This is a genomic window from Mesorhizobium sp. M1329 (genome assembly GCF_040318035.1).
In the GTDB taxonomy this organism is placed as follows: Bacteria; Pseudomonadota; Alphaproteobacteria; order Rhizobiales; family Rhizobiaceae; genus Mesorhizobium.
On the sequence record NZ_JAMYLN010000014.1, the window covers coordinates 56,835 to 170,523 of the forward strand.

Sequence of the window (113,689 nt, forward strand, 5' to 3'; positions counted from 1 at the left end):
TATTTCCCAATGGCCCGATGGCGTGTCCTTGCCGCTCGAAACCTCTTGGGCTGCGCCATGAAAGGCGGCGGCAAGCGGGGCACTGCCGGCATTCTCGAACCTGAAACCCGTCGCCGTTGCCGCGGCCTGGCCGAGGCCGAGCGCGAGCATATTTGGTACGAGAAGGGGTCCGTCACGCAGGCCTTCGCGATCGGCGCGGCCTTCTGCGCAGGCCCGCGCGATGTGTGCGAACGTGTTGGAGCCGGTGTCGCCATAGCGTTCGGCATCGGCCGCGCCGCCGATGCCGAAAGAGTCGAGGACAAAAAGGAAGGCGCGTGCCATCTAATGGTTCATCATTGCCTGTGTGTTGGCTCAGACATAGGGTTCCGCGCCGCCATTGGCAATTCGGAAACCCGAACGGCACGGCTTGGCGTGCTGGCCCGGGAGAGACGAATCGCGGCATGGTCGATCTGCCGATCGAAATGCGCGGCGTGGAACTCGCATGAGGCCTGCCCTGAACGCATTCGCCGCCGTACTGGCTTTGCTGCTGGATGCGTCTTGCGCAAACCTGGCGCGAGCCGATTGGCGCGATGTTATCGGAACGTTCCGTATCGGTATCGTCGCCGAACCGTTGCCGGTCCGAGGGACTATGTGCTGGCTGCAGCCATCGTGCGTCTAGTCTCGGCCCGCGGTCGCAAGCAATAGCAACAGCCCGTTAGCGGGCTTCAGGCGTCAGCAATCGCTGCACGGAATGGTCGGGCTCCTGCGCGGCCGCAGATAATAAGTTTCCGCCATCGATATCGAATTGAAGACCGAGCTCAACCCGAACCGGCTTTGGCCGTCCGCCGACCAGGTGATGATTGGCTTGTAGGCGAGATCGCTTTCGACCCGAATGAGGAAAGTGCCTTTGATCTTGAGCGCGCTCGGGACCGTTGTGGTGGAATCCTTGACCGCGTCGACACTAGACACGCCATCGACCAGCTTGCGCGACCACACGACCAGGACTTTCGGCGTCGTCTCGTTCGTCACCTGTATCGCCGTGATAATGATCTTCGGTTTCGAGCGGTTGTAGGGCTGCAGCGTGGAACTGCCGATCGCCATGATGGCATCGACATCGGCCGCCTTGATGGTCTGCTGCTGCGTGACGAGATCCGCTACCATGCTGCCGATGCGGCTGACCTTCTTGCTGGTCTCGATGGCTTGCGAGGCCTCCATTGTCATAAAGTACATGATCAACAGGACAGGCACGATGAGGGCAAACTCGACAGCCGCAATACCGCGGCGGTCCGAGCAAAGCCGGACTGCTCTTGTACAAATCCCTGCGATGCCCAGCTGTGCCCCCGCACGAATCATGGCTTTGCCCTTTTCAAGCGACTACGTGGTTCAGTTGTCGAACGGCTCGTTCTGCCAAGTGATCGAAGCAAAATGCAGCGTTTTGCCGTCCTTTAGGTTGGCCATCGATTTGGCCATGAAGTCGGTCATCACCGGCCATTTGTAAAAAACCCGCAGCATGTTTCTCGACTCCGCCAGGCCAGGTGCGACGGTGAAGGTCTGTGTGCTCGTGCCCTTGGTCAGCACGACGTCACCATCCTGGATCTTGAAACCGGCCAGCGCCGCATCGGCGAAGGTGGGATATTCGCGCAAGTCCACCAGCAATCCGGGACAGGTCTTGGCGACCATGATCTCCAATTTGGTGCAGATCATATCCCGCAGCTTGGTACCGGACACATCGGTCGGTCTTAGTTGGCCGGTACGCAGCTGGCGCGCGATGTCGTCGGTGGCGTTTGCCATCACTTCCTGTGCGGCAAAAGAAATGCAGCTCTCCAGGATGGCGAAGACAAGAAGCGCGAAAGGAATTGCAAGCATGGCGAATTCGATCGCCGTGCTTCCGCGGCGGTCGCCCAGAAACCGTCTTGGAAAACCTGCTCGTCCTGCCTTGCTCATGTCCTCTGCCCGCCGATGCCGCTTCTGTATCGGTCCCACCCTTAGTCGGAACCGATTGAAGTCCGGTTGGAATGACCATTAAATTCAACGGGAAGGCCTTAACCCGGCGATAACCGAAGCACGTTCCCGCTAAAGGCGGAGACGTCGGCTAGCTAATGCCCGGCGCTCATTTCGGCTTCAGAGGCCTTCTCGGCATCGCTCTTATACGAGCTTTCGCAATATGGCGCGCAGGACATGGTCTGTACTTCGGAACGCCGATAGATGCGCACCGACGACGCTGCCTGGCGCACGACGGTTATTTGCTCATCGACGATCGGGTTACCCTCTTGGTCGAGGACGACGAGATTGGTGACGCCAAATCCCTTGCCGGTCAGTACGATGGTCGATGCGTCCTGCACGGAGGCGTCGGCGATCGCCGGATTGCCGACGACAATCGTATCGGCGGCGCGCGACAATTTGATAATCTTTGCCTGGTTCATCGTCACCTCGATGCCGGCGCCGGCCTTGGCTGGAAAGGCGAAAGCCGCTGCGGCAAAAAGCACGGCAACTGGAAATGATGATCTCGGCCCGGCCATTGAGGCGCCCCCTGGCAAACTGTTCAACAGAACATGAACGAGATTGGTGAACCAACCGTTAAGCGGCTGGAGTTCAGGATTAAGCCGGAACCGGCATTGGGCCTAGCCGGCACGGCAGAACGTCCTTGCCGAATTGCGCCTTTTGCGCCTTTTGTCAGCCCGTGGGCCCAGCGGCGGGTATTTTAGTTCTGGGTTAACCACGCAATGTCGTCGAAGCGGGAAAGGAATCGGTAAGCCTGTTTATTAAGCCGATTGAAACAGCTTCTCCTTAGATTCGCAGTATCCGATCAGCCACCAAGAGAAGTTGACGGAAGTGCTGTAACAATTGGAGTAGGAGCTCGAATGTCTAACCTCATCGCACGTTTTGTGAAGGACGAATCCGGCGCGACCGCTATCGAATACGGTCTGATCGCCGCCCTTATCGCGCTTGCCATCATGGTCGGCGCCGGCTCGCTCGGCAACGCGCTGAACGCCAAGTTCAGCACCATCTCCACTAAGGTGAGCGGTAGCTGATCGTAACTCGCTTGTTCTCCAAATAAGGGCCGCCGCACTGGCGGCCCTTATTTAGTCTTTAGTCCCAGCACGATTTGAAATTCGGGCCTCATCAATCGTTAAGCGAATGTGACTAGGCTGAGGGCCAGATGCAATTTGACCACAGGCGCGCCGATGCTTGAAGCCGTGATCTTCGTCGTGTTTCCGTTCTGCATGCTGTTTGCCGCAATCTCCGACATGCTGTCGATGACGATCGCCAATCGCGTGCCGGTGTTGCTTGTGGTTGTCTTCGCCTTGGTTGCGCCTTTGGCCGGCATGGACTGGGCCACCTATGGCTGGCATTTCGCCGCCGCCGGCCTGGTACTCGCGGTGACGTTCGGCCTGTTCGCGCTCGGCGGTATGGGCGGCGGCGACGCCAAGCTGCTGGCCGCCACTGCGATGTGGATGGGACTGAACATCCATCTCATCGAATACCTCGTCGCCTCGACATTCATCGGCGGTCTGCTGACGCTTGCCATCCTCGCCTATCGGAAATCGCCGCTTGCCGCCGTCACAAGCCACAATCCGTTCCTGCGCCATTTCGCCGATGAGGCGACCGGCGTTCCGTACGGCATCGCGCTTGGCGTTGGCGGTCTGCTCACCTATTCCGACTCGCCATTGATGGCCTGGGCACTTACCAGGCTGGCGGGCTGAATTTCGCTTTACGCCGTTGGCGCCGAGCAGGCGAGTTGGCCACGTTTTCCTTCGGGCCGGGCTTGTCGATCTAATTTATATAAACGTTAAATTAATCACGATCGTAAGTATAACATTAACCTTGTTTTGACGATTGCCGCTGCAAAGTCCCGCTTGGCTACGTGGTTTGCCAAGGCGAGGTTCGGACAGATGCCAGCATCCCGATTGATTATTCTGAGCGTGGCGATAGCCGCGGCCGGTGGTGCAGGCTATGTCGCGAAGAACATGGTCGTGGCTCCCCCGCCTCCGGTTGTCGATTCCGGTCCTCAGGCGCCGACGATCGCACTGCAGGATGTGCTTGTTCTTTCCGGCGACGTTCCGATGGGCAGTCCGCTTGAAAACAACATTTCCTGGGAGTCATGGCCGTCCGCCGGCATCAACGCAAATTTCATCACCCGCGCCGCCGAGCCTGAAGCGCTGGACAAGCTGAAGGGCGCCGTCGCCCGCGTGGCGCTCTACGCCGGCGAACCGCTGCGGCGCTCGAAGCTGATCGGTGAGGGGCAAAGCTTCATGTCGTCGATCCTGCCCTCCGGCATGCGGGCTGTTGCCACAAGCATCTCGGCCGACACCTCGGCCGGTGGCTTTATTCTTCCCAACGATTTCGTCGACGTCATCATGACCCGCAGAGCCGATCCCGCCAATGGCGGTGGTTCGGGCTTCACGACCGAAACTATTCTCAAGAATATTCGCGTCCTGGCGATCGACCAGACCATTCAGGAAGACGAGGAAGGCAAGAAGACCAGGGTGGGCCAGACCGCCACCCTGGAACTGACGCCGCAGCAGTCAGAGATCATCACCGTCGCACAGCAGATGGCGGATCGCCTGACATTGGCGCTGCGCTCGATCAAGGATAGCCAGGACAAGAATGTGGGCGAAGCCGATTACCTGGTTTCCGGCAATGGCCGGCGCGGAACGGTGCGGTTGATCAAGTCGGGCGAAGTTTCCGAAGTGGGGGCAAGGAAATGAGTCTAAAAACCAAACTGCCGCTCACGCTGGCTGCGGCGATCGGCCTGTTTCTCCTTGGAACGAATGCATATGGCATCCTCGATGCCAGTGCGGCGGGCAATGCCAGGGTTACGGCTTCGACCGCCACCCAGCGGGTCAAGCTTGGACTGAACAAGTCGGTGGTCATCGACCTCCCGAGTGATGCCTACGACATTCTCGTCGCCAACCCCGCTGTAGCCGACGCGGTGACCCGCACCGCCAGGCGCATCTATCTGTTTGGAAAGGCGGTCGGCGAGACCAATATCTTCGTCTTTGGCCCGAATGGCGAGCAGATCGTCAGCCTTGACCTAGCGGTCGAACGTGACGTCGCCGGGCTGGAGGATTACATCAAGCGCTTCATCCCGTCATCGGAGGTCAAGGTCGAGTTGCTGAACGACAACGTCGTTCTGACCGGAACCGTTGACACTCCTCTGGACGCCAAGCGCGCGGCTGATCTGGCGAACATCTTCGTGTCCGGCGGCGAGGCGACCACGGGTCAATATTCGCAGACCGCTGCCGGCGGTTCGGCTGAAGCCGGCGTCGCCATCGACAACCCGGATGCCGAGCGCCGCGTCAGCAAGATCGTCAACCTGCTGCAGATTATCGGCGACGACCAGGTGACGCTGAAGGTGACGGTCGCGGAAGTCAGCCGCTCGGTGATGAAGCAGCTCGGCGTCAACATGGTCGGCAACGGTAGCAGCAACGGCATTAGTTGGAAGTCGTTCAGCACCCCCGCATATGGATTAGGAAAACCACTGTCGCAATTTTCGGGGGCCTCGATCGGCACCTCGACGCTCCAGGCGTACATAAACGCCATGGAGCAAAGCGGTGTCATGAAGACGCTGGCCGAGCCGACTCTCACCGCCGTCTCCGGCGAGAAGGCGACCTTCAAGGTCGGCGGCGAATTCAATATCATCACCGGCCGAACAAGCAACGTTTCAAACGACAATCAAACTGGCCAGATTACCTACGAGCACGAACGCCTTGAATATGGAATTGGGCTCGAATTCCAGCCGGTCGTGCTCTCGGCGGGCCGCATCAGCCTAAAAGTGAGGACGTCGGTTTCGGAACCTACGACGGAAGGCGCGGTAGCGCTCGAAGGGCTTGGTGACTTGCCTGGCACCACTTTTCTGTCGATCCGCAAACGCTTGGCCGACACCACGGTGGAATTGCCCTCCGGCGGTTCCATGATGATCGCGGGCCTTGTCCGCGACGACATCAGGCAGGCGGTTGCCGGGTTGCCCGGCCTGACCAAAATACCGGTGCTAGGCACGCTGTTCCGCAGCAGGGATTTCGTCCGCAACGAGACCGAACTCGTCATCATCATCACGCCCTATCTGGTGAAGCCGGTGGCGCGCAACGATCTTGCCAAACCGGATGACAATTTCAACGCAGCCAGCGATGGCGCCGGCATGTTCCTTGGCCGCGTCAACCGTGTCTACGGCACCATGCAGACCGACAAGCCCAACGGCCGCTATCACGGCGTTGTCGGCTTCATCTACAAGTAAGCGGGGAAGTGGACATGTCTCAGTCAGTATCGAAGGCAAGGGCGGTCACCGCGATACGGTCCGTCCATTCGCGAATCTGGCGGCCGGCCGTTCCCATCATAGCGATCGCGGTGGCGGCATCACTGGCCGGCTGCGCCAATCGCGACAGCGTCACGGTCGGTGCCATACCGGACGATTATCGCACCACTCATCCGATTGTCATCGCCGAGAAGATCCAGAAGATCGACCTTCCGGTCGGCGCCGGCGACCGTGGCATGACCAGATCCCAGCGTAACACGCTCCTCGGCTTCCTGGACGGATACGACAGGAGCGCGGCTCCGGTGCTGACGATCGAGATTCCGAGCGGCTCGGCCAACGAAATCGCAGCGGCCGCGGCCGGCCGCGATTTCGCCAGGCTGGCCATAGCCAGCGGCATCAGCCGGAAGCGGATCGCCATGCGGTCCTATCAGTCTGTTTCGGCCGAAGCGTCCGCACCGGTCCGTGTTGCTTACGTCTCGGTGAAGGCTCAGACGGATAAATGCGGGCGCTGGCCCGAAGACCTGCTGGAGACTTCGGAAAACAAGCACTATGCCGATTTCGGCTGTTCGTATCAGAACAACCTGGCTGCCCAAATGGCCAATCCGTCCGATCTGATCGGGCCACGCAAGCCGACGCCGATCGACGCGGAAAATCGCGGCGCGGTGATCGACGTCTATCGTGACAGAGGTATTTCGGACGAATTCCTCGGCAATTCGGAAGTCGAATATTAACGAGTGTTGAGGCTCAACAAACCCTAAGCCGCGCAAGTCACGGAAAGTGATGATAATGAGCAATCTTGCCTATGAAACAGAGGTACCGGGCGGCGAAACCTCGGAGCAGGATATTGCCGCGATGCAGGCGTTGCGGCCGATCCCGCGCATTTCGATCCAAGCATTCTGCGAGACCGAAGGCGTAGCCAATCCGGTCGAGCGCGCCGGCGAGGATCGCCGCATGGCCAAGGCCCATCTGAAGGTGCATATGGGGGGCATCCCCACCGCTATCGAATTCTATCAGTCGGCGCCGACACCGAACCTGATCCTGCTTGAATCGCGCAGCGAGCCGAAGCTGTTGCTGGAACAACTCGCGCAGCTCTCCGAGCATTGTGACCCGAGCTCCAAGGTGGTGGTTGTCGGCCATTACAACGATGTCGGCCTGTACCGCGAACTCATCCGCTCGGGCATTTCCGAATATGTCATCGCGCCCGTATCGATGGCCGACATCGTCAGCGTGGTGTCTTCGATCTTCGTTGATCCGGAAGCTGAGCCGATCGGCCGCTCGATTGCCTTCATCGGCGCCAAGGGTGGCGTCGGCTCCTCGACCATAGCCCATAATGTGGCGTGGGCCATGTCGTCCCTTTTCAAATCCGAAGTGGTTGTCGCCGATCTCGACCTCGCCTTCGGAACGGCCAATATCAATTTCGACCAGGACCCGGCGCAAGGCATTGCCGAGGCGGTCTTCTCGCCGGAACGCGTCGACGAGGTCTATCTCGACCGGCTGCTCGCCCAATGCGCCGAGCATCTGTCGCTGCTTGCGGCACCTTCGACCCTGGAGCGGGTCTACGATTTCGATCCTGACGCCTTCACCCAGCTTATCGACATAGCCCAGCGTAGCGCGCCGCTCCTCGTGCTTGATGTTCCCCATGTCTGGGCCGGCTGGACCAAGAACACCCTGGTCAAGGCCGACGAGATCGTCATCACGGCTACGCCCGAACTGGCCAATCTGCGCAACACGAAGAACCTGGTCGACATGCTGAAGCGGCTTCGTCCGAACGATCCCGCACCAAAGCTTGTAATCAACCAGGCCGGCGTGCCGAAACGTCCCGAGATTACACCGTCCGACTTCTCCGAATCACTCGGCCTTTCGCCGATGTCGATCATCCCGTTCGAGCCCCTTTTGTTCGGAAATGCTGCCAATAATGGGCGTATGCTCGGTGAAATGGATGCCAAGAATCCGGTCGTCGCCACGATCAACGAGATCGCCCATGTGCTGACAGGGCGCAGCGAAATCAAGGTGAAGAAAAAGGCTGGCCTCGGCAACCTGATCGGCAAGCTTTCGCGCAACAAGAAGTGATGCCTCAGCGGTGGAATTGGTAAGCGATCATGTTTGGTAAAAGAGGCAGCGACGACGGCAACCGGACCATTCCGGAATTCCGTCAGCCAGCACCTGCGCCTGCTGCGCCGGCGGCCGCGAACCCTGTGGAAGCGGCTGTAGCTGCCAGGCCGGCGGCGCTGCCGCCATCTGGTGCGCCGGCGGTTCGCCGTGCGGTCGAGCCGCCGCCATTGGCCCCGGAGCCGAAAACGATCCAGCGCCAAAAGAGCGAAACCTACTACGATACCAAAAGCCAGGTCTTCGCCGCACTGATCGACACGATCGACCTGTCGCAGCTGGCCAAACTCGATCCCGAAAGCGCGCGCGAGGAAATCCGCGACATCGTCAACGACATCATCGCGATCAAGAATTTCGCGATGTCCATCGCCGAGCAGGAAGAGCTTCTCGAGGATATCTGCAACGACGTTTTGGGCTACGGGCCACTGGAGCCACTGCTTGCCCGCGACGATATTGCCGACATCATGGTCAATGGCTCCAAGAACGTCTACATCGAAGTCAACGGCAAGGTCGAGCAGACCGGCATCCGTTTCCGCGACAACCAGCAGCTCCTCAACATCTGCCAGCGTATCGTCAGCCAGGTTGGCCGCCGCGTCGATGAATCGAGCCCGATCTGCGATGCGCGTCTTCCTGATGGCTCCCGTGTCAACGTCATCGCACCGCCCCTGGCTATCGACGGCACCGCACTTACCATCCGCAAGTTCAAGAAGGACAAGCTGACGCTCGACCAGCTGGTCAAGTTCGGCTCGATTTCGCCGCAAGGGGCCGAGATTCTCAAGATCATCGGCCGTGTTCGCTGCAACATTGTCATCTCGGGCGGTACCGGCTCAGGCAAGACGACGCTACTCAATTGCCTGACCAACTATATCGACCGCGAGGAACGCGTCATCACCTGCGAGGACTCAGCTGAGCTGCAATTGCAGCAGCCGCATGTGGTGCGTCTCGAAACCCGTCCGCCGAACCTCGAAGGCGAGGGCGAAGTGACCATGCGCGACCTGGTCAAGAACTGCCTGCGCATGCGGCCCGAACGCATCATCGTCGGCGAAGTGCGCGGACCCGAAGTGTTCGACCTGCTGCAGGCGATGAACACCGGCCATGACGGCTCGATGGGGACGATCCACTCGAACAGCCCGCGCGAATGCCTCAACCGTATAGAGTCGATGATCGCCATGGGCGGCTACACGCTGCCGCAAAAAACCGTGCGCGAAATCGTCGTAGGCTCCATCGACGTGATCATACAGGCTGCACGCCTGCGCGACGGATCGCGGCGGATCACCCACATCACCGAGGTGATCGGCATGGAAGGCGACGTCATCATCACCCAGGACATCGTTCTCTATAACATCAAGGGCGAGGACGCGAACGGCAGGCTGCTGGGCGAGCACGTGTCGACTGGCATCGGCCGTCCTCATTTCTGGGAGCGCGCCCGCTATTACGGCGAGGAGCAGCGCCTCGCGGTTGCGCTCGAGGCGATGGAGAAACGCGCTGACTGATCCGTCTGGAAGCGTGGGGGCCAGGGTCGATGTTCGGAATTGACGGCACCGTATTGGCATTCGTCGTGCTCGCCGGCTTCAGCGCCGGCGCTGTGGCCTATGCTTTCCTGTTCAACCGGATCAGCACCGAGAAGCAGGTCGGCAAGCGGCTTGAATCGATCAAGACCGCCGAGACGGATCGTTCGGTCGTCAAGGCTTCGCGCGATCGCGTGGCGGAAGCGGCCAAGCGTCGCAAGTCCGTCCAGGATTCGCTGAAGGATCTCGATCAAAAGCAAAAGTCCAATCAGAGCCTGGTCAAGAAGCCACCGCTGAAGATCCAAATCCGTCAGGCAGGCATGAAGATCTCGCTTGAGCGCTTCTATGTCTACTCGGCGGTCTGCGGCGTCGTCTTGACGGCTCTTGTCTATTTCATCGGCGCACCACTGCTGGTCTTGCCGGCTGCGCTGCTGGTCGGCGTCTTGGGTCTGCCCCGCTGGTTCGTCTCGTTTCGCCGCGCGCGCCGCGTCAAGGCGTTCCTCAACGAATTTCCGAACGCACTCGATATCATCGTGCGTGCGGTAAAATCCGGTCTGCCGCTGAACGATGCCGTGCGCCTGATCGCCAACGAATCCCCCGAGCCGGTCAAGACCGAGTTCCGCCGCATCGTCGATTCGCAGCAAATGGGTTTGTCGATCCCCGACGCTGCCATGCGCATGCCAGAAACGATGCCGTGCACCGAGGCGAGCTTCTTCGGCATCGTCATCCAGATTCAGTCTCAGGCCGGCGGCAATCTTTCCGAAGCGCTGGGCAATCTTTCGCGCGTGCTTCGCGACCGCAAGAAAATGAAAGCCAAGGTCCAGGCGTTGTCCATGGAAGCCAAGGCATCCGCCGTGATCATCGGCGCCTTGCCTTTCGTCGTCGCCTTTCTCGTCTATTTGACGAGCCCGAACTACATCATGCCCCTCTTCACCACCAGCACCGGCCATCTGATCCTCGGTTGTTCCGGCATCTGGATGTCGATGGGCGTCCTGGTAATGCGCAAGATGATGAACTTCGAAGTCTAGGACTCGCGTATGACCGATCACGTCATCAGAACTCTCACCGATCCGTCTCTGCTGATCGCACTGCTGGTCGGCATTGCGGTGTTTGCGACCGTCTTCACGCTGCTGCCCGCCTTTGGCGGAAACCAGCTCAAGGCGCGCATGAAATCCGTGGCGCTGGAGCGCGATGAGCTGCGCGCCAAGCAGCGTGCGCGGCTGGCAGTCGAAGCCGACCGCCGACGCAAGGGCCTGCGCGAAGAACAGTCGGTCGGCATGCGCAATATTGTCGATCGCCTGGATCTCAGGCGTGCGCTGGCGGATGAAGGTACCTTGCAGAAATTGAAAGTGGCGGGTTTTCGCGGGCAAAATCCGCTGACGCGCTTCCTTTTCTTCCGTCTCGTTCTGCCCTTTATCGGCTTTGCATTGGCGGCGATGTATCTGTTCGTGCTCGGAGGATTGCCCGAGCAGCCGCTTTTCGTGAAGCTGTTCGTGTGCATCGTGGTAGCCTATGCGGGGTTCTACGCGCCGGTGCTCTACGTCAACAACCGCGCTACCAAGCGCAAGCAGTCGATTCAGATGGCGTGGCCGGACGCGCTCGACCTGTTGCTGATATGCGTCGAGTCCGGCATGTCGGTGGAAGCAGCGCTTCGCAAGGTCGCCGATGAGATCGGCGCGCAATCGGTGGCATTGGCGGAAGAATTCATCCTGACCAACGCCGAGCTTTCCTATCTGCAGGAGCGCAAGCAGGCCTACGAGAACCTTGCAAGCAGAACCGGCCTGGAATCCGTCAGGTCGGTGTCCCAGGCGTTGGTTCAGGCCGAGCGCTACGGCACGCCGGTGGCGCATGCTCTGCGCGTGCTTGCCGCTGAGAGCCGCGACATGCGCATGAATGCCGCCGAGAAGAAGGCCGCGGCCTTGCCGCCGAAGCTCACCGTGCCGATGATCCTGTTTTTCCTGCCGGTGCTGTTCGCCATCATTCTGGGTCCCGCCGGCATCCAGGTGAGCCAGCGCGGCATCTTTGGCGACCAGCCGAAATCCAGCAGCGAGTAGCGCCAGTAGCGTCGCCACAAACGCTGATATGATTTCAAAGCCGCGCGGCCGGTGCAGCGCGGCTCTTTGCGTTAGGCGTGTTGCGGAATTTCGCGCACCGGTTCGGCGCTTGAGCCGGTCAGTTGGTGGCGGGCTTTGCCTTGTCCTGGTCCTTGAGCTGGCTCCAGGCATTCTGCTGCGCCAGCATCTGGCGCAGGTAAGCGACATTGGCCTGCGCCTGATCCGGCGACAGCTCTTGCGAGGCGATCTTCTCGGCCTCGTCGAAACGGCCTTGCAGACCGACGACCAGCGCCAGGTTCTGGCGGACGCGACTGTCTGCATTCGGCTGCTGGGCGGCCGAGCGCATATAGGTTTCGGCCGTGCGCAAATCACCTTCCAGCACGTACGACATGCCGAGATTGGAAAGGACCGATGGTTCGTTCGGCCTGAGGTCAAGCGCCTTGCGATAGCCTTGGCGCGCCTCGTCCTTCTGGCCGAGCTGGTCGAGAATGGCAGCTTCCGCCGACACCAGTTTCCAGTCAGGATATTCGGGGGTCTGCGCGCGGCGCACGGCATCGAGAGCCGGCTCGAACTGACCGTTGGCGGCTAGCGCCTTGCCATAGGCGGCGAGCACGTCGCGATCCTTCGGCAAGGCAATCGCCAGCTTGCGCATCACCGCAAGCGACTGGTCTGCGTCGCCGTCCATCTGCAGCGCCGCTGCATAGTTTGTCGCGATCCGCTTGTCGCTGGGGTTTTTCGAATAGGACTGGCCGAGCGCCATCGTAGCGTTGTGCAGTTCGCCCGCCGACATTGTTTCCAGCGGCTTGCCGCTTGGACGAGAAATCGAGCCAGTCGTCAATTTGCTGGTTCCGCAGCCGGCGACGCCTGCGGCAAGCACCATCATCAACGCCGTGGTGATCAGCCTATTTGCGCTGGCGTTCATCCTGCGGTTGGTCGGCATCGGCACCAGGGCTCCGTTCATCGCGTGACCATTTGCGTGGCCATCTTCCCTCCCGCAGAAATATTCTGTTAACCCTAACGGAGAGTTAAGAAACGCCGACTCGGAAGCGGAGACCAGCGAATGCCTGTCGAACTCGTCGAGAAAGAATTGAGCAATGCGCTGCCGGTCCATCTGGTGGCCAAGGATGCTCTGGCGGCGTCGGGCCTTGCGCCATCCTCGGTCGCCTGGGCCAAGGCCAACGGCTTTTCCGGCGAGGCCGGCAGGACGCTGATTGTACCTGGCGACAACGGCGCGATTGCCGGAGCCCTGTTCGGCACCGGTGATGGCGAGGGCGCACTGGCCATCGGCGCACTAGCGAGAGCCTTGCCCGAAGGCGACTGGCATTTTGCGTCCGCGCCGGCCAAGCCCGAGCTTACGGCACTCGCCGTGGCGCTCGGCGGCTATGTCTTCACCCGCTACGGCAAGAAGCCAGGCAAGACGCTGCGCCTCGCGCTCCCGGCTGGCACCGACGCCGCCCGCATCCGCCGCCTCGCCGATGGCGTTTTCCTGGCGCGCGATCTGGTCAACACGCCGACCAGCGATATGGGCCCCGGGCAGTTGGAGAAAGCCGCCCGGAGCTTGGCCGCGACGCACAAGGCCGAAATATCGGTCACCAAAGGCGACGATCTTCTTGCCGCCAACTTTCCGATGATCCACGCCGTCGGTCGGGCTTCTGCTGACGCGCCACGCCTGATCGACATGATTTGGGGGCTGAACAATGCCCCCAAGATAACGCTGGTCGGCAAGGGCGTCTGCTTCGATACAGGCGGTCTCGACATCAAGCCGTCCTCGGGCATGCTTTTGATGAAGAAGGACATGGGGGGCGCTGCCAACGTGCTGGGCCTCGCTTCCATGATCATGGCCACCGGCCTGAAGGTTCGGCTGCGTGTGCTCATCCCCGCTGTCGAGAATTCGATAGCCGGCAACGCCTTCCGGCCAGGCGACGTGCTGGTGAGCCGCAAGGGCATCACCGTCGAAATCGGCAACACCGACGCCGAAGGACGGCTGGTGCTCGCCGATGCCTTGGCCTTGGCCGATGACGAGGAGCCGCAGATGCTGGTCGATATGGCAACGCTGACAGGCGCTGCCCGTGTTGCGCTCGGTCCCGACCTGCCGCCGTTCTATACCGGTGACGAGGCGCTTGCATCCGAGCTGGCGGACGCCTCCGTTGCGGTCGAGGATCCGCTATGGCGCATGCCGTTGTGGAAGCCCTATGACGCCAAGCTGGCGTCGAAGGTGGCCGACATCAATAACGTCACACCGGATGGTTTCGCCGGCTCGATCACGGCGGCGCTTTTCCTGAAGCGCTTCGTCGAAAAGACCGCCAACTGGGCGCATCTCGACATCTTCGCCTGGAACCCGTCCGACCGCCCGCACGGCCTTGCCGGCGGCGAAGCGCAAGGCATCAGGGCGCTGGAGCAGGTCATTTCGAACCGCTACGGCTGATTCTCGGGCAAGCCGACGAAGGTGCTGACTGAAACGGAACCGAAACAATTTTCCGTCATGCTGGCCGGATGTCGATTATCATGCGTCCAAGCCAGGCCTTGCGACTGTGGCAACAGGTGGTGCTGTCGGAGGTGCGCGATGACGCGCCCGACCTCACCATGCGCCAGACGGCGATCCTGTTCACCATCTATCTCGATCCGCCGCCACACACGGTACGGGGGTTAGCCGCCCGCCTCAACGTCACCAAGCCGGTGATCACCCGTGCGCTCGATACGATGGGGGCGCTGAAACTGGTGTCGCGCCACCGCGACGAGCTCGACAAGCGCAACGTGCTGGTCAGGCGCACAGTCGAAGGCGCGCTCTTTGTCGAGCGCTTTGGCGATGTTATCATCGCCAGAGCCCAAGAGTTGCCCATTTAACCAAGTTGCCCATTTGAACGAGTGCCGATTTGACCGCCAGGGATGCCCGCCTCCATGCCTTCCGCTCCGATCTCGCCGACGCCAGGCTGAAAGGCGAGGTCGCCGCCGACCGTTTTGTCGCCGGCCGGCCGGCGCGCATATCAGCCTCCGTGGCCGATATCCGCAAGGCTCCGCGCCCGGATGCCGGCGTCAACACGCAAGCCCTGTTCGGCGACGATATTCTCGTCTTCGATGACGCGGAAGGCTGGGCCTGGATCCAGGCTGAGCGCGACGGCTATGTCGGCCATGTCGCCGACACGGCGCTGGGCACGCGCGACCATGCGCCAACCCACATCGTTTCGGTGCCACGCACCTTTCTCTACCCGGGACCCGACTTGCGCTTCCCGCTGAGCGGGCAATTGTCGATGGGATCGTTGGTGACCGTGACGGGCTCGGCCGAAACGCGCAGCACGCATTATGCGCTGTTGCCGTCCGGCGAGGCGGTCATATCTGGCCATCTCAGGCCTATCGCCGAGGCGGCTGCCGACTACGTCGCGGTTGCCGAGGCCTTTCTCGGCACGCCCTATCTGTGGGGCGGCGCCTCCGGCTTTGGCATCGATTGTTCCGGTCTCGTGCAACTTGCAATGCACATGGCTGGCAGGCAAGTGCTGCGCGACACCGACATGCAGGCGACCACCATCGGTGAACCGCTCGACCCCGGGCCGGATTTTGCGGGGTTGCGGCGCGGCGACCTGGTCTTCTGGAAAGGCCACGTCGCGATCATGACGGACCCGGAGACCATGATCCACGCCAACGGCCACACGATGCTGGTGTCGCTTGAAGGACTGAGGGAGGCGGTCGCCCGTATCGGCTATCTCTATGGCGGACCGACCGGGTTTCGCCGGCCGTAATGCGAATCGATCACCTTTTGTTCTGATTCTGCTTGGCGATTGCGCGTCACCGCGCTACCTCTGGCGCGTGACAGAGCAGCCGCGCCTTGCCGAACAGAATGCCGCCGTCGTCCTGCCCGAGCCATTCGTCAAATGGTTTGCAGAAAAGGGCTGGTCGCCGCGCGCCCACCAGATCGATTTGCTGGCCAAGGCCCAGGGCGGGCAGTCGGTATTGCTGATCGCGCCGACCGGCGCCGGCAAGACGCTGGCCGGGTTCTTGCCATCGCTGACCGAACTGGCTGGCCGACCGAGGAGAAGGCCGGGGCAGGCGCACCGAGGCATCCACACACTCTACATCTCGCCGCTGAAGGCGCTGGCCGTCGACATCGAGCGCAATCTCGGCAAACCCGTCGAAGAAATCGGGCTGCCGGTCACCGTGGAGACGCGCACCGGTGACACGCCCGCACACAAGCGCCAGCGGCAGAAGCTGGCGCCGCCCGACATTCTCCTGACCACACCCGAGCAATTGGCGCTGCTGATTGCCGCGCCCGATGCCAGGCGCTTCTTCGAGGACCTGCGCTATGTCGTGCTCGACGAATTGCATTCGCTGGTGACCTCGAAGCGCGGGCATCTCCTGTCGCTCGGGTTGGCCCGGCTGCGCTCGTTTGTGCCCGCGCTGCAGACGATAGGCCTGTCGGCGACGGTCGCCGAGCCCGACGAATTGCGGCGCTGGCTGGTCAGCCAGAATCCTCCGGGGCCGATGGCCGAACTGATCGTCGTCACCGGCGGTGCCAAGCCCGAGATCTCCATTCTCGATTCGGAGGAGCGCGTGCCGTGGGCGGGACATTCAGCCCGCTACGCAACGCCGGAGATCTACAACGAGATCAAGCGCCACAAGACAACCCTGCTGTTCGTCAACACGCGCAGCCAGGCGGAGTTGCTGTTCCAGGAGTTGTGGCGGGTCAACGAGGACACCTTGCCGATCGCGCTGCATCACGGCTCGCTCGACGTCGCGCAGCGCCGGCGTGTCGAAAAGGCGATGGGCGAGAACGCCCTGCGCGCCATCGTCGCCACATCGACGCTCGACCTCGGCATCGACTGGGGCGATGTCGACCTGGTCGTCCATGTCGGCGCGCCGAAGGGGGCGAGCCGGCTGGCGCAGCGAATCGGCCGCGCCAACCACCGCATGGACGAGCCGTCCAAGGCGATCCTGATTCCGGCCAATCGCTTCGAGGTGCTGGAATGCCGGGCGGCGCTCGACGCCAATTATCTCGGCGCCCAGGATACGCCGCCGCTGGTCGATGGCGGGCTCGACGTGCTGGCGCAGCACGTGCTGGGCTGTGCCTGCGGTGCGCCGTTCCATGCCGATGCGCTGTTCGAGGAAGTGCGGACGGCAGCACCCTATGCCGATCTCGACCGGCCGACATTCGATCGCGTCGTCGATTTCGTCGCCACTGGGGGCTATGCGCTGAAGAACTACGAACGCTACGCCCGTATTCGTCTCAACAAGGATGGGCTGTGGCGGGTCTCAAATCCTCGCGTCGCCCAGCAATACCGGCTCAATGTCGGCACCATCATCGAAGTGCCGGCGCTTAACGTCCGCTACGTCCAGGCCGGCAGCAGAGGCGCGGCTTCGCGTGGCGGTCGGGTTCTGGGCAAGATCGAGGAGGCCTTCCTCGAAACATTGACGCATGGCGACACCTTCATGTTCGCCGGCAAGGTTCTGCGTTTCGAAGGCATCCGCGAGAATGAGTGCTTCGTCTCGAATGCACCCGGCAGCGACGCCAAGGTGCCTTACTATGGCGGTGGCAAATTCCCGCTTTCGACGTACCTGGCCGAACAGGTCCGCGCCATGCTGGACGATCCGCAGCGCTGGAAGGAGCTGCCGGAGCAGGTCGCAGACTGGCTGCGCTTCCAGGCCGACAAGTCGGTACTGCCGAAACGCGACGATCTGCTGATCGAGACCTTTCCGCGCGGCAACCGCTACTACCTGGTAGCCTATCCGTTCGAGGGCAGGCTGGCGCATCAGACGCTCGGCATGCTGCTCACCCGCCGCCTCGACAGGGCGGGAGCCAAGCCGCTCGGCTTCGTCGCCACCGACTATGCGCTTGCCATATGGTCGCTGGCCGATATGGGCTATATGTTCACGGCGAAGAAACCGTCGCTGGCTCAGCTATTCGATCAGGACATGCTGGGCGACGACCTCGAAGCCTGGCTCGCCGGCAGTTGGTTGTTGAAGCGTACCTTTCGCAATTGCGCGCTGATCTCGGGATTGATCGAGAAACGCCACCCGGGGCAGGAGAAGAGCGGCCGCCAAGTAACCGTGTCGACGGATCTCATCTACGACGTGCTGCGCAGCCACGAGTCCGACCATATCCTTTTGCAGGCGACGCGGGCCGATGCCGCGACCGGTCTCTTGGATGTCAGCAGACTTGCCGAGATGCTCTCGCGCGTCCAAGGTCGAATCATGCATAAGAACCTCGAGCAGATATCGCCGCTCGCCGTGCCGATCATGCTCGAGATCGGCAAAATGCCGGTGCACGGCGAGGCCGATGACACGCTGCTGATGGATGCAGCCACGCTGGTCGAGGAGGCCATGGGGACGAAATGACTGTCGCGCTGGCCATGGCTGCGCCGCTGGCGGATGCGGGCGCTGTCCGTATCGCCGGCGAACGCGCGATCTGCGACCGTCGTGGCGTGCTCTATTTTCCCGAATTCCGGCTTCTGGCCGTATCCGACCTGCATCTGGAAAAAGGCTCATCACTGGCCAGGCGCGGCACGCTGGTCCCACCTTACGACACCGGCGCGACGCTGCTCCGGCTGCAGGCGGTGATTGCCGACTATCAGCCTGCGATCGTCATCAGCCTGGGTGACAGTTTTCACGATGGTGGCGGCGCAGCGCGCATGCACGCAAGCTTCCGCGACAGGCTGGAAGGGCTGATGGTCGGGCGCGACTGGTTCTGGGTCGCCGGCAATCATGATCCTGAAGCGCCGGCCGACTTGCCAGGCGAGACCGTACGTGAATTGGCAATCGGCTCTCTACTCTTCCGGCACGAGCCTTCGGTGGTGAGAGTGGAAGGCGAGATATCAGGCCACCTGCATCCTTGTGCCCGCATCGTGCAGCAAGGCCGCTCGGTGCGGCGGCGTTGCTTTGCCGGCGATGGCGGCCGCATGATCATGCCGGCTTTCGGCGCCTATACCGGCTCGCTCAACGTGCTCGATCGCGCCTATCTGGGACTGTTCAAGCGCGAAACGCTGATGGCCTACATGCTTGGCGCCGAACGCATCTTCGCAATTTCGCACGCGATGCTCAGGCCGGGCTGAACCTACCTGCCGTAGTACAAAGTGACGGTGTGCTTGGCCTCGGCGAAGAACAGCCAGCGCTCGACCAGCATTCCGGCGAGTTGGGCGATTGCGGCGAGTATCGACAGTGCTGCCGCATAGGGCCACGGCAAGGCGAACGCCGCGACCAGCAGCAACGCGGGCAAAGCAAAGGCCAGCACCTGCGTGATCTGGCGGAGTTTAGCGCTGTGCTTGCGCGCGATCCGAAAACCCATTTCCTTGAGCAGATAGTTTTCTTCCGTATGCGGCCACTCGATCGACCGCACCGTGCCGCCGGCGAGCCCGGTTGCGGTGTTGGCATTGGTCGGGATCTCCAGCCTGTCATTGTATCGCCAGGTCGCCAGCTTCAAACCCCAGCCGAGCGCAGTCAGCAACAGGGCAGCCACCAGAAGCGCACTCGAGCCTGCGGCAAATCCCTGCAGCAGGGCGTTGAGCAGTACGCTGCCGGTCATCGCCGAAAAGATCAGATAGCCGGGCAGGGTGAAGCGGCTGTGCCATTGGGCGATAGGCTTCAACGACGCGTAGATCATGCCGGTGGTGCAGACGGTGGCGGCCGCGCCCATGGCAGCGAGCAGCCCGGCGACAGCCACCCAGCCGCTCGTACGGCCGAGGACCACCCAGCCAATACCGAACAGTCCCGCCGGCACGAAGGTGACGACGGACGCCACGCCTTCGCGCGACAGCCATGAGCTTCGCCATTGCGAGAAGGCACGCCAGGCGCGTTCGGGCCGACCGAGATGGCCGGCTGACGACAGCAGGCCGGCCGAAATCAGGCCAAGCGCCAGCCCCATGCCGGTGAGGCCAAGCCAGAAATCGGGCGGGATAAAGCCCTGTCCGGCTAGCACGCCAAGCAGCGCGAGCAGTCCGTAGCCGGCGCCCGTGGCGGTGGTGAAAAAGACGACCGAGAATGCTGGATGCATGAGACGCGGGTCAGTTCGAAAGCATGCGGTCGACCCAGCCGAGGAAGCCGCCTTCCGCACGCACCGCTTCTAGGGCCGGGGCAGGCACCGAGGCGGCGCGGGTGGTGTGGGCACGTGGCGGCAGATATTTGTTGGTCGGCTTGTAGCCCATCTCCGGCATCAGGTCGACGCCACCGCGCTCGGCCACCAATTGTGAGATAGCCGATTCCGGATCGCCCAGATCGCCGAAATGCCGCGCGCTGGTCGGACAGGCGGCGACGCAGGCCGGCACACGATCTTCTTCCGCCAGATTGTCGTTGTAGATGCGGTCGACGCACAACGTGCATTTCTTCATCACGCCGACATCGGTGTCGAATTCGCGCGCTCCGTAGGGACAGGCCCAGCTGCACAATTTACAGCCGATGCACTTGTCCTCGTCGACCAGCACGATGCCGTCCGACGCCCGTTTGTAGGAGGCGCCGGTCGGGCAGACCGTGACGCACGCTGGTGTCTCGCAGTGCAGGCAGGAGCGCGGGAAGTTCACCGTGCGTCCGCCCATCTCCGTCATGTGCTCATAACTGTGCACCCGGTTGAACCAGACACCGTCGACATTGCCGCCATAGGGGTCGATGTCGGTTAGCGGCGCCATATGGCCGCCGGTGTTCCATTCCTTGCAGGCGGTAACGCAGGCCTGGCAGCCGACGCAGGTGTCGAGATCGATGACGAGGCCGAGCTTCTTGTCGGTATGGGCGGGAAGGCAGGTCATTCGGCAGCTTCTCTTTCCCGGCGAAATTCGGCGCCGAAACTGAGTTTGTCGGGCGAGGACTCGAAGCCCGGCGGCTGCCGGAACCGCTCGAACTGCGGTTCGGTGAAGCCAGCTTCTTCGGGCGCGCATTTGACGATGCGCACGCGCAGGTCGAACCACGCCGCCTGGCCGGTCACCGGATCGGAATTCGAATAGCGTTTGCCGCTGGCATCGGCGGAGGTCTGGTCGCCGATGATGTGGTTGAGCAGGAAGCCGCGATTGGATTCGGCCGCGTCATCCTTCAGCCCCCAGCTGCCGCGCCGCTTGCCGATGGCGTTCCAGGTCCACACCGTATCGGCATTGACGCCGTCGACCAGCTTGATCTGTCCTTTGACCTTGCCGTTGATGCTCTCGATCCATACCCAGTCGTCGTCGACAAGGCCGAGGCCGGCGGCGGTCCGCTGGTGGACGAACAGCCGGTTCTGGCTGGTGATCTGTCTCAACCAGGCGTTCTGTCCGCCCCAGGAATGGTACATGTGCATCGGCCGCTGCGTCAGCGCGTGGAGCGGATAGGCTTGGCTATCGACCGCAGCCTCTTCGAAGGGCGCGTACCAGAACGGCAGCGGATCCATATAGGTCTCGATGCGGCTGCGCTCTGCCTTCGGCGGCAGCACCCCGCCATGGCCGCGCGCCGCGAGGCGAAAGCGCTGCATCGGCTCGGAATAGAGCTGGAAGACGATCGGCTCGGCCTTCGCAATGAAGCCCATGCTCTCGGCGAATTCGAGATACGAGCGGTTGGCCATTTTGTAGTAGCGCTGATCGGCGGCGAAATCCTGGTGCCAGAAGCCGCCATTATCGATGTAGCGCTGCAACTGGTCGGGATTGACCTCGCCCTTGCCGACCGAGGTCCCGTCCTTTCCGCGCCAGCCGGCGAGCGGACCGACACCTGGCGTGCGCTCGTGATTGACGATGTAGTCGGCATAGTCGCGATATTTGGCGGCGCCATCGTCGTCGACGAAACCGGGTAGGCCGAGCCGCGCGCCGAGCTCGATCAGCACCGACTGGAACGGCCTGACGTCGCGGTCCGGCTCGACCACGGGATGGCGGATGGCGTCGCCCGGCCCGTCGGCGTGGCTGATCGGCCGGTCGAGCAGACTGATACAGTCATGACGCTCGAGATAGGTCGTATCCGGCAGCACCAGATCGGCAAAAGGCACGGTCTCTGAATAATAAGCATCAGAATAGATGATGAACGGGATCTTGTACTCACCCGATGCATCCACATCGGTCAGCATCGCCATCGTCTCGACCGTGTTCATCGACGAGTTCCAGGCCATGTTCGACATGTACATGAACAGTGTGTCGATCGTGTAGGGATCGCCGGCCCATGCGTTGCGGATGACCGTGTGCATGAGGCCGTGTGCTGCAAGCGGCGCATCCCAGGAGTAGGCCTTGTCGATACGAATTGGCTTGCCGCCTTCATCGACCAGCAGGTCCTCCGGTCCGCAGACGAAGCCGAGCGGCATGCCCTCGAGCGCCGTCATTGGCTTCACATTCTTGCCGGCTGGTTTGGGCCTCGGCGGCGCGGACCGCGGATAGGGAGGCTTGAAGCGGAAGCCGCCCGGCACGTCCACCGTGCCGAGAAGTACCTGAAGCAGATGAATGGCGCGGCAAGAGTGAAAACCGTTCGAATGGGCCGAGATGCCTCGCATCGCATGCATCGACACCGGGCGGCCCTTGATGGTCTCGTGCCGGCGTCCGGCCCAGTCCGTCCAGGCCACCGGCAATTCGATTTGCTGTTCAAAGGCGACATGAGCGAGTTCTGCGGCAATGCGTCGGATGGTGTCGGCGGAGATGCCGCACCGGTCAGCGACGGCGTCCGGTGAATAGCTCTCGTCCAGATAGCGGTCGGCGACGAGTTGGAAGACCGGCACGCAACGGCGGCCGTCGACGAGAAAGCTGCCGGTCAATGCGGGCCTCGCGTCGGTATCGTTGGCATTGATAGGTATCTTCGCCACCCTGTCCCAGGCCAGGGGATTGCCGTCGCCATTGCACATGAACAGCCCATCATCGGCAGCACCAGGCTCCTGAATGACCAGGATGTGGGCGTTTGTGTAGCGCAAGAGGTAGTCGAGATCGACGCGGCCGGCCTTCAGCAATTCGTGGATGAGGGCGAATACGAACAGGCCGTCGGTGCCGGGCCGGATGCCGACCCAGTCGTCGGCAATCGCGTTGTAGCCGGTGCGGCAGGGATTGATTGAAACCACCCTGGCGCCGCGCGCCTTGAGCTTGCCGAGGCCGATCTTGATCGGATTGGAATCATGGTCTTCGGCAACCCCGAACAGCATGAAATATTTGGTGTTGTCCCAATCGGGTTCGCCGAACTCCCAGAACGAGCCGCCAATCGTGTAGAGGCCGCCGGCCGCCATATTGACCGAGCAGAAGCCGCCATGGGCGGCAAAGTTCGGCGTGCCGAACTGGCTCGCCCACCAGCCGGTCAGCGATTGCGACTGGTCGCGCCCGGTGAAGAAGGCGAGTTTCTTCGGATCGGTTCGGCGGATGTTCGAAAGCCGTTCTGTCGCAATCGACAAAGCTTCCTCCCACTCGATTTCGCGGAACTCACCCGAGCCGCGAGGGCCGATGCGCAGTAGCGGCTTCTTCAGTCGGGCCGGGCTGTAATGCTGCATGATGCCGGCGCTGCCCTTGCCGCACAGCACGCCGCGGTTGACCGGGTGGTCCTTGTTGCCGTTGATGTAGCGGACCTTGCCGTCCTTGATATGGACGTCGATGCCGCAGCGGCAGGCGCACATATAGCAGGTGGTCTTGGCGATGCTGTCGGAGACATCGGGCGAAGTATCGACGCCGTCGTCTTCAGCGGGCGCGCGCGTATCGGCAAGCGGCCGTTGGGATGGTGCTGAGTTGGCGCCGCGCAGCGGTTTGTTGGTCATGATCCGGCGATGTTTTTGCGTTCCGCGGCCTTGGCTCTCGTCTTCGGGCCTGGGCCGCGCATGTAATGCTGTTCCGGCCGATAGCGTTCACCGACCAGCCGCCACCGAAGGCTGCGGGACCAGTGCGTGAACACGGATTTGAACAGCCTCACCAAATTTCTACCCTCGACTGTTCTGGCGCGACTTTTTTCCAATTTCGAGCCAAAATTTAGAACAAAGCAATCAATCTGTCTAACAACTTGCTCTTGTAATTCTAATCGGATTTGCTTCTTAATACCGGCATGACTCTGGACCAATTGCGGATCTTCGTCGCCGTCGCCGAACGGGCGCACATGACCAAAGCGGCCGACTTGTTAGGCATTTCACAGTCGGCCGCGTCGGCCGCCATCCGCTCGCTCGAACAGCAGCACGGCGTGCAGTTGTTCAACCGAGTGGGCCGCAATATCGAGCTCGCCGAGACCGGACGCCGATTCTTGCCCGAGGCCAAGGCGGTCCTCGAGCGGGCCGCGGCCGCCCACAATGTGCTGGAGCATGTCTCGCAGACGATATCAGGCAGTCTCTCGATCGCTGCCAGCCAGACCATCGCCAGTTATTGGCTGCCGCGCCGGCTCGCCTCTTTCCACGAAGCCTATCCTGCCGTCAGGCTGAGCGTGAGCATTGGCAACACCAGGCAGGTCGAGACCAATGTACTTGATGGCGCAGCCGATTTTGGCCTGGTCGAGGGGCGCACCGAGTCCGACATTTTGCGGCGTGCCAAGGTCGATATCGATCGCATGATGCTGGTAGTAGCGCGCTCGCACCCTGAGATCGCAGAAGTTTCGCCTGGACATCCCGACCTTGGCGGGCTTCGCTGGATCATTCGCGAAGGCGGCTCGGGCACGCGCGAGGCGCTGGAGGACCTTGCCCGACGCGACGGGATTTCGTTCGCGGACCTGCAGATATTCCTGGTATTGCCGAGCAATGAGGCTATTCGCCAGGCGGTCGAGGCCGGCGCCGGCGCCAGCATCATTTCGGAACTCGTCGTCGCGCGCGCGGTCGCCGAAGGCAGCCTGCGTTCCGTGCCGACCGATCTGCCGAAGCGCGAATTTGCCATGATCACGCATCGCGACCGCCAGCCAAGCCTGGCCCAGATGGCGCTCAAGGCGCATCTCGGCGGCAAAGCTGAGAGAGCCACGCCGCTTTAAGCCGATCAGCCGAACTTCCGCTGTGCGTCGAGCGCCAGCCCAAGCCCGACCGAGCCGAACACATCGCCTTCGATTACCGAGGCCTGCGGCACCAGAGCCAGGATCTGTTGTCTGGCCAGCGGGATCGCGGTCGATCCGCCGGTCAGGAACACCGCCGTGATGTCGGAGGGCTTCACCTGCGCGTCGCGGACGGTCTGCTCGACGGTAGCTGCAACGCGCTCAATATCCCGAGCGATAGTGGCTTCGAGACCTTCGCGCGTGATCTCTGCCATGAACCTCACCTCCGGTAGCGCGACCTCGATATTGGCCGACGATCGGTCCGTCAGCTCGATCTTGGCCCTTTCGACCAGCGCCGCCAGCGCGTGGCCGTAACGATGCTCGACGATGTGGATGAAGCGCTCGACCAGGTCCGCGCGCTCCGCCTCGTAGCGGATCTGGCGCAGATGCGTCATCGCCCTTGCGGTGTAGACCAGGTTGATGCGCTGCCATGTCGCCAGGTCGATGAAGTAGCTCGCCGGCAGATTGCGCTTGCCGTCCTTGGTTGGCGTCAGATACCCGAGCTGCGGCATCACATGGGCGATGCTCAGCAGCCGGTCGAAATCGGTGCCGCCGATGTGGATGCCGCGGCTGGCCAGGATATCGTTCTTGCGGTCGAGCGAGCGGGCGCGCTCGGGCGAGACCCGCACGATCGAGAAGTCGGACGTGCCGCCGCCCATGTCGACGATCAGCGCCAGTTCCTCGCGCGTCACCTTCTGTTCGTAATCGAGTGCCGCCGCGATCGGCTCGAATTGGAAGGCGATGTGCTTGAAGCCTTGGGCGCGAGCGGCGTTTTCGAGTTCATGCTCGGCCTCGGCATCGGCCCCGGCATCGTCGTCGACGAACTGTACCGGCCGTCCGAGCACGACGCTTTCGACTGTGTCGAGGGCGTTTTCTTCGAGTTTCTTTTTCAGATGGCCGACAAATAGGCCGACAATTTCCATGAAGCCGATCGAGCGCGCCTTGATGCGCGTCTTTTCGTGAGCGAGCGAGCTGCCGAGCACGCTCTTCAGCGAGCGCATCAGGCGGCCTTCGATACTGTCCGTATAGTTGGCGATGGCGCGTCGCCCGAAATAGGTGCGGTTGTCCTCGAAATTGAAAAACACCGCACTGGGCAGCGTGACCTGGCCGTCTTCCAACGCCACCAGCCGCGGCTGCCCGTTCCTGACCACGCTCACGGTGGAATTTGAAGTGCCGAAGTCGATCCCGGCAAATGCTGGTCGCATCGTGCGTTCCTGTATTTCTGATTTGGGGAGCAGCAGCTCGTGTCCGGTCGGGCCGGGGGTCGCGGTCTAACCCATACCCTCGGAAAGGGAAACCACTTTTACGAGAGTTCAGTCTTTCCTGAAGACCAGTCTTCCGAGCCAGCCGGTCAGCATGGCCAGCGAAACGGCAAAGACACCGTAGAGGAACGAATAGTCGTGCGCGACACGGAAGATCGACTGTTCGAAACCGGACTTGCGGATTTCGAGCTGGGCGGAGCTTTCCTTGATGAACAGGCCGCTCTTGAACAGGAAGGCGCGGGCCTTATGGGTGCCGACCGGAACGTTTGGGGCGAGCCTGACGGTGGCGCGGAACAGGTTCTGCGACAGGAACTGCACACCGCCGACATTCTCGCTGTAGAGGCCTGTCGCCGCCTTGCGCTCGCGCAGCGCGGCGGTGAACTCCTCGATTGTCGCCGGGCTTTCCTCGGCGTCGGCCGGCTGCAAATAGAGGTTCGAGGCGCCAAGCGACAGCTGCTTGTAGCTGTTCGGATCGGTGACGTCCTGCAGCGGCCGCGTCGTCGCCACCGAATAGGAGACAGGTACGTTTTTGAAGGTCTCCGACTCCAGATTGACCCAGACGCCGAGCACCCGGTCCTTGCGGCGCACGACGACGGGTCGGGCCGGGCCTTCCAGCACGACGATCACGTCGTAGCGCCCTTGCCGCGCGACAAGCGGATCGGCATTTTCCAGCGAGCCGAAGATGGTCAGGTCGGCGCCGGAAAAGCCGGCGGTAATCGAGACATTGTCGGTGGAAAGGCCGATCTGGATATTTTCGGTTAGTGGTGTCTGCGCCTTCGCCGGTGGCGCAGCCGCCAGCAGCGACAGCAAGGCGACGGCCGCGAGCGTCCTCAAGCCAGCCATCAGCTCAGGCCCACGCCGGACAGCGAATAGACATTGGGCGGCGTGACGAAAAGATCGATGGCAAGCCGGATGGCTACCGCCAGCACCAGCAGCGCCAGCAGCGCCCTGAGTTGCTCGCCCCGCAGCCTCTGACCAGCCTTGGCGCCATATTGCGCGCCGGCGACGCCGCCTGCCATCAACAGGAAGGCGAGCATGACGTCGACCGTCTGGTTGGTGGTGGCGTGGACCAGCGTGGTGTAGGCCGAGGTGAAGATGATCTGGAACAGCGAGGTGCCTATGACGACGTTGGTCGGCACTTTCAAAAGGTAGATCAGGGCCGGAACCATGATGAAGCCGCCGCCGACGCCCATGATCGAGGACAGGAAGCCGATCGCCGCGCCTAGCCCAAGCACCGGAATGACGCTGACGAAGAGCTTCGAGGCCCTGAACCGCATCTTTAGCGGCAGACGGTGGATCCAATTGTGCTGGCCGGATTTCTTCAATACCGGTGCGGCGCCGCTGCGAGTGGCGCGCAGTGCATTGACACTCTCGACCAGCATCAGTCCGCCGACGGTGCCGAGCAGCACGACGTAGAGCAGCGAGATGAACAGGTCGAGCTGGCCGAGCCGGCGCAGGAGCGCAAAGACATAGATACCACCGGTCGAGCCGACGATGCCGCCGGCTAAAAGCACGCCGCCAAGCTTGAAGTCGAGCGTGCCGCGCTTCATGTGCGACAGGGCGCCGGAGAAGGAGGAAGCGATGACCTGGTTGGCGCCGGTGGCGACCGCGATTGCCGGCGGTATGTTGTAGAAGATCAGCAGCGGCGTAATGAGAAAGCCGCCGCCCACGCCGAACATGCCCGACAGGAAACCCACCGCCGCACCCATGGCCAGCAGTACGAAGATGTTGACGGAAATTTCCGCGATCGGGAGATAGATGCCCACCCGTCAGTCTCGATCAGTTTGTCTCTTGGCGAATGCAGCCGTTGCGGGCATTTTGCGCCAAAAGGCTATCTCGTTCTTGCGCCGGACGGGCGGTGAAGTCAAACTTCGCCGCACCGCCGAAACAAAAAACAACTCAATCAGTTAACAGGCAAATCTGTGGCAAGGGCGTCGCGGAAACGACGCATCCGCCGTTATTTACGCGCAAGCAGTGCCTTGACCAGCTTTTCGTCGATCGCGCCGGTTGCCTTCATATCGTTGTCGGCCTGGAAGGCCATGATCGCGTTCTTGGTTTTCTGACCCATCATGCCGTCCGGATTGCCGGCTTCGTAGCCGTTCTTGTTGAGAATGCGCTGGATGTTCTGGACCGCTTTCTTCATGTCGATGCCGGCGGTCGTCTGCGGTGTGCCGTCCTGCCACGATTCAGGAATGTCGGCCGAATTGGCGGTTGGATCGAGCGGCTTGGCCTTCCACAGTTCAGCCGAGGCCCGCGCACGCTCCAGCTGCTCGGGCCTCAGCGCCTTGGCGATCTCGTCGCGCTTGGCCGCCGCATCCTTGTCGCCGGTCTTGGCGACGAGCGCGAACCATTTGTAGCTCTCCTCGAGGTTCTGCTTCATGCCGACGCCCTTCGCCGCCAGGATGCCGAGATTGAACTGGCTGTCCTTGACACCGAGATCCGCCGCCGCCTGGAACCAGTGCGCTGCCGATTCATTGTCGGTCACGCCATCCGCCGCCATTGCAAACAAGACGGCCAGATTGTGCATCGCGCTGGCATTGCCCTGCTCTGCGGCAAGCTGGTACCAGGTCTTCGCTTTCTTGATGTCGCGTGCGACGCCGATGCCCTTCTCGTAGAAATTGCCGATGCGGTATTCTGCCGGTGCGAAACCGAGTTCGGCAGCTTTCTCATACCATCTGGCCGCCGCCGCCATGTCTTCCTTGACGCCGCGCGACTCGGCGTAGCGCGAGCCGATCTCGAACATCGCCTTGGCGTCGCCGCCGGCCGCTGCATCGCGCAGGGCGGCCGGACCGGCATCGGCCGGAACGTCGATCTTGGCAACGCCTGCCGCGGCAGCATCCGCCGGCGGCACCGTGCCGGTCGTGTCTTGCGTAGCAGCGGTGGTGGTAGCAGGCGCGGCAGCCATTGGCTCGGCGTCGCTGGCCGTCGCCGCTGCCGGCGCGGGGACTGCGGCCGTGGTGTCTGGCGCCGCCAGGTCAGCGGACGCCGTGGAAGCTGAGGGCGCGGTCGATGCCTCGGTTGCCGGTGTAGCGGGGCCGGTTTGCGCCGCCGTGTCGTCCTTGGTCATCGGTGCGGATGGCTCTGCCTGCCTGACGGTGGGCGAGGGCGCGCTCTCCTGTGTTGTCGTCTGCGCGTCCGCCTTCGGCTCGCTGGCAACGCTGGCCAATGCGGTTTCCACCGGCTGTACGGCCACGGCGGGTGCCGCCTCATTGTTGGCGACTTCGACCGGGTCGGAGAAGAAGGCTTGGCCCAGTTGCAGGCCGGCAAGCGCCAGCATGATGGCGATTGCCCCCATCAGGATCGGCTTGCGCCGCGCCTTGAGCAGGTCGCCGATCCTGAGTGCCTTGACCGGGCCTTTCATCGTCGACTGGCGCTTGAGGGCGTCCGCCTCGGCGGCCGCCGCTTGCGCAGCCCGTCTGGCTGCCGCGATGAAGTCCGATTTCGCCGCCTCGGCGCCGCCTTCCCGAGCCGGCTGCCCGCGCTCGTCGCGCACACGCTTCATGATGGCGCTGAGGTCGGGTGCGCCGGAGCCGGGTTCCAGTGGCCGGTTGGCGAGCTTGGGGTCGAGGGGCTCGTCGAGATCGACGCTCGGTATCTCGGCGCTCGGCGCCGAGCCTGCAAGCGGCGGCATCTCGGCCTCCTTCTTGCCTTTCAAGGCGCGTGCCAGCCCGCCTAACATTGATTTCCTGCCGCCGCCCTGCTCGGTTTTTTCGCGCGTCGTGTCTGAACCGAGAGCCGCCAGGGCGGCTGCTGCTGCGGCCTCGGCTGGCGTACGCGGACCTGGCTCGTCGCGCGCGAGCGCCGCGGCGCGGCCGTCGAGATCGGCCATGCTGCCCGTCAACGGCAGCGGCTGGTCGAGGTCCATCGACGGTGCGTCCTGCACCGAGATCTTGGATGCCCGGCCGAAGCGCTTGCTCAATTCCGCGCTTGCCAGTTCGCCGGTCTCCAGTGAACCAAGCCTGTCAACGATCTTGAGCAGCGTATCGTGGATAGCCTCGAACGTCCTCGAGTTGCGCTCATCCGAACGGCGCGTCAGTGCCTCGAGCGTCTTCAGGTCCTGGGCCAGGCCGGTAACGGCCGCCGTGTTCGCGCTTGATCCGGCCAGCGAGCGGACGGCGCTCTCAGCCGCCTCGCGCGCCGCGCCGAGGATGGAATCGCGGGTTCCGGCCAGCGACTTCTCGATTTCGTTGAGACGTGGGCTGATGTCGTCGAATTCCGGCAGCGGCGTGCCGGGCTTGGAAAGATGCGCCGTCAGGCCGGCGACCTGCGCTTCGAGGCTGCGGATCAAAGCCGGGTCGATGCTGGCAACCTGTGCCGCGGACGAATCCAGCCGGCTTGAGATGTCTTCGAGCCGGCTCTCCAGGCCACGGATCGCCGCCTCGTTGGCGGGGTCTGGAACGCGCGTCTCCATCCGCTTGGCCAGCGCGGTGAAGCGAGCGTCGATGGCATCCATGATGCCGGCGCTGTCGACCTGCGGCATGCGCTGGTCCAGCCTGTCGGCGACCTCGTCCAACCGGCGCTCAAGGTCGCGAAACAGCATGTTGCCTTGTTCGATGGCGTCGCCCTGGCGACGTTCCATCATGCTGGACAGCACGTCGAAGCGCTGCTCGAGCCCCTGGAAGATGTAGTCGGCGTCGGGCATGGCGGGTGCGTGGTCGATCTTGTCGGCAATAAGCGCGACTTGCCTGGCAAGGCGCTCCATCGCCTGTTCCGGCAGATTGGCTCGGCCGGCCAGCTCATCCACGCGGGTCGACAACGTGTTGAGACGGTCGATGACCTCCCGGCCCGGACGATCCTGCGACACTTCTTCGATTTGCTGGGCCAGTGAATCGATCCGCTTCTCGATGCGTTCGAAGGGCTCGGGGTCGAACGAATTGGCTTGCGCGGCAACCGTCGAGGCGACGATTGCGCGGGAAATCTCGTCGAGCCGCTCGTCGATCTGACTGAATGTGTCGCCGCCGCGATTGTCCTGCTGGCGGGCGAAATGGTCGACCGCTCCGGCAAGCGTGCGGACCTTTTCCTCAAGCGAGCGCAGCGACAGCGATTCCGGCAGATTGCTGACGGCATTGCTGATCTGTTCGAGCCGCTCCGTCAGCGCCGACAGGCCGGGTGCATCGGAGCGCTTGCGCTGGTCGGCCTCGACGCGGTCCTCGAAGGCGTTCCAGCGGCGGTCGAAATCGTCCCAGCGGCGTCCGACCGCCTGCACGCTCTCCTCGCGCGCCAGCGTATCGAGCGCGGCCTTGACCTGCTCAAGCTCGAGCCGCAGCATATTGACGCTTCTGTCGTCGCTTTTTTCGGCCAATGTCTGGATGGCGCCGGAAAGCCGCTCGAATTCGACGTTGAGTTCGGCGCTGCCTTTGCCGCGGCCATTTGACTGGAAGGCTCGCTCAATATTCTTGCGCAGTACCTCGAACTCGCGTTGCAGGCCGGAGGTCATCTGCTGGCGCAGCTCTTCGCGCAGGCCGCGCAATTCCCCGGCGATCTTGCCGGCTAGGGCGACGCCGTCCTCTTGGCCGCGCACCCGGTCGATATCGCGGGCGATCGCCTGGTAATTCTGGTCGAAAGCCGCTGCTGGACCTTTCGGCCGCTGCGCGCGTGGATCCTCATACCGGCGCTGCTGGCCATAGGGTTGGGCGCTGGGATAGCGCGGTTCTGCCGCTGGTCGGCGCGGATCGGGGTGGCTTGCCGTCTCCTCGCGCGTCCGCTCCAGCCGCTGCTCCAGCGTTTCCAGGGAGCGGTTGAGCTCTTCAAGCGTCGTGTGCGGCCGGCGTTGCCTGCCGGCGTTGAGTGTATCGAGGTAGGACCGCTTGCTGTTCATCAATGCGCCCGTTTCAGAATTGCTGGCTTTCACCAGGTTCCCAAAGTCCTGCCGGGACGAAGGCGACTGCTTGGCTTGTTGCAGTGGAAGACGAGCTTCCCGGGTCTCATCCGCGCTCCGAAAAACCGTGAAAAATTCAGTACAGGATAGACACGGGTAACCGACATGCGCACATTTCGCCCCAACGTGGTAAACAACGCGTTAACCAAGCTTAAGAAGTTGCAACTTTGTCGGCTGGCTGCCGACGGCGTCGCGTGTCCCTTTGGACGCAGAAAGGACGCTGTAGAATTTTGATCTGCCGCAGGGTTCTTTCCGAAGTCGACCGCGATTTTTGGGCTATCCGCTGGTGCTGCGGCATAAAGTTGCAAGACCAGAACGCTCTTGCGTGGTGAGGCGGCTATCGATATAGAATTGACGTAAACGTAAATGAGCGGATTACGCCGTTTGCGATTTGTTTGTTGAAACCACGAGTGGAAGCACGCCCCCGCTTTCACTCAGGCGACGCAAGGTCCGCGACCGCGACGCCACCAGACGGGGAAAGCCAGTGACCATGAAACTTATTTCGCCCGGCCAGGCCGCGGCCAACACCAACGATATGTCGAGCGAAGCCGGTGAAGAGCTTGTCCGCATCGGCGAAATGGCCAAGAAATACGGAGTGACGCTGCGTACGCTGCGTTTCTATGAGGACAAGGGTCTGCTCAACCCGCAGCGCGACGGATCGACCCGTCTCTATACACGCCGCGACAGGGCCCGGCTGAAGCTGATCCTGCTTGGCCGCAAGGTCGGGTTCTCGCTGCGCGACGTCAAGCAGATGATGGACCTCTATGATCCGAACGGCTCCAACACCAAGCAATTGCGGTTGGCGCTCGACAAGTCGGAGAAGCAGCTTGCCCGTCTGCAGAAGCAGCGGGCGCTGATCGACGACGCCATCAGCGAGCTGAGTGCTTCGATGTCGACCGTCCGACAAATGCTGATCGAGCGCTCGACGCCGCAGGCCAGCGTGGCGAGCTAAACTAAGCTTTGGATTTTCGACGAATGAGAACCGCGTGGCTTTCGCTGCGCGGTTCTTCGTCGTTTACCGTCCTTCGCCGTTTGCCGTCTTGGCGCGCGGGGAAAATTTGCCGCATCGCAGAATTGACGTTTACGCAAACGTCAATATTTGTTATCTCGACCGTAACGTTGGTCCGCCTGCCATCCTCATATGCTGGGGCTGATTTCGGGGTCGAGACCGCATGGTGGAGGAAACGCATGCCGATCTACAGAGCGCCGGTCCGGGACACGCTGTTCGTACTGAACGAAGTGCTGGGATATCAGCGCTATTCCAATCTTCCCGGATTTTCCGACGCGACGCCGGATGTGCTCGAGGCCATCCTTGCCGAGGGCGCGAAGCTCGCCGAAAACGTCATGCAACCACTGAACCGTGTCGGCGACGTGGAAGGCTGCGTGCGCCATGACGACGGTTCGGTAACGACGCCGAAAGGCTTCAAGGAAGCTTTCGACCAGTATCGCGAAGGCGGCTGGATGGGGCTCGCGGCACCTGTCGAGTTCGGCGGGCAAGGCTTGCCCTACGCGGTGCACACCGCGGTTGCCGAATATATGGTGTCGGCCAATATGTCGCTGATGATGTATGCCGGCCTGACGCAAGGCGCGATCGCTGCGATCATCACCCATGGCACCAAAGAGCAGAAGGCAACATGGTTGCCGAAGCTGGTCGAGGGCGCATGGACCGGCACCATGAACCTGACCGAGCCGCACTGCGGAACCGATCTTGGCCTGCTGCGCACCAAGGCCGTCCCAAATGGCGACGGCACCTACAGGATCTCCGGCCAGAAGATATTCATCTCGGCCGGCGAGCATGACATATCGGACAATATCGTCCACCTCGTGCTGGCCCGTATCGACGGCGCGCCGGATGGCGTGAAGGGCATCTCGCTGTTCATAGTGCCGAAGCTCAAGCTCGATGCCTCAGGCAATCCGGGCGAGAAGAACGCCGTCTCCTGTGGCTCGATCGAGGAGAAGATGGGTATCCATGGCAACTCGACCTGCGTCATGAATTATGACGACGCTGAAGGCACGCTGCTCGGCGAGGCCAATGGCGGGCTGAAAGCAATGTTCACCATGATGAATGAGGCGCGGCTTGGCGTCGGCTTGCAGGGGCTCTCGCTATCGGAGGTCGCCTATCAGAATGCGGTTTCCTACGCCAAGGATCGTCTGCAGGGCCGCTCGCTGTCAGGACCGAAGGCGCCGGACAGGAAGGCCGATCCGATCATAGTCCATCCGGACATCCGCCGCAGCCTGATGACCATGAAGGCGTTCAACGAGGCCGGCCGCGCGCTGGCGCTGTGGACGGCGATCAAGTCCGACATCGCTCACCGCTCCGGTGACGACAAAGATCGCCAGGTCGCAGACGACTACACCGGCCTGATGACGCCGGTGGTCAAAGGCGTGCTCACCGACAAGGGTTTCGATCATGCGGTAATGGCGCAGCAGGTCTTCGGCGGCCACGGCTATATAGAAGAGCACGGCATGAGCCAGTTCGTCCGCGATGCCCGCATCGCCATGATCTATGAGGGTGCCAACGGCATCCAGGCGCTCGACCTCGTCGGCCGCAAGCTGGCCTTGAATGGCGGCCGCGCGGTCCAGGCTTTCTTTAAGGAAGTCGGAGAGTTCTGCGAGGAAAACCGCACCGACGAGAAGATGGCGCCCTTCACCAAGGCGCTGAAGAAGGGCGTCAACGATCTGCAGATGGCGACGATGTGGCTGGTGCAGAACGGCATGGCCAAGCCCGACAATGCCGGTGCCGCCTCGACCGACTACATGCATCTCTTCGGCCTGGTGGCGCTGGGCTATATGTGGGCCCGGATGGCCAAGGTGGCCGCAGCGAAATTGGCTGATGGCGCCGACGGCGCTTCGTCTTTCTACGATAACAAGCTGGTGACGGCGCGCTTCTTCATAGAGCGGATCATGCCGGAGACGTCGGCGCATCTTGCCCGCATCTCCAGCGGTGCCGATACATTGATGGCACTGCCGGCGGAAGCGTTCTAGGTTCGGCATTCCCTTCCCCCTTTGAGAGGAGGGTGGCCCGAAGGGAACGGTCGCCACGGCAGCGCGCCAGCTCAATTCTGGCGGCGTGCTTGGAAGGAGGATCGGAGAATAAACATGACCAACCCCGCCGAAATCCTTGGCCTTCCCAAGCCCGCCTGGGCGGCGGACGAGGTCGGCATGCTTTACAATATGGCGCACCGCTTCATGTCGGAAGAGATCGCGCCGCGTTACGACGAGTTCGAGAAGAACGAGATGGTCGACCGCGAAAGCTGGCTGAAGGCGGGTGCTGCCGGCCTGCTCTGCGCCTCGATGCCGGAGGAATATGGTGGTTCGGGCGGCACCTTCGCGCATGAGAGCGCCATCATCGAGGCGATCGGCCATGTCGGCGTCGACGGGTTCGGCATTGGCCTGCATAATTCGATCGTCGCCCCCTACATCCTCCATTACGGCTCGGAGGAGCAGAAGAAGAAGTGGCTGCCGAGGCTGGCGACCGGCGAGCTGATCGGCGCCATCGCCATGACCGAGCCGGGTGCGGGCTCCGACCTTCAAGGCGTCAGGACCCGCGCCGAAAAGGACGGCAACCGGTACAAGCTCAACGGCTCGAAGACCTTTATCACCAACGGCCAGCTCGCCAATTTCATCATCGTCGTTACCAAGACCGATCCTGAGAAGGGCGCCAAGGGCATCTCGCTGATCGTCGTCGAGACCGACGAGGTGGAGGGTTTCCAGCGCGGCCGCAACCTCGACAAGATCGGCCTCAAAGCCAACGACACGTCGGAACTGTTCTTCAACCACGTGCGTGTGCCGACCTCGAACCTGCTCGGCAACGACGAAGGCCAGGGCTTCGTCCAGTTGATGCAACAGTTGCCGCAGGAGCGGCTGCAGATCGGCACCACAGCCATCGCCATGGTCGAGCGGGCTCTGGCGCTTACCATCGACTACGTCAAGGAGCGTAAGGCCTTCGGCAAGGCCATCATCGAATTCCAGAACACCCAGTTCAAGCTTGCCGAATTGAAGACCGAGGCGACCATCGGCCGCGTCTTCTATAATGACTGCGTTGCCCGCCACATTAACGGTGGCCTCGACCCGGTGACGGCGTCTATGGCCAAATACTGGCTGTCGGACCTGCAGGGAAAAGTCGTCGACGAATGCCTTCAATTGCATGGCGGCTATGGCTACATGAATGAATATCCGATTGCGCGCATGTTTCGCGACGCCCGCGTCCAGCGCATCTACGGCGGCACCAACGAGATCATGAAATTGCTGATCGGGCGCTCGCTCTGAGCGAGTTTCAGCAAACCCAAGGAGCAGGAAAATGGCCGAAGCTTATGTCTATGATGCCGTGCGCACGCCGCGCGGCAGGGGCAAGAAGGATGGCTCGCTGCACGAAGTGCCGGCGGTGCGGCTCGGCGCCAAGGTGCTCGAGGCCATCCGCGACCGCAACGGACTGAACACCGCCGCTGTTGACGACATCATCTTCGGCTGTGTCGATCCGGTTGGCGAGGCGGGTGCGGTCATTCCACGTGCCGCTGCTTTCGAGGCCGGCTACGACACCAAGGCGCCTGGCATGCAGATATCGCGCTTCTGCGCTTCGGGCCTCGACGCTATCAATTTCGGCGCCGCCAAAATCGCGCAAGGCGCCGACGAGATCGTCATTGCCGGTGGCGTCGAATCGATGTCGCGCGTCGGCATGGGCGCCTCCGGCGGCGCCTGGTTCATGGACCCGTCGGTCGGTCTGCCCGGCTGGTTCGTGCCGCAAGGCATCTCGGCCGATCTGATCGCCACCAAATACGGGTTTTCGCGCGACGACGTCGATGCCTACGCGGTCGAGAGCCAGAAGCGTGCTGCCACGGCCTGGGGCGAGGGCCGGTTCAAGAATTCGGTGATCTCGGTCAAGGACCAGAACGGCCTGACCATCCTGGACCACGACGAACACATGCGGCCCTCAACCGACATGCAGTCGCTGGCCGCACTCAATCCGTCCTTTGTCATGCCCGGCGAGATGGGCGGCTTCGATGCCGTCGCCGTGCAGAAGCATCCCGAGGTGGAAGAGGTCAACCACGTCCACCATGCCGGCAATTCCTCCGGCATCGTCGACGGCGCGGCGGCCGTGCTGCTCGGCTCGAAAAAGGCCGGAAAGACGCTCGGCCTCAAGCCGCGCGCGCGCATCCGCGCCTTTGCCAATATCGGCTCCGAACCGGTGCTGATGCTGACCGGCCCGGTCGACGTCACCGAGAAGCTGTTGAAGCGGGCGAAGATGAAGCTGTCGGACATCGACCTGTTCGAGCTCAACGAGGCCTTCGCTTCGGTGGTGCTGCGCTACATGCAGGCTTTCGACATTCCGCATGACCGGATCAACGTCAATGGTGGTGCCATCGCCATGGGCCATCCGCTCGGCGCCACCGGTGCGATGATCTTCGGTACGGTGCTGGACGAATTGGAACGCCGCGACCTCAACACCGCGCTGGTGACGCTTTGCATCGGCGCCGGCATGGGCACCGCAACGATCATCGAACGCGTCTGACGGAGAGAGATGATGAGCTACACCAATTTCACCCTCGAAGTCGACGCCGATGGCATTGCGCTGGTCACCTGGGACATGCCGGACCGTTCGATGAACGTCTTCACCGAGGAGGTGATGCGCGAACTGAACGCCATCGTCGACAATGTGGCGAGCGATGCAGCGATAAAGGGCGCGGTCATCACCTCCGGCAAGGATACGTTCTCGGGCGGCGCCGACATCACCATGCTGCAGAAGATGCTGGCGGCCTTCGCCGCCGACAAGGCGAAGGACCCGGAGAAGGCGACCAAGGCGCTGTTCGACAATGCGGGCACCATGAACGGCCTGTTCCGCAAGCTGGAAACCTCGGGAAAGCCATGGGTTTCGGCGATCAATGGCACCTGCATGGGTGGGGCGTTCGAATTGTCGCTCGCCTGCCATGGCCGTGTCGCGGCCGATTCCGACAAGGTGAGGATGGCGCTTCCCGAAGTGAAGATCGGCATTTTTCCGGGCGCCGGCGGCACCCAGCGCGTGCCACGGCTGACCGACCAGCAGCAGGCGCTGCAAATGCTGACGTCCGGCCAGACGCTGTCGCCTCAGAAGGCCAAGTCGATGGGCCTGATCCATGAAATTGCCGAGCCGGACAAACTGGTCGAAACCGCCAAGGCGATGATCAGGAACGGCTTGAAGCCGGTGGCGCCCTGGGATGAAAAGGGCTTCAAGCTGCCCGGCGCTCCGATCTATTCGATGGCCGGTGCCAATCTGTGGCCGCCGGCTATCGCCATCCTGCGCCGCGAGACCTATGGCAACTATCCCGCGGCTGCCGCCATCCTGAAATGCGTCTACGAGGGCCTGCTGGTGCCGTTCGACACCGCCTTGCGGATCGAGCAACGCTATTTCACCGAGATCATGCAGACCAGGGAAGCGGCAGCGATGATCCGCTCATTGTTCGTGTCGCTGCAGGAACTGAACAAGGGCGCGCGCCGCCCGGCCGGTGTACCGGAAACGACGTTCAAGAAGATCGGCGTGCTCGGCGCCGGCTTCATGGGCGCGGGTATAGCCTATGTGACGGCCAAGGCCGGCATTCCGGTGGTGCTGCTCGACCGCGACATGGAGTCCGCCGCCAAGGGCAAGGCGCATTCCGACAACCTGATCTCGGATCAGGTAAAGAAGGGCCGTGCCAAGCCGCAGGACAAGGACCAGTTACTGTCGCTGATCACGCCGACGGCCGACTACGCCGATCTCGCCGGCTGCGATCTTGTGGTCGAGGCGGTATTCGAGGATTCGGCCGTAAAGAAGGGTGCCACCGAACAGGCCGAGGCTGTGCTCAAGCCGTCGGCGATCTTCGCCTCGAATACGTCGACCATACCGATAACATCGCTGGCCAGGAATTCGGCGCGGCCGAAGAATTTTATCGGCATCCATTTCTTCTCGCCGGTCGACAAGATGATGCTGGTCGAGATCATCCTCGGCAAGAAAACCGGCGACAAGGCGCTGGCCACCGCGATCGACTTTGTCCGCGCCATTAAGAAGACGCCGATCGTCGTCAACGATACGCGCGGTTTCTATGTCAATCGCTGCGTGCTGCGTTACATGTCGGAAGCCTACAAGATGCTGATCGAAGGTGTTCCGGCGCCGATGGTCGAGAATGCGGCGAAAGCCGCCGGCATGCCGGTCGGTCCTCTGGCGTTGACCGACGAGACGGCGATCGACCTTGCCCAGAAGATCATGAAGCAGACCATGCGCGACCTCGGCGACAAGGCGGTCGATCCGAAGCAGATGGCGCTGATCAACACGATGGTCGACACGCATGGTCGCTTGGGCCGCAAGAACGGCAAGGGCTTCTATGACTATCCGGCAAAACCGGCGAAGAAGAAGCTGTGGCCAGGCCTCAGGGACCTCTATCCGCAGCTGGCGCCGGAGCAGGTCGATTATGAGGAACTGAAGCAGCGGCTGCTGGTCACCATCGCGCTTGAGGCGGTACGGGTGATGGAAGAAGGCATCGTTACTGACCCACGCGAGGCCGATGTCGGCTCGATCCTGGCCTTCGGCTTCGCGCCTTATACAGGCGGTGCACTGTCCTACATCGACGGCATCGGCGCGAAGAAATTCGTCAAACTCGCCAAGCGCCTGCAGAAGAAATACGGCACCGAGTTCAAGGCGCCGAAGCTGCTGCTCGACATGGCCGAGAAGGGCGAGACCTTCTACGAGCGCTTCGATCCCTATACCAGGGACGAGGCCAAGGAGGCCGCGTGACGCCGTCTTCGGCGGTGGACAAGATGGCGGCCAAGGGGTAGAACAGGGAAGGTATTTTTTCCTGTTTTGAAGGAGAGCAAGGTGCTCTCGCACGACCGCGTTTGGGCCGCCATCGACGCTCTTGCCGAGCGTTATTCGCTTTCGGCCTCCGGATTGGCCAGGCGCGCGGGCCTCGACTCGACCGCCTTCAACAAATCGAAGCGGCTGTCCTCAGACGGGCGGCCGCGCTGGCCGTCGACCGAATCGCTGGCCAAGATCATCGAGGCGACCGGCGCCTCGCTGGATGAATTTGCGGGGCTGGTCGAGGGTCGGGGTAATTCCGGCGCACTGCCCGTGCAGAGATCGTCGGTGCCGCTGCTCGGCTTCGCCCAGGCGGGCGCCGGTGGCTTCTTCGACGACGCCGGGTTTCCGGCGGGGCAGGGATGGGACCTGATCGAGCTTCCGGCAAGGGCAACCGAAACCTCCTATGCCTTGAAGGTCCAGGGCGATTCCATGCTGCCGCTCTATCGCAATGGCGATGTCCTGATCGTCGAGCCGGGGGCTACCATACGAAAGGGCGATCGCGTCGTCGTCAAGACCAATGCCGGCGAGGTGATGGCCAAGGTGCTCGACCGCCAGACACCGAGGTCGATCGCGCTGGTCTCCCTCAATCCCGATCACCCGGACCGCGACATCCCCATGCGCGATGTCGAATGGGTGGCGCGGATTGTCTGGGCAAGCCAGTAGGCGCGGGGCCGGTGCGTCTGCCTCACCTTGCCTTGGCTGTTCTGGCGATCCCCGCGATGGCCACGGCAATTGTCGCCGGCGGCCGCGCCGTCCAGAGCGAAAGCGGCGGCCCCTGGGAGCAAATCCAGGTCAGCGCTGAACCGCAGCCCGTCGCGCCGGCTACGTCGGCTATCCCCAAACCAGAGCCGGCCAAGCAGGCGGCGCATTCGAGGGCAATCGATCCAGAAATCGTGGTGCCGCCGCAGCTCGGTTCCAACGAGCTCGAGCGGATCGAGCCGCGCGCCCCGTTGAGCGATCTGGCATTGGCCGGACCGCCCAAGCCGCCAAAAACGAAAATGCCCGACGACTGGAAAGGCACGAAACTGTTCCAGCCTGTCGCGCCGGCCGCCGGGCTCATCGAGGCAAAGGGCTATTCGATTGCAGTTTCCGGTATCGACATCGTCAAGCAGGAGGAGACTTGCACCGACGGCGGCAAATCCTGGAATTGCGGCATCCAGGCGCGAACGGCCTTCCGCGCCTTTCTGCGTAGTCGTGCGGTGGTCTGTGCCGTGCCGCCCGAAGGCGGCCGTGATCTGATCGCCGCCGAGTGCCGGATCGGCAACCAGGATATCGGCCAATGGCTGGTCGAAAACGGCTGGGCGCGCGCCGCCAAGGGCGGCGCTTACGTAGAAGCCGGCGAGAAGGCGCGTGCAGCAAAGAAAGGCGTCTTCGGGCCGGCGCCGAGCGTTTCAGGCCTGCCGCCGCTCCCGGCTGCGTCGCGATCCGCGCCTGTAGCGCCGAGCTCGATCCTGGAAGAGCAGGACGGCGTCCTCATGCCGCCAGCTGACCAGCCAGCGCCCGCTGAATGAGCTCGCGCGTTTCGGCGATGCCGTAGAGCGCGGCGAAGGAGCCGAAGCGCGGCCCGCGTTCCTGACCTATCAGCACCTGATAGATCATCTGGAAGAAGGCGACGGAGACACCGGGTCCGCCCTCCGGGCTCTGCTTGGAATGATCCTGGTAGCGCTCGATCTTGCGCGCAACATTGAGGGCAGCGTTCTGGATCGCCTCGCTGTCGGCATCAGCCGGCAGCGCGGCGAGCGCTTCCGAAAGCTTGGTCAGCGCCTCGCGCTCCACCGCGTCGGCAGCACGGTACACTTTGGCCGGCTTCACGAAATCGTCGAAATAGCGGATCGCATATTCGGCCAGTCGGTCGAGCTCGGGATGCGTCGTCGGCGTCACACCCGGCGCGTGGCGCGAAATGAAACCCCACAGCACGCTCCTGTTTTGGGCATTCGAGGCGCTGACCAGGTTGAGCAGCAGCGCGAACGGCACCGGCAGGTCGACTGCCGGGGGATTGCCGTCATGCATGTGCCAGACCGGATTGCCCAGCCGCTCCTTCCAGTCCTGCCTCTGATAGGCAGAGAGGAACGTGTAATATTCGTCTACCGCCTTCGGGATGACGTCGAAATAAAGCTTCTTCGCGGTTCGCGGGCGCTGGAACATATAAAGGCTGAGGCTCTCGGTCGGCGCGTAAGTCAGCCACTCGTCGATGGTCAGCCCATTGCCCTTCGACTTCGAGATCTTCTGGCCGTGCTCGTCGAGGAACAGCTCATAATTGAAGCCCTCCGGTGCCGGAGCATCGAGCGCGCGGCAAATCTGCCCGGCGAGCTTGACGGAATCGATCAGATCCTTGCCGGACATCTCGTAATCGACGCCGAGTGCTGCCCAGCGCATCGCCCAATCGGGCTTCCATTGCAGCTTGGCATGACCGCCGGTCACCGGCGTCTCGAAGCGCTCGCCGGTGTCCGGGTCGCGCCACACGATGGTACCGGCATCGAGCTTGCGCTCGTCGATCGCGACTTGCATGACGATGCCGGTCTTGGGATGGATCGGCAGGAAGGGCGAATAGCTCAGCGCCCGCTCCTCGCGCAGCGACGGCAGCATAATTGCCATCACCTTATCGAAGCGCTCGAGCATCTTGAGCAGCGTCGCGTCGAAGCGGCCGGAAGTGTAATAGTCGGTCGAGGAAGCGAATTCGTAATCGAAGCCGAAACGGTCGAGGAAAGCGCGCAGCCGTGCGTTATTGGCGGCGCCGAACGACGGATACTCATTGGAGAAAGGGTCCGGTATCCTGGTCAGCGGCTTGCCGAGATAGGCGCGCAGCATGTCCTTGTTAGGCACATTGTCCGGCACCTTGCGCAATCCGTCCATGTCGTCGGAGAAGCACAGCAGCCGCGTCTTGACCTTGTCTTCGGTCAGCACGCGGAAGGCGTGGCGCACCATAGATGTGCGCGCCACCTCGCCGAACGTGCCGATATGCGGCAGCCCCGACGGGCCGTAGCCGGTCTCAAACAGCACCGTTTCCGGGTAGCCGCTGCTCGCGTAACGGGCGACGATCTTTTTCGCTTCCTCGAACGGCCACGCCTTGCTTTCGGCGGCGGCGGCGAGGACTTCCGGGCTGAGATCGATCGGCTGTTGTTCGGCCATGATGCTATTCCTGCGACTTTGCCAGCATCCATGCCGGCAGCCGCATGCTCTAGACCATGATCCCGAAAAGTGGAACCCGGTTTCCGGGCAGGACCGTGATCAGGCAAGAAGATTAAGAGCCCCCGTCCCGATAGTCAGGATGGATCAAGTTCCAAGGTGTGACCGAAGCGCCGACGATCGCGGCTGTTTTTCCTTGCGGCGCCGGTCCCTCGTTCCTAACTTCGGGACCATCTCAAGGAGTTGTAAATGCCATTGTCGCCACACGAAGCCATGATCTACCTGATGGTCATCACCTCGGCGTCAGACCGCGACATGACCGACGTCGAACTGGCGCGGATCGGCGACGTCGTTCGATCCTGGCCGGTGTTTGAGGATTTCAACCGGGAGCGGCTGGTCGAAGTCGCCCAGGCCTGCCAGAAAATGCTGCAGGAAAAAGACGGGCTGGAGGGCGTCCTTGCGCGTGTCGCCGAGGCGCTGCCCGAACGCCTGCGTGACACCGCCTATGCGGCCGCCTTCGAGGTCGCGGCCGTCGATCTCGAAATGCGCCTGGAGGAGGTGCGCGTGCTGCAGCTCGTCCGCCGGGCACTCGACCTCGATGCGCTGACGGTCGCCGCCATTGCCCGAGCCGCCAAGGCCCGCCTTCGCACGCTGACGTGAGCCGGCAGCCAAGCTCAGAAAAAGCTGACCGGAAAATAGCGCAGATAGAACTCGGCGAACGTGCCTTTCACCGAAATTTCCTGCAGCGCGTAGTCGAAAGCGGCGGCCAGTGCCGGATCGTCGGCCCTGGTGGCGATCGCCATGCCTGAGCCGAGATATTCGGGCGCCAGATAGGGGCCGCCGGCAAAGCGGCAGCAGCCCGTCGCATCGGAACCGCCGAGCCAGAATGCGAAACGCATGCCGTCGCCGAAGGCGGCGTCGATCTTGCCGGCTTTCAGCTCGCCATAAAGCTCCTCCGGCTTTGCGAAGGGGACGATTTGGACGTCGCCGAAATAGTCGCGCAGCATCCGCTCATGCGCGGAGCCGGCGATCACGCCGACACGCTTGCTGCGCAGCCTGTCGAACATTGGTTCGGTCAGCGCCTTTGTCTTTAGCATGACGAAGCGTGCCGGAAATTGCAGGTAGGAGCGTGAAAATGCGTATCTCGACCGCGACTCCGGAGTCGCGGCGATGCCGGCGATGATCGCTTCGCCTTCGCCTTTCCCGAGCGCACCTTCGAGCTCGGCCCAGGGCAGCGCCTGGATCTGGCATTTTTCGGCAATGCCGAGCTCGGCGCAGATGGCGCGCGCCAGGTCGACATGGAAGCCCGACAGCCGGCCTGCCCCATCGAGGAAATTGAACGGCGGGAAATCCGTGGTGGTCAGGAATCGCAGCCGCGGCAGCATCGAAAGGTCCGGCTTTGGCAGCCGCTCCTTGGCGTCCCAAAACACCGGCACCTGCGGCTCCGCGGCGAGCGCAGCAGCCGCAAGCAATTGCGCTCCGATCAGTATCGAGATCAATGAAATGGATATGCGCCGAAACGCCACGCGACGACTCCGTCCGGTCTTGCACCGACTTTAGTACGAAATAACACAGGTTTTTGTACGAAAATAACACAGGTACAACGGTTTTTGGTTTCATCGTGACGATTTAGGGATATTGTTTAGTGAGTTTGCAAATGACTGCGTGATGCCGGCTGAAGAGGAGCAGTAGGACGCACAGGGGAAGCAGCTTTGCAGTCCGGGGTTGATGGCGTGGTGCGGGTTGATCACTGCCATTGGCCTCAAGAGCGGAAGGCAACATGGGGTAGATGTTGCGATGGGTCATTTCGATCGTACCCTGGAACTGATAGATCAGTTGCAGCACGCCGGCACAGCGGCCGCCGTCTGCGAAAAGCTGCTGGGGGTAACAAGCGGGTTCGGGCTGACGGCGCTGATGGCCGGGACGGTTCCGCAACCTGGCACGCCGAGAAACCAGCAAAAGGACCATGTGCTGCTCTGCGACTGGCCGGCTGAATGGCTTGAGCGCTACGTTGCGCGCAACTACGTCGATCACGACCCCGTCGTCAGTCACATGAAGCAGCTTCAAGCGCCATTCCAGTGGCGGGAAGCGTCTCAGGGCATCCGCATCGGCAAGAGCGGCGGCGAGGTGATGGGCGATGCCGGCGAATTCAAGCTGCGCGACGGGTTGGCCTTCCCGCTAATCACGCTCGATGGCCAGATCGTCATGGTGTCACTGGGCGGCGAGGCTGTCGAATTGTCGAGCGCCGAGTTCGGGCTGGTGTCGCTGGTCTCGACTTATGCGATTGGCCGCGCAATGCAGCTCCACACCATGGCGGGCAAAACCATCGATCATGTCGAATTAACGCCGCGTGAGCGCGAATGCCTGCAATGGGCCGCCGTTGGCAAGTCCGAATGGGAGATCTCACAAATTCTCGGCATTTCGGAACACACGTCAGAGAAACACCTTCTTAACGCCAAAAGCAAACTCGGTGCCGTCAACCGGGTCCAGGCCGTCGCGGAAGCGATAAGGCGCGGCTATATTAACTAGGTCGGCCGCGCCGGCCTAGAAATTCTTGCTTGCGTGATCGCGTAATTTTTTTGGGAAAGCACGGCCGTATCTTCCTATTGAAACAGGAGACGGCAAGATGCTTTTTTCCCTCACGACCCAGGAATTGATGGAACGGCCCGACCTCTGGGAGTCAGTTCATCGTTTGCGTTACAAGATTTTCGTCGAAGAGATGGGATGGACCGATCTGCAGCGCCCCGATGGCCTGGAGATCGATCAATTCGACCACGACGAGGCAGTGCACCAGATCGTCATCCGCAATGGCGAGCTCGCCGGTTACCAGCGGATGTTGCCGACGACCCGGGCACATCTTCTAACCGACGTGCTGGCGGACCTTTATGAGGGAACCCCACCGTCGGGCCCGAATGTCTATGAACTGACCCGCTATGCGGTTGCGCCGGGGTTCCGCGACGGTCGGCGCGGCGTGTCAACGGTGGGCACGGAGCTGATCGCCGGCTTCGTCGAGTGGGGCCTGAAGCGCAACGTCAACCAGGTGATCATCGAATTCGAGCCGATGTGGGTGCTTCGCGCGCTGCAGCTGCATTTCCTGGCAACGCCGCTCGGTTACCAGCGTACCTATGGCAACCAGCAGGTCGTTGCCACACTGCTCACCTTCAACGAGCACACGCTCGACGTGGTGCGTTCGCGCCGCAACCACTTTGCGCCGGTGCTGGCCAGAGGGTACCCGGACATGCTCGGACAGAGACGCGCCTCGTGAGATTGGAGAGAGGCCATGAACGTTCACTCAAAAGCAGAATTCCGCAATCACACGCTGATCGTCACGGTATCGTCGGGTGACGGCCGCCCGGTGCTGGACAGGCGGGCCTATGAAAGCCTGGCCAGGACATTCCACGAAGCCGCTGTCGACGACGACGTCCGCGTTGTGGTCCTGCGCGGCTTGGCCGGGTGCTTCTGCCTCGGTGCCGATTTCTCCGAATTTCTCGACGCCACCAAACATCGGCGACTGATCGCCGCCGTCACCGATATGTTCCGCACGCTGGCGACGTTCCCGAAACCGGTCCTTGCCTGTGTCGACGGCGACGCCGTCGGCGTCGGTTGCACCATCCTGTTCCACTGCGACATGGTGATCGCCTCGACCAAGAGCACGTTTCGGGTGCCGTTCGTCGATTTCGGCCTGGTGCCGGACGCGGCGACCAGCATTCTGGCGCCGCGGAAGCTCGGCTATGCCGGGGCGTTCCGCTTCTTCTGCCTGGGCGACACGCTCGCCGCCGAAGATGCCAGGGCACTGGGCCTTGTCGGCGAGATCGTGACGGACGGCAGCGTCGAGGAAGCCACGTTGGCAAGAGCCAGGCAACTCGCCAAGAAGCCTGTCGCGGCGCTGCAGCAGACGCGCGACCTGCTCAGGGGCGACACCGGCGCGCTCTGCGACCGCATCGACCAGGAGATCTCGCTTTTCCAGCAGGCGCTGCAGGACGACACAACGCTGAAGCGACTGCAGCGGATTGCCCGGCTGGCGGCATGAGAGCCGCGTATCGAGGTGAGCTTATTTTTCGAGGAAAGTCGGCCCTTCGCCGATGATCTTCCTGTCCTCCTTGCCGATGACGTCGAGGTCGCGGCCGTCATAGGGAAGCGAAAGGAGAATGCGCTGCATGACGGCCAGCCGCGCGCGCCGTTTGTCGTTCGCCCGCACAATGATCCAGGGCGCGAACTCCTTGTGCGTGCGCTCGACCATCAGGTCGCGCGCTTTGGTGTATTCGTCCCATTTGGTGATGCCGGCGATGTCGATTGGCGAAAACTTCCAGCTCTTCAGCGGGCTCCAGCGGCGGTCATGGAATCGCTCGAGCTGCGTTTCCCGGCCGATGTTCAGCCAGAATTTGAAGAAATGTATGCCCTCGTTGCGGATCATCCGCTCGAAATGCGGAACCTCGTCCAGAAATTGCTCGTGCTGCTCGGGCGTGCAGAATCCCATCACCGGTTCAACGCCGGCGCGATTATACCAGGAGCGGTCGAAAGTGACGAATTCGCCCGACGTCGGGAAGTGGTCGACGTAGCGCTGGAAGTACCATTGTCCAAGCTCGGTGGGTGTTGGCTTGGTCAGCGCCACGTTGCGCGCCGTGCGAGGGTTCAGATACTGGCGCAAAACGAAGATCGTGCCGCCCTTGCCGGCAGCGTCGCGCCCCTCGAACAGCGACATTACCCGCTTGCCTTTCGACTGCAGCCACGCCTGCGCCTTGACCAGCTCGATCTGCAGCTTCTCAAGCCTCTCGTCATACTCCTCGCTCTTCATCTTCTTGTCGTAGGGATACCCGCCGGCGGTCAGCTTGCGGTCCTCGACCCAGTCGGGAAGCATCGGGGCCTCGATGTCGAACGCCCGCTCCTTGCCGTCGATGATGATCTTCAGCGGACCCGATGAAGGTACGGCGGGACTTTCCTTGGTGTTTTTCATCGAGGCGAGCCTTTCCAGCTTTCGGACTCATGCTATTGGGAGCCTTACTGCATCGGCCCGAAAATCGGAATCGATTTTCGGAAAGAACGATGCAGCAGATGAAGTGGTAGAGCGTCCTTTGTGCGTCCAATTGAACGCACTGTGCTCTAGCGCCGGTCCAGCAGGAAGTTCTTGAAGTTGGCCGCAGACGGAGCGCAAATGGCCGACATCGGCACAAAGCGGAAAGGCAGGGCGCAAGGTGTCGCCATGCGGCTGTGGAACAGCCGCTGGCTGCTGGCGGCCGGCCTCGTTGCGGTGCTGATGGTCTATGCTTTTGCCGGCATGTCCGGCTATGTGGTGCTGCTGGCAGGCGCGTTGCTGGTTGCCGCTGCGATGCTGCCGGCCGGCGTCGCGCGTCAATCGACCGAAAATGCTGCGGCCATCGAGGCGAGCGGTCTGCAACGGCTTTCCGGCGAATATCTCGCGGCGGCGGTTGCCGATCCGCTGATCATTTTCGATCGCTCCGCCGCCATCGTCCACGCCAACGCCGCCGCCTTTGCCGCCTTTGGCGGAATTGCCCCCGGCATGTCGCTGTCGCTGAAATTCCGCGCGCCGGAAATGCAGGCCTTGCTGGATAGTATCTTGGCGGGCAACGTCGCTTCGGACAGCGTCGACTACACAGAAAAGCTGCCGGTCGAACGAGCCTATCGGGTGAGCGCGTCTTCAGTCGGCCATGCCACGGATCTCTACGTGCTTGTGTTCAAGGACCAGAGTGAGGCGCGCCGGATCGACAGAATGCGTGCCGACTTCATTGCCAATGCCAGCCACGAGCTGCGCACGCCTCTCGCGTCGATCGCCGGCTTCATCGAGACGCTGCGCGGGCCGGCCCGCAACGACCCCGCGGCGCGCGAGCAGTTCCTGCAGATCATGCAGAACCAGACCAGCCGTATGGCGCGCCTCATCGACGACCTTCTGTCGCTGTCGCGCCTGGAGATGAAGCCCTATCTCAAGCCGGGAACCGAGGTCGACCTGCGCCAGGTCATCGACAGCGTCATCGATTCGCTTGGGCCGCTCGCAAAGGAAAACGGCGTCGTCATCGAGCGTGATTTCGCGGAAGGGCCGCTCGACGTGCCCGGCGATCGGGACGAGCTTTTCCAGGTCTTCGAAAATCTGTTGGAAAACGCCTGCAAATACGGTCAGTCGGGCGGACGCGTCGTGGTGTCGATCACGCGCAGCGACAGCGATCCCGAGCCGGGCATCGACGTCACCATCAGGGATTTCGGCCCCGGTATCCCCGAAGAGCACATCCCGCGCATCACCGAGCGCTTCTACCGCGTCGACGTCGAGAACAGCCGGAGCCAAAAGGGCACCGGCCTTGGCCTGTCCATCGTCAAGCATATCCTGACCCGCCACAACGCCAGGCTCTCCATCAGGTCGGAGGTCGGCAAGGGTGCGGCGTTCACGGTCCATTTGCCGGCTCGCTGACGCGGTACTATCTCTAGCACATAATGGGCCGTTTCTTTTTTCTGTCATCCGGCTAGCGTATCAGCGGGGATTCGAGGGAACGACTCAACCAGAAAATCCCGGGAAGGCATTTCGTCCATGCAGTCCGTGCATATAGTCAGCGCCTATGACGAGGAGCTGAAATATCTGTCGAAGCGCATCGCGGCGATGGGCGGGCATGCCGAGCGCATGGTCGAGCAGGCAGTCGCGGCGCTGGTCAATGCGGATCCGGGGCTTGCCCAGAAAGTCATTCGAGACGACCTGGTTCTGGATGAGGGACAGCGCGAGATCGACGACAAGGCGATCATCATAATCGCCAAGCGCCAGCCGATGGCGACGGATCTGCGCGAGATCGTCGGCGCGATCCGCATCTCGGCGGACCTCGAACGGGTAGGCGACCTCGGCAAGAACGTCGCCAAGCGGGTGGTTGCCGTTGCAGACGGGCGCCAGCCGAACAGTCTGTTCCGCGGCCTCGAGGCTTTGGCCAATCTGGCACTGACCCAGCTCAAGGAAGTACTCGACGTCTACGCATCGCGGTCGGTGGAAAAAATCGGTTTCGTGCGCGACCGCGACGACCAGATCGATGCCATGTACACCTCGCTGTTTCGCGAATTGCTGACCTACATGATGGAAGACCCACGCAACATCACGCCCTGCACACATCTTCTGTTTTGCGCCAAGAACATCGAGCGCATCGGCGACCATGCCACCAACATCGCCGAGACGATCTACTATGTCGTCACCGGTGATCAGATGCCGGCCGATCGTCCGAAGGGCGACAAGACGGACAAGATTGTTCTTCCGGCAACCCAACCAGCGAAGTGAGTTCTCTCCGCACTGGTGCGAATTTCGGATTCGCCACCTGAGAGACAATTGCGCTAAGCTCTCGACACGCCGACTTCTCAGTTCCGCGATGAAGGCCCCGCCTTCAGGAGGCTGCGATGGAATATGTCCGCGAGTTTGCTCCCGCGCCGCCGATGTCGGGCATCATCGCTTGCGGCGTCTATACGGCTGGGCGGCGCATCGCCGACATTCCGATCGAGGAAGCCGGCGAATGGGCCGGGAAGCCGGGCCACGTGGTCTGGATCGGACTGCTGGAGCCCGACCGCAATTTGTTGCTGCGCGTCCAGGCGCAATTCCATCTGCATGAGTTGGCGATCGAGGACGCCGAGCATCCGCACCAGCGACCGAAGATCGAGCAATATGGGGATGCCCTGTTCATCGTTGCCCGCACGGCGCAGCTGATCGACAGCCGTGTCACCTTCGGCGAGACGCATCTGTTCGTCGGCGCCGGCTATATCGTCAGCGTCAGGCATGGCCCGTCGACCTCCTACGCAGCCGTTCGCCAGCACTGGGAAAGCTGCCCGCATTCCCTTGCCAAGGGCGAGGATTTCGTCCTCTACGCCATTCTCGATTTCATCGTCGACAACTACATGCCGGTGCTCGAGCAGATCGAAAACGAGGTCGAGGCGATCGAGGACAAGGTTCTGCTGAAACCGATGACCGGCTCCGATATCGAACGGCTTTATATGCTGCGCCGCGATCTCTTGCGCCTGCGTAATGCGGCCCTGCCGCTGGTGGAGGTCTGCCGGCGGCTCACCAGCGCCGATCTGCCGCAAATCCACACAGCCATGCACCCACTGTTTCGCGACGTCACCGACCACATCCGCACTGTCCAGGAAAAGATCGACAGCCTGCGTGAGGTTCTCGCCTTCGCCTTCGAGGCCAGCCTTCTGGTCGGTCAAAGCCAGGAGACGGCGATCTCCAAGAAGCTTGCCTCATGGGCCGCCATCCTGGCGGTGCCCACGGCGTTCGCCGGCATTTACGGCATGAATTTCAGCGACATGCCGGAACTGAGGATGGAATATGGCTACCCGGCCGTCCTGGCGGCGATTGCCCTGATCTGCACGTTTCTTTACTGGCGGTTTCGCAAGAATGGGTGGCTATGAAGCGTAGGGCAGTAGGATATCGCTTCTGACCACGCTTCTCTGCAATTCACCACATACTGCCGTACTGCCCTATTCCCCTACTCCCCTAACTATCTGCTCCGCCGCCGCTCCGATGCCGGCTGAAACGCCACGCGGGCGTGGTACTTGCAGTAGGGCCCGGTTTCGGCGGCGTCGTTGCCGCAGAAATGGAAGTCTTCCGAAAGCGGATCGCCATTCGGCCATTTGCAGGTGCGCTCGTTCAGCTCGACGAGTTGCAGATGCCGCGAGATCGGCACGACGACGTTCTCGACCGGGCGAATATAGTGGCGCGCCACCGGTTCGGCATCGAACTGTGCCTTGAGCGCGGTCGCACCGATCGACATCGACGTGGTGGCATGGCGCGTGGCGCTTGCTGCCCGGGACACCGATTTCTGGATCGTCGATCCCTGTGCCGTCTTCTTCTGGCGTGCCGGTGAGGCGGTCGTGCGTCCGCGACCGGACAGTTTCAGCCGGTGCACTTTGCCGATGACCGCATTGCGGCTGACCCCGCCAAGCTGTGCGGCGATCTGGCTGGCGCTGAGGCCCTCTGACCACAATTTTCTGAGAAGTTCGACTCGCTCGTCAGTCCAGTTCATGAGACCGCGCTCCTGCTGAAACGTGCGGCAATCGGAATCCATTCCCGACCCGGCTTCTGCCGGGCAGACACCACATATATCGGGTGATTAGGTCCGCCGCACGAAATCTAGTTATTTCTCTACTACAATTACCTTATGCGCTGACTCGGTGACAAGAGTCCCAACGCCAACACGAATCGGTTTTTTCGGTTTTCCCCAACTTGCCCGGTCGCTTATGAGCCGGCGTTGTGCTGGAGGGCTTGCCGCACGTCCTTACGCGACCTTTTCGTTGACTTCACGGCCGAAAAACACGATAAGCCACAAGGGCCGCCGCTTTGGCGGCTTTTTGATTTTCCGGTTCCGGAGACGCATATAATGAGCGGTTCGGCGCTTTTCGAGACCTTTGTTCGCGCACCCCTGGCTTTCGACCACGGTGAAGGCACCTGGCTGGTCACTGATAAGGGCGAGCGATATCTCGATTTCGCCGGCGGGATCGCCGTGAATTCATTGGGCTACAGCCATCCGCATCTGGTCGCGGCCCTCACCGAGCAGGCCGCCAAGCTCTGGCATGTCTCCAATCTGTACGAGATTCCGGGACAGAGCCGGCTCGGCGAGCGGCTGGCCGACGCCAGCTTCGCCGACAAGGTGTTCTTCACCAATTCCGGCGCAGAGGCGCTCGAATGCGCCATCAAGACGGCGCGGCGCTACCACTTCGTCAAGGGCCATCCCGAGCGCTACCGCACAATCACCTTCGAAGGCGCTTTCCACGGCCGCACCCTGGCCACCATCGCCGCCGGCGGCCAGTACAAATACCTGGAAGGTTTCGGCCCCAAGGTCGACGGCTTCGACCAGGTCGGTTTCGACGATATCGATGCGGCCGAAAAGGCGATCACGCCTGAGACCGCGGCGATCCTGATCGAGCCGGTGCAGGGCGAGGGCGGCATCAGGCAAGTGCCGACGCAATCGCTGAAGCGCCTCAGGCAGCTCTGCGATCAGCACGGGCTGCTCCTGATTTTCGACGAGGTCCAGTGCGGCGTCGGCCGCACCGGAAAGCTGTTCGCGCATGAGTGGGCGGGTGTAACCCCCGACCTCATGGCGGTGGCCAAGGGCATCGGCGGCGGCTTCCCGATGGGTGCCTGCCTCGCCACCGACGAGGCAGCGGTCGGCATGACCGCCGGCGTGCACGGCACCACCTTCGGCGGCAATCCGCTGGCGATGGCGGTCGGCAACGCCGTGCTCGACGTGGTGCTGGAGGACGGCTTTCTCGAGGACGTCCAGCGCAAGGCACTGCTGTTGAAGCAGGGGCTTGCAGGCGTCGCCGACGAATTTCCGGATGTTATCGAAAGCATCAGGGGCACCGGCCTGATGCTCGGGCTTAAATGCGCGATGCCCAACACCAAAGTCACGGTGGCACTGCGTGACCAGCATCTCTTGACGGTTCCGGCCGGCGACAACGTTATCCGCCTGCTGCCGCCTCTCACCGTCACCGACGCCGAGATCCACGAAGCGCTCGAGCGCATTCGTGCCGGCGCCAAGAGCCTGGCGGATGCCATCGTCGCTGCCGCAGCGAAGTAATCCTGGAATTCCTGATGTCCCTTCGCCATTTCACCGATCTTTCCGCCGTTTCCGAAGGCGATCTGCGTTTCATGCTCGACGACGCAGCTGTGCGAAAGGCAAGGCTCAAGGCCGGCGAACGCAGCAAGCCGCTCGAAGGCAAGGTGCTGGCGATGATCTTCGACAAGCCGTCGACGCGGACGCGCGTGTCGTTCGACGTCGGCATGCGGCAGTTGGGTGGCGAGACGATCATGCTGACCGGCACCGAGATGCAGCTTGGCCGCTCGGAGACCATTGCCGACACGGCCAAGGTGCTGTCACGCTATGTCGATGCCATCATGATCCGCACCACCTCGCATGACCGGCTGCTGGAACTGACGGAAAACGCTACGGTTCCCGTCATCAACGGGCTGACCGACGAGACCCATCCCTGCCAGCTGATGGCCGACATCATGACCTTCGAAGAGCACCGTGGTCCGGTGGCCGGCAAGACGATCGCCTGGACCGGCGACGGCAACAACGTGCTGCATTCGCTGCTGGAGGCATCTGCGCGCTTCCGCTTCAAGCTGAACATCGCCGTGCCCGAGGGCAGCGAACCGGCCCAGAAGCATGTCGACTGGTCGAAAGCCAATGGCGGCAAGCTGAAATTCACCCGTTCGCCCGAGGAGGCCGTTCACGAGGCCGATTGCATCGTCACCGACTGCTGGGTGTCGATGGGCCAGGAGCACCGTGCCCGCGGCCACAATGTCTTCCTACCCTACCAGGTCAATGCGGCACTGATGGCGAAAGCCAAGCCTGACGCGCTGTTCATGCACTGTCTGCCGGCGCATCGCGGTGAGGAGGTTACCGACGAGGTCATCGACGGACCGCATTCTGTGGTGTTCGATGAGGCGGAGAACCGGCTCCATGCCCAGAAGGCGGTCTTGGCCTGGTGCCTGGGCGCTTGATAAGGGCCGCCTTGATCCGGGCTGGCCTGATCTGCGCCGCGTTGATCCGGGCCGCCTTGATCCGGGAGTGGGTGGTGCCTATCTCAGGCGCATCACGCAAATCGAGCGCGTCTCGTCGCATGCGCCCCGGAGGGCGGCATCGCCGCGCCCCGGAGCTTTGTCATGTTGGAAACTCATCAATTGGCTGAACATAAACCCAAGCTCGGCGAATTCGGCTACGCCGGCGACGACCATGTCGTGCCGTTCGAGGTCGGCCCGCTCGACGTGCGCGGCCGCACCGTCCAGCTCGGGCCGATGCTCGACGCTATTCTCAGCCGCCACGACTATCCCGAGCCGGTCGCCCGCCTCCTGGCCGAAGCCTGTGTGCTGACGGTATTGCTCGGAACTTCGCTGAAGTTCGAGGGCAAGTTCATTCTGCAGACCCGCACCGACGGGCCGGTCGACATGCTGGTCGCGGATTTCTCCACGCCGCACGCGCTGCGCGCTTATGCCCGCTTCGATGCCGACCGGCTGCAGGCTTTGACTTCTGCCGGCGAGACGTCACCGCAGACGCTGCTCGGCAGCGGCGTCCTGGCGCTGACCATCGACCAGGGCGCCCACACGCAACGCTACCAGGGCATCGTCCAGCTCGACGGCGTCACGCTGGAAGATGCCGCACGCACCTATTTCCGCCAGTCGGAGCAGATTCCGACCGACCTCCGGCTTTCGGTTGCCAAGCTTCTGACGCCCGGCGTCGGCGGTGCCCGCGAGCAATGGCGGGCCGGTGGCTTGCTGGCACAATTCCTGCCGCAGTCGGCGGAGCGCATGCGCGTCCCCGACTTTCCCGGTGGCGACGGCGATCCGCGTGAGGAAATCCACGACCCGGCCGACAATTCCTGGCAGGAGCTGCTGGCGCTGCTTGGTACTATTGAACCGACCGAGCTGATCGATCCGACGATCGGCGCCGAACGGCTGCTTTACCGGCTTTTCCACGAGCATGGCGTCCGCGTCTTCGGCGGGGTGCCGGTCGCCGACCAGTGCTCATGCTCGAGGGAGAAGATCCAGGGCATCCTCGAAGGCTTTTCCGCCGAGGAGATCAGGGACAGCACCGAGGATGGCAGCATTCACGTGGCCTGCGAATTCTGTTCGAAACAATATGACTTCGATCCGGCGGAATTTGCAGCGGCTCAATAACGAGCATCAGTGCGGCTGCCTTCGCAGAACTTGGATTTCCTCGCCCCCGCAAGGCGGGGAGAGGAATCCAAGTGAACGTCAATTGACGGTGCGCCGCGTGCCCGGCAAATCGAGCGAGAAGGCGGGGATGGCGACGTCGAAGGTCTCACCCCGTTTGTTGCGCATTGTGTAGTGCCCGACCATGATGCCGGACGGGGTCGAGAGCGGGCATCCAGACGTATACTGATAGCTGTCGCCGGGGTTGAGTCCAGGTTGCTCGCCGACGACCCCGGGGCCGCGCACTTCCTCGACCTTGCCGGTGCCGTCGGTAATGTGCCAGTAGCGCGACAGAAGCTGCACGAAGTCGTCCGACTGATTGTCGATGGTCACCTGGTAGCCCCAGACATAGCGGTTTTGTGGCGGGTCGGAGTGATCCTCCAGATAGAACGGCCTGACCTGCACTTCGATGTTGCGGGTGACGGCGCTGTACATAAACTGCTCCAAAGCAATGTAGATGGAACTTTCGATGCTCAGCGCAGTTTGGTCAACGATGCGCGGCATCTTCTTGCCCGATCTCAAGCGCAGGTGCCGAAAAACAATGTCATTTGAGTGACACATGACAATGATGGTGTGCAGGCTTGTGCCGGGCGACTCAGCGTTTTGTCGATTTGTTGAAAACGGCCGTCATGCGGCCAGCATTTCTGGAGTGACCAGATCTCGATGGAACCGACATTCGCAGCCGCTCTCCTTTCCATAGCCCTCCTTCTTTCAAATCTCGCCAGCATCCTGTTAGCCTTGCTGAAGCTAAAGCGACCAGCCAGGATTGCACCGCCCGCGGCCAACGCGCCGCCGGTATCGATCGTCATCCCGGCGCGCGGCGTCGAGCCGTTTGCCGAAGAGACGCTGGAGCGCGCCTTCTCCCTCGACTGGCCGCGCTACGAACTCATCTTCTGCGTCGCCCATGCCGACGACCCGGTGGTCGAGCCGATCACCGCCGCAATGGCGCGCTTTCCAGCTATTCGCGCCCGCCTTTTAGTCGGTGACGACCGCATCAGCGGCAATCCGAAACTCAATAATTGTGTGAAGGGTTGGGAGGCGGCGCATTATCGCTGGGTCATCCTTGCCGATTCCAACGTGCTTATGCCGAGCGATTACGTCCAGCACCTGATGGCGGCGTGGCGGCACGACACCGGCCTCGTCTGCTCGACGCCGATCGGCTCGCGGCCGGACGGCTTCTGGGGGGAGGTAGAATGCGCCTTTCTCAACACGCTGCAGGCGCGCTGGCAGTACGCTGGAGCGGCGCTCGGCCTCGGCTTCGCCCAGGGCAAGAGCATGTTGTGGAACAAGCCCATGCTCGACGCCAATGGTGGCATCCGCGCGCTTGCTGCCGAGATCGCCGAGGACGCCGCCGCGACCAAGCTGGTCAACCGGCTCGGACTGCGGGTCAATCTTGTCGCCTCGCCCTTCGAACAGCCGCTCGGCCGGCGCACGCTTGGCGAGATCTGGTCGCGGCAGGCGCGCTGGGCGCGGCTGCGCCGCGTCACCTTTGCACTGTTCTTTGCCCCCGAAATCCTGATCGGCGCGGCACCGCCGCTGGTGCTTGCGCTGGTTGCCGCGGCTGACGCCGGCGTCAGCCTGCCGGCCACCGCCACCGCCGTGCTGGTCGCGGCCTACCTGCCGGAATGCGCCTTGGCCTCGGCCAAGGGATGGCACCTGTCGCTGCGCACGATCCCGGCGATGATGGCGCGAGACCTGATGCTTCCCGCCATTTGGGCGCGCGGATGGCTGAGCGGCGCCGTCGATTGGCGAGGCAATGTGATGACTATCCAGAGCAAGGCCGTCGCGGAGCTGGAACAGACCCCGTCCGGCGCCTGATCGGCGCGTCCCCGCTCGCCTCTGTTCGTCCAGCCCTTATCCGGCAACTCTCAGCGCCTGCTGGATGTCTTCGAGCAGATCGTCGGCGTCCTCAAGGCCGACTGACAGCCTGAGCGTGCCCGGTCCGATGCCGAGCTCGGCGCGGGCCTCATCGGTCAAGTTCTTGTGCGTCGTCGTCGCCGGATGGGTGATCAGGCTCTTGGCGTCGCCGAGATTGTTGGAAATGAGCACGATTTCGAGTGCGTTCTGGAAGGCAAAGGCCGCCTGCTTGCCGCCCTTCACATCCAGGCAGATCAGCGTCGAGCCGCCCGACATCTGCTTCTTGACCACGGCCGCTTGCGGGTGGTCGGCGCGACCGGGATAGATGACGCGGGCGATTTGCGGGCGCTCGGCGAGGAAATCCGCGATGCGGCCGGCACTTTCCGTCTGCTGGCGTACGCGCAGCGGCAGCGTCTCCAGGCCTTTCAGCAGCGTCCAGGCATTGAAGGGCGAGAGGCTGGGGCCGGTGTGGCGGAAATAGTCATGCAGGTTCTCGTCGATCCACTTCTTGTCCGACAGAACGATGCCGCCAAGGCAGCGCCCTTGGCCATCAATATGCTTGGTCGCGGAGTAGACGACGATGTGGGCGCCGAGCTGCAGGGGTTTCTGCTGCAAGGGCGTGGCGAAGACATTGTCGACGATCAGCCTGGCGCCGATCGAATTGGCAAGTGCCGCGACGGCGGCGATGTCGACCACCTCCAGCGTCGGATTGGTCGGGCTTTCCAGGAAGAACAGTTTGGTGTTCGGCTTGACCGCCTTTTGCCAATTGGCGATGTCTGTGCCGTCGACCAGCGTTGCCTCGATGCCGTATTTCGGCGCCAGCGTCTCGATCACCCAGCGGCAGGAGCCGAACAGTGCGCGCGCCGCCACGATATGGTCGCCAGCCTTGGCGCTGCACAGCAATGCTGCCGTCACCGCCGCCATGCCGGATGCAGTGGCGCGCGCGTCCTCGGCTCCTTCCAGTGCGCACATGCGTTTTTCAAACATGTCGACGGTCGGATTGGCATAACGCGAATAGATGAAGCCTGGCTCCTCGCCCTTGAAGCGGGCTTCCGCCGCTTGCGCCGTCTCGTAGACATACCCTTGGGTGAGATACATCGCCTCGGAGGTCTCGCCGAAGCTGGAACGCAGCGTCCCGGCATGCACGAGTGCGGTCTGAGGCTTCCAGTCGCGCTTCTTGGTCATCATTCTATCCAAACACCAAAATTGGTCCAAACAACAAAAAACCGGTCGCGAAAGTCGCAACCGGTCCATATGGCCTTGCGGCCCGACGGTCCTTTAGCGACTTGTTTAACGTGGCTGCAAGCCGACCGGCCAAATCACCACGGGATAACGAGCTTTAGACCCGCGCCACGCTTGCGTCAATTGCCGGCATGATTAAGAGGGTTGTACCAAGCAGGTGCCAAAGGCGTCCATGGTCGGACCTGCGACAGAACAAGACCTCGCCCGGCGTTCGAACGGAGCCAGACCCTTGCGGCAGACAGGCATTCTTCCCGATCAGGATATTTCCGCGCTGTTCCAGACGGGCGCGCTAAAATCGCCGCGCACGCTCGATGCCGATCAGATCCAGCCGGCCAGCCTTGACCTCAGGCTCGGCGACAAGGCTTGGCGGGTGCGTGCTTCCTTCTTGCCCGGCCCGGACCACAGGGTTGTCGACAAGCTCGACCGGCTGAAGCTGCACGAGATCAACCTCGCCGAAGGTGCCGTGCTGGAAACCGGCTGCGTCTACATCGTGCCGCTGCTCGAAAGCCTGGCGCTGCCCGCGCATATTTCCGCCTCCGCCAACCCGAAAAGCTCGACCGGACGGCTCGATATCTTCACTCGGGTGATGACCGACCGTGGCCACGAGTTCGACAAGATCGCCGCCGGCTATGAAGGTCCGCTCTATCTGGAGGTCAGCCCGCGCACCTTCCCGATCGTCGTTCGCACCGGCTCGCGGCTGTCGCAGATCAGGTTCCGCACCGGCAATGCGCTCTTGTCGGAAAGCGACCTGCACGAACTGCACCGCGCCGAGATGCTGGTCGCCACTGAACCGCCCAACATCTCAGGCGGCGGCATCGCGCTGTCGATCGACCTCGACGGCGACAAGGATGGGCTGGTCGGCTATCGCGGCAAGCACCACACCGGCCTGGTCGACGTCGACAAGCGCGCCGCGCAGGATGTAGTCGATTTCTGGGAGCCGCTCTACAAGAGCGGCGCCGGCGAACTGGTGCTCGATCCGGACGAATTCTATATTCTGGTGTCGCGCGAGGCGGTGCATGTGCCGCCGCTCTACGCCGCCGAAATGACGCCCTTCGATCCGCTGGTCGGCGAGTTCCGCGTCCATTATGCGGGTTTCTTCGACCCGGGTTTCGGTCATTCGGCGTCAGGCGGCACCGGCAGCCGGGCGGTGCTCGAGGTACGCAGCCACGAAGTGCCGTTCATCCTCGACCACGGCCAGATCGTCGGACGGCTGATCTACGAGCACATGCTGAAACGGCCGCAAGCGCTCTACGGCACAGACCTCGGCTCGAACTATCAGGCGCAGGGCCTGAAACTGTCCAAGCATTTCCGCGCCGCGCGCTGAGGTTGGAACTGCCATCTCCCCCACGAGGGGGGAGATCACGCTTTCATCGACGCCTCAAAGCGCCTTCACCGCGACCTTCACCGGCTGCTCGATTTCAAGCGGGTTGCGCAGAGGCAGGCCGAAATCAGGGGCCTCGATTTCGAACACGTCGCCGGCCTCGGTCCTGACGCCGTCGGCGAAGGACAGCGTCGCCGTGCCGAACATGTGCACATGCACGTCGCCCGGCTGGCGGAAGGCCGAGTATTTGAAGTGGTGATGCTCGAGATTGCCAATGGTGTGCGACATGTTCGCCTCGCCCGACAGGAACGGCTTTTCCCAAAGCAGCTTGCCGTCGCGCAGGATACGTGAAGCGCCGCGGATATCGGACGGCAGATCGCCGATCAGGATCTCCGGGCCGAACGAAGCGTTGCGCAGCTTGGAATGGGCAAGGAAGAGATAGTTCACGCGCTCGGTGACGTGGTCGGAAAACTCGTTCGACAGCGTGAAGCCGACGCGGAACGGGGCGCCGTCGTCGCCGATCACATAGATACCGGCGATTTCCGGCTCCTCCCCGGCGTCCTGGGCGAAGGCGGGCGACATAAGCGCGGCCCCGGGCGCCACTGCCATGGTGCCGTTGCCCTTGTAGAACCATTCCGGCTGCACGCCGATCTGGCCTTTCGCCGGCTTACCGCCCTCAAGCCCCATGCGGAACATCTTCATGGAATCGGTCAGCTGTTCCTCGCCGTCCGTGCTGAGCTTCTTGTGCATCGAATCGCGGGTCGCGGCGGAGCCGAGATGCGTCAGCCCGGTGCCGGTGAGATGGAGATGGGCCGGATCGGGATGGTTGATCGGCGACAGCAGCCGGCCCTTCTTGTAGGCTGCGTCGAGATCGACGGTTTCGCCGAAGCCCTTGCGCTCGATCAGGGCGACAAGCCCGCTGCCGGTGCGCGCGGCCTCCATCGCCAGCGAATAGACGCTGCGGGCGCCGTTAATGACGCGGGTCTTGCCGCTGTTGCGGGCAACGACGCGGATCGTCTCGGCGTCGTCGAGGATCTGTGAGATCAGCATGGTAACCCTCTCTGAATTGCGGGCTGGCCTGCCTTTGGCGGCAAACCCTACCCTGCGTGGCCCGGACCCTGTCCGCGCCTCGGTTGAAATTCTTCGTCCGGATTGCGCTCGCGGATCAGGTCCCTCGGGGGACTTTTTTGCGCCGCCCGGCAGCGCCGCGATGTGACCCGTATGCCTCCTGGTTGCCTCTCAAGCCTTGTTCTTGTTGTAGACGTCGAAGACGACGGCGCCGAGCAGCACCAGGCCTTTTACCACCTGCTGCCAGTCGACATTGACGCCCATGATCGACATGCCGTTGTTCATGACGCCCATGATGAAACCGCCGACCACCGCGCCGATGACCTGGCCGACGCCGCCCATCGCCGAAGCGCCACCGATGAACACCGCGGCGATGACGTCAAGCTCGCTGCCGAGGCCGGCCGCCGGCACAGCCTGCCCCAGGCGCGCAGCGATAATCAGGCCGCCGAGTGCCGACAGTACGCCCATATTGATGAACACCATCAACGTCAGCCGTTCGGTCTTGATGCCCGATAGCTGGGCTGCCTTGGCATTGCCGCCCATCGCATAGATGCGACGGCCGATCGTCATGCGTTTGGTAACGAAGACGAACAACGCGATCAGCACGCCCATCACCATGAGAACGATGGGAAGGCCCCTGTAGGTGGCGAATTGGTAGACGAGAAACAGCGCCAGCGCGCTGATCACCAGGGTCTTGACGACGAACAGCGAGAAGGGCTCGGCTTCGTAGCCATGCTTCTCGCGGGTGCGCCGTGCCCTGAGCCCGAAATAGGCATAGGCGAGCACGGCGACGAGGCCGATCACGATCGTCGTCAGGTGCAGCGTCAGGCCGCTGCCGACAATGGTTTTGCCGGCGGCGTTCACGGTTGGCGGTATCAGCGTCAATGGGCCGATCAGGTCCGGAATGAAGCCGGAACTGAGCGCCTTGAAGCCGACGGGGAGCGGCCCCACCGAAGACCCGCCACCCAGCAGCGCCTGGCAGATGCCGCGGAAGATCAGCATGCCCGCCAGTGTGACGATGAAGCTCGGTATTCGGTGATAGGCAATCCAGTAGCCTTGTGCCGCGCCGATCGCGCCACCCACGATCAGGCAGATGATCGACACCACCAGCGGATTGCTCAATGGGCCAAGCGGCCAGATGACCATCATCATCGCCGCCAGTGCGCCGATGAAGCCGGCGACGGAGCCGACGCTGAGATCGATATGGCCCGAAACGATCACCAGAAGCATGCCCAGCGCCATCACGATGATGAAGCTGTTCTGCTGAACCAGATTGCTGAGGTTCACCGGCTTGAACAGCGTTCCGGACGTGGTGAACTGGAAGAACACCATGATTGCGATCAACGCCAGCACCAACCCGTATTCGCGCAAGTTGGTGACCAGCGCCGAGACGGCAATGCGAGGTCCCTGTTGTAGGTCCTGGGCAACGCCGGTCTGCGGCCCGGGAGCGCTTTCGGTGCTCATGATGCTTTTCCTTCTCCGCGGACGATGGCGCGCATTATCTTTTCCTGGCTGGCGTCGCTTGCCGCCATTTCGCCGACGATGCGTCCTTCGTTCATGACGTAGATGCGGTCGGTGATGCCGAGCAGTTCGGGCATTTCCGACGAGATGACGATGATTGCCTTACCCTCGGAGGCGAGACGCGCGATGATCGTATAGATTTCATACTTGGCCCCGACGTCGATACCGCGTGTCGGCTCGTCGAGGATCAGCACTTCCGGATTGGCGAACAGCCATTTCGACAGCACCACCTTCTGCTGATTGCCGCCAGAAAGATTGCCGGTCATCTGGTAGACGCTCGAGGCGCGGATATTGGTCCTGCCGCGATAATCGTTGGCGACCGAAAGCTCGCGCAAATCGTCGATCACGCCATGGCGTGACACTCCAGGCAGGTTGGCGAGCGTGATGTTGTGCTTGATATGGTCGATCAAGTTGAGACCGTAGGTCTTGCGGTCCTCGGTAACGTAAGCGATGCCGTGTTCCACCGCCTTGCTCACCGAAGAGACATCGATCGGCTTGCCGTTAAGGAACACCTCGCCGGTGATGCGGCGGCCATAGGACCGGCCGAACAGGCTCATGGCAAACTCGGTCCGGCCGGCGCCCATGAGCCCGGCAATGCCGACCACCTCGCCCTTGCGCGCGTTGAGGTTGATACCCTTGATGACCTGCCGCTCGGCATGGATGGGGTGGTAGACCGACCAGTTTTTCACTTCGAGAACGGTCTCGCCGATCTTCGGCTCGCGCGGCGGATAGCGGTCGTCGAGCGAACGGCCGACCATCGAGGTGATGATGCGGTCCTCCGAGATGTCCTTCTTGGCCAGCGTCTCGATGGTCCGGCCGTCACGGATGATCGTGACCTTGTCGGCGACCCGGTTCACCTCGTTGAGCTTGTGCGAGATCAGGATCGAAGTGATGCCCTGCCGCTTGAATTCGAGCAGCAGATCGAGCAGCGCCTGGCTGTCCTTTTCGGACAAGCTCGCCGTCGGCTCGTCGAGAATGAGCAATTTCACTTCCTTGCTGAGTGCCTTGGCGATCTCGACCAGCTGCTGCTTGCCGACGCCGATATTGGTGATCAGCGTGTTGGGGTCTTCCTTGAGGCCGACCTTCTTGAGCAGGGCGCTGGTGCGCGCCTCGTTTGCATTCCAGTCGATGACGCCGTATCTGGCGTGCTCGTTGCCGAGAAAGATGTTTTCGGCGATCGACAGCATCGGCACCAGCGCAAGCTCCTGGTGGATGATGACGATGCCCTTGCGCTCGCTGTCATGGATGCCTTTGAAATGGCACTCATCGCCGCGATAGATGATCTGGCCGTCATAGGTGCCGGACGGATACACGCCCGACAGCACCTTCATCAGCGTCGACTTGCCGGCGCCGTTCTCGCCGACCACGGCATGGATCTCGCCTTCCTCGACCATAAGCTTGACGTTCGACAGCGCCTTGACGCCGGGAAACGTCTTGGTGATGTCGCGCATCTCCAAAATCGTCGATGCCATTGAGAATACCACTCCTGCGAGGTCCGCAAACAATACCGGGCTGGCTCGCCAACGAAAAGGGGCCCTGCCTGCGCAGGACCCCAGGCTTTGTAACCGCGATTACTTCAGTTCTTCGGCCTTGATGTAGCCGGAGTCGACCACCAGCGCCTGGTAGTTCGACTTGTCGACATCATGCGGCGTCAACAGGATCGAGGGAACGACCTTGACGTCGTTGTTGTAGGTCTTGGTGTCGAGGCCTTCCGGCTTGCCGCCCGAGAGCACCTTGTCGACGAGTTCGACCGTCGCCTTGGCGAGTTCGCGGGTGTCCTTGAACACGGTCGAATACTGTTCGCCGGCGATGATCGCCTTGACCGAAGCGGTCTCGGCGTCCTGTCCGGTGACGATCGGCCATGGCTGATCGGCAGTGCCGTAGCCTACGGCGCGCAGCGAAGCGATGATGCCGCGCGACAGGCCGTCATAGGGCGAGAGCACGCCATCGACGCGGCTGCCGTCCGAGTAGTTGGCGGAGAGCAGATTGTCCATGCGGGCCTGGGCGGTTGCCGCCAGCCAGCGCAGCGTGCCGACCTTGTCCATGCCCATCTGGCCGGACTTCACGACGAGGGTCTTGTCGTCGATCAGCGGCTGAAGAACCGACATGGCGCCGTTATAGAAGAAGAACGCATTGTTGTCGTCCGGCGAACCGCCGAACAGCTCGATGTTGAAGGGCCCCTTCTTCTCGGGATAACCAAGGCCCTTGAGCAGCGATTTGGCCTGGATGACGCCGACGCCGAAATTGTCGAAGGTGGTGTAGTAGTCGACATTTGGCGTCTTCTTGATCAGGCGGTCGTAAGCGACGACGACGACGCCGGCGTCATTCGCCTTCTGCAGCGCATCGCCCATCGTGGTGCCGTCGATCGAAGCGATGATCAGCGCCTTCGGGCCCTTGGTGATTTCGTTTTCCAGCTGGCTGAGCTGGTTCGGAATGTCGTCCTGCGCATATTGCAGGTCGACAGTGTAGCCCAGAGCCTCGAGCTGGGACTTGACGGCGTCGCCGTCGTTGATCCAGCGCTGCGAGGTCTTGGTGGGCATCAGAACGCCGATCAGGCCTTCGCCCGCCTGCGCCGGCAGCGTCATGGCCGCGATGCCTAGGGCCGCGACGGCGGCCAGTGTCTTGATGATCTTCACATTAACTCTCCCTGGTTGATGGACGCGTACCCTTGGGTTTCGTGGGCCGCGCAATCGTGCAGGAGCGCCAAACGCGCCGCTGCCCTCAATCGATCTCCGGTATCCTCCCAATCGGCCCCGAAACTCTGGTTTCAATCGATACGAGTTTTCCCTCGTCGCCGATCGTCAAGTCTCAGGACGCGCGAAGGGTGTGTCGCTTTGCCATAACTGTCAAATGCGATCTTTGATGGTTGCTATATCGAAACCGATATGGCTAAAGCTAGTGGCGAGGCTGCCGGATGATCAGCCGGGGCGCCGGGCGCAGAAGTAGGGAAAAATCATGGCGGCGCTGCGAAATCCTGGTGGAATATCAGCCGGTTACGATGAAATCCCGGGTGATGGCGGAACCTTGCTGCGCAGCGGCTTGAGCCTGCGTCACATGCGCATGATCGCAGCCCTCGACGAGCACGGCCGGGTGAGTGCCGCGGCCCAGGTCATGAACATCTCGCAGCCGGCCGCTTCGCGCATGATCGCCGAGATGGAGGCGGTGCTCGACGTCAAGCTCTGCGAAAGGCTGCCGCGCGGCATCACGCTGACACCCTATGGCAAGGCGTTGGCACGGCGCGCGCGATCGATCCTGCTCGAGATGCGCGAGGTCGACCGTGAGATTTTCGAGCTCAAGGCGGGCAAGGGCGGCTCGGTGTTCCTGGGCGCGGTGACAGCACCGGCGATCGAGCTGGCGGTGCCGGCGATCCGCGAGATCCGGCGCCTCTATCCGCGCATCGAAATCACCATGCAGGTCGAGACCTCGAATGTGCTGGCGCGCGAGTTGATCGCCTCGCGCCACGATTTCATCATCGCCCGCATCCCCGACGACCTCAATCCGCGGCTGTTCGAAGCCCGCGTCATCGGCGTCGAGAAGGCCTGCCTGATCGTGCGCCGCGGCCACCCGCTGACCAAGGGCAAGGCAGTGCGGCTGGAAGACACCGCCGCCTATGACTGGGTCTTCCAGTCGGGCGGCTCGCCGCTGCGCCAGGCGATGGAAAGCAACTTCTTGAACCGCAACATCGCGCTGCCGGACCGCATCCTCAACACCAGTTCGCTGCTATTGACTCTGGTCATGGTCGCGCAATCCGACGCCATCGCGCCGGTGTCGGTCCAGGTTGCGAAGTTCATTCAGAACCCCGAAGGCCTGGCCGGCGCTATCGATGTCGTCCAGACTGAGTTCGACATCGAGGTCAGGCCTTACAGCCTGATCACGGTAAAGAACCGCGCGCTGTCACCGGCAGCCAAGATGCTGCACGATTTTATTTTGCGGGAGGTGGGCTGAGGGTTGGAGCGGGTAGCGGGCGCATTCCGCGGGTAGCGGGCGCATTCCATGGCCAGCCAGACGACCAGACGGGCCCGCCTGAGCGGCGCCGGTGCACGTTGGCAATACCGCGTGATGCTCAAAAAAAAGCCCGCCAGCAGACGCCAGCGGGCCAAGGGTAGACTTTCCGGTTGGGGTCATTCGAGGCCCCGCCGACCCTCAATGTGAGATATTCCACGAACTGGCACATCGGCCAAACAGATGAAAGACGGCCAGCCGGCTGCAAAAAAATGCCTGTGAAGCCGCTGGTTTTCAGCCTGACCAGAACAAGTGCAATGCACCGGGGCAAAAGCTGGAGCGGGTAGCGGGAATCGAACCCGCGCGTTCAGCTTGGGAAGCTGACAAGCTACCATTACATCATACCCGCGCTGGTTCCTCCGATATCATGGCCCGGCGCCGATGCGCAATCCGATTTGAGGCGCCGCCTTGATGCGGCGCGGGCGACTGCGTATTTCTTGGCATGTGCCCGAATCGCGGCACCCGACTGTGGAGACAGGCCCTTGTCCGCACTGAACCGCTTTCTCGGCGATACGCCGCTCCGGGTGATCCTGAAGCTGCTCGTGGTGTCGTTCCTCGTCGGCCTGGTCATGAACGCCTTCGGCTGGTCGCCGATGGACGTGCTTTACGGCATCCGCAAATTCTTCATAGACCTGTGGAATTTGGGCTTCCACGCCATCGACCGCTTTCTCGGCTACATCCTGCTCGGTGCCGCGATCGTCGTGCCGGCATTCATCCTGCTCAGGATCGCTAACTACCGGAAGTGAATTTTCAGGCGTAGGCAGCGGCCACTTCGAACAGGATGGCATGGCGTGCGGTGAGTGCTGCGACATCCGTCGAATAGCCTCCGCCGATAATGCCGCACACCGGTATGCCAAGCGTGCGGAAATGGCGGATCACCATATCGTCGCGAGCGCGCAGCCCGTCATCCGTGAGCGACAACCTGCCGAGCCGGTCCTCGGCATGGACGTCGACCCCGGCATTGTAGAAGACGAGGTTCCAGCGCGCTCGCGCCGACAGCTCCGGCAGGATGGCGCCCAGCCGCTCCAGATAGGCTGCATCGCCGGTTCCGTCGGGCAGGGCGATGTCGAGATCGGAGGCGATCTTGCGCGCAGGGTAGTTACGGTCGCCATGCATGGAGAAGGTGAACACGCCCGGCTCGTCGTTCAGGATATCCGCCGTGCCGTCGCCCTGATGCACGTCGAGGTCGACGACCAGGATGTTTTGGACAGCAGCTTCGGCGAGCAGCACCAGCGCGGCCACGGCCACGTCGTTGAAAGTGCAGAAGCCGGCGCCTTGCGCGCGCCGCGCGTGATGGCTGCCGCCGGCGGTGTTGCAGGCGATGCCGTTCAGCAAGGCCAGCCGCGCTGCCAGCACCGTGCCGGCCGTTGCGAGCTGCGCCCTCAGCGAGACCCGCGGTCCACGCTCGGTGCTCGCCATCGCCGTGCCGATGACGCTTGCCTATCTGACGACGCCGTTGCTCGGAATTGTCGATACTGCGGTGGTCGGACAGTTCGGCGACGCCGCCCTTCTCGGCGGCCTGGCGGCCGGCGCCCTGATCTTCGACGTCGTTTTCACGACCTTCAACTTCCTGCGCTCCGGCACCACCGGCCTCGTCGCCCAGGCCTTCGGGCGCGGCGATGCGCTGGAGGAGCAGGCGGTGTTCTGGCGCGCCGTGCTGATCGCGGTCGTCGCCGGCGTCGTGCTTGCCGCGCTTGCGCCCCTGGTCTCCACTGCCGGGCAATGGTTCATAGGCGCCGAACCGCGCGTCAGCGCGGCGATGGACGTCTATATCCGCATCAGGATGCTCGCAGCACCGTTCTCCCTGATCAATTACGCCATCCTCGGTTACGTGCTGGGGCGCGGCGAGGGCGGGCTCGGACTGATGCTGCAATTGATACTGAACGGCATCAACATCGCCCTCTGCTTCCTGCTTGGCCTAGAGCTCGGCTGGGGCGTTGCCGGCGTTGCCTGGGCAACGCTCACCGGCGAATTCGTCGCCATGCTGCTTGGTCTCGCCATTGTCGGCCGTCGCTTTTGGGCGGCGCCCAGGCTGCCGCGCCACCGCGTCCTCGATCTGCCGGCATTCCTGCGCATGATGTCGCTCAATCGCGATATCATGATCCGCTCCTTTTCGCTGCTCGCCGCCTTTGCGCTGTTCACGCGCCAAGGCGCACAATTCGGCACTCTGACGCTGGCCGCCAACGCTGTGCTGATGAACCTCTTCTTGGTTGCCGGCTACTTCCTCGATGGTTTCGCCACCGCCGCCGAACAGCTCGCCGGGCGCGCCATCGGCGCCCGCGCCGCCACGGCGTTCGACCAGGCCGTGCGGCTGACGCTGCTTTGGGGGCTCGGGCTGTCGGGCGCGGCGACGCTCTTCTTCCTGCTGGAGGGCACCGATCTCGTCGCCCTGATCACGACCTCGACCGACGTTCGCACCATTGCCGATATCTACCTGCCCTGGGCGGCGTTCACCGCGCTCAGCGGCGCGCTAGCTTTCCAGATGGACGGGGTTTTCATCGGCGCGACATGGTCGCGCGACATGCGTAACATGATGCTGTTGTCGTTCCTGTCGTTCAGCGCCGCTCTGCTGATCCTGGCGCCGGCCTTCGGCAATCACGGCCTATGGGCGGCGTTGCATGTCTTCCTGCTGGTGCGTGGCTTCAGCCTGCTCGCCATATTGCGGCTGCGGGTGCGCACAGCCTTTGGCTGATCGCTAAAGCGGCTTCGCTGCCCATTGATCGAGGCGGCTGTCGCGAAGCTCGCGCAGCGACTTCAGCCCTTGACTGTCCATGAAACGGGCCATGCCGGAAAGAATGCGCCCCGGCAGCGCGGGCCCGGCATAGATCATGCCGGTATAGAGCTGGACGAGATCGGCGCCGGCACGGATCTTTTCCAGCGCCGTCTCGGCGGAATCGACGCCGCCGACGCCGATGACGGCAGGATCCCGGCCAAGCAGTTTCCGCATTTTTGCCAGCACGGTGGTCGAGCGCTCGAATAACGGTTTTCCCGAAAGCCCGCCGGCCTCGACAAAATCGTTGCTGCGCAGTCCCGCTCGCGCGATCGTGGTGTTGGAGACGATGACGCCGTCTATTTTCTTCTCAGTGACCTCGGCGGCGATGTCCTCCAGCTCGGCCTCGACCAGATCCGGCGCGATCTTGAGGAAGACGGGCGGTTTTTCCGGTGCCGCCGCACGCGCAGCCATGACCCGCGACAGGAGCTCGCCAAGCTGTTCGCGCGCCTGCATGTTGCGCAGGCCCGGCGTGTTCGGCGAGGAGATATTGATTGTCAGATAACTGGCATATCGCGCGAACCGGATCACGCCGCGCTCATAATCGCCGACGCGGTCGGCGCTGTCCTTGTTGGCGCCGATGTTGATGCCGACGATGCCGGGGCGGCCTTTTCGGGCGGCAAGACGCTTCTCTGCGGCGGCGTGGCCTTCATTGTTGAAACCCAGCCGGTTGATCACCGCCCCGTCCGAAGGCAGCCGGAAGATGCGTGGCTTCGGATTGCCCGTCTGCGGCAGCGGTGTGATGGTGCCGACCTCGGCGAAGCCGAAGCCCAGGCCGAGCAGTGCGTCAGGCACTTCGGCATTCTTGTCGTAACCCGCAGCCATGCCGAGCGGGTTCGGGAAATCGAGTCCACAAAGGCTGACCCTTAGCCTGTCGTCTAGCAAAGGGCGCCCGGAGACCGGCAGCCCGCATCTCAGCGCGGCAATCGACAGCCCATGCGCGGTTTCCGGATCGAGCGTGAACAACAGTTTCTGGCCGATCCGGTCGAACGCGCTCATTCGGCCCCCAGCGCCGGGAATTCATGCCGGCCGTCGGCGCCGAGCGGCAATGCCTGCACTGAAACGACCGCATCGAGGCCGAGCCCGCCATAGAGATGCGGGAACAAGGCGCCGCCGCGCGAGACCTCATACTTCAGCGCATCGCCGAGGCGCGCGCTATCGACGGCGACCAGCAGCAATCCGCTTTGGCCGGCGAAATGTTTGGCCGCCGTTTCTCGAACCTGCCCGGCGGTGGAAAAATGGATGAAGCCGTCGGCGACGTCGATCGGCGCGCCGGTGAAGCGGCCTTCTCTTTCAGCCTCGCGCCACAGCGCCTCGGGAACTATCTTGTAGATGATCTCGGACATCGTTGCGCTATAGTCCGAACAGATCATGCGGGGAAGGGGCAAGCGGGTTTCGGACGCTCCGAACTCTTCCCCATTTCAGGCGCAAACATGTGATACATTGAACCAACTGGCTCATGGAGGAAAACATGCGTCTGAAACACGTATTGATCCCCGCAGCACTGGTGTCGCTTGTCGCGGCCTCGGCCTTTTCCGAGGAAGCCGATCGCTACCGGTTGGAAAAATCGGCCAATGGCTATGTGCGCATGGATACGCAAACCGGCGCCATGTCGCTCTGCGAGGAGCGCTCCGGTCAGCTTGTCTGCAAGACGGCGGCCGACGAACGTGCCGCCTTGCAGGATGAGGTCGACCGGCTGCAAAATTCGGTGAAGGCTCTCGACGAACGCGTCGCCAAACTCGAAAATTCGCTTGCCGCGCGTTTCGAATCGACTTTGCCCAGCGAGGAGGATTTCAACAAGACGATGGGCTACATGGAGCGCTTCCTGCGCAGCTTCATGGACATCGTCAAGGACATGGACAAGGACGAAGACGGCGCCAAGCCGAATTCGCAAAAGACCTAGGCAATTCGCAAAAAGACCTGGGGCGGGAATAGCAAGCCGGCCACGCCGAACAGCAGGCGTAGCGTTATGATTGTTCAGATCCTGCAAGGCGGAAAATCGCAAACGGGATTCGGGGAGGGATATCACCGTTGGGCTACACATTCGTCATTGCCGACGATCACCCGCTTTTTCGCGGTGCATTGAGGGAGGCACTCGCGGGCATCGGCGACGTTGCCGCCATTCACGAGGCCGGCGATTTCGAAAGCGCCAAGGCGCTGGTCCTGGCCAATGAGGATGTCGATCTGGTGCTGCTCGATCTCTCGATGCCGGGGGCAAGCGGTCTTTCTGGCCTGATTTCGTTGCGCGGCATCCATCCGGCGGTGCCGATGATGGTGGTCTCGGCGCATGACGATCCGGTGACGATCCGGCGCGCGCTCGATCTCGGCGCCTCCGGCTTCATCTCCAAATCGGCCAGCATGGAGGAGATCCGCAATGCGGTGCAGTCGGTGCTTGCAGGTGATATCGCGGCTCCCGTCGGCATCGATCTCGGGGTGGAGCGCGATCCCGAGATTTCCGACCTGATCAAGCGGCTGCAGGCGCTGACCCCACAGCAGACGCGCGTGCTCGGCATGCTGGCCGAGGGACTGCTCAACAAGCAGATCGCCTATGAGCTCGGGGTCTCCGAAGCGACGATCAAGGCGCATGTCTCGGCCATCCTGCAGAAACTCGGCGTCGACAGCCGCACCCAGGCGGTCATCCTTTTGTCCAAGATCGGCAGCGACCCGTTGCAGACGGCCGGCTGATTCCTATTCGGCCGCCGGCGCCAGCGGCCTGACCCTGGCCATCATCGAGCGCAGCATCGCCGGTTTCAGCGGTTTGCTGATCACCGGCACGTCCAGCCTGCCGGCGGCGGCGCGAACCTCGCTCGAGCGGTCGGCGGTGACCAGCACGGCCGGCAGGTCCTCGCCATGGATCGCACGCAACTGGGCGATCAATTCAAGGCCGGTCCTGTTGTCGAGATGATAGTCGGCAAGCACGATGTCCGGCCGATGCATGCCGGACCTCTCGATATCCTCCGCGCCGGAAAGCGTGTCGACGCTGCAGCCCCAGCCCTCCAGCAGCAGCCGCATGCCGTCGAGGATGCGGGCGTCGTTGTCGATGCAGAGCACATTGAGCCCGGCAAGCGAGGCCGCGACACGGGCAGGCGGCTTCGCCTCGGCCTCGCGCCGCGGTGCCTGCACGGCCGCCACCGGCAGCAGCACGGAAAAGCGCGTGCCTTTGCCGGGATTGGAGAAGATCCGGATTTCGAGGCGCAGGACGCGGGCGATGCGGTCGACGATGGAGAGCCCCAAGCCGAGGCCTTCCGCTTCGCGCATGCCCTCATCGAGCCGGGTGAATTCGCGGAACACGGTGTTGAGCTTGTCGCCGGCAATGCCGATGCCGGTGTCGATCACCTGGATCTCGGCCAGTTCGCCGCGCCGCCGCACGCCGACCAGGATGCGGCCATGGCGCGTATACTTGATGGCGTTTGAGACCAGGTTCTGGATCAGCCGGCGCAGCAGATTGCGGTCCGTCATGACGCTGAGCGACGAGGGCATGATCGAGAGCTCGAGTTTCTTTTCGGCGGCAAGCGGCCGGAAGTCGTTGCCGATCTGGCGCAGCAGCCCGTCCAGGCCGAAGCTCGTGTCGTCCGGCTTCATCGCGCCGGCATCGAGGCGCGAAATGTCGAGCACCGCGCCGAGGATGGTCTCGACCGATTCCAGCGACGATTCGATATTCATCGCCGCCTTGCCGGCAGGTCCCTTGCCGGTCTTCTCGATCAGCGACGAGCAATAGAGGCGGGCGGCGTTCAGCGGCTGCAGGATGTCGTGGCCGGCGGCAGCGAGGAAGCGGGTCTTGCCGAGATTGGCCTCCTCGGCCAGCATCTGCGCCTGCGCCAGCTCCTCATTGACGCGGGTGAGCTCGGCGGTTCGGCTCTTCACTCGCTGTTCCAGCGATTCGTTGGCGCGCTTCAGCGCCAGATCCTGTTCGACACGTCCGGAAATGTCGGCATAGGTGGCGACGATGCCGCCGTCCGGCATCGGATTGGAGCGCAATTCGAGGATGCGTCCGCTGGTCTTCAACTCCATCTGCCATGGGCTGACGAAGCTGGTCAGGCGGTTGAGCATGGTGACGCGTTGGTCTGCCGGTATGTCACCGCGCTCGGCAAGGTGGCGCAGGATACGATCGAGTGAGACTCCGACCTGGCCCATCTCGTCGGGCAGGTCGAACAGCGCCCGGTACTGGCGGTTCCAGCAGATCAACCGGAAATCGCGGTCGAAGACGGTGATGCCCTGTTCCATCTGGTCGAGCGCGATCTGCAGCAGGTCGCGATTGTGCTGCAGCGCCTCGGTGGCGTCGTCGAGCAGACGGAAGGCGTCCTTGGATTCGCGGTCGTTGCGACGCAGCAGCAGCGACAGGATCAGCCGCGCCGAAGAGGAGCCGACGGCACTGGCCAGAAGCTGCTCGGAGAAGCGGATGACATCCATGCTGGCCTGTTCGTTGCCGAGCAGTGAAGTGCCGCTGCTCTTTTCGAACGACTGGAAGGACCGCTCGGTCCGTTCGACACCGAGATAGCGCGCGATCGTGTCCTTGAGGTCGTTGACGGTGATCGTGGTGCGGAAGCGGCGCAGGCTGGGCAGCGGACCCGCTTCGCGCGGCACGAAGATCGACGCCTGGATGCGTTCCAGCGGCACAGAGGCGCGCGACAGCGAGCCGAACACAACAAACAGCGTGTTGATCGACAGGCTCCACAGCACGCCATGGTTCAGCGGCTCGGCGACGGTGCCGAAAAGCGCCTGCGGCCGCAATGCATCGAAGCCGAACAGGCCGTGGACCAGGATGCCAGTATCGGGTGTGACGAGCGACGGAAGCAGCAGCGTGTAGCTCCAGACGACGATGCCGGCGACCATGCCAAGCGCGGCACCCCGGCCGTTGGCGCCGCGCCAGACCAGGCCGCCGATCATTGCCGGCGCGAACTGCGCGATCGCGGCGAACGACATCAGGCCGATAGAGGACAGCCGCGCGCTGTTGGTGCTCTCGCGGTAGTAGAGAAAGGCGATGAACAGCATGATGAAAATCGCCGCCCGCCGCACATTGAGGATGAGCGTCGACCAGTCCTCGCTCTCTGAGGTCGTGGTCCGCAGCAATCGCCTCACGAACAGCGGGATGATCAGGTCGTTGGAGATCATGATCGACAGCGCAACGCTTTCGACGATCACCATTGCGGTCGCCGCCGACAGGCCGCCGATGAAGGCGGCCATGGCCAGCACGTCGTGGCCGCTGAAAAGCGGCAGTGACAGCACATAGAGGTCGCTGCTGGTCCTGGGGCCGACCAGCTCCAGGCCGGCCAATGCGATCGGCAGCACGAACAGGTTGATTGCCACCAGATAGAGCGGAAACACCCATGTCGCGGTGCGCAGCTCGGCCTCGCTGCGGTTCTCGACGATGGTGACGTAGAACTGGCGCGGCAGCATGAGGATGGCAAAGCCGCTCAGGCATGTCAGCACCAGCCAGGTGGCGAGTGAGGTGTTGTAGCCCATCGCCTGGCGCACCTGCGTGTTTTCGGCGAGCCGGTCGAACATGTCGCCTGGCCCCCCGAAGATCAGGAACGTGACCATCAGGCCGATCGCAAGGAAGGCGGCGAGCTTGACCACGGTTTCGACTGCCACCGCCAGCACCAGCCCGTCCTGGTGCTCGGTGGCATCGGCATGGCGCGTGCCGAACAGCACCGCAAACAGCGCCAGCAGCATGGCCACGACCAGCGAGATGTCGCTGACGAACGGATCGAACGACGGGGGCGAGCCGGTATAATGCTCGACCATCAGGCTGACCGAGCCGGAGATTGCCTTCAATTGCAGCGCGATATACGGCACGGCGCCGATGGTCGCGATCAGCGTGGCGATCGCCGCGACAGCGAAGCTCTTGCCGTAGCGGGCACCGAGAAAGTCGGCGATCGAGGTGATCTTCTCGGTCTTGGCCAGCCTGACGATGCGCTGCAGCAGCGGAAAGCCGAACACGAACACCAGGACCGGTCCGATATAGATGCCGAGGAACTCGAGGCCGCGCTCGGAGGACAGGCCGACCGAGCCGAAGAAGGTCCAGGAGGTGCAGTAGATGGCGAGGCTGAGCGCATAGATGAACGGCCGGGCGCAGCCGGGCCCGGTTGAAGTCGAGCGGCGGTCGCCCAGGCTGGCGATGACGAACAGCAACGTCACATAGGCGATCGCGATGATGACGATGAACCAGCCCTGCACGCCTCGAACTTCCTCCCTGCGCCGGCTTTTTCATCCGGCCTTGCAGACGCAATCACAGCTTGGCGATCGAGTCCATCGCGGCTTTCGGCGTATCATATCGACTGCGTCGGGCAATCGTGACCGGCTGAAACCAGCTTTTGTTCCTGTTGCAACCGCAGGTTTTTGCTATTCTGCCTGCCGGTCGATGCCGGGGGAGCGGACGGCAGAACGGCCGGTCAGGACAAGGAGGAGTCGAATGCTGAAAGAGTTTCAGGAATTCATTTCCAAGGGCAATGTGATGGACCTGGCCGTTGCCGTCATCATTGGCGCTGCCTTCGGCAAAATCGTCACCTCGCTGGTCGACGACATCATCATGCCTATTGTTGGCGCGATCTTCGGAGGACTGGACTTCAACAACTACTTCATACCCCTGTCTTCCGCGGTGAATGCAACCTCGCTGGCTGATGCAAAGAAACAGGGTGCGGTCTTCGCCTATGGCAGCTTCATCACCGTGGCGCTGAACTTCCTCATCCTCGCCTTCATCATCTTCGTGATGGTCAAGGCGGTGAACAATCTGCGCCAGCGGCTGGAGCGTGAAAAACCGGCCGCCCCGGCCGCTCCGCCGCCAGCCGACGTCGCGCTGCTCACCGAAATTCGCGATCTCCTCGCCAGAAAGTAGCGCCTGCGGCAACTTTCTGGACCAAAACCCCGGTCGCTTGCGGCCGGGGTTTTCTGTTTTCGTCCGCCCTGAAACACGCTAGCAGTCGAGCAAACGAAAACGGACCCATCCATGACCCTGATCGATACTCTGCGCGCCGAGGCGCGTGCGGCGCCTGAAAGCGGCATTGTCGCCGTCATGAACCGTGGCCGCGGCCGCGACGGCATGATACCGCTCTGGGCCGGCGAGGGCGACCTGCCGACGCCTGCCTTCATCACCGATGCCGCCGCCAAGGCGCTGGCCGCCGGCGAGACCTTCTACACCTGGCAGCGGGGCATTCCTGAACTCAGGCAGGCGCTCGCCCGCTACTACACCAGGCATTTCGGCAAGACTTTCGCCAACGAGGAATTTATCGTCACCGGCTCCGGCATGCACGCCATCCAGATGGCCATCGATGCGGTGGCCGGCAAGGGCGACGAACTCGTCTACCTGTCGCCGGCATGGCCGAACTTCGCCGCCGCCGCCGGGGTGGCCGGCGCCGTTCCGGTCGCGGTCACGCTCGACCAGTCGGGCAATGGCTGGTCCTGCGACGTCGACAAGATCGCAGCGGCGATCACGCCAAGGACCAAGGCGCTGTTCGTCAACACGCCGTCCAACCCGACCGGCTGGACCGCCGACAAGGAGACGCTGCAGGCGATCCTCGATCTCGCCCGCGAGAGGGGCCTGTGGATCATCGCCGACGAAATCTACTCGCTGTTTCATTACGGCCATGGCCGCGCGCCGTCCTTCATCGACATCATGGCCGATGAGGATCGCATCCTATTCGTCAATTCCTTCTCCAAGAACTGGGCGATGACCGGCTGGCGCATCGGCTGGATCAAGATCCATCCCGCCTTGCAGCAGGTGTTCGAGAACCTGGTCCAGTATTCGACTTCCGGCGTTGCGCAGTTCATGCAGCGCGGCGCCGTCATTGCCCTCGATGAAGGCGACGCCTTCATCGTCGAGCAGGTGGAGCGGGCGAGGGCGGCGCGCGACTTGGTCTGCGGCATTCTCGCCGAAACCGGCAGGGCCCGGTTCACCGTACCGCAGGGCGCATTCTATCTGTTCTTCGCAGTCGACGGCATCAGCGATTCCCGCGCTGCCGCCTTCGACATGGTCGATCGCGCCAATGTCGGCCTGGCTCCCGGCACCGCCTTCGGCCCCGGCGGCGAAGCCTTCCTCAGGCTGTGCTTCCACCGCCGCCTCGACCAGCTCGAGGAAGCCGCGCACCGGCTGGCGAAATGGATGACGAGTGTGTGAAGTGTGTTGAGGTTTGCGCCAGGCATCGCAGCACTGAAAATGAGGCGGCACCGATAGGCGGCTGCCCGTGGCGGCGGAGTTACCCGCCCGACTTCGGCACCAGCAACGGAATGACGCGGTCGCTTTTGGCCACCGAAGGCCGGCCGGCCGAACCGTAGGGAATCCCCAACGCGTCCCATGTCTCGACCAGCGCGTCCTGCAGCGAGGCGATCAGCGCGTCCGAATGGAACGGTGTCGGCGTGATGCGTAGCCGTTCGGTGCCGCGCGGCACTGTCGGGTAGTTGATCGGCTGGATGTAAATGCCGTGCACACCGAGCAGGCGGTCGCTGGCCATCTTGCAGAGCTCGGGATCGCCGACCAGAAGTGGCACGATGTGGGCAGGCGATTCCATCACCGGCAGGCCGGCCGCGGCCAGCACTTGCTTGGTCCGTGTCGCCTGGCGCAGCTGCGCGTCGCGCTCGGCCTGCGAACGCTTGAGATGGCGGATCGAGGTGGTTGCCGCGGCAGCGATCGCCGGCGGCAACGCCGTGGTGAAGATGAAGCCCGGCGCATAGGAGCGCACCGCGTCGATCACCGCAGTGTTGCCGGCGATGTAGCCGCCAAGCGTGCCGAACGCCTTGGCCAGCGTGCCCTCGATGATGTCGATGCGGTCGGCCAGCCCTTCGCGCTCGGTGATGCCGCCGCCGCGCGGCCCGTACATGCCGACGGCGTGGACCTCGTCGATGTAGGTCATGGCGTTGTAACGCTCGGCGAGATCGACGATCTGCTTGATCGGCGCGATGTCACCGTCCATCGAATAGACGCTCTCGAAGACGATCAGCTTGGCGCGCTCGCGGCCGGCGGTCTGCAGCAGGCTTTCGAGATGCGCGACATCGTTATGGCGGAAGATCTTCTTCTCGGCGCCCGAGCGCCGCACGCCCTCGATCATCGAAGCGTGGTTGAGCTCGTCCGAGATGATCAGGCAATTGGGAAGCAGCTTTGCAATGGTCGAGATCGACGCCTCGTTGGAAACGAAGCCGGAGGTGAAAACCAGTGCCGCTTCCTTGTCGTGCAGGTCGGCCAGCTCCAGTTCGAGCTCGACCAGCGGGTTGCTGGTGCCGGAAATGTTGCGGGTGCCGCCGGCCCCCGACCCCATCTTGCCTGCCGCCTTCTGGAACGCGGCAATGACGTCGGGATGCTGGCCCATGCCGAGATAGTCGTTGGAGCACCAGACGGTGATTTCCTCGGCGCGGCCATTGGCACGCCAGATGGCGCGCGGGAATTTCCCTACGATACGCTCAAGGTCGGCGAAGACGCGGTAGCGGCGCTCTGCATGGAGCTGGTCGATCGCTTCCTCGAAAAACCGCTGATAGTTCATGTCGCCTTCCCAGTTTTGCGCGGGATCATAGTCATTGGCCCATTCGTCGTCCACCTGGCCTTTTTGGTCAAAATGCCACGCCCCGAGCCTGTTCCTAACGACCACGGAACGTGGCCTATTCCCTTGATGTGGATCAATCTTGTTTCAGGACAATGCCACACGCCGATGAGACCGGTTACCGCAGGTTCTAATGGCTTGGCGGCAGGTTTTCCAGTAAGGCGACGATTGAGACAGTTCCGATAAATCATGAATAGCGAGGATGCGGATGACGGTTTTGGTGACAGGCGGGGCCGGCTATATCGGTAGCCATATGGTCTGGGAATTGCTGGACACGGGTGACAGCGTCGTCGTCCTCGACCGGCTTTCCACCGGCTTTGAATGGGCAGTAGCCCCGGAAGCAAAGCTCGTCGTCGGCGATGTCGCCGACAGGGAACTGGTCGCCTCGATCATCCGCGACAATAAGGTCGACGCGATCATCCATTTCGCCGGCTCGATCGTGGTCCCCGAATCGGTCGCCGACCCGCTTGCCTATTACGAGAACAATACCTGCAAGACGCGCACCTTGATCGAGACCGCAGTGCGCGAAGGCGTGCCCAATTTCATCTTTTCCTCGACCGCCGCCGTCTATGGCGGCGCCGGCCTGGAGCCGGTGCGCGAGGATGCCCGGCTTGCGCCGGAATCGCCCTATGGCCTGTCCAAGCTGATGAGCGAATGGATGCTGCGCGACGCAGCCATTGCCCATGGGTTGCGCTATACGGCGTTGCGCTATTTCAACGTCGCCGGCGCCGATCCGAAGGGCCGCACCGGCCAGTCGACGCCCGGTGCCACGCATCTGATCAAGGTCGCCTGCGAGACGGCGCTCGGCAAGCGTCCCTTCATGCAGGTGTTCGGCACCGATTATCCGACGCCGGACGGCACCTGCATGCGCGACTATATCCACGTCAGCGACCTGGCGGCGGCGCATCGGCTGGCGCTGCAGCGGCTGCGTGCCGGCGGATCGAGCCTGGTCGCCAATTGCGGCTACAGCCACGGCTATTCGGTGCTCGAGGTCATCGACAGCGTCCGCCGCGTCTTCGGCCATGATTTCGACGTGCGGATGGGCGATCGCCGCGCCGGCGACGCCGCCGCGGTCGTCGCCAATTCGGAGCTGGCGCGCGGCGAACTCGGCTGGACCCCGCAGCGCGACAACCTCGACCAGATTGTTGCCGATGCGCTTGCCTGGGAGCGCATCCTGACCAGCAAGAATTCGGCTCTGGGGTGAAGTGGGCTCTCCGCAAAGGTTGGTTCAGCGCGCTGGGGGCGGAATGAAAATCCTGGTGCTTGGAGCCGGCGTCGTCGGCACGGCGGCGGCCTATTGTCTGGCCAGCGACGGCCATGAGGTGACGGTGATCGAGCGCCATCCGGCGGCAGCACGCGGCACCAGCCGGTCGAATGCCGGCCTGGTGTCGCCCGGGGACGCCACCGCCTGGGCCTCGCCGGCAGCGCTGAAGACGTTCCTGCGCGGCCTCTATAACCACGATCTCGGCATCAAGGTGCGCCTGCGCTTCGATCCATATTTTTTCGCCTGGAGCCTGCGCTTCCTGCGCCAGTGCACGCATAAGCGCATGCGCGCCAACACCGACGTCAAGCTGCGTCTGGGGCTCTATTCGCGCGACTGCATCAACGCCATCTCCGCCGAAACCGGCATCCACTATGACGAGCGCAAGAAGGGGATTCTGTATTTCTTCCGCTCGCAGCAGAGCTTTGACACCGGCACCGACAATTACCGCTATCTCGGCGAACACGGCCTGCCGATCGAGATCGTCGGCCGCGACCGGCTGGTCGAGCTCGAGCCGGGCCTCGCCGGCGCTAAGGACAAGATTGCCGGTGGCGTCTATTCGCCGATCGACCAGACCGGCGACTCCAGCCAATTCACGCAGCGCCTCGCTGCCTATGCCGCCGAGAAACTCGGCGTCCAGTTCCTCTACGGCACCACTGTCGAAGGCCTCGAGATCGACGGCGGCCGCGTGCGCGCCGTGATGACCTCGGCCGGCCCGGTGGCCGGCGACGCGGTGGTCATTTCCATGGGGCCGGAGAGCGGCCTGCTCGGCCGCCGCTACGGCATCGACCTCCCCGTCTATCCCGTGAAGGGCTATACCGTGACTGTTCCGCTGGAAGATGAAAGCAAGGGGCCGATCATGGGCGGCGCCGACGAGGATCGGCTGATCGGCTATTCCAGGCTGGGAAATCGGCTGCGGATGTCCTCGACGGCGGAGTTCACCGGGTTCGACCGCACGTTCAAGCCACGCGATTTCAACTCGATCCTGAACACCGGCAAGGACCTGTTCCCCGGCGCCTTCGACGAGAGCAAGGCTGAGCTCTGGGCTGGACTTCGCCCGATGATGCCGAACTCCGTGCCGGTCATCGGCCGGGCGCGGTACGACAATCTCTACCTCGACACCGGCCACGGCCATCTCGGCTGGACCATGGCCTGCGGCTCGGGAAAGTTCCTTGCCGACATAGTTGCCGGCCGCAAGCCGGAGATCGATCCGCAAGGATTGCTCTACGCGGGCTAGGCATCTCCCGACATCAGGGCGCCATGAGCTCGGCGGTCAGGCTCGTTCGTCGACCGCCGAACGCCAGGAGCGCACGTAACTTGTCCAGAGTGGATCGGCCGACGGTTCGGTCCTTTCGCCCCTGCCTTGCGGTGTCCCCTGGTCCGACGCCAGCAAGGCGGCCCCGATGCTGGTGCCTGTCGCAGCCTCGGAGGCAATGACGGCGCGTGCTGTCGCCGCAGCCAGCATGCGGGTGAACAGCCGGTTGCGGGCGAAGGGTCCTTCGACGATGGTGGGACCGTCCGCGCCGATCAGGTCGAGGCAGGTCGCGGTCATCAGCGCCAGGTAGAACGAGATGGCGACAAAGCGCTGGCCGGCGCTCATCCCGTCCGCGTTAAGCGATGATGCGGTATGATGCGGAAACGGCCCCGAACCCTGTTGGGTCGAGGGCAACAGGGACGTCTTGCGCGCCAGCACCGTGGCAACATCGTCGTCCGTCCAGTTCTCCGATTGGCCCTCGGTCAGCACGGAAAACTCGCGGCCGCCCATGAAGCGCGCCGAGGGCACGGGATCGCCGAGTGCGTTGACATTGACCAGCGTGTCGCGTGCCGGATCGAGCGTGACCTTGCTGCCGCCGACCGCCATCGACACCACCCAGGTGCCGGTCGAGACGACGGAGAAAGGCGGCTTGCCGGATAGGAGATGCGGCAGCAGCGAGGCGTTGGAATCGTGCAGGCCGCAATACACCGGCGTTTGTGGGTCGAGGCCGGTTTGCCACGCCAGAGCGGGCAGGATCGGGCCCAGGCGGTCCTTGGCCTGCCGCACCGGCGCCATCAGCCGGCGCCATTGCAGCCGGTCGACCAGCGACGAAAAATCCGCTTTCCACGGGTTCCAAAGATCGGTGTGGCAGCCGAGCGAAGTCACCTCGCTGGCGGCGACGCCGGTCAGGCGCAAGGCCCAGTATTGCGGATACATCAGCATCGCGGCGGTTCTGGCGAAATCCGCCGGAAAGCGATTCTGCTGCCAGAACAGCTGCGCACCGAGATTGAGGCCGGCCGGCAGGCGCGGCGTGCCGGTCTCGGAGAACGCCGGACGGATCGTGTCATAGTCCCCGGCAAGGGCATCCGGCCCGTCGAATTCGTAGTCGAGCGCCGGCAGCGCCAGTTCGCCAGATGCGTCGACCAGCACGGCCGTTGCGCCATGGGTGGTGATCGATATCGCATCGATGCGCTGCTCGCGATCGATCTCGGCCAGGCTGCCGAGGATAAACGCCCATAACCGCTCGACGTCATGGTGCGGGTACCGGCCTTGCCGAACCGGCTCGTTCACCATCCTGCGCAGCGCGACTTCGCTTGCTGCGGCAAGATCGACCAGCGCCACCTTGGCGTTGGTCTTGCCGATATCGATGACGGCGACGTGGCGGGTCATTCCATATGGAACATTGTTTCCAGCGGCACCGCCACCGGCTCGTTGTTCGGCCTGGTCTCCATGATGTCCGCCATCTCGGCCCACCAACGCTGCATCACCGGATGCTTCGGCAATTCGTCCATACCGTGGTCATCGCGCCGCCACAGCACGCCGAACAGGGTGTTGGTCTCCTCGTCGAGATGGATCGAATAATCGGAGATACCGGCCCGTTTCAGCAACGCGACGAGTGACGGCCAGATGTCGTCGTGGCGCCTCTTGTATTCGGCCTTCATGCCCGGATTGAGCCTCATCTTGAACGCGTATTTCTCCGGCATCAGGCAAAGCGCTCCCGCTGCACGCGCCGCCACAGGATCGGCAGCGCAATGACGATGATCAGCAGCAGGCCGATGAAGATCGACATGACGATCCCCGGCACGTTGAGCAGGCCGAGGCCGAAGGTCACCAGCCCCATGATGAAGGCGGCCAGCACCACACCCAGAATGCTGCCGGCGCCGCCCAGGATGCTGACGCCGCCGAGCACCACCATGGTGATGACTTCGAGCTCGTAGCCCTGCGCGATAGACGGCCGGGTCGAGCCGAGCCGCGATGTGATCAGCACCGAGGCGATGCCCGCCATCAGGCCGGTCAGGCAAAACAGGATGAATTTGATGCGGCCGACACGTACCCCGGAAAACTGCGCCGCGACCGGGTTGTTGCCGATGGCAAAGACCCGGCGGCCGAAGCTCGTCCGGTGCAAAAGGAACCAGTAGATAACTGCCGCGGCCAGGAACAGCGTCAGTTCGAACGACACCACCCACCAGACGTAGCCTTGGCCGAAGAAGGCGAAGCTCGCGGGATAGCCCTTGTAGGCCTGGTCGCCCAGGATGATGAAGGCAATGCCGCGAAACAGGCTCATCGTGCCGATGGTGACGACGATCGACGGCAAGCCGAGCCTGGTGACGAGCAGGCCGTTGAAGGCGCCGCAGCCGAGCCCGACGATGAGGCCGATTGCCATCAGCACCGGAGTGCCAGCACCGGCCTGCACCGCCATGCCCATCATTGTTGACGCGAGTGCGATGATGGCGGCCACCGACAGGTCGATTTCGCCGGAGATGATCAGCAGCGCCATGGCGAGCGCGATCAGCGCCTTTTCCGTGAAGTTGAAAGTCAGGTCCGACAGCGACCATGGGTCGAGGAAATAGGGCGAGGCAAAACTGTTGACGGCAAAAATGGCAACAGCGACAACGACCAGCAGCGCCTCCCAGGAGAAGACCGCCGCAGTGAAAGGCTTGTCGAGCCGATCGGGAATGTGGCGTGGGGCAGGGGTGTCGGTCATGCCGCTTCCGCCTTTTTGAGAATGATGCGGCCTTGCCGGCGTTCGCCGCGCGCGTTGAGCACCACGGCCAGGATGATGGCGCTGCCTGAAATCGCCATTTGCCAGAAGGGCGAGATATTGATCACCGGCAGCGCGTTGGAGATGATGCCGAGGAACAGCGCGCCGAGCACCGCGCCGCCGACCGAGCCGATGCCGCCGGCGATCGAAATGCCGCCGATGACGCAGGCGGCGATGATGTTGAGCTCATAGCCATTGGCGACCTCGACCGAGGCGATGACGTAGCGCGAGATCCAGAGATAACCGCAGAGGCCGCCGATCATCCCCGAGATGCAGAAGACGATGAATTTCGTCCGGCCGACATCGATGCCGGCATAGACCGATGCGGTCGGGTTGACGCCGATGGCATAGATCGAGCGGCCGAGCGCGGTGCGTGTCATCACGAGGAAGAACAGGGCAATGACCAAAAGGGCGATCCACGACAGCACCGGAATACTGAGGAACGCCGCGCGCTGCAGGCCGATGAAATCAGGGCTCATCTGGTCGGCATTGACCCAGGCGCCGCCTGATATGACGAAGGTGGCGCCGCGGTAGATGGTGAGCGTGCCGAGCGTCACCACGATCGAGGGAATGTTCAGCCGCCATACCAGCAGGCCGTTGATGGCGCCGAGCACCAGCCCGACCAGAAGTGCGATGACGATCAGCAGCGGGGTCGGGATTGCCGGATGTGCGGCGTTCAGCATCGCCACCACCATGCCGGTGAAGCAGAGATTGGAAGCCATCGACAGGTCGATCGAGCGGGTCAGGATGACGACCATCTGGCCGAGTGCCAGGATCATCAGGATCGACGTGTCGTTGAACACCTGGCGCAGATTGGCCGGATCGGCAAAACCTGGAAACCGCGTTGAGATCAGCCCGATCAGCACGACGATTGCCGCCAGCAGCCAGACCTCGCGATATCTGAGAAAAGCCTTCATGCCGCGATCCCCGCTGCCGTCCTGACCAAGGTTTCGGCGTCGAGCCCCTTATTGTCGTAGACCGCGGCAATGCGGCCCTCGCGCATGACGACGACGCGGTCGGACATGCCGAGGATTTCCGGCAGTTCGGACGACACCATGATCACCGACAGGCCTTGCGCGACGAGCTCGGCCATGAAGCCGTGCACGGCTGCCTTCGAGCCGATGTCGATGCCCTTGGTCGGCTCGTCCAGGATGATCACCTTGGGCGCGGTCGCCAGCCATTTGGCGATGACGATCTTCTGCTGGTTGCCGCCCGACAGCGTGCCGACATCCTGGCTGAGCGAGGAAGCGCGCAGGTCGAGCCGCTCGGTATAGGCGCGGGCCAGGGCGAACTCTTCCGCCAGCCGCAACATGCCGGACTTGGAGGTACGCCTGAGCGAGGGAAGCGAGACATTCTGGAAGATCGGCAGGCCGATCACCACACCTTGCTTGCCGCGCTCCTCCGGCACATAGACGATGCCGGCATTGATCGAATCCGCCGCTGATTTCGGCGCGATCGCCTTGCCCTCCAGCGTGATCGTGCCGCCGCTGGTGCGGGTGATGCCTGATATCGCCTGCATCACCTCGCTGCGCCCGGCGCCGACAAGGCCGTAGAAGCCGAGGATTTCGCCCCTGTGCAGTTCGAAGCCGATGTCGTCGAACTCGGTCGGATGCGACAGGCCGGAGACGGCGAGCACCGGCGCGCCGATCTCGGCCTTGCGCTGCGGAAAGATGTGATCGACCGAGCGGCCGACCATCATGCGCACGATCTGGCTCTGGCCGGCGTCCTTGATCAGGCCTTCGCCGACCATCTCGCCGTCGCGGAACACGGTATAGCGGTCGGCGATGCGGTAGATCTCATCGAATTTGTGGCTGATGAACAGGATCGCCTTGCCGTCGCTCTTGAGGAATTCGATCAGCAGGAAAAGCTCTTCGATCTCCTTCATCGAAAGCGCTGCCGTCGGCTCGTCCATGATGACGATCCGCGCGTCGATCGACATGGCGCGGGCGACGGCGACAAGGTGCTTGTTGGCGATGCCGAGATCCTTCAGCCTGGCATCGGCGTCGATATGGCCGGCGCCCATCGTGTCGAGCACCTCGCGGGCATTCTTGCGCATGGTGCGCCAGTCGATGGTTTTGAAACGCGTGCGCGGCGCATGGCCGAGGAAGATGTTTTCGGCCACCGTCAGGTCGTCGAACAGCACCGTTTCCTGGTGGATGGCGGTGATGCCATGCCCGAACGCGGCGTGGGCGCTGGGCAGTGTGACCGGCTGGCCGTCGATGCTGATCGTGCCAGCATCAGGCTGGTAGATGCCGGTCATGATCTTGACCAGCGTCGACTTGCCGGCGCCGTTTTCACCGATCAGCGCGGTTACCTGGCCGGGATAGAGCGACAGGCCGACATCGTGCAGCGCCCGCACGCCGGGAAAGCTTTTCGAGATGCCGGACAGCATCAGGCGCGGTCCGGGAGACAAAGGCGCTTCCTTCGCCACTTCGTGTTGGGCTGTCGTGTCCATAATCGTATCAAGCCCTGAAACAAGGTTCGTTTGAAAGCGCGGCGGAACCTGAGCCCCGCCGCACCGTTTCGAAGGCTCCAGGATCAATAGATCTTGGAGAACTTTTCGATGTTCGACTTGTCGAACTGAAAGGGCGGAGCCATCGCAGCCGAGTTGGTGTCGTCGAGCGTGACCTTGCCGACGCGGCCGATCGACAGCGTAGCACCGGGCTTGGCTTCTTCCTTCTTCACCGCCAGGTCATGGGCGAGGTAGACCGCGGAATAGCCGAGATCGATCGGGTTCCACAGCGCAACCGCCTGGCTGGCGCCATTGTCGATGAACTTCTTGAACTCCGACGGCAGCGCCAGGCCGGTGACGTTGACCTTGCCGATCAGGCCTTCATCGGTCACCACCTGCGCGGCGGCAACGACGCCGACCGTGGTCGGTGCGATGATCGCCTTGAGGTTCGGATAGGACTTCAAAAGACCCTTGGCCTCGTCCGTGCTCTTGGCCGAGTCGTCGTCGCCATAAACGGTGGCGACGAGTTTGATCTTGGGGAACTTCTCCGGCAGCACCTTCTTGGCCGCGTCGATCCAGGCATTCTGGTTGGTCGCGGTCGAAGAAGCCGACAGGATGGCGACATCGCCGCCTTCCGGCAGATAGTCGGCGGCCAGCTTGATGATGGTCTCACCGATCAGGTTGGTGTCGGAGGGGTTGAGGTGAAGCTGGCGGCCTTCCGGCGCGACGCCTGAATCCCACGAGATAACGGTGATGCCGCGCTGCATCGCCTTCTTCAGCACCGGCACCAGCGCGTCGGCGTCGTTCGCCGAAATGGCGATGGCGTTGACCTTCTGGGCGATCAGCGAATTGACCACTTCGATCTGAGCTTCGGCGGTCGCCTTGGTCGGGCCGGTGTAGATGATGTCGACATCGCCGAGCTCCTTGGCCGCCTCTTCGGCGCCCTTGTTGGCGGCGTCGAAGAAGCCGTTGCCGAGCGACTTCACCACCAGCGCGATCTTGACGTTTTCGGCGTAGGCGGCATTCACGAACATGGCGGCGGAGAACGCCGCCGTAACCATCAATTTCTTCAGAAAGCTCATCGAATATCCTCCCTTGAGCGTTGCATTCCATCACCGCTGCGGGCGTGAGTTTTTCTCAGGCCTGCAGCGAAGATTCTTCCTTGTTGGTTGCCGTTGTGCGGGCGATGATCAGCGTGACGCCGGCGGTCTCCAGCATCTTGGCTTCGCGATCCTCGATGGCGTCGTCGGTGATCACCGTGGCGATGCGCGACAGGCCGCACAGGATCAGGCTCGAGCGTTTGCGGAATTTCGAGGAATCGACCAGCACCACCAACTCGTCTGCCTGGTCGATCAGTTTCTGTTCGGCCTGGATCAGCAGCGGGTCGCCTTCCATAAGACCGAGCGGCCCCAGCCCTTGTGCGCCCATGAACATGCGGCGCGCGTAGAAATTGCGCGTCACGTCATTGTCGAACGGCGACAGGATGATGTTCTGCTCGCGGTAGATGGTGCCGCCTGACAGCATCACCGTGTTCTTGGAGTGCCTGAGCAGGTGCTCCGCGATCGGGAAGGAATTGGTGAAGATCGGCATGCGGCGGCCGGTCAGGAAATGCACCATCTGGAAGGTGGTGGTGCCGCCATTGATGATGATCGGCTCGCCGTCCTTGCATAGATCCACGGCTTCCCGCGCGATTGCCCGCTTCTGCGAAGCGTTGATGGTCTCGTTGACGGAGAAGGGCCGGCCGGCAAGGCCGATGAACTGCGGCGGCGAAAGCGCCTCGGCCCCGCCGCGCACGCGGCGCAGCCGCTTTTGCACATGCAATGCCGCGATGTCGCGCCTGATCGTCGCCTCCGACGACTCCGTCAGGTCGACCATCTCCTGCACCGTCACCACAGGTTTTTCCTGGACGGCGGACAGAATGATCCTGTGGCGCTCTTTTTCGTGCATGGTTCCTCCCTGCCTGAGCATCTAGGCACCCAAAGCGCGCAGTGTCAATCATTTCCGATCAGATAATTTCGTTGTGCGATGCAATATGACTGATATTGATCGTTTGTGATTGACAAGGCCGCCGCTTGCGTAGAAATTCGTACAAAAGGGACCCGCGCCGTTTGCGTGTCCCAAAGGGAGGATACCTATGCTCGACAAGCGCTCCGGCACGCGCCTCGCCAATCTTTGGGATGACGCAAAAGCGCAAGCAATGAGCGAGCCCGAACGTCTGGTCTATCGCTCGAATGTTCTTGGCTCCGACAAGCGCGTCACCAATTATGGCGGCGGCAACACCTCCTCCAAGATCTGGCAAAAGGATCCGCTCACCGGCGAGAGCGTGGAAGTGCTGTGGGTCAAGGGCTCGGGCGGCGACAGCGCCTCGATTAAAACAGACGGCTTCGCCACGCTCTACATGGACAAATTGCGTGCGCTGAAAGGTCTTTATCGCGGCCTCGAACACGAAGACGAGATGGTCGGCTATCTGCCTCACTGCACCTTCAATCTCAACCCGCGCGCGGCTTCCATCGACACGCCGCTGCATGCCTTCGTGCCGAAGCCTTATGTCGACCATATGCATCCCGATGCGATCATCGCCATTGCTGCCGCCAAGGATTCGCAGGCGCTGACCAAGGAGATCTTCGGCGACACGATCGGCTGGCTGCCATGGAAACGTCCGGGCTTCGAGCTCGGCCTGTGGCTGGAGAAATTCTGCCTCGAGAACCCCAACGCCAAGGGTGTCGTGCTGGCAAGCCATGGCCTGTTCAGCTGGGGCGACACGCCGAAGGAATGCTACGAGACGACGATCTCGGTGATCAACCAGGCGATCGACTGGTTCGAGCGCAAGAGCCAGGGCAAGCCGATCTTCGGCGGCGAAGTCGTCAAATCCCTCGATGCGCCGGCGCGTCGCGCCGTGGCCGCAAAACTGATGCCGAGGATCCGCGGCCTGATCTCGGAGAACAGCCACAAGCTCGGCCATTTCGACGATTCCCCTGCCGTGCTCGAATTCGTCAGTTCCAGGGATTTGCGGCCGCTGGCGGCACTAGGCACGTCCTGCCCGGACCACTTCCTGCGCACCAAGATCCGGCCGCTGGTCATCGAGTTCGACCCCCAAAATCCCGACGTCGATGCCGTCATTGCCCGTCTTGCCGACGATGTGGCGGAGTATCGCGTCGGCTATCAGGCATATTATGACCGCTGCAAGCACCCGGATTCGCCGCCCGTGCGCGATCCGAACGCCGTCGTCTATCTGATGCCCGGCGTTGGCATGTTCACCTTCGCCGGCGACAAGGCGACGGCGCGCATTTCAGGCGAATTCTACGTCAACGCCATCAATGTCATGCGCGGCGCCTCGACGGTGTCGACCTATGTCGGCCTGCCCGACCAGGAAGCCTTCGACATCGAATACTGGCTGCTCGAAGAGGCAAAGCTGCAGCGCCTGCCGAAACCAAAGGCTCTTGCCGGCCAGATTGCGCTGGTCACCGGCGGCGCCGGCGGCATCGGCCGGGCCACCGCCAACCGGCTGCTGCGCGAGGGCGCCTGCGTCGTGCTGGCCGATATCGACGAAGCAGCCCTTGCCAGCGCCAATGACGAGCTTGCCAAGGCCTATGGCAAGGATTTCGTCCGGCCCGTCGTCATCAACGTCACGTCCGAGGATCAGGTGATCTCCGGCTTTGCCGAAACGGCGGTCGAATTTGGCGGCATCGATATCCTCGTGTCGAATGCCGGTCTGGCAACGTCGGCGCCGATCGAGGACACCACGCTGGCGCTGTGGAACAAGAACATGGACATCCTGTCGACCGGCTATTTCCTGGTTTCGCGGGAAGCGTTCCGGCTGTTCCGGGCGCAGAAGATCGGCGGCAACGTCGTCTTCGTCGCCTCCAAGAACGGGCTTGCCGCATCGCCAAACGCCGCCGCCTATTGCACGGCCAAGGCCGCCGAGATCCATCTGGCACGCTGCCTGGCGCTGGAAGGCGCGGAAGCGCAGATCAGGGTCAATGTCGTCAACCCCGACGCTGTGCTGCGCGGCTCGAAGATCTGGACCGGCGAGTGGAAGGAACAGCGCGCCGCCGCCTACAAGATGTCGACCGACGATCTCGAGGAGCACTACCGCTCGCGTTCGATGCTGAAGCGGTCGGTGTTCCCCGAAGACATCGCCGAGGCGATCTATTTCTTCGCCTCCGATATGTCGGCCAAATCGACCGGCAACATCATCAACGTCGACGCCGGCAACGCGCAGAGTTTTACGCGATAAGCGACCGTCTTTAAGGGTTGCGCTGCCCCTCATCCGCCTGCCGGCACCTTCTCCCCGTATAGTGACGGGGAGAAGGGAAGCGCTCCAACGCCGGTGATCCCCCCTCTTCCCGTTCTTTACGGGGAGAGGGTAAGGGTGAGGGGCAGCGCCGACCAACGCAAATTGGGAGGAAACCACCATGTCCGAAACCATCATCTCCGCCGACCTCGTCGACAGGCACAATGCCGCGCGCGATGCCGATCTCAGACGCGACTACGAGTCTCTCGGCGAGCGCCTCGACCGCCGCGGCATCGCCATCGACGCCATCCGCGACAAGGTCGAGAAATTCGCCGTCGCCATCCCGTCCTGGGGCGTCGGCACCGGCGGCACCCGCTTTGCCCGCTTTCCCGGCGCCGGCGAGCCGCGTGACATTTTCGACAAGATCGAGGACTGCGCCGTAATCCGGCAATTGACGCAGGCGACGCCGACCGTCTCGCTGCACATTCCCTGGGACAAGGCCGATCCGAACCGGCTGAAACAGGCGGCATCCCGCTTCGGCCTTGGCTTCGACGCCATCAACTCCAACACCTTCTCCGACGCCAGGGACCAGAAACTTTCCTATAAATTCGGCTCGCTGTCGCATGCCGATGCAGCAACACGCCGGCAGGCGGTCGAGCACAATCTCGAATGCATCGAGATCGGCAGGACGCTGGGCTCCAAAGCGCTGACGGTATGGATCGGCGACGGCTCGAACTTTCCCGGCCAGGTCAATTTCGCCAGGGCATTCGAGCGCTATCTCGACGCGATGAAGGAGATCTATGCCGGGCTGCCGGACGACTGGAAGCTGTTCACCGAGCACAAGATGTATGAGCCGGCCTTCTATTCGACCGTTGTGCAGGATTGGGGCACCAACTACATCATCGCCAAAGAGCTTGGCGACAAGGCGTTCTGCCTGGTCGACCTCGGCCATCACGCCCCCAACGTCAACATCGAAATGATCGTGTCGCGGCTGATCCAGTTCAAGAAGCTCGGCGGCTTCCATTTCAACGATTCGAAATATGGCGACGACGACCTCGACGCCGGCTCGATCGATCCCTACCGCCTGCTCCTCGTCTTCAATGAACTGGTCGATGCCGAGCTTGCCGGTGACGAAGGTTTCGATCCCGCCCACATGCTCGACCAAAGCCATAACGTCACCGATCCGATCGAAAGCCTGATGCTGTCGGCGGTCGAGGTGCAGCGCGCCTATGCCCAGGCGCTGCTGGTCGACCGCAAGGCGCTCGAAGGCTTTCAGGACGCCAATGACGCGCTGATGGCGACGCAAACGCTGAAGACAGCCTATCGCACCGACGTCGAGCCGATCCTCGCCATGGCGCGGCTGAAGACCGGTGGCGCCATCGATCCGGTCGCCGCCTACCGCGCCGCCGGCTACCGGGCGAAGGTCGCAGCCGAACGGCCGGCGGTCGCAAGCGTCGGTGGCGGGATTGTTTGATGTTGGGGTGAAAATGGAAAACCCGCCACGAAGGGCGGGTCGTTGGAGCCAATTAGCACCATACCGGAATTAGTAGCATAGCTGCCGGCACAAAGCAAGAACAAAGTTGCCTGTCAGCGTTGAATGTTGGCGAAAACCAAAGGCGAAATCCGATCTCCCCCCTTGCGGGGGAGATGTCCGGCAGGACAGAGGGGGGTGGGACGGATCTCCAACGTCGAATCGTGCAACCTGCAAAATAGCCAGAGGATGTGCCCGCGCATTGCTGGAGAGGTCGGAGGGACAGCACCCCCCTTCTGGCCTGCCGGCCATCTCCCCCGCAAGGGGGGAGATCGGCAGTTCCGCCGGCCTGAACCCTCGCCTTCCCATTAATGTCAGTAGACTCGACCCCGCCAAGCGCGTTTCCTAGGTCTACCCCACGCCTCGGAGAACGGCCATGCACAACACCCGCCGAACCCTAATCGCCGTCAGCCTTTCCCTCACCCTGACCTTCGTACCGTTCCTCGCCTTTGCCGCCTCGCCGCAGCCGGCGAAGGGCGAGCACGGCATGGTGGTGAGCGCCCAGCATCTGGCCTCGGAAGTCGGCGTCGAGGTGCTGAAGAAGGGCGGCAATGCCGTCGATGCCGCGGTCGCCGTCGGCTATGCGCTGGCCGTTGTCTATCCGACCGCCGGCAATATCGGCGGTGGCGGCTTCATGACCATCCGCTTCAAGGACGGTCGCTCGACCTTCCTCGATTTTCGCGAGCGCGCACCGTTGGCCGCGACCAAAACCATGTATCTCGACAAGGACGGCAAGCCGGTGAAGGGCGCCAGTCTCGACGGCTATCTGGCGGTCGGCGTGCCGGGCTCGGTTGCCGGTTTCGAGATGGCGCGGGAGAAATACGGCACGCTGTCTCGGCAGGACTTGCTGGCGCCGGCAATCCGCTTTGCCAAAGAAGGTTTCGTGCTGGAGCAGGGCGATGCGGCCTCGCTCCGGGGCGGCGCGGAGCGGTTGGCGAGGGACCCAGCGGCGGCAGCCATTTTCCTCAAGCCGGACGGCAAGCCTTATGCTGTCGGCGAGCGCCTCGTTCAGCCCGATCTCGCGGCTTCGCTTGGCGCCATTTCCGAGCGCGGTGCGGATGCCTTCTACAAAGGCGCGACCGCCGACGCCATCGTCAAGGCGAGCGGCGAGAAGGGCGGCATTCTGGCCAGGGCCGATTTCGAAAACTACGTGGTTCGTGAGCTCAAGCCGGCGACCTGCAATTATCGCGGCTACGAGATCATTTCCTCGCCGCCGCCGAGCTCCGGCGGCATCATCATCTGCGAGATCCTCAACGTGCTTGAGCTCTATCCGCTGTCCTATCTCGGCGCCGGTTCGGCCGAGACGGTTCACGTTATGGTCGAGGCGATGCGCCACGCCTATGTCGACCGGAATTCGGCGCTCGGCGATCCCGGTTTCGTCGACAACCCGGTCGCAAAACTGCTCGACAAGAATTACGCCAGGGAAATCCGCGAAAAGATCGATCCGTTCCGGGCCGGCGTCTCGCAGGAATTGATGCCGAAGGGCTTTGGCGAGAGCAGCGAGACGACGCATTATTCGATCATCGACAATGATGGCAACGCTGTCGCGGTAACCTACACGCTGAACGGCTCTTTCGGTGCCGGCGTTGTCGCCGCCGGCACCGGCATTCTGCTCAACAACGAGATGGACGATTTCACCCAGAAACCCGGAGTGCCTAATCTCTATGGCCTGGTCCAGGGCGAGGCGAACGCGATCGCGCCGAAAAAGACGCCGCTGTCGTCGATGAGCCCGACCATCCTCGCCAAAGACGGCAAGCCGTTCATGGTCATCGGCAGCCCCGGCGGTTCACGCATCATCACCATCACGCTGGAGGCGATCGTCAACGTCGTCGACCACGGCATGAACATCCAGGAGGCCATCGACGCACCGCGCGTCCATCACCAATGGTTGCCCGACACGGTCTATATCGAACCTTTCGGCCTGTCGCCCGATACCGAAAAGCTGCTCACCGGCATGGGCTACCACCTCGATCTTGCCGACACGACCTGGGGCCAGGCGGCCGGCATCCTGGTCGGCGGCAAGAGCCTGGCGGAAATCGAGAAGGGTGGCGGCGCCCGCTACAATGGCGCCATCGACAGCCGCGCCGCATCCGGCAAGGCTATCGGGTATTAGGCCCAAAAAGTGGGGACCGGTTTACGGATAAGATCATGGTCGACAAGAAGATTACGCTCTGAATCAGGTGACCAGCGCGATCGTCGACGCTATCAGCATCAGTGCCGCGATGCCGACGAATAGCGCGTAGATGCGCGGCCGGTCGAGCAGAAGCGCATTGCCGGATATCCATGCCGCTGTGGCGCCGCCAAGCGCGAAAAAGAAGGTGCTGCGGCGCCCGAAGCTCAAGCCGGCAGCCATCAGGCCACCGATGATCAGGGCGCCGAACACGATGATCACGGCGACTGCGTATTTTTCGAAATCGTTGCTGCCGGCGCTCGGGCCGATTGCGTTCAACCTCGACAGATCGTCCGGATCGAACGGGCTGGTCGACCCATATTCGTCTTGACCGACAGGCTCATGCATTATTCGTTCTCCGCAAACCGACAGCAAATCATCAAGCCTCGCCGAGCGCAACCGCTCGCCGAATGTGATCGGCACGGTGTTCAACACTTTCTGGCGGCGGCTTGCCAGAGATTTTTGAATTCGCGCTTGGATCGCCGTCCCGCTGCGCGGCCTGGTCAAGCGCTTTGCTCGAGCTGAATCTTCATGCCGCCCTGGCCAAAGACTGCGTTGCCTGAACGGAAGCCCCAAGCACCGCCTGTGCGGTGTCGGCCTGCCTTTCATCGACATGCGCCAGCACCAGGATCACACCTTGTGCGGCATCCGGCTTGCCTGGCTGCTTGCCGATATCGGACAATGTGCCGAAAAGTCTGCCGACAACGCAGCCCAAGGCTGCACCGACGAGGGCCGATGCCAGCCATCCCGCGCCGAGGGGATCGATGCCGGGAATATTAAAGGCGCCTAGGCCGGCCAACAAACCCGCCGCCGCGCCAAGGGCGGCACCGGTGCCTGGACCGCGCAAGACGGCGCCGATTTCGTCGTCGTAGGGCCCGATGATGCTGATCTGGTGGCGCGCAATTCCTGCCGCCTGAAGTGCTTCGACGGCTCGCGCCGCCTGGTCATGGAAATCAAAAAGTCTGCTGATTGTTCGCATTGAAACTGCCTGTGAGGCCCCCCGGCCCTCAATAGTACGGCAGGTTCCTGCTGAGCGAGGACGCCGAGGAACCCTTGACGCATACATCGCCCGCCGCTCATTTCTGAGCGGCGGGCGATGGCTGCCCGAAGCTTTCACGTCACTCGATGATCTTGACGATCTTGCGCGTGCCTGGGTCGACGACGACGGTGCGGTTGTCGACGACGACATAGCGGTATTTGACGTTGGGGACTTCATGAAGCTCGACAGTATCGGGAAGCGTTGAGCCGATATTGAGCTCCACCCCAGGGATTTTCACCGAGGCCAGCGGCTGCTTCTTCACATACTCCTTGATGACCGTTTCCTGCTGCGGTTCGATGACAACGTCTTGCGCCGCGGCGGCACCGACGCCTGCCAGCAGCAACAATCCTGCCACCGCGGTGGAAAGATGCATTCTCATGGGTCGTCTCCTTTGCGAACTCGGTCCGCTCTTCACGCCAAGGCTCCCTCGAACGGAAGGCAGCTGAAAACGTTCCGTCGACGGGGCTTCGGTCCCGCCCGGCAGGGACCAATCGACGTGTTGCCGCAGGACCTAAGTCTGATCCTTGTGCGCAAAGGGTGGGTTTGCCGCGTGACCCGGAACCGCCGCGGCGCCTAGCCGTTGCTGGCTGCACGTTCCGGGAGGATTCCATGGAAAAAGTCGACGGTTGCTCGCACCGATCTTGGCTGTTTCCATTCCGATCGAACCCGGCATCTGCGCAGCCCTGTCCCTTCCTGCGCCGATAAGGGTTCGCCCGTCACTTTGTGGCGGGCGAACCCTTAAATTGCTGCGTGCACCAAAGTTGACCCCCTGAAGCGAAGAGAAGGGGCGAGGAGAACAGAAATGGCCGACGACAAGACCAAGCGAGACTTCAGCGATCGCAATCGCGTTTCGGCGGATGAGTATTACGAGGTCGAATATTTCGCGCGGAAAAATGGTGTTTCGCCCAGCCAGGTGAGCAAGCTGATCAAAAGGACCGGCGGCGACCGGATGATCCTCTCGCAGGCGGTGAAGGCATTGCGCGAGCGCAAGTGAGATGGCGGCCAAGCCAACGGTGGAGAGGCACTGATCGCGATTGGCCGAGATCGCGGCCAGCTATCGACAACGTGCCCGGATGCCGCCGCTTCGGCCAAGCGCAATGCCCCGCTACTTCTTCGATTCCGATGAAGACGGAATCGTCTATTCCGACGATCAGGGAACGTTATACGACGATGTCCCGCTGGTCAGGAAAGAAGCCCTTCGCACATTGGGCGAGATGGCCAGGGATGGCCTTCCTCATCGCAGGATTGCAGTCAAGGTCCGGGACGACTATGGCGGTCTGGTCCTTGACGTGGCCTTGACCTTTGCCGTCGAAACGCGGCACTTCGACGAGCGGATTTTCCAGATCGACTTGCGCACGAGCTGACGCCTCGATCGTCATCGCTCCGACCATGAGATTTCTGAAGCAGCCGGCATCTTCCCTAAACCGGAACATTAGAAGTCTCTAATTGTTATCCTAAGCAGCGGGAACCTCCCGGGTTTCAGCTGCAGATCGGGCTGCAACCCGGTCGGCCCGCGCCCTCCGCCAGAGGCGCGGGCTTCGTTTGTTTAGCCGATGCGCAACGCCGTCCGGCAGCAGCATATTGGAGACCTGCGGGAGCATTAGTAGCATCAGTCGCTACCGCGGCGCCCTGGCGCCCAGGCAACGGAGCCCGTCGTCCGACAGGGCGGCGGGCTTTTGACGCGGGTCGCTCCTCACTCAACCGTTGGAATTCTGGCCGGCGCCGCTTCGCGTGGCATGGGGTAAGGTGCCCTGACGCAGCGCCGGCCAAGCGGAAATCAGGTCCGCCGCAGCCAGATAGTAGCCGCGCTGGCGCAGCAGGTAATTGCGTGATCGCGGAAGCCGCACCATTGGAGAGCACTCCCAGCAGTTCGGCCTGTGCAGCGGCAGAACCGCGGCATTCATTCATTCTGACGATGCACCGGACGCCCGGACGGCGGAAATTGGACGCCGCGCTCGCGCTCAATTCAGCGATCGGCGGTGCCCCCTGCACATTCGGAAAGGCCATTCTATCCTTGTGGCGCCTGGATTCTTATCAGATCGTGGCAAGGATTGCCTTTCCGGCCGCGTTTGCCGGCGTTCTGCTGTTCGCCCTTTTGCCGGAGCACCTCCTGCAGGGTCTTGGCCTGGCTTTCACGTTTGATTACGACAAGCTCAATCACGCCGCCGCCTTCGTCGTCCTTGCGGCTCTCGGAAGTCTCGGCTGGCCGGAACGCAAGGCGAAGCTGATTGTACTCCTCGTTCTCACCGGCGCGGCGATCGAGGGTCTTCAGGCCGTGCAACTGATAGGGCGCGACCCGGATCTGTTCGACTGGGTGGCCGACTGCGCGGGAATCGCGTGCGGGCTGACAATTGCAGGCTGGACAAAGCGGCTCGCCGGCGGATTGCCATAGCTCGAAAGCGCAGAATCGGCGCGCCCGTGCCCCAATAAGGGGAAAATGGCCGGCGCCACTTGGGGGGCGCGTTGGGGTAAGTTGCCTGATGGGGCGCCGGCCAGGCGGAAAAAATCAGGTCCGCCAGAAAATAACATAGCAGGAATGGCAAAGCGCGGCAGTAGCGTGATCGCGGAAGGTCCGCGTTCGCGCCTCCGGTGCGGTGACCCGTTTTGGATCAACAATTCTGGCACCTGAATTGCACTGTAGGCACTGCCGGTAACCCCGGCAACGTCCCCGAATATGGGGCCTCGCCGCTTCGCAAATGGGGCGGCGGGCCTTTTTTTGCAGGACGTTGAAAAGTAGGCCGATCAGCGGCTAGCCGATTACGGTGTGCTTGCCCGATTTTCCCTACCAAGTGCTTATTCTCACAAGAGAAATTCCAACGCGCGCAAGCATCGGTGCTTGACACAGGTTCTGACAACTGGATAAGTGGATACACAGATACGCTCTGATTGGACCCTGGACATGGCAGCTGACGCAATCGGGCCGTTGGGCATCACGACCGCCGAGGAGGAGGCTTATCGCCACATTCAGCGGGCCCTGAGGATGGGGCGTTATCGGGCCGGGGACCGGCTGATCCCAGAAGAGATCGCGACTGAAATCGGCATGAGCCGCATGCCGGTTCGCGAAGCATTCCGCCAGCTGGCCGCGGAAGGTCTTGTGGTCATTCGCCCGAACCGTGGCTGCATCGTCGCCGGGCTTACCCTCGATGAGATCTACGAAACATTTGAAATACGCTCGGCGCTCGAAGGGTTGGCGGTAAGGCTTGCCATGCCGCACATCGATGTCGAAGTGCTTGAAGAACTGGAACGCCAGCTCGACCGCATGGAGCGCGCCAGCCAGACCGGCAGCAGCGACTGGGTCGTGCGCCATCAGGCCTTCCATCTGCAGATTTGCCAATTGAGCAACAGACCCAAGCTGGTCCGGCAGATTGCCAGCCTGCACGTCGTGATCGAGCCCTACCTGCGCATCTGGTTCGACTATGTCGACAAGCCCGCCAGCGCGCGTGCCGAGCACGAGATCCTGATCGACGTGCTGCGGTCAGGTGATGCCGGCAAGGCAGAGATCGTCATGCGGGATCATATCGTCGAGACGGCACCGCTTCTGGCCAACTTCGCAAGTCCCGGCCGCCGCTAGGAAATATCATCTAACTCGTTGAAGCCGGAAGATAATCCGGCACGACGAAAGGGAACTGCCATACCGGCAAAAAGAGGAGAATGACATGAAAATTAGCCGCATCGCAGCCATTGCGTCGGTCCTGTTCGGCCTGGTCCAGGCCGCCGTTGCACAAGAAACACCAAAGGCAATTACCATTGCCACCGAAGGAGCCTACGCGCCCTGGAATTTCACAACAGCCGACGGCAAGCTGGACGGCTTCGAAGTCGATCTCGCCAATGATCTGTGCGGGCGAATGAAGATCGAGTGCAAGATCGTCGCACAGGACTGGGACGGCATGATCCCCGCGCTGACCGTCGGCAAGTTCGACGTGATCATGGCGAGCATGTTCATCACTGAAAAACGTTTGAAGGTCATCGACTTTACCCAGCCATATGCGGTGGATCCCTCAGGTTTCGCGGTCGCAAAGGATAGCGAACTGGGCAAGCTCGGCATTTCCAATGAGCGGTTCAAGCTGGACAATGAAGCCTCTGCGCAGGCGGCAATCGACAAGCTCAAGCCATTGCTGAAGGGAAAGATCATTGGCGTTCAGGCCGCAACGGCGAACCTGGAATTCGTGAAAAAATACTTCTCGGACGTCGCCGAGATTCGCGAATACAAGACCACCGAGCAACACGATCTCGATCTCGCCGCCGGTCGCATCGACGCGCTCTTCGCACAGCAGACAGCGCTGGCCGCCACGCTGAGCAAACCGGAGTTCAGCGACTATACGCTTGCAGGACCAGGATTTGTCGGGGGGCTCTTCGGTCTTGGCTCCGGTGCCGGTATCCGCAAAGAGGACACCAAGCTGAAAGACATGCTCAACGGCGCCATCGACGCCGCGATCGCAGATGGCACGATCAAAACCCTGTCGCTTAAATGGCTCAAGAGCGACGTCACTCCAGTCAAGTAGGCGCTTGTCGGCGAACGGCCATTCCTGACCACGTTCCGGAGCTGAGCCGTTCGCCCTGCCGGGGGTATCAATGGTTGACGCATTCCGGCTGCTTGGTTTCCAGCACGGAGGTTGGGGGGCTGCTCTTCTCGTGGCGGCCTCGGTTACAGTGCTTCTGTCTGTGCTGGGCTTTGCGCTTGGCACTGTATTCGGTGGGCTGGCAGCGGCCGGGCGTCTCCGCAACTCCAAGGTATTGAGGTTCTTGGCCCTTGGCTATTGCACCGTTTTCAGAGGCGTGCCCGACCTTCTGACCATTTATCTGCTTTACTATGGAGGAAGCGTCGCCCTGACCTCGCTTGGTCATAGCCTGGGCGGATCCGGATTCGTCGGCGTTCCGGCCTTTGCCACTGGAACCTTGGCTATCGCGATCATCTCGGGCGCCTATCAAGCCGAGGTCTATCGAGGGGCTTACCTCGCCATCGACCAGGGACAGCACGATGCCGCTTGCGCGCTTGGTCTCAACCGGCTGCAGCGGCTGCGACAGGTTATTTTTCCCCAGCTCCTGAGATACGCCCTGCCGGGTCTCGGCAATGTGTGGCAGTTGGTTCTGAAGGACTCGTCGCTGATATCGGTAATCGGCCTCGTTGAACTGATGCGCCAGGCACAGATCGCTGCAGGTTCGACCCGTGAACCGTTTATCTTCTACATTGCTGCAGCCTTGCTCTATCTGGCTATCGCTTCCGTCACCGGCCATGCCTTTTACCGTCTGGAACGAAAGGCGCCTTGGCGCGTCCGGTCGGCATGATAGATTTCGGTTTTTTCCTCGAGATCCTGCCGAAGCTCCTTGCCGGTCTGCCGCTTACGATGGAACTGGCCCTGACTTCCATTGTTGCCGGCTTCGTTCTTGCCGTCACATTGGCGCTTGCCCAGCAATCGGAATCGCCCTTCGTCGTTTTGCCGATCCGTGGCTTTGTTGCCATGTTCAGGGGCACGCCTCTGCTGGTGCAGATTTTTCTGACCTATTATGGCCTTGGTCAGTTCCGGCACCAACTGTCGGCAATTGGATTATGGGCCGTTTTCCGAGAACCCTACTGGTGCGCAATCATCGCCCTGACACTCAACACCACCGCCTATGGCAGCGAAATCCTCCGCGGCGCGATTCAATCGGTGCCACGCGGCCTTGTCGAGGCGGCCCGGTCTGTCGGCCTGTCCACCTGTCTGACTTATCGGCACGTTATCCTGCCGCTGGCCTTTCGCCAGGCGCTGCCGAGTTACGGCAATGAAATCATCCTGATGATCAAGGGCACGTCTCTGGCTTCCATCGTGACCTTGATGGAGGTGACTGGAATTGCGCAGGGATTGATCTCGCAGACCTACCGCGCCTTTGAAGTCTTCATCTGCGCGGGCGCCATTTATCTCACTTTGAACTTCGCGATCATCCGTGCCTTGGCGGCACTCGAATACTGGATGTCGCGGCATCTGCGGCACCGCCCCTCGACGATGAGCGACGCCGCCTCTTGAGCACGATCAGAAGGGCATAGCATGCGAAATTTTGAGAAACCAACGCGCTCGGTCGTCGTTTCACGCGAGGCCATGGCCGCCACCTCTCATCCGTCGGCAACCCTGACGGCGGTCGAGATCATGGCGGCCGGCGGCAACGCCATGGATGCCGCCATCGCAGCCTGCGCAGTGCAATGTGTCGTCGAGCCAGCCTCGACCGGCATTGGGGGCGACTGCTTCGCTCTCCTGTCGCGAAACGGATCCGGCGAGGTCATCGCCTACAACGGATCGGGCAGGACACCCGCGGCCCTCACAATTGACTGGTTCCTCGAACGTGGCATGGCCGAGGTGGCCCGCAATTCTCCTGGCTCCGTCACCATCCCGGGAGCGATCGATGCCTGGACCAGATTGCACGCTGATCATGGACACATGCCCTTCGATCAAATCCTGGCCCCCGCTATACGTTTCGCCGAGGAAGGCTACGCCATTTCACCGCGGGTCCATCGTGACTGGGCGTTGGAGGAAGAACTTCTGGCCTCCGATGTGACGGCGAAACGGATTTTCCTGCCAAACGGCCGCGCACCACGCGTTGGCGAAGTGCATCGCCAGCCTGAGTTGGCTGCAACGCTGCGGCTGATCGCCGAAAAAGGACGAGAGGCCTTCTACACTGGCCCTGTGGCCGAAGACATGGTCGCCTATCTTCGTGGGCTCGGCGGATTGCACGCACTCGAAGATTTCGCCTCGGCAACAGGCGAATACGTGACCCCGATCAGCACGGCGTTTCGAGGCTGCGATGTGTTCGAATGTCCGCCGAATGGCCAGGGTGTGATCGCGCTGCTCATTCTAAACATCCTCTCGCGTTTCCAAGCCAACGGCGACCCGCAATCCGCCGACCGGCTTCACCTGGAAATCGAAGCGACACGCCTCGCTTACGCCGCGCGTGACCTGCTCGTCGCCGATCCCGACGCGTCCGAGGTCCCGGTGGCCGACATGTTGTCGAATGCCTGGGCCGATCGTCTGGCCGGCATGATTGACCCAAAGCGCGCTCGCGCGGACCTGCCCGCGTTCGATATGCCGCTGCACAGCGACACGGTGTATATTTCCGTTGTCGACAAGGATCGCAATGCGGTCAGTTTCATCAACTCGGTCTTCGACAGCTTTGGCTCGGGCCTGGTCTCGCCACGCTCCGGTGTCGTCTTGCACAATCGCGGGCAAAGCTTTTCGCTTGACCCCAGGCACCCCAATGCAGTGGCGCCGAACAAGCGGCCTTTGCATACCATCATACCCGGGATGCTTGCGAGAAGCGGCCGGGCAGAAATGCCTTTCGGCGTTATGGGTGGCTACTACCAGGCAATGGGCCACGCGCACCTGCTGACGAAGGTGCTCGACTTCGGGATGGATCTGCAGGAGGCGATTGATCTGCCGCGGGTCGCCCCGGTCAGCGGCACCATGAAGGTCCAGGCCGAACACGGGCTCGCTGGCGAAACCGCGGCTGAACTTAGCCGGCGCGGTTTCGAAATCATTCCCGCCACGGACCCGATCGGCGGTGCGCAGGCCATTCGCATCGACTGGGCAAACGGGACCCTGCTGGGCGGTTCTGAACCGCGCAAAGACGGCTGCGCCCTCGGTCTGTAGAGCGGTTATGGCCAAAGCGGGATCCAAGATGCCGAAGACGTTCTTCATCGACATTTGGCCCGCGAGCAGGGGTCGCTGGCGCCATGGTCCAGATAATTCTTGCACGCCATCGACAATCCGATCGCCGATCGGCGCGAGGTTGTTACCTATGTCTCCGGGCCGTACAGGGAAAAATGGTGCCCAGAGGCGGATTCGAACCACCGACACGCGGATTTTCAGTCCGCTGTCGGTCATTGATATTGTTCAGATTTTAGGCCGAATGTCGCGTTTGTGTCGCGTCAAGCCAAAAGCGCCCGCTCGGCCTGAACTCGTTGCCCTGTTCAGCGCCCAAACGCGCGTACCGTGGTGCCGACAGTCATTCAGATGGATGATGGTGTGGTTCGGCGCTCACAGTAAGCTTTGATCCCCAGGCGTTTTTAGAGACTTTCTGAGGTCCATGTATGGGCGCAAGCGGCGCGACGACGGAGGTGTTGGCGCAGGCGCCGGGGTCGGCGTCGTCGAGGCTCGCACGCCTGGAAGCCACCACGACCGACGTCGACCAACGGGCAACCGAGGGGCGCTCGATCGATCGGGAGATGGCACGGGCGACGAGCCAGTTCGATAGCGACAGGCGTGTCGACCAGCCGCAAGCGCAGGCGATCGAGAAGCAATTGCAAGTTCTCACGTCAACCGGCAACGCTGTCGCGGCTCAACAGACGGGACTGCACGCCATGGAAAGGCAATCTTCCGCCGCATCGCATCTCCTCCAAAACTTTTTGCGGCGTCGGCAGGATGCCAGCGAGCGGGGTCAACTCGGCCAGGCGGATGCCAGAGTATTTACGCTCGCCACACCGCCGGAGCGGGCGAGTTCGCTTCATCCGATCTTTCTGCTTCCTGTTCGGGAGATCCCTACATGATTATCGAGTTGTTCGGTCCGCCGGGCGCAGGCAAGACGACCCTTCTCCGCGCCCTTTGCCGTGAGCTGGCGAAACACGACATCCGTGTGAAGACCGTCAACGGCTATCGCCGGATTGATTTTGTCTCTTTCGGCAGCGAAGTCGATTCGGTCGAGGATGAAGGCCCGGAGACACGCCATGGCATCCAGCGTCTGGTGCACAAGCTCGCCACCGCGAGTCCGGTCTTGTTCTCGACCCCGCCGAGCGAGGGGGCCGCTGCGCGGCTTTTGGCATCGATCCCTCCAAAAAGTCGAATATGGGCATTGCGTCTGAAGGTCGACGTCGTTTTGCTCTTCGAAGCCTGGAATACGGCGCAGGCCTCAGAAGGGTACTTCATTTTCGAAGAGGGCATCGTTCAGGCGTTGTGTGCGCTCGTCCTGTTGGGACGAGATCAAAGTATCGACATGGTTCGTAATTGCCTGACGTTCCTGCCGCGACCGGATCTCCTCATTCAAGTCGACGCGCCCGGGGAAACGCTGCGCCACCGGCTCATTGAGCGGTATGCGCGGCAGCCATACCTAGAGCGCCTTCTCGAAGTCGGAGTGGTCAGGGGCCTGAAGCAAGCGGATATCGCGAGGGAGATCGGTCAATGCCTGCAAGACAAATGGCCGCTGATGCGTGTCGACGGCCTCGACCCACGCAATTTCGAACAGGTCGTCGCGCGCATCGTGGGGCACGGATTGCCCGCGACGGCATGCGTCGGGCCAGACTAGAGGCGCGAGTTGCATGGTGCTCACGGTGAGATCGTTGGTTGGCATTCGCAGATTTCTGCGGGCGCAGTGGCGACCGTTAGGGAGCGCCCATGAGAACCGTGCACCCGCTCGTCCGGATTACCGAGCAAGCCATCAGACGGTTGGGTACGGTGCCCATTACTCCGACACGTTCCGGTCCGGCTACTATGCAGCTCTGTGGTCGGGTATCGAAAAGCCTTTGGTCGAACGTACTCTCCTGCCTGTCGGCGGGCCGAACCGGAAATGCCTGGACTTCGCATGCGGCACAGGCCGCATAGCAAATATCGCCGCTCAATTTTTTGGTGAAGTCGTCGGCGTTGACATCTCCCAATCTATGCTGGCTAGCGCACGGGTTCCGAAGAACGTGAGATTGGTCCGCGCTGATCTTACGTTCTCTCCGCTTGTCGAAAGGTTCGACGTGGTCACGGCATTCAGATTCTTCCTCAATGCTGAAGATGAGCTCAGGAAGGATGCACTGTCGGCCATCAGCGCGCATTTGAACGAAGGTGGATTGCTAATCTCGAATATCCACATGAATGCGACCTCGCCAATAGGGCTGGTCTGCCGCATTCTGAACCGTTATGCAGGAGGGACAGTCCGCCACACTTTGAGCATTAAACGATACGAGCAGATGCTCATTGCAAATGGCTTTATTGTCGAGCGGATAGTTGGGTACGGTTTTTTGCCGCGACCCGGGAATTTGCTGCCAAGACTCTGCGAAATATTGATCGTGCCGTTTGAAAGGATCTGCGCAAGTGCCAGGATTCCGGCGGGGCTTGCGCAGAATTTCCTGGTGGTTGCCAGAAAGCGGTAAAGCCGGCGGGCACATGAAATTTGAAACCGAGCATTTGCCATGAGGCTGGTCTTTGTTGAAGCCATTGGCAGGAAAGTATCGAGTGTCGTTTTTGGCTGCGCTTCGCTTGGCTCAATCAGTTCGCAACGCGGCGCGACATGAAATGCCGTAAGTCGCCAAGTTGGCGACACCGCAAGCCATTAATTTTATATGAGGAAGTAGTGGTGCCCAGAGGCGGATTCGAACCACCGACACGCGGATTTTCAGTCCGCTGCTCTACCAACTGAGCTATCTGGGCCTGCTCCGGCACGCGGCAATCTGCACACCGGGTTCATGAAAGCGCCGTCGGCACCCCTTGAAAGCGCGTGGGTTATAGCACGGGAATTCGGCCTGTCCAGCGCTTAGAGCATGATCCCGAAAAGTGGAATCCGGTTTTCGGAAAAGACAAAACGCCAGACCCTGTTCCATCCGATCTATCCGGATGGGAACAGGGCCTGGACATTGATTTCAGGCGGGAAACGAGAGGCAGTCGGCAAGGCCGATCATCGGTCACGATCGCGGCCGCGAAACCGTCCCAAGCTTGTGGAAAACCGCAGGCGGACGGCGCTATTTCTGGTCGTCGTTGTCGTCCTCGTCGTCGCGACCCGGGATGACGTAGACCCCCTTCAGCCACCGGTTGAGGTCGATGTCCTTGCAGCGCTTCGAGCAGAACGGATAGGTTTCGCGCGCCGATGGCTTGCCGCATTCGGGGCAGGGCCGCTTGGGACGTAACGGCGTGACCTTGTCGTCCGGGCTCATAGCCGCGCACCCGACAGCCAGTTGGCGTGCACCTTGAACCCTTCCCCGCTCAAAAGCGCCACCGTCTCGTAGAGCGGTAGGCCGACGACGTTGGTGTAGGAGCCGACAAGCTTGACGACGAAGGCGCCGGCAAGCCCCTGGACGCCATAGCCGCCGGCCTTGCCGCGCCATTCTCCCGACGCGATGTAGGCCTCGATCTCCTCGCGCGGCAGCCGCTTGAAGCGGACCCTGGTCTCGACCAGCCGCAAGCGCTGCTTGCCGCCCGGCGTGATCAGGCAGATGCCCGAATAGACGCGGTGCGAACGGCCGGACAAAAGCCCGAGGCAGTTGGCGGCGTCGTCGCGCGTCTCGGCCTTGGGCAGGATGCGCCGCCCCACCGCAACCACCGTGTCGGCGGCCAGCACGAAGCTCGGCGCGTAGTCCGTCTCGGTCTTCAGCGAGGCCAGCGCCTTTTCGGCCTTCTGCGTCGCCAGGCGCTTGGCCAGCGAGCGCGGGTGTTCGGCGCGCAGCGGCGTCTCGTCGACATCGGCCGGCAACACACGGTCCGGCTCGATGCCGGCCTGCTGCAGCAGCTCGATCCGGCGCGGCGAACCCGAGGCAAGCACGAGCTTCTGCAAAATGCCCATCGCGATCCCGGCCGGGTCCTTGAACTTACTTGAAGCGGTAGGTGATGCGGCCCTTGGTCAGGTCGTAGGGCGTCATCTCGACCAGGACCTTGTCGCCGGTCAAAACGCGGATGCGGTTCTTGCGCATGCGGCCGGCCGTGTGGGCGATGATTTCATGTTCGTTTTCGAGCTTGACCCTGAACATCGCGTTGGGCAGCAGTTCCGTCACGACACCCGGAAACTCGAGGACTTCTTCCTTCGGCATTCGATACCTTTGCTTGGATGGGTACTTCCAGCGCCCCGGCCGGAAAGTTGCGCGGAACCTATATGATAAACGTCCGCTTGTGAACATGCTTAATCCGCGGCGTTTTCAGCCCCGTTGCCGAGAAAACGGCGGCCGATCCGCGCCTTCAGCCGCTCGCGTACGTCGCGGTAGGCGGCCATGATCTGCTCGCGCGTGCCGCTGACGCCGGTCGGGTCGGGCATCGGCCAATACTCGACCTCAACGGCCAGCGAGCGGGTGAGCTCGAGCGCGGTGTGGTGAGCTTCCGGCGCCAGCGTCACGATCAGATCGAAATAGTCGTCCTCGAGGTCGTCCATCGTTCTCGGGTGCCGTTCGCCAAGCGACAGCCCTTCTTCGGCCAGCACGGCATCGACGAACGGATCGCGTTCGCCGCCGCGCACTCCTGCCGAGGCGACGAAGGTGGTGGGCGGAAGCACCTTGCGCGCCAGCAATTCGGCCATCGGCGAGCGCACGGCGTTCATGCCGCAGACAAACAGGATCGAGCGGGGCAGGATCGGGCGGGGCAGCGGGGCAGCCAGTTCAGCCTCGCCAGTGCAGCACGCAAACCAGCGTGAACAGCCGGCGCGCCGTGTCGAAGTCAATCTCGATCTTGCCGGCAAGCCGGTCCATCAGCGTCTGCGAGCCTTCATTGTGCAGGCCGCGCCGGCCCATGTCGATCGCCTCGATGTGGCTGGGCGTCGCGGTGCGGATGGCATCGTAATAGCTTTCGCAGATCATGTAGTAGTCCTTGACGATCCGCCGAAGCGGCGTCAGCGACAGGATGTGGGTGACCACGGCGGCGCCGTCCTCTCGCGCCACCGCGAACACCAGCCGGGACTCGGCCAGCGACAGTTTCAGCCGGTACGGCCCGGCGCCGTCGTCATTGACCGGCTGGAAGCGGTTCTCCTCGATCAGGTCGAAGATCGCCACCGCCCGCTCATGCTCGACATCAGGCGTCGAGCGGCCGATCGTCTCGTCGAGCTCGACATCGATCAGCCTGGCGCGGGTTTGGTCGTAGTCGGACATTTCTACATGTTCAGCCGGATGGCGACGGAGCGTCCATGTGCATCGAGGCCTTCCGCCTTGGCCAGCGTGATCGCCGCCGGCGCCAGTGCCCGCAACTGCTCCGGCCCGAGCTTCAGGATCGACGTGCGCTTGACGAAATCGAGCACCGAAAGCCCGGACGAAAAGCGCGCCGAGCGCGCCGTCGGCAGCACGTGGTTGGAGCCGGCGACATAGTCGCCAATGGCTTCCGGCGTGTGGCGGCCGAGAAACACCGCGCCGGCATTGCGCATCCGCGCCAGGAAGGCCTCGGGGTCGTCGATGGCAAGCTCGACATGTTCGGCCGCGATGCGGTCGACCAGCGGCAGTGCTGCCTCGATCGTCGGCACCAGGACTATGGCGCCGAAATCGCGCCAGCTCGCCGCCGCCGTTTCTCGGCGCGGCAGGTTCTGTAATTGGCGTTCGACTGCCTGTTCGACCGCTGCGCCAAAGGCACGGTCGTTGGTGATCAGTATCGACTGCGCCGACACGTCATGTTCGGCCTGGGCGAGCAGGTCGGCGGCGATCCAGTCGGGATCGTTGCTGCCGTCGGCGACGACCAGCACTTCCGACGGCCCGGCGATCATGTCGATGCCGACCGTGCCGAACACCTGGCGTTTGGCCGCAGCGACATAGGCATTGCCGGGGCCGACGATCTTGGCGACCGGCTTTATCGTCTCGGTGCCATAGGCAAGGGCCGCGATCGCCTGGGCGCCGCCGACGCGGTAGATTTCGGAGACGCCGGCAAGGTCGGCCGCCACCAGCACCAGCGGCGGCACCTCGCCGTCGGTGGCCGGCACCACCATGGCGATGCGCTCGACGCCGGCGACCTTGGCCGGCACGGCATTCATCAGCACCGAGCTTGGATAGCTCGCCGTACCGCCCGGCACGTAGAGCCCGACGGCCTCGATCGCCGTCCAGCGCGAGCCGAGCTCGACGCCGGCGGCATCGGTGTAGCGGTCGTCCTGCGGCAGCTGCCGCTGGTGATGGGAGCGTATGCGCTCGCGCGCGAATTTCAGCGCTTCGACCGTCTGCGGATCGGCGGCTTGGTAGGCCCTGGCAATGTCATCCCTGGAGACGGCGATGCCGAGCCTGGCCAGGTCGCCGCCGCCGAACTTCTGCGTGTACCCGATAAGCGCCGCGTCACCCTCGGCGCGCACCTTGGCGATGATCTCGCGCACCACGGCGTCGACATCGGCCGAGACTTCCCGTTTGGTCAGCAGGAACGCGGCAAAGCGCTGCTCGAAATCGGGGTCGGATTGGCGAAGCGTGACGGCCATCGGCTCAAACCCTGTGGACCGGGCGCGACGTCGCTTCCCAGGCGCCGCCGACATCGGCAAGCCGTGCCTCGATGCATTCGACGTCGAGCATGATTGTGCCGCCGCCCGAAAAGATCAGCTCGACGATGCCGGCCGGCTTGTCGAGCGCGAGAAAGCTGATCGCCAGCAGCGACAGCACTTCGTCGGGCTTGTCGCGGGCAATGCCGCTGGTCTTGGCGCCGAGCACCCGGTCGAAATGCAGCACCGCCTGCCGCCGCTCATTGTGCTGGCGGAAGAAGCCGGATTTCGCCTCCCAGACGAAGCGGTTCATGGTCAGCACGAAGCGCTTTACCGAAGGCAGGTATTCGAGATCGCTGACCTTCATGACAGCATCCTGGACATGCGCCGAGATGATGCTCAGATCCTGATCGTCGAGTGCGACAAGCTTGAGGCCATTCATGCGGAATTCGCACCTGCGAAGGTTTACATTTGGCCTTCTGTTAGGCGGTCTTGGCGATGCGCGCAACCGGACCGCAAGCCTTGCGGAAAGGCTCTAGCCCGAAATGCGCTCGATCTCCGCGCCGCAGCCGGACAGCTTTTCCTCCAGCCGCTCGAAGCCGCGGTCGAGGTGGTAGACGCGGTTGACCGTGGTTTCGCCTTCGGCCGCAAGGCCGGCGATGACCAGCGACACCGAGGCGCGAAGGTCGGTCGCCATGACCGGCGCGCCCTTCAGCTTCGCGACGCCCTCGACGATCGCCGTCTGGCCGGACAGCGTGATGTGGGCGCCGAGCCGGGCGAGTTCCTGGACGTGCATGAAGCGGTTTTCGAAGATCGTCTCGGTGATGCGCGACTTGCCCTTGGCCATCGTCATCAGGCCCATGAACTGCGCCTGCAGATCGGTCGGGAAAGCCGGGAAGGGGGCCGTCGTCACGTCGACCGGCGAAATGCCGGCGCCGTTGCGCCTGACGCGGATACCGGAATTGGTCTGCGTGATCTCAGCGCCCGTCTGCGAGATGATGTCGAGCGCCGTCTGCAACAGGTCGGGCCGGGCGCCTTCCAGCACGACGTCGCCGCCGGTCATCGCCACCGCCATCGCATAGGTGCCGGTCTCGATACGATCGGGGATCACCCTGACACGGGCGCCCGACAGCGCCTCGACGCCGTCGATGGTGATGGTCGCCGTACCGGCGCCGGAGATCTTCGCGCCCATGGCATTGAGGCATTCGGCGAGGTTGACGATCTCGGGCTCGCGGGCGGCATTTTCGAGCACCGTCTCGCCCTTGGCCAGAGAGGCCGCCATCATCAACACATGGGTGGCGCCGACCGAGACTTTCGGGAACACATAACGGTTTCCGACAAGCCTGCCGTTCCTGGTTTTGGCGATGACGTAGCCGGTGTCGACATCGATATCGGCGCCCAGCGCCTGCAGACCTTCCAGGAACAGGTCGACCGGGCGCGTGCCGATGGCGCAACCGCCGGGCAGCGACACCTTGGCCTCGCCCATGCGGGCCAGCAGCGGGCCGATCACCCAGAACGAGGCCCGCATCTTCGACACCAGCTCGTAAGGCGCCGTCGTGTCGACGATGTTACGGGCGGAGAAAGTGATGGTTCGCGAATAGCCTTCCTGCTGCTTTTCGCGGCGTCCATTGACCGAATAGTCGACGCCGTGATTGCCGAGGATGCGGATCAGCTGCTCGACATCGGCCAGATGCGGCACGTTTTCCAGCGTCAGCGTGTCGTCCGTCAAAAGCGAGGCGATCATCAGCGGCAGCGCGGCGTTTTTGGCGCCCGAGATCGGGATGCTTCCGGCAAGCTTATTGCCGCCGACAATTCTGATGCGATCCATGAAGAGCGTCCCCTCGGCGCAAAGGCCGGTTAAATCGGTTGAGTCTGTTGCGGCCGTCTAGACCATTGGCCGGCTTGGTTCAAGAAACAGGCTACTCCCCACTTTGGCCCACGCCGACTTTGGCCAAAGTACCGGCGATAAACATAGCCGATTCGCGTTAATCTTTTTTCATCGCCGCCTGCAGCCCCTCCGGCCGCTCGTCGGCGTCGCCGGTCCTTCGCGAGCGCGATTGCGCCTTGCGCTTCTGCAGGTTGGCGCGCAGCTGCTCGGCCAGCCGATCCTTGCGGCCCGTTCCGGCCTTTTTCGCTGAACCATCCTTCTCCGGTGGTCCATCCTTGTTCGGAGAAACTGTCTTGCCGTTCATCGTTCCGTCCCGGCCGGCGACCCGCCGGTGCGGATCAAGGGATAGCCAACATTGTGGCACGGCCATGTCCGCAACGATCGACCGGTGCGGCCTTTCAACCCGGCCCCGTTTTGTGCCCCTGTCTTGGCCTTGCGCTTGCCGGTTCGATATGGCAGAAGCCCCGCCATCGGCGGCTGCGGTAGCTCAGTGGTAGAGCACTCCCTTGGTAAGGGAGAGGTCGAGAGTTCAATCCTCTCTCGCAGCACCAGATTTTCGGTCACCGAGGATTTGTGTTGCGCCTGAATTTCATTGCCCTTTGACTCGCCGTGTAATTGCGGCCTTTAGGGCGCCGACCCAGCATGCTCCTGGACCCGGCTTGCAGCGCCGTTCCCGCATCTCGCGATTTTTCGGACGCAGCGCCGCTCCCGGGTCACATGGCATCGGGCGGTGCAAGAAAACAGTTCTCATGCTCTTCGGTCGGATGAAGGCAAATCGCTGCTGCCGCGTGATCTTCCGATGATCCCCAGGCCTCAGGATGACAACCCAGCCACCGGGACGAACATGAACCGCCCGCGCTGGGATTCGCTGACACTCGCCGTGTTCCGCGTCGCCGTGACAGCAGGCCGGCGGATAGCCCCAGCCGGACGGGGCATCATGCGCCCTCGAGGGAACCAAAAACCCTGGCGACGAAAGTGCCGCAAGGACGACCGCGGCAGTGGCTCGGCGCCGCGCCATTCCCTTTTCCGGTTGCCGCTTCGGCCACATGTTGAAGATCATATGCCTGCTAATTAGCACTAGCTAATAAAAAGATGCTGGAGCGTCCTCCTGTGCAGCCGTTCTCGCGTTCCGCTCCGGCATGCTGCCTACCCCGTGTCTCTCCCTCCATTTTGTTGACTTTTGAAATAGTCACAGCTAATATAGAGAAAGCTAATGTTAGGAGAGTAACCCCCTTTTATCTCAACTACTTGAGTTCCCTTCAGAATTAATAGAAGTCAGCGATCAACCGCCCCCCAGAGTTTCATAAGCTCATGAGGATAGATGGCAGATGCATGTCCTATCCTTTAGCGCACTGGTCGCAGGATTGCTGAAAATTGTGCTGGTCTCTGTCCAGTATACTCACGCTAATCCTTATACGAACGGTCTCTCTCCTGATGAAAATCGCGAGAAGGTTGTCTTTGACGATCCGATTAACGAAGTCGACGTCGCAATCGTTCTTGCGGCCGACATGTCCGGCTCCATCAACCACATAGAGGCCAAGCTACAGCGCGAGAGCTATGCCGCTGCTTTGGAATCAGCAACCGTGCTTAACGTGATCAAAGAGGGTGTGCACGGCAAGATCGCCGTCACCTTTGTCGAATGGTCGAGCCGCGGCTCCTTGGAAACCAGGGTGGGCTGGACCATTCTTTCCGATGCAAATGATGCGGCCGTCATCGCTGAGGCACTCCGGAAGAAGTCGGAAAGGCGACGATCTGGTCCGCGCGGATCGAATACGTCGATCTCATACGCGATCGACGCCTCTGTGGACGCCTTTGACAAACTGCCTGTCCCAACGTTGCGCAGAATCATCGATATTTCAGGCGACGGATCAAACAATGACGGAACGTCCGTCGAGGACAGCCGTCAGAGAGCACTCCAGAAAGCCATTGTAATTAATGGCCTTCCAATAGGCGCTGACGTTGAAAATGGTGAGACGACGACGGAATATTATTCGAGGCACGTGATCGGAGGACCCGGCTCGTTCGTCATTCCCGCCGACAGTGCCGCTGCCTTTCAATCGGCAATAATCAGGAAGTTAATTCGAGAAGTGAGTTCCGCCTCCGGCAAAGCACGTTCTTAGACGGATCCTGCAGTCTGCCCGACGAAGCTAAGAAAGGTTCGAGCG

General features: G+C 62.4%; 104 protein-coding genes, 3 tRNA genes, 2 pseudogenes and 1 riboswitch (1 of these 110 running past the window's edge). Of the genes and pseudogenes, 60 read left to right on the plus strand and 49 right to left on the minus strand.

The window, feature by feature from the left end:
- A protein-coding gene (locus NKH21_RS16290) for a phosphopentomutase (protein ID WP_352866200.1) crosses the window boundary here: on the minus strand, positions 1–321 show its 5' end (the start). 921 nt of this gene lie to the left of the window's left edge; only the first 321 of its 1,242 coding nucleotides appear in the window; the start codon lies at positions 319–321; its stop codon lies beyond the left edge, outside the window.
- A 160-nt stretch (positions 322–481) separates the two neighbouring features.
- Here NKH21_RS16290 and NKH21_RS32815 point away from each other — a divergent pair.
- Positions 482–610: pseudogene (locus NKH21_RS32815) on the plus strand (phosphate/phosphite/phosphonate ABC transporter substrate-binding protein); the annotation flags it as partial.
- A 101-nt stretch (positions 611–711) separates the two neighbouring features.
- Here the strand turns inward: NKH21_RS32815 and NKH21_RS16295 are convergent.
- The 3 genes from NKH21_RS16295 to NKH21_RS16305 all read right to left on the minus strand — a co-directional run bounded on the left by NKH21_RS16295 (position 712) and on the right by NKH21_RS16305 (position 2,498).
- Entirely contained in the window at positions 712–1,332 is a 621-nt protein-coding gene (locus NKH21_RS16295; protein WP_352664242.1) for a TadE/TadG family type IV pilus assembly protein, read from the minus strand.
- Between the two features lie 30 nt (positions 1,333–1,362).
- On the minus strand, positions 1,363–1,923 hold the full coding sequence (locus NKH21_RS16300) for a TadE/TadG family type IV pilus assembly protein (protein WP_352664241.1): 561 nt from the start codon (positions 1,921–1,923) through the stop codon (positions 1,363–1,365).
- Positions 1,924–2,075: 152 nt separating this feature from the next.
- A complete protein-coding gene (locus tag NKH21_RS16305) occupies positions 2,076–2,498 on the minus strand; it encodes a pilus assembly protein N-terminal domain-containing protein (RefSeq protein WP_352455128.1) in 423 nt (140 codons plus the stop codon).
- A 342-nt stretch (positions 2,499–2,840) separates the two neighbouring features.
- Between NKH21_RS16305 and NKH21_RS16310 the strand changes: the two genes are divergently transcribed.
- The 9 genes from NKH21_RS16310 (at position 2,841) to NKH21_RS16350 (ending at position 11,900) form a co-directional block, all read left to right on the plus strand.
- Positions 2,841–3,011 carry a Flp family type IVb pilin gene (locus tag NKH21_RS16310; protein ID WP_352488184.1) on the plus strand — a complete coding sequence of 57 codons (171 nt, stop codon included), beginning with the start codon at positions 2,841–2,843 and terminating at the stop codon, positions 3,009–3,011.
- Positions 3,012–3,164: 153 nt separating this feature from the next.
- Positions 3,165–3,683, plus strand: a complete 519-nt coding sequence (locus tag NKH21_RS16315) for an A24 family peptidase (RefSeq protein WP_352866204.1) — start codon at positions 3,165–3,167, stop codon at positions 3,681–3,683.
- 189 nt (positions 3,684–3,872) lie between these two features.
- Positions 3,873–4,688 carry a Flp pilus assembly protein CpaB gene (gene cpaB / locus NKH21_RS16320; RefSeq protein WP_352488187.1) on the plus strand — a complete coding sequence of 272 codons (816 nt, stop codon included), beginning with the start codon at positions 3,873–3,875 and terminating at the stop codon, positions 4,686–4,688.
- A complete protein-coding gene (locus NKH21_RS16325) occupies positions 4,685–6,214 on the plus strand; it encodes a type II and III secretion system protein family protein (RefSeq protein ID WP_352866207.1) in 1,530 nt (509 codons plus the stop codon). Before cpaB ends, NKH21_RS16325 begins: the two co-directional genes overlap by 4 nt.
- A 14-nt stretch (positions 6,215–6,228) precedes the next feature.
- Positions 6,229–6,963, plus strand: coding sequence for a CpaD family pilus assembly protein (locus NKH21_RS16330; protein WP_352664234.1), 735 nt, complete (start codon positions 6,229–6,231; stop codon positions 6,961–6,963).
- A gap of 55 nt (positions 6,964–7,018) precedes the next feature.
- Positions 7,019–8,302: a CpaE/TadZ family protein gene (locus tag NKH21_RS16335; protein WP_352664232.1), complete on the plus strand. Its 1,284-nt coding sequence runs from the start codon at positions 7,019–7,021 to the stop codon at positions 8,300–8,302.
- Between the two features lie 29 nt (positions 8,303–8,331).
- Complete coding sequence (locus NKH21_RS16340; protein WP_352664230.1) at positions 8,332–9,831, plus strand: TadA family conjugal transfer-associated ATPase; 1,500 nt, start codon at positions 8,332–8,334, stop codon at positions 9,829–9,831.
- Positions 9,832–9,860: 29 nt separating this feature from the next.
- Entirely contained in the window at positions 9,861–10,874 is a 1,014-nt protein-coding gene (locus NKH21_RS16345) for a type II secretion system F family protein (protein WP_352664228.1), read from the plus strand.
- Positions 10,875–10,883: 9 nt separating this feature from the next.
- Positions 10,884–11,900, plus strand: coding sequence for a type II secretion system F family protein (locus NKH21_RS16350; protein WP_292654024.1), 1,017 nt, complete (start codon positions 10,884–10,886; stop codon positions 11,898–11,900).
- Between the two features lie 118 nt (positions 11,901–12,018).
- Here NKH21_RS16350 and NKH21_RS16355 read toward each other — a convergent pair whose 3' ends face one another.
- Positions 12,019–12,840, minus strand: coding sequence for a tetratricopeptide repeat protein (locus tag NKH21_RS16355; RefSeq protein ID WP_352465090.1), 822 nt, complete (start codon positions 12,838–12,840; stop codon positions 12,019–12,021).
- Positions 12,841–12,960: 120 nt separating this feature from the next.
- Between NKH21_RS16355 and NKH21_RS16360 the strand changes: the two genes are divergently transcribed.
- The 5 genes from NKH21_RS16360 to pdeM all read left to right on the plus strand — a co-directional run bounded on the left by NKH21_RS16360 (position 12,961) and on the right by pdeM (position 18,937).
- On the plus strand, positions 12,961–14,325 hold the full coding sequence (locus NKH21_RS16360; protein WP_352664226.1) for a leucyl aminopeptidase family protein: 1,365 nt from the start codon (positions 12,961–12,963) through the stop codon (positions 14,323–14,325).
- Positions 14,326–14,393: 68 nt separating this feature from the next.
- On the plus strand, positions 14,394–14,744 hold the full coding sequence (locus NKH21_RS16365) for a MarR family winged helix-turn-helix transcriptional regulator (protein ID WP_023676939.1): 351 nt from the start codon (positions 14,394–14,396) through the stop codon (positions 14,742–14,744).
- A gap of 29 nt (positions 14,745–14,773) precedes the next feature.
- Positions 14,774–15,634 carry a C40 family peptidase gene (locus tag NKH21_RS16370; protein WP_352866212.1) on the plus strand — a complete coding sequence of 287 codons (861 nt, stop codon included), beginning with the start codon at positions 14,774–14,776 and terminating at the stop codon, positions 15,632–15,634.
- A gap of 67 nt (positions 15,635–15,701) precedes the next feature.
- Positions 15,702–18,224 carry a ligase-associated DNA damage response DEXH box helicase gene (locus NKH21_RS16375; RefSeq protein ID WP_352664222.1) on the plus strand — a complete coding sequence of 841 codons (2,523 nt, stop codon included), beginning with the start codon at positions 15,702–15,704 and terminating at the stop codon, positions 18,222–18,224.
- The gene (gene pdeM, locus NKH21_RS16380; protein WP_352664220.1) at positions 18,221–18,937 is read left to right on the plus strand and encodes a ligase-associated DNA damage response endonuclease PdeM; all 717 of its coding nucleotides are present in this window, start codon (positions 18,221–18,223) and stop codon (positions 18,935–18,937) included. The genes NKH21_RS16375 and pdeM overlap by 4 nt, the downstream gene beginning before the upstream one ends.
- Before the next feature lie 2 nt (positions 18,938–18,939).
- Here the strand turns inward: pdeM and NKH21_RS16385 are convergent, their stop codons facing one another.
- From NKH21_RS16385 to NKH21_RS16395, 3 genes are read right to left on the minus strand one after another with little or no spacing between them, the layout of a single operon-like run.
- Entirely contained in the window at positions 18,940–19,875 is a 936-nt protein-coding gene (locus NKH21_RS16385) for a dimethyl sulfoxide reductase anchor subunit family protein (RefSeq protein WP_352664218.1), read from the minus strand.
- 10 nt (positions 19,876–19,885) lie between these two features.
- On the minus strand, positions 19,886–20,620 hold the full coding sequence (locus tag NKH21_RS16390) for a 4Fe-4S dicluster domain-containing protein (RefSeq protein WP_352866215.1): 735 nt from the start codon (positions 20,618–20,620) through the stop codon (positions 19,886–19,888).
- The gene (locus tag NKH21_RS16395) at positions 20,617–23,547 is read right to left on the minus strand and encodes a molybdopterin oxidoreductase family protein (protein ID WP_352866217.1); all 2,931 of its coding nucleotides are present in this window, start codon (positions 23,545–23,547) and stop codon (positions 20,617–20,619) included. The genes NKH21_RS16390 and NKH21_RS16395 overlap by 4 nt, the downstream gene beginning before the upstream one ends.
- A gap of 281 nt (positions 23,548–23,828) precedes the next feature.
- Between NKH21_RS16395 and NKH21_RS16400 the strand changes: the two genes are divergently transcribed.
- Positions 23,829–24,731 carry a LysR substrate-binding domain-containing protein gene (locus tag NKH21_RS16400; protein WP_352664212.1) on the plus strand — a complete coding sequence of 301 codons (903 nt, stop codon included), beginning with the start codon at positions 23,829–23,831 and terminating at the stop codon, positions 24,729–24,731.
- Positions 24,732–24,736: 5 nt separating this feature from the next.
- On the opposite strand, the gene NKH21_RS16405 is transcribed toward NKH21_RS16400, so the two are convergent.
- From NKH21_RS16405 to NKH21_RS16420, 4 genes are all read right to left on the minus strand, one after another.
- Positions 24,737–25,993, minus strand: coding sequence for an Hsp70 family protein (locus NKH21_RS16405; RefSeq protein ID WP_352664210.1), 1,257 nt, complete (start codon positions 25,991–25,993; stop codon positions 24,737–24,739).
- Positions 25,994–26,101: 108 nt separating this feature from the next.
- Positions 26,102–26,893 carry a TIGR02186 family protein gene (locus NKH21_RS16410; protein ID WP_352664208.1) on the minus strand — a complete coding sequence of 264 codons (792 nt, stop codon included), beginning with the start codon at positions 26,891–26,893 and terminating at the stop codon, positions 26,102–26,104.
- A complete protein-coding gene (locus tag NKH21_RS16415; protein WP_352664207.1) occupies positions 26,893–27,816 on the minus strand; it encodes a sulfite exporter TauE/SafE family protein in 924 nt (307 codons plus the stop codon). Before NKH21_RS16415 ends, NKH21_RS16410 begins: the two co-directional genes overlap by 1 nt.
- Before the next feature lie 191 nt (positions 27,817–28,007).
- Entirely contained in the window at positions 28,008–31,868 is a 3,861-nt protein-coding gene (locus NKH21_RS16420; RefSeq protein WP_352866221.1) for a peptidoglycan-binding protein, read from the minus strand.
- 550 nt (positions 31,869–32,418) lie between these two features.
- Here NKH21_RS16420 and NKH21_RS16425 point away from each other — a divergent pair.
- The 7 genes from NKH21_RS16425 (at position 32,419) to NKH21_RS16455 (ending at position 41,243) form a co-directional block, all read left to right on the plus strand.
- Positions 32,419–32,880 (plus strand): MerR family transcriptional regulator, encoded by a 462-nt coding sequence (locus tag NKH21_RS16425; RefSeq protein WP_023677331.1) that lies wholly within the window; start codon positions 32,419–32,421, stop codon positions 32,878–32,880.
- A 236-nt stretch (positions 32,881–33,116) separates the two neighbouring features.
- The gene (locus tag NKH21_RS16430; protein WP_352664203.1) at positions 33,117–34,913 is read left to right on the plus strand and encodes an acyl-CoA dehydrogenase; all 1,797 of its coding nucleotides are present in this window, start codon (positions 33,117–33,119) and stop codon (positions 34,911–34,913) included.
- A 114-nt stretch (positions 34,914–35,027) separates the two neighbouring features.
- Positions 35,028–36,197: an acyl-CoA dehydrogenase family protein gene (locus NKH21_RS16435; RefSeq protein WP_352664201.1), complete on the plus strand. Its 1,170-nt coding sequence runs from the start codon at positions 35,028–35,030 to the stop codon at positions 36,195–36,197.
- 31 nt (positions 36,198–36,228) lie between these two features.
- Positions 36,229–37,437, plus strand: a complete 1,209-nt coding sequence (locus tag NKH21_RS16440) for an acetyl-CoA C-acetyltransferase (RefSeq protein WP_352664199.1) — start codon at positions 36,229–36,231, stop codon at positions 37,435–37,437.
- 12 nt (positions 37,438–37,449) lie between these two features.
- Positions 37,450–39,669: a 3-hydroxyacyl-CoA dehydrogenase NAD-binding domain-containing protein gene (locus tag NKH21_RS16445; protein WP_352866224.1), complete on the plus strand. Its 2,220-nt coding sequence runs from the start codon at positions 37,450–37,452 to the stop codon at positions 39,667–39,669.
- Between the two features lie 81 nt (positions 39,670–39,750).
- Positions 39,751–40,395, plus strand: a complete 645-nt coding sequence (locus tag NKH21_RS16450; protein WP_023677336.1) for a S24 family peptidase — start codon at positions 39,751–39,753, stop codon at positions 40,393–40,395.
- Between the two features lie 11 nt (positions 40,396–40,406).
- A complete protein-coding gene (locus NKH21_RS16455; RefSeq protein WP_352664195.1) occupies positions 40,407–41,243 on the plus strand; it encodes a thermonuclease family protein in 837 nt (278 codons plus the stop codon).
- Here the strand turns inward: NKH21_RS16455 and NKH21_RS16460 are convergent.
- Positions 41,206–42,861, minus strand: a complete 1,656-nt coding sequence (locus NKH21_RS16460) for a lysine--tRNA ligase (protein ID WP_352664193.1) — start codon at positions 42,859–42,861, stop codon at positions 41,206–41,208. The genes NKH21_RS16455 and NKH21_RS16460 overlap by 38 nt on opposite strands.
- A 246-nt stretch (positions 42,862–43,107) precedes the next feature.
- On the opposite strand from NKH21_RS16460, the gene NKH21_RS16465 reads away from it, so the two are divergent.
- Positions 43,108–43,518 (plus strand): tellurite resistance TerB family protein, encoded by a 411-nt coding sequence (locus NKH21_RS16465; RefSeq protein WP_352664191.1) that lies wholly within the window; start codon positions 43,108–43,110, stop codon positions 43,516–43,518.
- Between the two features lie 14 nt (positions 43,519–43,532).
- On the opposite strand, the gene NKH21_RS16470 is transcribed toward NKH21_RS16465, so the two are convergent.
- A complete protein-coding gene (locus NKH21_RS16470) occupies positions 43,533–44,384 on the minus strand; it encodes an ABC transporter substrate-binding protein (RefSeq protein ID WP_352664189.1) in 852 nt (283 codons plus the stop codon).
- 271 nt (positions 44,385–44,655) lie between these two features.
- Here NKH21_RS16470 and NKH21_RS16475 point away from each other — a divergent pair, with 271 nt between their 5' ends.
- The 3 genes from NKH21_RS16475 to NKH21_RS16485 all read left to right on the plus strand — a co-directional run bounded on the left by NKH21_RS16475 (position 44,656) and on the right by NKH21_RS16485 (position 46,888).
- The gene (locus tag NKH21_RS16475) at positions 44,656–45,387 is read left to right on the plus strand and encodes a helix-turn-helix transcriptional regulator (protein ID WP_023677341.1); all 732 of its coding nucleotides are present in this window, start codon (positions 44,656–44,658) and stop codon (positions 45,385–45,387) included.
- A 97-nt stretch (positions 45,388–45,484) separates the two neighbouring features.
- A complete protein-coding gene (locus tag NKH21_RS16480) occupies positions 45,485–46,123 on the plus strand; it encodes an acyl-homoserine-lactone synthase (RefSeq protein ID WP_352475930.1) in 639 nt (212 codons plus the stop codon).
- 15 nt (positions 46,124–46,138) lie between these two features.
- Positions 46,139–46,888: an enoyl-CoA hydratase-related protein gene (locus NKH21_RS16485; RefSeq protein WP_352664186.1), complete on the plus strand. Its 750-nt coding sequence runs from the start codon at positions 46,139–46,141 to the stop codon at positions 46,886–46,888.
- 21 nt (positions 46,889–46,909) lie between these two features.
- On the opposite strand, the gene ppk2 is transcribed toward NKH21_RS16485, so the two are convergent.
- On the minus strand, positions 46,910–47,812 hold the full coding sequence (ppk2, locus tag NKH21_RS16490) for a polyphosphate kinase 2 (RefSeq protein WP_352664184.1): 903 nt from the start codon (positions 47,810–47,812) through the stop codon (positions 46,910–46,912).
- Positions 47,813–48,010: 198 nt separating this feature from the next.
- Between ppk2 and NKH21_RS16495 the strand changes: the two genes are divergently transcribed.
- The 3 genes from NKH21_RS16495 (at position 48,011) to NKH21_RS16505 (ending at position 51,243) form a co-directional block, all read left to right on the plus strand.
- The gene (locus NKH21_RS16495; protein WP_352664182.1) at positions 48,011–49,276 is read left to right on the plus strand and encodes a sensor histidine kinase; all 1,266 of its coding nucleotides are present in this window, start codon (positions 48,011–48,013) and stop codon (positions 49,274–49,276) included.
- Positions 49,277–49,393: 117 nt separating this feature from the next.
- Positions 49,394–50,119 carry a phosphate signaling complex protein PhoU gene (gene phoU, locus NKH21_RS16500; protein ID WP_352664180.1) on the plus strand — a complete coding sequence of 242 codons (726 nt, stop codon included), beginning with the start codon at positions 49,394–49,396 and terminating at the stop codon, positions 50,117–50,119.
- Between the two features lie 116 nt (positions 50,120–50,235).
- Positions 50,236–51,243, plus strand: coding sequence for a magnesium and cobalt transport protein CorA (locus NKH21_RS16505; RefSeq protein ID WP_023677347.1), 1,008 nt, complete (start codon positions 50,236–50,238; stop codon positions 51,241–51,243).
- A gap of 89 nt (positions 51,244–51,332) precedes the next feature.
- On the opposite strand, the gene NKH21_RS16510 is transcribed toward NKH21_RS16505, so the two are convergent.
- Complete coding sequence (locus tag NKH21_RS16510; protein ID WP_352664178.1) at positions 51,333–51,857, minus strand: GcrA family cell cycle regulator; 525 nt, start codon at positions 51,855–51,857, stop codon at positions 51,333–51,335.
- A gap of 354 nt (positions 51,858–52,211) precedes the next feature.
- Between NKH21_RS16510 and NKH21_RS16515 the strand changes: the two genes are divergently transcribed.
- From NKH21_RS16515 to NKH21_RS16525, 3 genes are all read left to right on the plus strand, one after another.
- The gene (locus NKH21_RS16515) at positions 52,212–53,411 is read left to right on the plus strand and encodes an aspartate aminotransferase family protein (protein ID WP_352664176.1); all 1,200 of its coding nucleotides are present in this window, start codon (positions 52,212–52,214) and stop codon (positions 53,409–53,411) included.
- Positions 53,412–53,425: 14 nt separating this feature from the next.
- The gene (gene argF, locus NKH21_RS16520; RefSeq protein ID WP_352664174.1) at positions 53,426–54,337 is read left to right on the plus strand and encodes an ornithine carbamoyltransferase; all 912 of its coding nucleotides are present in this window, start codon (positions 53,426–53,428) and stop codon (positions 54,335–54,337) included.
- Positions 54,338–54,499: 162 nt separating this feature from the next.
- Positions 54,500–55,510, plus strand: coding sequence for an Hsp33 family molecular chaperone (locus NKH21_RS16525; protein WP_352866231.1), 1,011 nt, complete (start codon positions 54,500–54,502; stop codon positions 55,508–55,510).
- 78 nt (positions 55,511–55,588) lie between these two features.
- Here NKH21_RS16525 and apaG read toward each other — a convergent pair whose 3' ends face one another.
- Positions 55,589–55,981 (minus strand): Co2+/Mg2+ efflux facilitator ApaG/CorD, encoded by a 393-nt coding sequence (gene apaG, locus NKH21_RS16530; protein ID WP_352664170.1) that lies wholly within the window; start codon positions 55,979–55,981, stop codon positions 55,589–55,591.
- Between the two features lie 228 nt (positions 55,982–56,209).
- On the opposite strand from apaG, the gene NKH21_RS16535 reads away from it, so the two are divergent.
- Positions 56,210–57,364, plus strand: a complete 1,155-nt coding sequence (locus NKH21_RS16535; RefSeq protein ID WP_352664168.1) for a ceramide glucosyltransferase — start codon at positions 56,210–56,212, stop codon at positions 57,362–57,364.
- 36 nt (positions 57,365–57,400) lie between these two features.
- Here the strand turns inward: NKH21_RS16535 and NKH21_RS16540 are convergent, their stop codons facing one another.
- Positions 57,401–58,591, minus strand: coding sequence for an O-succinylhomoserine sulfhydrylase (locus NKH21_RS16540; RefSeq protein WP_352664166.1), 1,191 nt, complete (start codon positions 58,589–58,591; stop codon positions 57,401–57,403).
- Positions 58,592–58,661: 70 nt separating this feature from the next.
- Positions 58,662–58,739: riboswitch (SAM riboswitch) on the minus strand.
- 78 nt (positions 58,740–58,817) lie between these two features.
- On the opposite strand from NKH21_RS16540, the gene NKH21_RS16545 reads away from it, so the two are divergent.
- Positions 58,818–59,969: a 2'-deoxycytidine 5'-triphosphate deaminase gene (locus tag NKH21_RS16545; protein ID WP_502903374.1), complete on the plus strand. Its 1,152-nt coding sequence runs from the start codon at positions 58,818–58,820 to the stop codon at positions 59,967–59,969.
- A 54-nt stretch (positions 59,970–60,023) separates the two neighbouring features.
- Here NKH21_RS16545 and araD1 read toward each other — a convergent pair whose 3' ends face one another.
- From araD1 to chvE, 4 genes are all read right to left on the minus strand, one after another.
- Entirely contained in the window at positions 60,024–61,016 is a 993-nt protein-coding gene (araD1, locus tag NKH21_RS16550; protein WP_352664162.1) for an AraD1 family protein, read from the minus strand.
- Positions 61,017–61,205: 189 nt separating this feature from the next.
- Positions 61,206–62,498, minus strand: a complete 1,293-nt coding sequence (gene mmsB / locus NKH21_RS16555; protein ID WP_292659525.1) for a multiple monosaccharide ABC transporter permease — start codon at positions 62,496–62,498, stop codon at positions 61,206–61,208.
- Positions 62,495–64,027, minus strand: a complete 1,533-nt coding sequence (mmsA, locus tag NKH21_RS16560) for a multiple monosaccharide ABC transporter ATP-binding protein (RefSeq protein WP_023677359.1) — start codon at positions 64,025–64,027, stop codon at positions 62,495–62,497. The genes mmsB and mmsA overlap by 4 nt, the downstream gene beginning before the upstream one ends.
- Before the next feature lie 99 nt (positions 64,028–64,126).
- Complete coding sequence (gene chvE / locus NKH21_RS16565) at positions 64,127–65,191, minus strand: multiple monosaccharide ABC transporter substrate-binding protein (protein WP_352664160.1); 1,065 nt, start codon at positions 65,189–65,191, stop codon at positions 64,127–64,129.
- A gap of 319 nt (positions 65,192–65,510) precedes the next feature.
- Here chvE and NKH21_RS16570 point away from each other — a divergent pair, with 319 nt between their 5' ends.
- Positions 65,511–66,500, plus strand: coding sequence for a LysR family transcriptional regulator (locus NKH21_RS16570; protein WP_352488235.1), 990 nt, complete (start codon positions 65,511–65,513; stop codon positions 66,498–66,500).
- A 332-nt stretch (positions 66,501–66,832) separates the two neighbouring features.
- Here the strand turns inward: NKH21_RS16570 and NKH21_RS16575 are convergent.
- A tRNA-Gly gene (locus tag NKH21_RS16575) sits at positions 66,833–66,906 on the minus strand.
- Between the two features lie 133 nt (positions 66,907–67,039).
- Between NKH21_RS16575 and NKH21_RS16580 the strand changes: the two genes are divergently transcribed.
- Complete coding sequence (locus NKH21_RS16580) at positions 67,040–67,303, plus strand: DUF6460 domain-containing protein (protein ID WP_023677362.1); 264 nt, start codon at positions 67,040–67,042, stop codon at positions 67,301–67,303.
- Between the two features lie 4 nt (positions 67,304–67,307).
- Here the strand turns inward: NKH21_RS16580 and NKH21_RS16585 are convergent.
- Positions 67,308–67,958 (minus strand): annotated as a pseudogene (locus NKH21_RS16585) (histone deacetylase family protein); the annotation flags it as partial.
- Between NKH21_RS16585 and NKH21_RS16590 the strand changes: the two are divergent.
- Positions 67,915–69,249 carry an MATE family efflux transporter gene (locus NKH21_RS16590; RefSeq protein WP_352664158.1) on the plus strand — a complete coding sequence of 445 codons (1,335 nt, stop codon included), beginning with the start codon at positions 67,915–67,917 and terminating at the stop codon, positions 69,247–69,249. The pseudogene NKH21_RS16585 and the gene NKH21_RS16590 sit on opposite strands and share 44 nt — an antisense overlap.
- Before the next feature lie 3 nt (positions 69,250–69,252).
- Here the strand turns inward: NKH21_RS16590 and NKH21_RS16595 are convergent, their stop codons facing one another.
- Both NKH21_RS16595 and NKH21_RS16600 read right to left on the minus strand, forming a co-directional pair.
- On the minus strand, positions 69,253–70,326 hold the full coding sequence (locus NKH21_RS16595; protein ID WP_352664156.1) for a quinone-dependent dihydroorotate dehydrogenase: 1,074 nt from the start codon (positions 70,324–70,326) through the stop codon (positions 69,253–69,255).
- On the minus strand, positions 70,323–70,673 hold the full coding sequence (locus tag NKH21_RS16600; protein ID WP_352664154.1) for a DUF952 domain-containing protein: 351 nt from the start codon (positions 70,671–70,673) through the stop codon (positions 70,323–70,325). The genes NKH21_RS16595 and NKH21_RS16600 overlap by 4 nt, the downstream gene beginning before the upstream one ends.
- Before the next feature lie 125 nt (positions 70,674–70,798).
- Between NKH21_RS16600 and NKH21_RS16605 the strand changes: the two genes are divergently transcribed.
- Together NKH21_RS16605 and NKH21_RS16610 are read left to right on the plus strand one after the other, a co-directional pair.
- Entirely contained in the window at positions 70,799–71,230 is a 432-nt protein-coding gene (locus NKH21_RS16605; RefSeq protein ID WP_352470125.1) for a hypothetical protein, read from the plus strand.
- A 119-nt stretch (positions 71,231–71,349) separates the two neighbouring features.
- Entirely contained in the window at positions 71,350–72,012 is a 663-nt protein-coding gene (locus NKH21_RS16610; protein WP_031211969.1) for a response regulator transcription factor, read from the plus strand.
- 3 nt (positions 72,013–72,015) lie between these two features.
- Here NKH21_RS16610 and NKH21_RS16615 read toward each other — a convergent pair whose 3' ends face one another.
- Positions 72,016–75,504, minus strand: a complete 3,489-nt coding sequence (locus NKH21_RS16615) for a PAS domain-containing hybrid sensor histidine kinase/response regulator (protein ID WP_352664152.1) — start codon at positions 75,502–75,504, stop codon at positions 72,016–72,018.
- A 235-nt stretch (positions 75,505–75,739) separates the two neighbouring features.
- On the opposite strand from NKH21_RS16615, the gene mscL reads away from it, so the two are divergent.
- A complete protein-coding gene (gene mscL, locus NKH21_RS16620; RefSeq protein WP_352664357.1) occupies positions 75,740–76,162 on the plus strand; it encodes a large conductance mechanosensitive channel protein MscL in 423 nt (140 codons plus the stop codon).
- 111 nt (positions 76,163–76,273) lie between these two features.
- Positions 76,274–77,440 (plus strand): pyridoxal phosphate-dependent aminotransferase, encoded by a 1,167-nt coding sequence (locus tag NKH21_RS16625; protein ID WP_352664150.1) that lies wholly within the window; start codon positions 76,274–76,276, stop codon positions 77,438–77,440.
- Between the two features lie 79 nt (positions 77,441–77,519).
- Here NKH21_RS16625 and hemA read toward each other — a convergent pair whose 3' ends face one another.
- Positions 77,520–78,797 (minus strand): 5-aminolevulinate synthase, encoded by a 1,278-nt coding sequence (gene hemA / locus NKH21_RS16630; protein WP_352866239.1) that lies wholly within the window; start codon positions 78,795–78,797, stop codon positions 77,520–77,522.
- Positions 78,798–79,062: 265 nt separating this feature from the next.
- Between hemA and galE the strand changes: the two genes are divergently transcribed.
- On the plus strand, positions 79,063–80,058 hold the full coding sequence (gene galE, locus NKH21_RS16635) for a UDP-glucose 4-epimerase GalE (protein WP_352516604.1): 996 nt from the start codon (positions 79,063–79,065) through the stop codon (positions 80,056–80,058).
- A 43-nt stretch (positions 80,059–80,101) separates the two neighbouring features.
- Entirely contained in the window at positions 80,102–81,352 is a 1,251-nt protein-coding gene (locus NKH21_RS16640; RefSeq protein WP_352664148.1) for a D-amino acid dehydrogenase, read from the plus strand.
- A gap of 36 nt (positions 81,353–81,388) precedes the next feature.
- Here the strand turns inward: NKH21_RS16640 and NKH21_RS16645 are convergent, their stop codons facing one another.
- The 7 genes from NKH21_RS16645 to NKH21_RS16675 form a co-directional block, all read right to left on the minus strand.
- A complete protein-coding gene (locus NKH21_RS16645) occupies positions 81,389–82,759 on the minus strand; it encodes an FGGY-family carbohydrate kinase (protein ID WP_352664146.1) in 1,371 nt (456 codons plus the stop codon).
- A complete protein-coding gene (rhaM, locus tag NKH21_RS16650; RefSeq protein WP_352664144.1) occupies positions 82,756–83,073 on the minus strand; it encodes an L-rhamnose mutarotase in 318 nt (105 codons plus the stop codon). The genes NKH21_RS16645 and rhaM overlap by 4 nt, the downstream gene beginning before the upstream one ends.
- On the minus strand, positions 83,073–84,074 hold the full coding sequence (locus NKH21_RS16655; protein ID WP_352664142.1) for an ABC transporter permease: 1,002 nt from the start codon (positions 84,072–84,074) through the stop codon (positions 83,073–83,075). The genes rhaM and NKH21_RS16655 overlap by 1 nt, the downstream gene beginning before the upstream one ends.
- Entirely contained in the window at positions 84,071–85,048 is a 978-nt protein-coding gene (locus NKH21_RS16660; RefSeq protein WP_352664140.1) for an ABC transporter permease, read from the minus strand. Before NKH21_RS16660 ends, NKH21_RS16655 begins: the two co-directional genes overlap by 4 nt.
- Complete coding sequence (locus NKH21_RS16665) at positions 85,045–86,586, minus strand: sugar ABC transporter ATP-binding protein (protein ID WP_352664138.1); 1,542 nt, start codon at positions 86,584–86,586, stop codon at positions 85,045–85,047. The genes NKH21_RS16660 and NKH21_RS16665 overlap by 4 nt, the downstream gene beginning before the upstream one ends.
- Positions 86,587–86,669: 83 nt before the next feature.
- Positions 86,670–87,665 (minus strand): rhamnose ABC transporter substrate-binding protein, encoded by a 996-nt coding sequence (rhaS, locus tag NKH21_RS16670; protein ID WP_352448664.1) that lies wholly within the window; start codon positions 87,663–87,665, stop codon positions 86,670–86,672.
- A 55-nt stretch (positions 87,666–87,720) separates the two neighbouring features.
- On the minus strand, positions 87,721–88,530 hold the full coding sequence (locus NKH21_RS16675; protein ID WP_023677380.1) for a DeoR/GlpR family DNA-binding transcription regulator: 810 nt from the start codon (positions 88,528–88,530) through the stop codon (positions 87,721–87,723).
- A gap of 187 nt (positions 88,531–88,717) precedes the next feature.
- Between NKH21_RS16675 and NKH21_RS16680 the strand changes: the two genes are divergently transcribed.
- The 3 genes from NKH21_RS16680 to ggt (NKH21_RS16690) all read left to right on the plus strand — a co-directional run bounded on the left by NKH21_RS16680 (position 88,718) and on the right by ggt (NKH21_RS16690) (position 94,461).
- On the plus strand, positions 88,718–90,820 hold the full coding sequence (locus NKH21_RS16680; RefSeq protein WP_352664134.1) for a bifunctional rhamnulose-1-phosphate aldolase/short-chain dehydrogenase: 2,103 nt from the start codon (positions 88,718–88,720) through the stop codon (positions 90,818–90,820).
- Positions 90,821–90,998: 178 nt separating this feature from the next.
- The gene (gene rhaI / locus NKH21_RS16685; protein ID WP_352866245.1) at positions 90,999–92,291 is read left to right on the plus strand and encodes an L-rhamnose catabolism isomerase; all 1,293 of its coding nucleotides are present in this window, start codon (positions 90,999–91,001) and stop codon (positions 92,289–92,291) included.
- A gap of 433 nt (positions 92,292–92,724) precedes the next feature.
- Positions 92,725–94,461 (plus strand): gamma-glutamyltransferase, encoded by a 1,737-nt coding sequence (gene ggt / locus NKH21_RS16690; RefSeq protein WP_352664130.1) that lies wholly within the window; start codon positions 92,725–92,727, stop codon positions 94,459–94,461.
- 63 nt (positions 94,462–94,524) lie between these two features.
- Here the strand turns inward: ggt (NKH21_RS16690) and NKH21_RS16695 are convergent, their stop codons facing one another.
- From NKH21_RS16695 to NKH21_RS16705, 3 genes are all read right to left on the minus strand, one after another.
- Positions 94,525–94,866, minus strand: a complete 342-nt coding sequence (locus NKH21_RS16695; protein ID WP_292663955.1) for a hypothetical protein — start codon at positions 94,864–94,866, stop codon at positions 94,525–94,527.
- Between the two features lie 181 nt (positions 94,867–95,047).
- Positions 95,048–95,497 (minus strand): hypothetical protein, encoded by a 450-nt coding sequence (locus NKH21_RS16700; protein ID WP_352664128.1) that lies wholly within the window; start codon positions 95,495–95,497, stop codon positions 95,048–95,050.
- Between the two features lie 139 nt (positions 95,498–95,636).
- A complete protein-coding gene (locus NKH21_RS16705) occupies positions 95,637–95,936 on the minus strand; it encodes a DUF1236 domain-containing protein (RefSeq protein WP_352664126.1) in 300 nt (99 codons plus the stop codon).
- A 423-nt stretch (positions 95,937–96,359) separates the two neighbouring features.
- Between NKH21_RS16705 and NKH21_RS16710 the strand changes: the two genes are divergently transcribed.
- The gene (locus NKH21_RS16710) at positions 96,360–96,551 is read left to right on the plus strand and encodes a DUF3606 domain-containing protein (protein WP_352664124.1); all 192 of its coding nucleotides are present in this window, start codon (positions 96,360–96,362) and stop codon (positions 96,549–96,551) included.
- A 40-nt stretch (positions 96,552–96,591) separates the two neighbouring features.
- Positions 96,592–96,921, plus strand: coding sequence for a DUF6894 family protein (locus tag NKH21_RS16715; RefSeq protein WP_352664122.1), 330 nt, complete (start codon positions 96,592–96,594; stop codon positions 96,919–96,921).
- 333 nt (positions 96,922–97,254) lie between these two features.
- Here the strand turns inward: NKH21_RS16715 and NKH21_RS16720 are convergent, their stop codons facing one another.
- Positions 97,255–97,407 carry a hypothetical protein gene (locus tag NKH21_RS16720; RefSeq protein ID WP_352664120.1) on the minus strand — a complete coding sequence of 51 codons (153 nt, stop codon included), beginning with the start codon at positions 97,405–97,407 and terminating at the stop codon, positions 97,255–97,257.
- A 92-nt stretch (positions 97,408–97,499) separates the two neighbouring features.
- Here NKH21_RS16720 and NKH21_RS16725 point away from each other — a divergent pair, with 92 nt between their 5' ends.
- The 9 genes from NKH21_RS16725 (at position 97,500) to NKH21_RS16765 (ending at position 105,653) form a co-directional block, all read left to right on the plus strand.
- Positions 97,500–97,949 (plus strand): VanZ family protein, encoded by a 450-nt coding sequence (locus NKH21_RS16725; RefSeq protein ID WP_352866250.1) that lies wholly within the window; start codon positions 97,500–97,502, stop codon positions 97,947–97,949.
- 531 nt (positions 97,950–98,480) lie between these two features.
- On the plus strand, positions 98,481–99,128 hold the full coding sequence (locus tag NKH21_RS16730; protein WP_352664116.1) for a GntR family transcriptional regulator: 648 nt from the start codon (positions 98,481–98,483) through the stop codon (positions 99,126–99,128).
- 85 nt (positions 99,129–99,213) lie between these two features.
- Entirely contained in the window at positions 99,214–100,059 is an 846-nt protein-coding gene (locus NKH21_RS16735) for a transporter substrate-binding domain-containing protein (protein WP_352664114.1), read from the plus strand.
- Between the two features lie 70 nt (positions 100,060–100,129).
- A complete protein-coding gene (locus tag NKH21_RS16740) occupies positions 100,130–100,843 on the plus strand; it encodes an ABC transporter permease (protein ID WP_352664112.1) in 714 nt (237 codons plus the stop codon).
- A complete protein-coding gene (locus NKH21_RS16745) occupies positions 100,840–101,559 on the plus strand; it encodes an ABC transporter permease (protein ID WP_352664355.1) in 720 nt (239 codons plus the stop codon). The genes NKH21_RS16740 and NKH21_RS16745 overlap by 4 nt, the downstream gene beginning before the upstream one ends.
- A 21-nt stretch (positions 101,560–101,580) precedes the next feature.
- Positions 101,581–103,173, plus strand: a complete 1,593-nt coding sequence (ggt, locus tag NKH21_RS16750; RefSeq protein WP_352664110.1) for a gamma-glutamyltransferase — start codon at positions 101,581–101,583, stop codon at positions 103,171–103,173.
- Positions 103,174–103,613: 440 nt separating this feature from the next.
- On the plus strand, positions 103,614–104,069 hold the full coding sequence (locus tag NKH21_RS16755; RefSeq protein WP_352866254.1) for a hypothetical protein: 456 nt from the start codon (positions 103,614–103,616) through the stop codon (positions 104,067–104,069).
- A complete protein-coding gene (locus NKH21_RS16760) occupies positions 104,066–104,821 on the plus strand; it encodes an AAA family ATPase (RefSeq protein WP_352664106.1) in 756 nt (251 codons plus the stop codon). Before NKH21_RS16755 ends, NKH21_RS16760 begins: the two co-directional genes overlap by 4 nt.
- 13 nt (positions 104,822–104,834) lie before the next feature.
- Positions 104,835–105,653 (plus strand): class I SAM-dependent DNA methyltransferase, encoded by an 819-nt coding sequence (locus NKH21_RS16765; protein WP_352664104.1) that lies wholly within the window; start codon positions 104,835–104,837, stop codon positions 105,651–105,653.
- A gap of 201 nt (positions 105,654–105,854) precedes the next feature.
- Here the strand turns inward: NKH21_RS16765 and NKH21_RS16770 are convergent.
- The 10 genes from NKH21_RS16770 to NKH21_RS16815 all read right to left on the minus strand — a co-directional run bounded on the left by NKH21_RS16770 (position 105,855) and on the right by NKH21_RS16815 (position 111,828).
- Positions 105,855–105,930: transfer RNA gene (locus NKH21_RS16770), tRNA-Phe, on the minus strand.
- Positions 105,931–106,238: 308 nt separating this feature from the next.
- Complete coding sequence (yacG, locus tag NKH21_RS16775; RefSeq protein ID WP_352488273.1) at positions 106,239–106,430, minus strand: DNA gyrase inhibitor YacG; 192 nt, start codon at positions 106,428–106,430, stop codon at positions 106,239–106,241.
- A complete protein-coding gene (locus NKH21_RS16780) occupies positions 106,427–107,056 on the minus strand; it encodes a Maf-like protein (RefSeq protein WP_352664102.1) in 630 nt (209 codons plus the stop codon). The genes yacG and NKH21_RS16780 overlap by 4 nt, the downstream gene beginning before the upstream one ends.
- A 25-nt stretch (positions 107,057–107,081) precedes the next feature.
- On the minus strand, positions 107,082–107,300 hold the full coding sequence (gene infA, locus NKH21_RS16785) for a translation initiation factor IF-1 (protein ID WP_006200926.1): 219 nt from the start codon (positions 107,298–107,300) through the stop codon (positions 107,082–107,084).
- A gap of 89 nt (positions 107,301–107,389) precedes the next feature.
- Entirely contained in the window at positions 107,390–107,857 is a 468-nt protein-coding gene (locus NKH21_RS16790) for an arsenate-mycothiol transferase ArsC (RefSeq protein WP_292663983.1), read from the minus strand.
- Between the two features lies 1 nt (position 107,858).
- Entirely contained in the window at positions 107,859–108,344 is a 486-nt protein-coding gene (locus NKH21_RS16795; protein ID WP_292663977.1) for a UPF0262 family protein, read from the minus strand.
- Positions 108,345–108,346: 2 nt separating this feature from the next.
- Positions 108,347–109,639: a histidinol dehydrogenase gene (gene hisD, locus NKH21_RS16800; protein ID WP_352664100.1), complete on the minus strand. Its 1,293-nt coding sequence runs from the start codon at positions 109,637–109,639 to the stop codon at positions 108,347–108,349.
- Between the two features lie 4 nt (positions 109,640–109,643).
- Positions 109,644–110,078, minus strand: coding sequence for a DUF2948 family protein (locus NKH21_RS16805; protein ID WP_352488277.1), 435 nt, complete (start codon positions 110,076–110,078; stop codon positions 109,644–109,646).
- A 93-nt stretch (positions 110,079–110,171) separates the two neighbouring features.
- Positions 110,172–111,464, minus strand: a complete 1,293-nt coding sequence (murA, locus tag NKH21_RS16810; protein WP_352664098.1) for a UDP-N-acetylglucosamine 1-carboxyvinyltransferase — start codon at positions 111,462–111,464, stop codon at positions 110,172–110,174.
- A 157-nt stretch (positions 111,465–111,621) separates the two neighbouring features.
- Entirely contained in the window at positions 111,622–111,828 is a 207-nt protein-coding gene (locus NKH21_RS16815; RefSeq protein WP_352664096.1) for a hypothetical protein, read from the minus strand.
- Between the two features lie 172 nt (positions 111,829–112,000).
- Here NKH21_RS16815 and NKH21_RS16820 point away from each other — a divergent pair.
- A tRNA-Thr gene (locus tag NKH21_RS16820) sits at positions 112,001–112,075 on the plus strand.
- A 777-nt stretch (positions 112,076–112,852) separates the two neighbouring features.
- Positions 112,853–113,644 (plus strand): DUF1194 domain-containing protein, encoded by a 792-nt coding sequence (locus NKH21_RS16830; protein WP_352488279.1) that lies wholly within the window; start codon positions 112,853–112,855, stop codon positions 113,642–113,644.
- Positions 113,645–113,689: the final 45 nt, after the last annotated feature.

Excerpts from the sequence above, each read along its gene's own strand:
- NKH21_RS16295 (WP_352664242.1), bottom strand. The coding sequence starts at position 1,332 with ATGATTCGTGCGGGGGCACAGCTGGGCATCGCAGGGATTTGTACAAGA.
- NKH21_RS16300 (WP_352664241.1), bottom strand. The coding sequence starts at position 1,923 with ATGAGCAAGGCAGGACGAGCAGGTTTTCCAAGACGGTTTCTGGGCGAC.
- NKH21_RS16305 (WP_352455128.1), bottom strand. The coding sequence starts at position 2,498 with ATGGCCGGGCCGAGATCATCATTTCCAGTTGCCGTGCTTTTTGCCGCA.
- NKH21_RS16310 (WP_352488184.1), top strand. The coding sequence starts at position 2,841 with ATGTCTAACCTCATCGCACGTTTTGTGAAGGACGAATCCGGCGCGACC.
- NKH21_RS16315 (WP_352866204.1), top strand. The coding sequence starts at position 3,165 with ATGCTTGAAGCCGTGATCTTCGTCGTGTTTCCGTTCTGCATGCTGTTT.
- cpaB (WP_352488187.1), top strand. The coding sequence starts at position 3,873 with ATGCCAGCATCCCGATTGATTATTCTGAGCGTGGCGATAGCCGCGGCC.
- NKH21_RS16325 (WP_352866207.1), top strand. The coding sequence starts at position 4,685 with ATGAGTCTAAAAACCAAACTGCCGCTCACGCTGGCTGCGGCGATCGGC.
- NKH21_RS16330 (WP_352664234.1), top strand. The coding sequence starts at position 6,229 with ATGTCTCAGTCAGTATCGAAGGCAAGGGCGGTCACCGCGATACGGTCC.
- NKH21_RS16335 (WP_352664232.1), top strand. The coding sequence starts at position 7,019 with ATGAGCAATCTTGCCTATGAAACAGAGGTACCGGGCGGCGAAACCTCG.
- NKH21_RS16340 (WP_352664230.1), top strand. The coding sequence starts at position 8,332 with ATGTTTGGTAAAAGAGGCAGCGACGACGGCAACCGGACCATTCCGGAA.
- NKH21_RS16345 (WP_352664228.1), top strand. The coding sequence starts at position 9,861 with ATGTTCGGAATTGACGGCACCGTATTGGCATTCGTCGTGCTCGCCGGC.
- NKH21_RS16350 (WP_292654024.1), top strand. The coding sequence starts at position 10,884 with ATGACCGATCACGTCATCAGAACTCTCACCGATCCGTCTCTGCTGATC.
- NKH21_RS16355 (WP_352465090.1), bottom strand. The coding sequence starts at position 12,840 with ATGCCGACCAACCGCAGGATGAACGCCAGCGCAAATAGGCTGATCACC.
- NKH21_RS16360 (WP_352664226.1), top strand. The coding sequence starts at position 12,961 with ATGCCTGTCGAACTCGTCGAGAAAGAATTGAGCAATGCGCTGCCGGTC.
- NKH21_RS16365 (WP_023676939.1), top strand. The coding sequence starts at position 14,394 with ATGTCGATTATCATGCGTCCAAGCCAGGCCTTGCGACTGTGGCAACAG.
- pdeM (WP_352664220.1), top strand. The coding sequence starts at position 18,221 with ATGACTGTCGCGCTGGCCATGGCTGCGCCGCTGGCGGATGCGGGCGCT.
- NKH21_RS16385 (WP_352664218.1), bottom strand. The coding sequence starts at position 19,875 with ATGCATCCAGCATTCTCGGTCGTCTTTTTCACCACCGCCACGGGCGCC.
- NKH21_RS16390 (WP_352866215.1), bottom strand. The coding sequence starts at position 20,620 with ATGACCTGCCTTCCCGCCCATACCGACAAGAAGCTCGGCCTCGTCATC.
- NKH21_RS16395 (WP_352866217.1), bottom strand. The coding sequence starts at position 23,547 with ATGACCAACAAACCGCTGCGCGGCGCCAACTCAGCACCATCCCAACGG.
- NKH21_RS16400 (WP_352664212.1), top strand. The coding sequence starts at position 23,829 with ATGACTCTGGACCAATTGCGGATCTTCGTCGCCGTCGCCGAACGGGCG.
- NKH21_RS16405 (WP_352664210.1), bottom strand. The coding sequence starts at position 25,993 with ATGCGACCAGCATTTGCCGGGATCGACTTCGGCACTTCAAATTCCACC.
- NKH21_RS16410 (WP_352664208.1), bottom strand. The coding sequence starts at position 26,893 with ATGGCTGGCTTGAGGACGCTCGCGGCCGTCGCCTTGCTGTCGCTGCTG.
- NKH21_RS16420 (WP_352866221.1), bottom strand. The coding sequence starts at position 31,868 with ATGAACAGCAAGCGGTCCTACCTCGATACACTCAACGCCGGCAGGCAA.
- NKH21_RS16425 (WP_023677331.1), top strand. The coding sequence starts at position 32,419 with ATGAAACTTATTTCGCCCGGCCAGGCCGCGGCCAACACCAACGATATG.
- NKH21_RS16430 (WP_352664203.1), top strand. The coding sequence starts at position 33,117 with ATGCCGATCTACAGAGCGCCGGTCCGGGACACGCTGTTCGTACTGAAC.
- NKH21_RS16435 (WP_352664201.1), top strand. The coding sequence starts at position 35,028 with ATGACCAACCCCGCCGAAATCCTTGGCCTTCCCAAGCCCGCCTGGGCG.
- NKH21_RS16440 (WP_352664199.1), top strand. The coding sequence starts at position 36,229 with ATGGCCGAAGCTTATGTCTATGATGCCGTGCGCACGCCGCGCGGCAGG.
- NKH21_RS16445 (WP_352866224.1), top strand. The coding sequence starts at position 37,450 with ATGAGCTACACCAATTTCACCCTCGAAGTCGACGCCGATGGCATTGCG.
- NKH21_RS16460 (WP_352664193.1), bottom strand. The coding sequence starts at position 42,861 with ATGGCCGAACAACAGCCGATCGATCTCAGCCCGGAAGTCCTCGCCGCC.
- NKH21_RS16465 (WP_352664191.1), top strand. The coding sequence starts at position 43,108 with ATGCCATTGTCGCCACACGAAGCCATGATCTACCTGATGGTCATCACC.
- NKH21_RS16475 (WP_023677341.1), top strand. The coding sequence starts at position 44,656 with ATGGGTCATTTCGATCGTACCCTGGAACTGATAGATCAGTTGCAGCAC.
- NKH21_RS16480 (WP_352475930.1), top strand. The coding sequence starts at position 45,485 with ATGCTTTTTTCCCTCACGACCCAGGAATTGATGGAACGGCCCGACCTC.
- NKH21_RS16485 (WP_352664186.1), top strand. The coding sequence starts at position 46,139 with ATGAACGTTCACTCAAAAGCAGAATTCCGCAATCACACGCTGATCGTC.
- ppk2 (WP_352664184.1), bottom strand. The coding sequence starts at position 47,812 with ATGAAAAACACCAAGGAAAGTCCCGCCGTACCTTCATCGGGTCCGCTG.
- NKH21_RS16495 (WP_352664182.1), top strand. The coding sequence starts at position 48,011 with ATGGCCGACATCGGCACAAAGCGGAAAGGCAGGGCGCAAGGTGTCGCC.
- phoU (WP_352664180.1), top strand. The coding sequence starts at position 49,394 with ATGCAGTCCGTGCATATAGTCAGCGCCTATGACGAGGAGCTGAAATAT.
- NKH21_RS16505 (WP_023677347.1), top strand. The coding sequence starts at position 50,236 with ATGGAATATGTCCGCGAGTTTGCTCCCGCGCCGCCGATGTCGGGCATC.
- NKH21_RS16510 (WP_352664178.1), bottom strand. The coding sequence starts at position 51,857 with ATGAACTGGACTGACGAGCGAGTCGAACTTCTCAGAAAATTGTGGTCA.
- NKH21_RS16515 (WP_352664176.1), top strand. The coding sequence starts at position 52,212 with ATGAGCGGTTCGGCGCTTTTCGAGACCTTTGTTCGCGCACCCCTGGCT.
- argF (WP_352664174.1), top strand. The coding sequence starts at position 53,426 with ATGTCCCTTCGCCATTTCACCGATCTTTCCGCCGTTTCCGAAGGCGAT.
- NKH21_RS16525 (WP_352866231.1), top strand. The coding sequence starts at position 54,500 with ATGTTGGAAACTCATCAATTGGCTGAACATAAACCCAAGCTCGGCGAA.
- apaG (WP_352664170.1), bottom strand. The coding sequence starts at position 55,981 with ATGTACAGCGCCGTCACCCGCAACATCGAAGTGCAGGTCAGGCCGTTC.
- NKH21_RS16535 (WP_352664168.1), top strand. The coding sequence starts at position 56,210 with ATGGAACCGACATTCGCAGCCGCTCTCCTTTCCATAGCCCTCCTTCTT.
- NKH21_RS16540 (WP_352664166.1), bottom strand. The coding sequence starts at position 58,591 with ATGATGACCAAGAAGCGCGACTGGAAGCCTCAGACCGCACTCGTGCAT.
- NKH21_RS16545 (WP_502903374.1), top strand. The coding sequence starts at position 58,818 with ATGGTCGGACCTGCGACAGAACAAGACCTCGCCCGGCGTTCGAACGGA.
- araD1 (WP_352664162.1), bottom strand. The coding sequence starts at position 61,016 with ATGCTGATCTCACAGATCCTCGACGACGCCGAGACGATCCGCGTCGTT.
- mmsB (WP_292659525.1), bottom strand. The coding sequence starts at position 62,498 with ATGAGCACCGAAAGCGCTCCCGGGCCGCAGACCGGCGTTGCCCAGGAC.
- mmsA (WP_023677359.1), bottom strand. The coding sequence starts at position 64,027 with ATGGCATCGACGATTTTGGAGATGCGCGACATCACCAAGACGTTTCCC.
- NKH21_RS16570 (WP_352488235.1), top strand. The coding sequence starts at position 65,511 with ATGGCGGCGCTGCGAAATCCTGGTGGAATATCAGCCGGTTACGATGAA.
- NKH21_RS16595 (WP_352664156.1), bottom strand. The coding sequence starts at position 70,326 with ATGAGCGCGTTCGACCGGATCGGCCAGAAACTGTTGTTCACGCTCGAT.
- NKH21_RS16600 (WP_352664154.1), bottom strand. The coding sequence starts at position 70,673 with ATGTCCGAGATCATCTACAAGATAGTTCCCGAGGCGCTGTGGCGCGAG.
- NKH21_RS16605 (WP_352470125.1), top strand. The coding sequence starts at position 70,799 with ATGCGTCTGAAACACGTATTGATCCCCGCAGCACTGGTGTCGCTTGTC.
- mscL (WP_352664357.1), top strand. The coding sequence starts at position 75,740 with ATGCTGAAAGAGTTTCAGGAATTCATTTCCAAGGGCAATGTGATGGAC.
- NKH21_RS16625 (WP_352664150.1), top strand. The coding sequence starts at position 76,274 with ATGACCCTGATCGATACTCTGCGCGCCGAGGCGCGTGCGGCGCCTGAA.
- hemA (WP_352866239.1), bottom strand. The coding sequence starts at position 78,797 with ATGAACTATCAGCGGTTTTTCGAGGAAGCGATCGACCAGCTCCATGCA.
- galE (WP_352516604.1), top strand. The coding sequence starts at position 79,063 with ATGACGGTTTTGGTGACAGGCGGGGCCGGCTATATCGGTAGCCATATG.
- NKH21_RS16640 (WP_352664148.1), top strand. The coding sequence starts at position 80,102 with ATGAAAATCCTGGTGCTTGGAGCCGGCGTCGTCGGCACGGCGGCGGCC.
- NKH21_RS16645 (WP_352664146.1), bottom strand. The coding sequence starts at position 82,759 with ATGACCCGCCACGTCGCCGTCATCGATATCGGCAAGACCAACGCCAAG.
- rhaM (WP_352664144.1), bottom strand. The coding sequence starts at position 83,073 with ATGCCGGAGAAATACGCGTTCAAGATGAGGCTCAATCCGGGCATGAAG.
- NKH21_RS16655 (WP_352664142.1), bottom strand. The coding sequence starts at position 84,074 with ATGACCGACACCCCTGCCCCACGCCACATTCCCGATCGGCTCGACAAG.
- NKH21_RS16660 (WP_352664140.1), bottom strand. The coding sequence starts at position 85,048 with ATGAAGGCTTTTCTCAGATATCGCGAGGTCTGGCTGCTGGCGGCAATC.
- NKH21_RS16665 (WP_352664138.1), bottom strand. The coding sequence starts at position 86,586 with ATGGACACGACAGCCCAACACGAAGTGGCGAAGGAAGCGCCTTTGTCT.
- rhaS (WP_352448664.1), bottom strand. The coding sequence starts at position 87,665 with ATGAGCTTTCTGAAGAAATTGATGGTTACGGCGGCGTTCTCCGCCGCC.
- NKH21_RS16675 (WP_023677380.1), bottom strand. The coding sequence starts at position 88,530 with ATGCACGAAAAAGAGCGCCACAGGATCATTCTGTCCGCCGTCCAGGAA.
- NKH21_RS16680 (WP_352664134.1), top strand. The coding sequence starts at position 88,718 with ATGCTCGACAAGCGCTCCGGCACGCGCCTCGCCAATCTTTGGGATGAC.
- rhaI (WP_352866245.1), top strand. The coding sequence starts at position 90,999 with ATGTCCGAAACCATCATCTCCGCCGACCTCGTCGACAGGCACAATGCC.
- ggt (WP_352664130.1), top strand. The coding sequence starts at position 92,725 with ATGCACAACACCCGCCGAACCCTAATCGCCGTCAGCCTTTCCCTCACC.
- NKH21_RS16695 (WP_292663955.1), bottom strand. The coding sequence starts at position 94,866 with ATGCATGAGCCTGTCGGTCAAGACGAATATGGGTCGACCAGCCCGTTC.
- NKH21_RS16700 (WP_352664128.1), bottom strand. The coding sequence starts at position 95,497 with ATGCGAACAATCAGCAGACTTTTTGATTTCCATGACCAGGCGGCGCGA.
- NKH21_RS16705 (WP_352664126.1), bottom strand. The coding sequence starts at position 95,936 with ATGAGAATGCATCTTTCCACCGCGGTGGCAGGATTGTTGCTGCTGGCA.
- NKH21_RS16710 (WP_352664124.1), top strand. The coding sequence starts at position 96,360 with ATGGCCGACGACAAGACCAAGCGAGACTTCAGCGATCGCAATCGCGTT.
- NKH21_RS16720 (WP_352664120.1), bottom strand. The coding sequence starts at position 97,407 with ATGGTGCGGCTTCCGCGATCACGCAATTACCTGCTGCGCCAGCGCGGC.
- NKH21_RS16735 (WP_352664114.1), top strand. The coding sequence starts at position 99,214 with ATGAAAATTAGCCGCATCGCAGCCATTGCGTCGGTCCTGTTCGGCCTG.
- NKH21_RS16740 (WP_352664112.1), top strand. The coding sequence starts at position 100,130 with ATGGTTGACGCATTCCGGCTGCTTGGTTTCCAGCACGGAGGTTGGGGG.
- NKH21_RS16745 (WP_352664355.1), top strand. The coding sequence starts at position 100,840 with ATGATAGATTTCGGTTTTTTCCTCGAGATCCTGCCGAAGCTCCTTGCC.
- ggt (WP_352664110.1), top strand. The coding sequence starts at position 101,581 with ATGCGAAATTTTGAGAAACCAACGCGCTCGGTCGTCGTTTCACGCGAG.
- NKH21_RS16755 (WP_352866254.1), top strand. The coding sequence starts at position 103,614 with ATGGGCGCAAGCGGCGCGACGACGGAGGTGTTGGCGCAGGCGCCGGGG.
- NKH21_RS16760 (WP_352664106.1), top strand. The coding sequence starts at position 104,066 with ATGATTATCGAGTTGTTCGGTCCGCCGGGCGCAGGCAAGACGACCCTT.
- NKH21_RS16765 (WP_352664104.1), top strand. The coding sequence starts at position 104,835 with ATGGTGCTCACGGTGAGATCGTTGGTTGGCATTCGCAGATTTCTGCGG.
- yacG (WP_352488273.1), bottom strand. The coding sequence starts at position 106,430 with ATGAGCCCGGACGACAAGGTCACGCCGTTACGTCCCAAGCGGCCCTGC.
- NKH21_RS16780 (WP_352664102.1), bottom strand. The coding sequence starts at position 107,056 with ATGGGCATTTTGCAGAAGCTCGTGCTTGCCTCGGGTTCGCCGCGCCGG.
- infA (WP_006200926.1), bottom strand. The coding sequence starts at position 107,300 with ATGCCGAAGGAAGAAGTCCTCGAGTTTCCGGGTGTCGTGACGGAACTG.
- NKH21_RS16795 (WP_292663977.1), bottom strand. The coding sequence starts at position 108,344 with ATGTCCGACTACGACCAAACCCGCGCCAGGCTGATCGATGTCGAGCTC.
- hisD (WP_352664100.1), bottom strand. The coding sequence starts at position 109,639 with ATGGCCGTCACGCTTCGCCAATCCGACCCCGATTTCGAGCAGCGCTTT.
- NKH21_RS16805 (WP_352488277.1), bottom strand. The coding sequence starts at position 110,078 with ATGAATGGCCTCAAGCTTGTCGCACTCGACGATCAGGATCTGAGCATC.
- murA (WP_352664098.1), bottom strand. The coding sequence starts at position 111,464 with ATGGATCGCATCAGAATTGTCGGCGGCAATAAGCTTGCCGGAAGCATC.
- NKH21_RS16815 (WP_352664096.1), bottom strand. The coding sequence starts at position 111,828 with ATGAACGGCAAGACAGTTTCTCCGAACAAGGATGGACCACCGGAGAAG.
- NKH21_RS16830 (WP_352488279.1), top strand. The coding sequence starts at position 112,853 with ATGCATGTCCTATCCTTTAGCGCACTGGTCGCAGGATTGCTGAAAATT.